This is a genomic window from Pseudomonas sp. WS 5532 (genome assembly GCF_012985445.1).
Lineage (GTDB): Bacteria > Pseudomonadota > Gammaproteobacteria > Pseudomonadales > Pseudomonadaceae > Aquipseudomonas > Aquipseudomonas edaphica.
Genome location: NZ_JAAQWK010000002.1, coordinates 1 through 115,343 on the forward strand (window position 1 = coordinate 1; position 115,343 = coordinate 115,343).

Here is a 115,343-nt window from a genome sequence, read left to right on the forward strand (position 1 = left end):
CCGAAAAAAAGCCGAGGAACAAGCCGCATCGTGACCGATGCGATTACAATCCAGAACCCGCGCAACCGGGGTGGAAGCACCGGTCACGTATTAGCGAAACGCTCGGTCACGTTCACCGAAATCCGCATTGATCGGCATATCGAAAAAGGCTTTGGGCAAGGAAGTCACGAGCTCTATTTGCCGTGGTTGCGTGTGCAAGACGTTCCATCACATGGTCGGTCGCGCAAGGTTCATGGAGTAAAGGTTGATCGGCTTCATCACCTACTGTCTGATCTTGAATACGGGTATTTGCTCGTAGCCGAGTTTTCCTCTGAGGTGGTGGATATTCGGGAGCAATTTCCCATCCTTCCGCAATCGGCGGTTCAGTCGATTGCCCATGCTTTGAATATTCTCTATCCCGTTTATCCAGGCACCAAAGTGCCTTTCGTGATGACGACGGATTTTCTGCTGACCATCAAGCAGCCAGATGGAAGCACGCGCTTAGCGGCTCGTACGCTCAAATACACCGAGTCGCTTAAGGCAGACAAAGGACTTGAACGCACCCTGGAAAAGTTTGAGATCGAACGAGCCTATTGGTCCGGTCAAGGGGTGGACTGGAACATCGTTACCGAGAAAGACCTCCCTGCCACTCTGATCCAGAACCTTGACTGGTTACGTAAATCAGCGACCCTCCAACGACATCTTCAACAACGTCCACTGATCGAGTCGTTTCTAGAGGAGATCACTCGTGTGCGTGAGTATCCATGGCCACTTGACCGTGTGTTGCGCCATATAGCGGGCGCATTGTTCATCCCCTACACCGACACCAAGGCCATGTTCATGCATCTGGTTTGGCACAAAAACATCCTCTTGGAGCTGGCAGCGGAACGGCTTTCAATGAAGAGCTCGTTGCCTCAAATCGAAGTCGTATGGCCCTCCAGCGATAATGGCCACGAACTGAAGGTCGGTTGATATGGCATATCTCAGTAAGAATGATGTCCTTGAGGCAGTAACCGAACCCAAGCTATTGAAGGGTTTAGTGAGGGTTCTATGGGTTGATAAGCGCAGCGATCAGACTGTGCTGATGACGATTGAACGCTCACCCAAGCGGCCATGGATCATGCAGCTATCTGAGCTGAAAAGCTGGTTAAGCTCAGGCGATATCAAGTTTTTATCGGTTACTCCTCCAACCTACATGTTGAAGGCGGAGGGAGACCTTTCTGATAAAGAGAAGGCATTCCGGGATAACAACTGGGCCCGTATTCAATCGCTTGTCGACACTGACCCTCCAGACGCTATTTTCCAGCCAGATGCTCTTGGTCAAATGGTCGCTGATCAGGCGCGCAAACTTGGGCTGCCGAACAAATCGTTGTATCGCTTGCTGTACCGATATTGGATGGGGGGGCAAGTACGTAACTCACTGCTTCCAGATAGGGTTAACGCGGGAGGGCCAGGCAAACCTAAAAACTACCCAAACGGCCTTAAACCGGGACGTTCGACGATGTTTCAGGGGGTCAAATCCTCTACTCAATCGAAGGTACTGAGTGATACGGATAAAAACTGTATCAAGACTGGGTTTGCATTATTTGCCAAGGGATCTGTAGGGACCATCGCAGATGCTTACGTCAAAATGCTTCGGCGTTTTTATACGATTAAACCGATGCTGGGTGACGCAGGGGACGATGCGCCTTTGCTTCCTGCCAGCGAGCTACCCACGGCCAGACAGTTTGCCTACTGGGGTAACAAAGCTTTCGATGACATTGCAGTTCTGAGAGGTCGCAGTGGTGAGCGCAATTGGCAAAAAGACCATCGCCCGCTGAGCGGTACTGTTCGGGAGAACCTGCGTGGGCCAGGCCATTTATTTGAAATCGACGCCACCATTGCAGATGTCTATCTCGTCAGTCGTTACAACAGAAATTGGATTATTGGCCGTCCAGTTGTTTACGTCGTTATCGATACTTTTTCGGGAATGATCGTAGGAGTATTTGTTGGCTTGGAGGGACCAAGCTGGAATGGTGCCCGACAAGCGCTTTACAACGCGTTTACCTCAAAAGTAGAGTTCTGTGCTGCCAACGGCGTTGAAATTGAAGATGCCGATTGGCCTTGTCATCACCTACCGCACGAAGTTTTCGCGGATCGTGGTGAGATGCTTGGACAAGCTGCTGAGGGGCTTGCCTCCGGCTTGCGTATTAATTTGGGTATCGCGCCTCCCTATCGTCCAGATTGGAAAGCGATCGTGGAAAGCTCATTCAAAGTGCTGAATACCACGACGCAAATTCACTGGATTCCAGGAGCTGTGCGCAAGCGAATTCTAGAGAGGGGTGAGCGTGACTACCGACTCGATGCCACGCTGAATCTAGCCGAATTTACGAAGATCGTCATTGAGGGAATCCTTCACTACAACAGCCAGAATCGACAGCCAGCTCGACTCGATAAAGAGATGATTGCTGATCAGGTCGAGCCAACCCCTATGGGAATATGGGACTGGGCGCTCAAGAATGATCGAATCGAGGCCAATACTCAGACGGAAGAGCTGATTTATCTGCACTTACTACCTCGAGATAATGGCTCAATTCAGAAAGGTGGGATTAAGTTCAAGGGGATGTTTTACGTCTGCGACTGGGCTATTGAACAGAACTGGTTTGCACGTGCTCGGCATCGTGGTGTCAGCAGGATTGTCTGTTGGTATGACCCAAATAGTACTCAACATATCTGGATTCAAGGCCCAGACAGGCACTTCATTCGTTGTGATCTCCGAAACTCTGAGGTGCGTTATCACGGCGTCCGGTTCGAGGAAGTAATCGACATGTTGGAGGTTCTCAAACAAGAGTCTCCTGAGAGCAAATACAGCAAACTGGCGAGTCGTGTCGCGCTGGACGCAACAATTTCGGACGTTGTGTCGAATGCTGTGAAGGAGAAAAAATTGACGATGGAGCCGGGCTCTAAATCGCAGAAGCTCGGTGATATTCGAACCAACAGGTCCCACGAACGCATGCAGGAGCGCTCGGAGTCAGTAACGCCTGAAGACTTGAGAGCCGCAAGTTCAAATCAGAATACCCAAGCCTCGAACACTGGGGTTGGCGTCGCTGAAAATTACGCAGGCACCCGTGGTGCTGAGGTAATTGATCTGCTCAGTCGGTTCCGCCCGGGAGGTAGCAAATGAATCGGAGTGTCCAGAATTTCGCGAAGTACCATGAGTCTCCTGTTCTGGAGTTTCAAGGTAATCCGTTGATTGAGGCGTTACCTCCAATCCTTTCCGAGAGTGACGCTGCATCGCTGATCTCGCATTTTCCTCCGGTGGTCGACGAAGAGCGACAGCACGACAAGTCGGTCAGGCTCCATTGCATTGATCGCCTGCGTACCGTTGTTCAGCCACTTCCGATCCATCTTGAGCTCGAATCAGCATTTTCTTCGCTGCTGCGAAGTGGATATGTAGGGCGCAACCCAATGTCTACAGCCACTGTTAGACACTTGCACTCGCTGTCAGCACCAGGCGGTTCAGACGGGTTTCGTTCAACGGCAACCACCTTCAGTCTTGTAGGGTTGAGCGGAATCGGGAAATCCACCGCTCTTGAGTCAATTCTTCGGCTGTATCCGCAAACGATCGTTCATCAGCGCTATGAAGGGCGTTCTTTTGTGCAGACGCAGATCACTTGGTTGAAGCTGGACTGCCCGTTTGATGGATCGCTTAGCGGTTTATGCCGTGCTTTTTTCCGCGCTGTTGACCAGGCGATAGGCCAAGATCGGTATGCGAACAGCTATCGTGCGCGGAATGGATTGCCTGACCTCATCCAGCGCATGGAGCAGGTTGCGAGTACCTACTTTGTCGGTGCCCTATTGATCGATGAAATTCAGCACCTACGTTCCGCGCGTACTGGCGGTAAAGACAACATGCTCAATTTCTTCGTAAACCTGATCAACTCCATTGGCATACCGGTCGTCTTCATCGGCACCAATTCGATGATTAGCCTCTTCTCTGATGTTCTGCGAAACGCGAGACGAGGATGTGGTCTCGGTGTAACCGAGTTTCAGCGATTCGAAAAAGATGATCCGGTTTGGAGAATGTTGATTGAGTCGCTATGGGAGTATCAGTGGTGTCGTGAGATCAGCCCACTGACCGATGAGTTGTTTGATGTGCTTTATGACTTGACTCAGGGGGTCACCGACTTTTTAGTGAAACTGCTGATTCTTGGGCAGCGCTTTGCGATCCAGAGCGGGGAGGAGCGCCTGACCTCCAGCACGTTCAGGCGCGTTTCTGACACCAAAATGCAAATACTCAAGCCGGCACTTTCGGCTTTGCGCAGCCGAGATCCCCGTCAGCTAGGCCGCTTTGAAGACTTGTTACCGATTGATGATCAGCTTCAAGGAATGATGACTCTGAGCGCGAACGAGGTACTTGATCGGCTGGCATTATTGCGAAGTATTACGCCTGTTCCTCGCATGGATGCTCCCTCAGCAAAAGTTTCAAGCACACCGAAAACCAAACCAGCTGGGGTGGACTCTTCAAGGTCATCAACGAAATCAGCTGTGATCGCGCAGGCTGAAGACCCGTTGCAAAAGTTAAGAGAGGAAGGCTGGTTGAACTCTGACGTGTTCGAATTCTCTGCTCTGCATCGAAAGGTGTAGTTTGTGAGGTTGAAATGGACCATGTATTTCATTTCTTTCCTGCTGCCTGCCCCGATGAAACTCTACATAGCCTTCTTTCGAGGTACGTTCGCCTATCTGGATTAGGATCTTGGGGGGCTGTGTTCGACGCAGCCCAGGGCGACGGAAGCTTTGCACGTGACCTCCCATTTCCGTGCCATTTGGTTGATCTGGTGCAGGCGTTGCCATCGGGCGCGAACCTTGACCTAGATTCAATAATCGGGCGTCACACGCTACTGCCGTACTACCAACCTTTTCTAACCGAGCATCAGCTCGCCAACGCCCAGATTCAAATGGCCTATCAGGGAGGGATTGGTCTCAAGCTCAAGCTAGGGCTCATCGCCAGCCGCTTGGAGATAACTTCAAGAACGCGCTTTTGCCCAACCTGTTTGACTAGAGATGTTAGTGACTACGGCACGGCATATTGGCATCGGGTGCACCAATTGCCAGGCGTTTGGATCTGTCCTCATGACCATAGCCCCCTAATGGTAGTAGATCATCACTGGCTAGCCAGAGGACCAAGGAAGCTCTATTTACCTCAGGATGAGGATATTCAAGCACACGCACTTCCATTGCAGGTCACCGACCGTCAACGTCGCAGTCTGCTTTCCATTTCCCAGAATTCTCTGCGTGTACTTCAAGCAAATGCTCCTACTCAATCGGCAAGCCTGGTTCGCGATAGTTTTGTGAGCGGTGCCATTGAGCTCGGATTAGCTTCAACTTCGGGTCGGCTACGACTGGACCAATTAGGACACTACCTAAGTAGCTATTTCGAATCCTTCCCCGCGAGTGGAGAGTTCCTTATATTGAGAGATGCGTTGGATAGCCTTCCAGCGTGCTGGGTAACCAAGATCCTACGCAAGCCGAGGGGAACGCATCATCCCCTCAAATATTTGATGCTTGCGAGTGCTTTCGGTCTCGACCTCTTCAGCGTTCTACGTGCCAATGGAGTGCAGTCATGCATCCCTCCGGGGTGTTTAAAAAAGGCGCCTTGCACTGAGGGGCTGCATACGAGCGTCACCAAAGAGTCGGCACGGCAATCGATACAAAGCCCGCATGTCTCAACACGAACTGAACAGGCTGTCTGGGAGAGAGCCATTACAGGATCTGGAGCTGAGGAAATAGCGGGCGAAACAAAGTTGTCAGCAGCAACAGTCTACCGCTCGATTCGAGCTGTTTCAGGAGGGTCAGAGAGGTGGAAACAGCTGAAATTCGTGAGAGTTCGCGAGACGAGACGTGAGCGGTTTGCGAGCCACTATCTGACATCCCTTGCACATGAATGCCAAGATTACAGTTGGTTGTACCGCAACGACCTGCATTGGCTTAAGGCTCATTTAGACGAGATTGACGCTCATAGGGGATGCCGGCAACCAAGTAGTCTGTTCTCTGAGCTGGATACGCTTCTCGCAGAAAAAATCATTGGGTGCGCCCGTTCAATTCGAGCACTACCGGGTAAACCAGTACGTGTCTGCAAAACTCGGATCGGCCGCGAACTCGATGCCTTATCTCGCTTTGAGAAGCAGCTGGATCGACTTCCGCTTTGTGCCTATGCATTGGCCTCAGTGTGTGAAAGTACCGAAGATTTTCATCGCCGCCGCTTGGTATGGGCAACGGAAAAGCTTGTACGACTTGGAAGGCCAATCACGCGCTCTGCAATATACAGATCAGCCTCGATCAGACCTCCAGTTGGTTGACCGTTGCGTAATTGCATGGACTTGGCCACCCATTTGTATTTCCACTGACCAGTTAATCGCATCCGTGCTGACTAACCGTTTGCATTCGATTTGACCAGCACACGCCGTAGTGACGACCGGCAGAGAACGACTCACTTTTCCTGTCTAGCGTTCGCGGGTCAATCCTCCAGCACTTCCGGCGACACGACCCAAACGCTGCAGGGCATTTTGTACAACAAATGTTCCACGGTGCTGCCCACCAATCGCCCGACGCCGCGATGGCCGATGCGGCCCATGACGATCACATCGATGCTGTAGGCATCGGCATAACTGGCCAGGACCTTGGCCGGGTTGCCCATGACCATATGGCGTTGTTCCGGCGGGATGCCGTTGCGTTCGGCTAGGTCGATGAAGGCCTGGCCCTGGGCGTCGAACAGGGTTTTGGCATTGCTGGAGGAGAAGTAGGCCGAGGCATTGTCGAAGCCGAATTCATCGGCGCCGATTGAGGACAGGTCATGGGCATAAATCACGTCAACCTGGGCGTTGCACGCGGTGGCCAGTTTCACCGCCTCGCGCAAGATCCGGTCGTTGAAGCCCTTGTACTGGCCATCGTGATGGAAGGGGTCGACCGCCGCGACGATCCTTCGCGGCAAGGCGTGTTGCACATTGCTCACAAAGTGCAGCGGCACCGGGCATTCGCGCAGCAGGTGGATGTCCAGCGGGGTGAATATCAGCCGCGAGAGCAGCGATTCGTGTTCCAGCGCTTTGATCAGCACGGCCATGGGCTGTTCTTTGAGGTGAATCAGGATTTCCTGCAACGGCTTTTCGACCCAGACCACTTCGGTGGTGACGGTCACGCCGATTTTGCGCAACGGCCGGGCTTGCTCCTCCAGCCACTGGCGATGGCGCTCGACGTAGCCCAGGCGCATCTGCTCCAGCGCTTGTTCGTTGACCATCCCGGCGGTGGCCAGGCCTTCCAGGTAATCGAAGGCGACGATGTGCAACGCCGCGCCTTCAGCCTTGGCCAGGGCGGCGGCCCTATCGAACGCGGGGCTGTTTTGCATCAGGGGTGAGGCGACCATCATGAAACGTGCTTGCTCAGACATGGAAATCTCCCTTGGGTCATCACACAAACGCTTGCTCGACATGGCTGCGTGAGGCTGTTGGCGCTGACATCTGAGGCCGATGCTGACGCTGAATGGCATGGGCGGCTTGATCTGCATCAAACAGGCGCATGACGGTATTTGCCGCGCCGACGTGTGGTCGCCGTGGCCACGAATGTTCATTGGGTTGATCATGATCAAACGATCCTTGAGCCGGTCGGTGCAGGCTGGTGTGCATCAGCCCTGCGACCCAAAGCACGGCTCACCCGGACGAAAATCCTATGAATGACACGCTCGGCATGGCGGGTGCAGCGGCTGCGCTGGGGATCGGTTTGCTCATCGGGCTTGAGCGCGAGCGGCACAAGGGCAGCGGGGACAGTCGTGCCTGCGCCGGTTTGCGCACGTTCGCGATTACGGCGTTGCTGGGTTATGTGGCGATGCAGGTCGGTGGCGCGGTGCTGTTGGGGGTCATGGCGTTCTGTGTGGCGTTGCTGGTCACCGTGGCGTACTGGCGCAGCCTGCGCGACGACCCGGGCGTGACCAGTGAAGTGGCGTTGTTCACGGTGCTGGTGTTGGGGGCCTTGTGTGGCAGCGCGCCGGAGCTGGCCATTGCGATTGGCGTGGTGATCGCCGGATTGCTGACCTACCGCGAGAAACTGCATCACTTCGCCAACAGCCAGTTGACCGAGGCCGAAATGCGCGACGGGCTGGTGTTGTTGATCGTCGCACTGGTGGTGTTGCCCCTGGCACCCGACCGTTTTATCGGCCCCTATGCCGCGATCAACCTGCGGACCATTTGCACCCTTTCCGTGTTGCTGATGGCGGTGGGGGCCTCGGGGCATGTCGCGGTTCGTACCTTGGGCACGCGATACGGCTACGCGATCAGTGCAATCGCCTCCGGGTTTGCTTCCAGCACCGTGACCATCGCTGCCATGGGGCACCTTGTCAGCGAGGAGCCCGACAACATAAAAACCCTGGCCGCCGCCGCGATCCTGTCCAATTTGGCGACGGTTATTCAGGTCGGTCTGATCCTCGGGGCGGTCGATACCGCGCTGTTGAACCAGATGTGGGGGCCGCTGGTGTGCGGTGTGGCCGCTACGGCGTTGTATGGCCTGTGCCTGATGTTTCTCAAACCGGCGACCGCTGCGCGTCAGCCGATCAAGGTCGGTGGCGCGTTCAACCTCAAACTAGCATTGGTCGTCACGTTGGCCATGACCGGCATCACCCTGGCGTCGGCGGTCATGCTGCACTTCTTCGGTGAAGTGGGGCTGATGTTGACGGCTAGCCTCACCGGTTTCGCCGACGCTCATTCTTCGACGGCGTCGATTGCCGCCCTGGCCAAATCCGGACAGTTGCCGCTCAGCGCCCTGGCCGGCCCGGCGCTGATCGCGGTTAGCAGCAACTCCGTGAGTAAATGCCTAGTGGCTTGGGTCAGCGGCGGGCGGCGGTTCGCCGCGTATGTGATTCCCGGTCAGGTCGGGCTGACGCTGGCGATGTGGGCCGGTACGTTGCTGCACTGAAACGCGTCTTGCCCTGTCACTGACAAAGATCAAGTCGACCGGCTCTGGAGCGCTCAATCTGGAGCTCTACTCATGTCCCGATGGCCGCGTGCCGAGGTGCCCCATGTCGCAAACTCAGCGTTTACTGTTAATCGCTCCCCCCGCCATGACCCGCACCCCTGCGTTCGACCGTGCGGCGGCGCTGGCACTGGTGATGAAATTGCCATTGCACATCGTGGCGTTCGATTATTCGAAGGCCCTAGCGGTGGCTGGCCTGTTTGCGCCGGAACAAATCAATCTGGCCCGGGAAGGCTATTTGCAGACCCATCGGCAATGGCTCGCGGCGCAAGCCGGGTTGATGAGTCAGCAGGGGGTCGAAGCCACCAGTGAAGTGGTGTGGGTGCAGCATCCTTATGAAGAGATCGTGCATTTCGTCAGCGAGATGTCGCTAGCGCTGATCATCAAGGATGCCCAGGAAGAATCGGCGTTGAAACGGGTGTTTTTCACGCCGCTGGACTGGCAGTTGCTGCGCGATTGTCCGGTGCCGGTGCATTTGGTGACGAACGCGCTTAACCCGCGGCCGCGCCATATGTTGGCGATTGTCGATGTGCTGCGCAGCGAAGATCAGGACCTGGTGTTCAACGACCAGATCATCGATGCCGCGGTGAAGCTGGCCGAGCAATGTGAGGCCACGCTTGAATTGGTGCATGTGTATGACTGGACGGCCGTCTACACCCAAGACATGGGCATGGGCGCGCTGCCGCTGGCCACCGGGCTTTATGAGGCGTTAGGTTCTGCGCAACACGAGGTGTTTGCCGCGCTGGCCGAACGGCATGGCGTACCGCCGGATCGTCGGCACTTTATCGAGGGGGTACCGCTGGCGGGTATCTGTGATTTTGCGGCTGAGCACCGGACTGACGTGATTGTCATGGGCACCGTGCAGAACAGCGGGCTGGATAAACGCTTGGGCACCACCGCCGAACAGCTTTTGCACCGGGCGCCGTGCAGTGTGTTGGCGCTCAAACCACGGCAGACGTTGCAATTCTGAATGACGGGTTGCAGCAGCCCGCGACGAACCGTTGGCCGGTGCGTCGCGATGCCGCGCTTCACAGGTACAGCCGATGGATGACTTGAGTGCTGTCATCGGGGTCTATGTGCGTCTCGAAACCTGAGGCTTTGGCCAGGTCGCGCATCGGCGTATTGCTCGAAGCGTCCACCGAATACATCTGGCGAAAGCCGTTCTGGCGAGCTGATTTGATCAAATGCGCTATCAACGCCGCGCCCAGCCCCAGATGCGTCCATTCATCGGCGACGGTCACGGCGATTTCACATTGATGTTCAGCGGTGGCGGCGTAGCGGCTGACGCCGATTTCGACCAGTTGCCCGTTTTCGTGCTCCAGCGCGATGTAAGCGGTGCGCTGTTTGTTATCGGTGTCCATCAACTGGTCGAGCAGGGCGGTGCCGGGTTCACTGATCTGTGACAGAAAACGCATGTGTCGGGACTCGGGAGACAGGCGCTTGATAAACGCGTATTCACGCTCGCGGTCTTTTTCCGACAGGGGCCGGATCAACACGTGCCGGCCATCCTTGAGCGCTTCGATCCAGTGCTTACCCGTGACGGCGGCATAGGCTTCAGCAGCCCGATCATTGTGGTCTTTGACGGTGAGCATGGGGTGATCCTCCATCCGGTTCGAAAGGTTGTCGCGCGTGGGGAGCCACACGGTTCATTCCTTTCTACGCCGTTGCTGGCGCATGAATCTGATGTGGATCAGACACCCGGGTGAACAGCATCAACACAGTGGGCGATGACAGCCCGCAACGAGTTGTTTGAGGCCTTCCATGTCCTGGATGTTGACGTTACGTCCCGCGATCGCCACCAGCCCCCGGTCCCGCAGGTGCGCAATGCCTCGACAGATGGTTTCCAAGCGCAGACCCAAGTAGGAGCCGATTTCCTCGCGGCGCATTTTCAGCACGAAGTCCTTGGGCGAATAACCTCGTATGTACAAACGCTGCGACAGGTTCAAGAGAAAAGCACCCAGGCGCTCATCGGAGTTCATGTTGCCGAGCATCAGCAGCATGTCGTGATCGCGGACGATTTCCCGGCTCAGTATCTTGTTCAGGTTGTGTTGCAGTGATGGCAGCTCTTGAGCGAGTTTTTCCAGGTGCGCGAAGTGGATCGGGCAGACTTCGCTGTCCTCCAGGGCAAAGGCATTGCAGGCGTGCAGATCTGTGCTGATGGCGTCCAGGCCGAGGATTTCGCCGGGCATCTGGAAACCGGTGACTTGTTCGCGGCCATCGACCGACAGCACGCTGGTTTTGAACGAGCCGATTCGCACCGCGTATAGCGAGCGCAATGGATCACCCGCGCGGTAGAGGGTGGCGCCTTTTTTGACCTTCATGCGTTGCACGATCAGCGTGTCCAGACGTTGGACCTCCGAACCGGTCAGCCCGATGGGCAGGCACAACTCCAAAACGCTGCAACTGGAACAGGCAGCCTTGAGGTGTTGAATGTGCAGTGGTCGTGTTTCCGGCATGAGAAATGACGCCAATAGGGAATGTATCCAGCATAGGTGCCAAGCATTGGGGCGCACTGTTCATTCCGGGGTTTGGCGGGTTAATCGACCAGCGGGGAAAGGTCTCTGCCCGGACTGGGTTATTCATTGACAAAGATCAGAGCCTTCAGCGCCTCACGCCAGATACTTGAGCCACCAGGACGAGGCCCATGATGCTGAAACTCAAACGGATTCTATTGATCGCCTCTCACGACATGATCCACACCCCGGCGTTTGATCGGGCACAGGCATTGGCCAGTGCAAACGGTGCTTTGTTGCACATCGTCGCCTTCGATTTCGTCCCTGCGCTGGCGATGGCCGGTCTGTTTGACCCTGACGCTATGGCCCAGGTACGCGAGGGCTACTTGCAGGTGCATCGTCACTGGCTGGAGCAGCAGGCCCGATTTCAACGGTGTGCGGGGTTGCGGGTCACCACTGAAGTGGTGTGGGCCACGCCGAGCCTGGCGCATGTGCTTGAGTATGTGAATGACTTTCATGCGGACCTGGTGATCAAGGACACCCACCATGTACCAGCGCTCGACCGTGCGTTCCATCGCCCGCTGGACTGGCTGTTGCTGCGCGACTGCCCCGCAGCCTTGCACCTGGTGACGGAGGCCAGACACCCGAGGCCGCTGAAGGTACTCGCCGCCATCGACCTCTCGCATCTGGAGGAACTGACCCAAGGGCTCAATGACCGGATCCTTAACCTGGCGTCGACGCTGGCGGCCTCGTGTGGCGCGGTGTTGCAGGTGCTCAATGTCAGTCACTGGTTGGTCGTGGGCGACGCGCCGAGAAGTCTGCCGACCCCGGCGCTGGACGCGAGTTTGAGAGACGCGGTCAACGATGCCCAGGAAGAGGCGTTTGATGTGCTCGCCGACCGTTACGGGGTCGAGAAAAGACATCGACACCTGCTGACCGGCATTCCCCACGCCGTGATCGGCCAGTTCGCCCAAGAGCATGACATCGACATCGTGGTGCTAGGCACGGCCTGTCACCACGGGTTTGACCGGTTCACCGGCAGTACCGCCGAGAGCGTATTAAACCGGGCACCGTGCAGTTTGTTGATCGTAAAGCCAACTTGAGCAACGAAGTACCGTGCGTGGCATGCTAGTCTTCAATGCATCGCCGCCCCGAAGGCTTGGCGATAAACCCTCGATTCAGTGCTCCGTTAAATACCGCTCGATTTCCTCAACGGTGCTGCGTGCCGTGCGGGTGACGCCGATCAGCGTTGCGGAGGCGGCGCCCGTCCAGTCGCCATAGCCCACCAGCCACAAACGCGGCTCCTGCTTTGAGCGCGTGCCTTCGACAGCCACGCGTCCGTCGGTGGTGCACACGCCCAGTGATTCCAGATAGCCGAGGGCCGGGCGGAAACCGGTGCACCAGATCACCGCATCGACCGGCGTTTGCGAGCCATCGGCCCACGCCACGCCGGTTTCGGTGAAACGCTCGAACGGCCGAACCGCCTGTAACACACCGCGCTCCCGGGCTTCGATGACAGGCGGCACCATCACGATATCGCCCAAACCACCGACCGGTTGTTCAATGACGATGCCCGCGAGCTGGGCTTTCCAGCGTTCGGTGGCGCGTTCGAAAAGTACCCGGCCGTCAACGTCATCGGCGAGAAACTGCGGCGGATCCGGGGTGACCCATACGGTATCGGCCACTTTGGAGACTTCCGCCAGGACCTGGGCGCCGGAGTTGCCACCGCCCACCACCAGGACTTTTTTCCCGGCAAACGGGGTGGCGTCGACATAGTGCGCCGAATGCAATTGCTGGCCAGTGAAGGTTGCACTGCCGGGATAGTGCGGCAGGAAGGGATGGCGCCAGGTGCCGGTCGCGCTGACCACCGCCCGGGCCAGCCAACTGCGACCCCGAGCCTTGACGTGGAGGCGCTCGTCCCAGCGTTCAATCGCGCTCACCCAATAGGGCCGCTCGGTCGGGAATTGGTAGCGTTGTTCGTACTGGGTCAGGTAATTGAGCACGTGGTCGCGGCTTGGGTATCCGTCCGTAACCGGCGGCATCATCCAGCCGGCGATGGAGCTCCAGGTCGAGGGTGAAAACAGTCGCAGTGACTTCCAGCCGTGCCGCCAGGCGCCCCCCGGCGCGTCCTCGGCGTCGATGATCAGAAAGGAGCGCCCGGTGCGGCGCAGGAAGTAAGCCACGGCCAGTGCAGACTGGCCGCCGCCGATAATGGCGACATCCACTTCGGTGCGGGTAGACGGCATGGCCAAGCCTCAGGGTTTTGAGAGTTGCGCCAAGGTAACCCATTCGGAGCAGATATTTATTGATGTTCCTCAAGCGTTCGACACCTGCAGGGGGGGCGTGCAAGTCCTCTACGGCCTGATCACGGGTGGCGACGCTTTGCCAGGCGCGGGCGCTGACGTCGGCGGGGTCGATCACACCTACGTGGAGGGCAATGTCAACAACGGCAACGCGGCTGATATCCAGATTGATCTGGTCGGGCATATCGCCTTCACAGCGAGCGATTTCGTCGGCGTGGTCTAGTCGTTAACGCACAAAAGGCGCCCCTTCGAGGATCGGGCGCCTTTTGTTTTATCGGCAGCGGTTGCGAACTAAACCACGGTCCCGAACAACGATCCCACGAGCGCCGTGATGCCCATGGCCAACACGCCCCAGAACGTCACGCGCCAGGCGCCGGTCAATACGCTGGCACCCCCGGCTCTGGCCGCCACAGCCCCCAGGCTGCCGAGAAAAACCAGCGACATGCCGCATATCCACGGCACAACGCTGTGCGCTGGGGCGATGAAAATCACCGCCAATGGCAACGCTGCGCCGACCACGAAACTGGCGGCCGATGCGAGGGCGGCCTGGAGCGGTTTGGCCGTGAGCGCTTCGCTGATGCCCAGTTCGTCCCGGGCGTGGGAGCCGAGGGCGTCATGGGCCATCAATTGGTCGGCCACTTGATGCGCCAGGTCCGGCGATACACCGCGATGCATGTAAATGTTCGCCAGCTCAATGTGTTCTGCCTTGGGGTCGCTGGCCAGTTCGGCCCGCTCCCGGGACAGGTCGGCCCGTTCGGTGTCCGCCTGAGAGTGCACGGAAACGTATTCCCCCGCGGCCATGGACATGGCGCCTGCCACCAGCCCGGCCATCCCGGTGACCAGCAGCGTGGCGTGACTGGCGTTGGCGGCGGCGACGCCGATCAACAGGCTGGCGGTGGACACGATCCCGTCGTTGGCCCCCAGGACGGCGGCGCGCAGCCAGCCGATACGCTCACTGCGGTGTAGCTCGGTGTGCCGGTGCATGAATTTCATGGTTTAGCGGGACTCACTGTCAGGGGTGGATCAATCGGACGGGTTTCAATGTACGCCAGCAACTGGCCGCCGACTATGGAAATTTCCTTGAACTGTTCACCGTCGTGCAGCACGAACAACGCGTCCATCCCGCGTTCCTGTGCCAGCCGCGGGCCTTCGATTTCGCCCAGCACCAGCAGGGCAGTGGCCCAGGCATCGGCGAACATGCACGAGGCCGCCACCACGGTGACTGCTGCCAAAGGGTTGCGCAGTGGCGCACCAGTGACCGGGTCCATCGTATGGGCGTAGGTTTGCCCATTCACATCGATCCACTGTCGATAGTCCCCCGACGTCGCGATGGCGGCATCACTGAGTTCCATCACACCCATGACTTCACGCACGCCCCGACGTGGTTTTTCAATGGCCACGACCCAGGGTTGTGCATCAGGCTTGACCCCACGGGCGCGCATCTCGCCGTCGATGCCGACCAGGTAGCGGGTGATGCCAAAACCTTCCAGGCAGCGGGCCAGTTCATCGACGCCGAAACCCTTGGCGATGCCATTCAAATCAAGGTGCAGCGGCGCACATTTGCGCACCTGATTGCGTTGCGGGTCAACCACCAGCGCGGCGCTGGCGGACAGTCGTGGGCGCAGTGACGTTGCCGCCAGTGTCTGTTCGTTGACCGATTGTTCGCCGGGACCGAAGCCCCAGGCGTCCACCAGATCACCGACGGCAATGTCGAAAGCGCCGCTCGATTGCTGACTGACCCGCAGTGCGGCGGCCAGCACCGTGGTCAGTTCCTTGGGGACTGGCAGCCACTGCTGTTCGGGGGCGGCGTTGAGGCGGTTGAGGTCGGAGTCGGCTTTCCAGGTGGACATTTGTTGGTCCACCCGGCCCACGGCATCGGCCAGACGGCGGCCGATTACGTCGGTGTCGAGGCCTGGATCGGCGTAGAACATCGCGGTGTAGCGGCTGCCCATGGTCTCGCCGTTGAGGCTGTAGCGTTGCCCGTCAGTAGACATCTTCACGGTAGCGTCCTTGTGTCTTGAGGGTCAGCACACTCAGGTTGAGCGGTGCCAACACTTCATCCAGGGCCTGCATCACGCCTTTGGCCATTTCGCGGCTGCCACACACCAACACCTGAGCGCCTTTTTCAATCAAACGGCGCAAGGCCAGGGCGTCGCTGATCAACCGGTCTTGCACGTAGCTGCGGTCCTGAACCTGGGAGAACGCGGCGCGCAATGCGGTCAGGCGTCGGTCCGCCAGGTATCGGTTGAGCTCCGGTTCGTAGAGGAAATCCGACGCCGGGTTACGTCCGCCCCAATACAAATGCATCGGGTGTCGGGCCTTGTTGTTGCGGATAAAACCGGCCAACGGACCAATGCCGGTACCGGCGCCGATCAGAATCACCGGGTGTGCGCCCGATGTGGGCCGAAATTGCGGGTTGGGCTGGATAAAGGCTTCGATCGATGCGCCGAGGGTCAGGCCATGCAGGAACTCAGAGCACAGCCCGCCTGCGTGTTTACGCACGCAGATTTCCAGCACGCCGTCGTCGGAGCCGCTGGCCAGTGAGTAGAACCGCGGAACCGGGCTACCCGGCGGCAAAATCCCGACCAGGTCGCCTGCTTGAAAGTCGGGTAACTCGTCCGGTGCCTTGAAGCGCAGGACGTGGGTCGGCGCGTTCACTTGCTCACCGTAGACAATGCATTCCTGCAACTCCAGTTGATGAGTGTGCGGTTGCTCCGGGCTGTGGACCAGCGTCACGTCATGCCCCAGTGCTTCGCCCAAGGCGTGACCCCAGCGCGCGAACTCTTGGGAGGATTGGCGATTGACGGTTTCCAGCCCCAGTAATGCCGAGCCACCGGCCTGCGCCAGGGCCTCCTGCACCTGATGGGCGTACTGACAGAATTGCGCAAACTGTCGATCCCCCAACCCCAGCACCGCAAACGGCAGGCCGGGTTTAAGGCCGGCCTTTGTCAGCCGGGCGAGGAATTGTGAGGCCGAGGCCGGTGCGTCGCCGTCACCGTGGGTTGCGGTGAGGATGAACAGCCGTTGGGCGCTGCGGTAATCGCCGGTCCATTCATTCATTGCCGCGCTGTGCACTTGGTGCCCGGCCTGGCGCAAGGCTTCATGTAAGGTGTTGGCAAAGCCCCAGGTGCTGTTGTTTTCACTGCCCACCAGAATCACGCTGTCGGCGGAGTGGGCGGGGCTGTTGTGGCGGATGTTCGGGCCGGCCTTGCGGCGGCGCCACCAGAGCAGGATGCCGGTCACGCTCATCAACGGCACGCAGAGGGCGCAGAGCCCGAGCGGCAGGCCCAGCCACCAGAGGCCTTCACCGGTGTGCAACTGGTAGATCAGTTCGTAAACGTTGTGCATCGAATCGTGGGCTTGCCACGACAACAAGGTGCCGCTGACCGGGTCCACGTAGCCGTCGCCCTGGGCGGTGCGCAGGGAGAACACGTCTTGCGGGTTGCCGGGGCTCGGGTAGACCAGTTCGCGCAGGTCATTCAGGTCGGTGGCCTGCAAGGCTTGCAGGTTCGTCACCGGCAACGCCGGGCCTGCGCTGATGTGAGTGGGGAAGGCTGGCTCGTTCTGACTGCCGTCGGCGATCAAACCGAAGGTGGTGCCGGACATGTAAAGCCCGCTCAGGGCCGACACCAGCAGCCCGAGCAAGGCCAGGCGTCCGACTTCGGCGTGCCAGCGCTGGCTGAACGTGCCGCGCAATGGCCGCAACAGGTTGCGCCAGCCGCCTAGGCGCCGGGCCAGCAGCAATGCGCCGGACACCGAAAGCATCAACATAAACAGCGCGCCGACGCCCGACACCCCATGGCCTGGAGTGCCCATGAACAGCGAGCGGTGCAGGTCTTTCATCCAGCGCGAGAACGCGGACGGCTCGTAAGGCGCGAGGCCCTGGCCGGTCAGTGGGTCGACCTTTTCGGCTCCGGTCTGACCGTCCTGGTTGTAGTAGACGATGACCGTCCCGGACGCGGTGCGCTGGATTTGCTCCACGCCCGGAAAGTGGCTGGCGACGCGGCCGGCCAGTTGACCGACATTAAGTTGGCCGGTAGCCGTGGACGTGTTGTGCAGGCGTTCCAGCGCTGGATCGACGGACAATACCGCGCCGCTGATGGCCAATAACATGACCAACAGGGCGGCGATCAGACCGGGCAGGGAATGGAACTGGCGAAGCATATTCAGCCTCCAGGAGTCGCTGTTGCTAAAGGTCGTAGGTAAAGGAATCGACGTAAGTGCTGCCGGTCGCCGATGTACCCGAACCTTTGGACGTCAGGGGGACGCTGATGTCGGCCCGGGCTTCGCGCTTGTTCTCCACGGCGCTGTCGATGCGGATCTGATACCCGGCGTCAATCAAAGTGTCTGCCAGTTCAACGCTGACTTTTAGGGTCTGCCCGCTGCCGACACTGGCGCCGCTGACCCCGTCAAATTCGCTCGGGTTCATGCCGCTGCCACGGGCCCAGTCGGTCAAGTGCCGGTAGTACTTGGCCTTCTTGCCGGCCACCCAAAGGGTCTTCTGGTATTGGCCGTTGGAGTCGGTGACATAGATCGCCAGGTACGCATCGTTGCCGCTGTAGTTCTTGAGTTGGGTGGTCAGGGTCACTTCGCGGGCCTGGGCCAGCCCCGGCAGGGCAATGGCGCCGATGAGGCAGCTTGCGGCAATGATCTTTTTCATGGCGATGTCCTGTTTGAGCGTTGTGGCGAGAGCCTGGACCTGCTGGCTGACAGCAACCTGAACAGGCTGGAAAAATCCGCAGCGATCATTCGCGGGCAGGGTTGGCGAGGTAGTCCCGAGCGTCGCCGTCATCGCCGAAATTGATCTGCAACGTGCGCAATCGCAGGGAGGCGGGGGCGTAGCGGGCCTCGATCGCGTTGCCCTTGCGGTCAGCGCCCTTGAGCTTGTAGCAACCGTCATCGACCTTGATGCGCTGCACGCTCCAGCCCCATTGCTGCTCCACGTGCTGGCGCAAGGTTTCGCGCGGTTGCCAGTCGCTGACCGGCTCATTGCACTCGTCGTCGGCCAAGGCGTAACCGCTGAGCAGCACGCTCAACAGGGCGGTACTGGCAATAAAAGCTGATTTCATGATCTGTCTCCTGCCGGGTCGGCGTCTGTGGCATACCCTAAGGTCCATTCCTGACAACCAGCTGAATCTTCAGATTCACGTCAGGTAAGGCGGTTAGGCTGTTGCACGACAACCATCACAGGAAGTGCCATATGCGGGTTTTATTGGTCGAGGACGCCCCCGGGCTGGGAGAAGCGGTGCGCGAGCAGATCGCCGATGACGGCCACGCCGTGGATTGGGTGCAGCGCCTGGACCATGCGCGCAGCAGCGTGCGCACCACGCCTTACGACCTGATCCTGCTGGACTTGATGCTGCCGGACGGTCGCGGGCTGGACTTCTTGCGTCAGCGGCGCTCAGCGGGGGACGTGACCCCGGTGATTATCCTGACTGCCCAGGATCAGATCTCCGATCGCATCGCCGGCCTCAATGCCGGGGCCGACGACTACCTGGTCAAACCGTTCGATCTGTTCGAACTCTCTGCCCGGGTGGCGGCGGTGGCCAGACGTTACAGCGGCAACCCCAACCCGCAGATCAAACTCGGCGAACTACAGATCGACATGAACGCCCGCACGGTGCAGCGCGCCGGCGCCACCGTGGACCTGACGGCGCGGGAATGGGCGTTGTTCGAGGCGTTTGTCCAGCGCCCCAGCGCATTGCTGTCGAAGTCGCAACTGGAGGAACGCTTGTACGCCTTTGGCGCGGAAATCGAGAGCAACACCATCGAGGTGTATATCAGTCGCTTGCGTAAAAAACTCGGGCGCGATCTGATCGAAACCGTGCGCGGCATGGGTTACCGGTTGATGTCCGTATGAAGTCGTCGTCGAGCCTGCAAAAACGCCTCGGCCTGGGGCTGACCCTGGGCATGACCTTGCTCTGGCTCGGGGCTACCGTCGGTGCCTGGCTGGTGGTGCAACATGAGTTGAACGAGGCGTTCGACAGCGCTCTGGAGGAGACCGCGCAACGCATCCTGCCCCTGGCCGTGCTGGAGATCAGCAACCGCGAAGAGCCCCGCGAAGCACAACACATCGCCACCCTGAAAACGCACAAGGAATACTTGACGTACCTAGTGCGCAATGCCAATGGTGAGATTCTGATGAAGTCCCACGACTCCAACCCGAAGATCTTCAACAAGCAGCCGAGTGAAGGCTTTTCCACAACTGAAAAATACCGTCTGTATGGCGCGAGCGCGCTGCGCGAGACGCTGTTTATTGAGATTGCCGAACCACTTGGGCATCGCCGCGAAGCCGCGCGGGAAGCCTTGTTTGCCTTGTTGATGCCGTTATTGGCGCTGATTCCCATCAGCCTGTTGGGCACTTGGTTGTTTGTGCGCATCAGCTTGCGCAGCGTGTTGGCCTATCGTCGTGCCGTGGAGGCTCGTGGTGTGGGCGATCTGTCACCGATCAAAGTGGCCCGACTGCCGGCAGAAATCGACCCGTTGGCCGACGCGGTCAACCATTTGCTGGAGCGCTTGCGCAAGGCATTGGAGGCCGAGCGCAGCTTTACCGCCAACAGCGCTCACGAGCTTCGCACGCCACTGGCCGCGACCCTGGCGCAGATCCAGCGGCTGCGCCACGAAGCGCCCGAAGGGCCGCTGCGCGTGCGGGCGGCGAAGATCGAAAACTCATTGCGCGAGTTGGCGCGGCTCTCGGAAAAACTCATGCAACTGGCCAAGGCCGAGGGCGGCGGGCTGCTTTCCGCAGTCCCTCAGGACCTGATCCCGTTGCTGGCCCATGGGGTCGATGAGTGGAACCTCGGCAGTGGGCATCGAATCAAGTTGAAGTTACCCACCAAGGCTTGCGTCTACTCCGCTATTGATCCGGACGCGTTCGGCATCCTGTTGCGCAACCTGATCGAGAATGCGCTGAAGTACGGCGCAACCGATCAACCGGTCGAGGTCAGCCTGACTGCTCAGGCGTTACTGCAAGTTGTCAATGGCGGACCAACAGTGCCAGCGCCAGTGTTGCAGCGCCTGACCGAGCGCTTTGTGCGAGGCAGCAGTGAAGCAAGCGGTTCAGGCCTGGGCCTGGCAATTGCAAAAACCATTGTTCAAGGCGTCGGCGCCAGCATGACCCTGGCCTCACCGGCGAGGGGACAGGGTCAGGGGTTTGAGGTGCGCGTCCAGTTTGTACTCATCCCGACAGTTAAAGAATGAGCACATCCTAACGCCCGCTTTTTCGGTTTTTCCTAAAGGATGGCGATTACTTTCTGGAAAACGATGACCTCTTTCTCCTCAATCCATTGGAGCCACGTTATTTGGCACGACAAAATCCTGAACCTCTAGCGAATGACTATATCTGGCCAATATCTGTTGATCGGAAATGTCCCGACCCACCTTTGCAATGAATCGCAACGGCTTGGCTTGCCTTCAGAAGCTCCGACAATGCTGGGAGAGCCTTCTGCCACTTGGCCTCAAATTCAGCGTCGGGAGCCTCATCGTCCTCAATCGGTAACTGAAACCAAGTGAGTCCAGCTGCCTGGACTTACTGACCTTACTCACCGACGCCGTTGTGAGTAAGTTCGGTGTCGGCCATCAGACTGACAATGGCTCTGGCGCCTGCGTTTTTCAGAGTGTCGTGCGCTTGCTGAAGCGGCTCATCCTGAGTACCCGGACACGGGGTAAAGATGAGAGTGCCCGTACCATCTGGCATTGCTAGGATCGAGAAAGGGTGAGACATGATGAGATCCTTAGATAGAGCGCTGATTCACTCGTTTCGACAGCTCTTCGGCCGACTCTTTGCGTTCCGAGTAACGGTCTACCAGGTAGTCCTGGCGGTCACGCAATAGCAGGGTGAACTTCATCAGTTCTTCCATCACGTCGACCAGGCGGTCGTAGTAAGACGAAGGCTTCATACGTCCATCCTCGTCAAACTCGGTGAACGCCTTGGGCACTGATGACTGATTGGGGATTGTCACCATGCGCATCCAACGTCCCAAAACCCGTAGTTGGTTCACTACATTGAAAGACTGAGAGCCGCCACAAACCTGCATGACTGCCAAGGTTTTACCTTGGGTTGGACGTACTGCGCCCATCGCCAAAGGCACCCAGTCGATCTGAGCTTTAAAGACGGCGCTCATCGATCCATGACGCTCCGGAGAACACCACACCTGTCCTTCCGACCACTGCATTAGCTCGCGGAGCTCTGCGACTTTCGGATGGGTATCCGGAGCATCATCAGGCAGCGGTAATCCTGATGGGTTGAAGATTCGTGTTTCCGCACCAAAGTGCTCCAGCAACCGCGCGGCTTCCTGGGTAACCAACCGGCTGAACGAACGCTCGCGGGTTGAACCGTAGATGAGAAGAATTCGGGGTTTATGAGTGGACGGCTCACAAGGAGTGAGCCGTTCCATGCTTGGGACGTCGATGAGATCCGCTTCGATGTTTGGGAAATAGTCTTTCATAGTTACTCCTGGTCCCGGCGACGCTTGGCTCACAATGTGCCGATGCGAGTTAGCTCAGCTTTGAGATCTGCTTCGCTCAACGTAGCGATAGGCAACGAAATGAAGGCGTTTACCCGCTCCTGGATTTTGATCAGGGTTTGCTGGAATGCCGCATCGATCTGCGCTTCCGATCCCGTAGCTTCGGATGGATCAGCCAACCCCCAGTGAGCCTTGAGCGCCGGGCCGAAGAAAATCGGGCAGGCTTCGCCGGCAGCCCGATCGCAGACGGTGATCACGATCTCTGGTGGCGCCCCTTCAAAGGCATCGGATGCTTTACTGCTAAGGCCTTCAGTAGGGATACCAGCAGCTTTGAGCGTTTGAATCGCTCGCTTGTTTACCCGGCCACTTGGGAAGCTCCCGGAACTGACGGCTTCCATTCCTTCAGGAGCAAGGTGATTGAACACCGCCTCGGACAAGATGCTCCTGCAGCTGTTGTGGGTGCACATGAATAGGACTTTCATTGTGATCTCCTGGAATTAAAAGCTAAGGCGCAAAGCCAAGGCGCTCAGGGTGTCAATGAGGATTGGATCAGCCGCATACGGTCTGATTGACTCGACGATCATCCATTTCACAGAGCTGCTTAGTTTCTGTGTCCAGCCACTGTCGGTTGGCATCGACGACACCTTTAAGCACTTCGGTGACCCAGCTAGGTAGGTCAGGGTGGAGTCGGTAGTAAACCCATTGGCCTTGGCGCCGATCCGCCAGTAACCCAGAGGATCTCAGCAACGCGAGGTGTCGAGATATTTTGGGTTGGCTCTGCCCAAGAGCCACGGTCAGTTCGCATACACAGAGTTCGCCCTCGCGGGCGATGAGTAGCGTTATTTTGGTTCGAGTGGCATCTGCCAAGCTTTTAAACAGGACGGTGGGGGTGATGAGCTCGCTCATGTTCACTTCTCCCGCATATGGAAAATCGAATATATGATAATTCGAATATGCGGTAAAGCGAATGTGCTGGGTGGTTAGATGCGTCACCCTCCAGTGAAGAAGGGCGAGCCGAGGATCGTTTGTCGGAATCGATAGATCGCCCCATCTAAGCGAAGGGAATGCAGGCCAAGGGTGGCTACTTAACTTTTTTGCTTGGTGTAGGCTCGTCCTCCGAGGGACATTTGGTAACCAGGAGGGCCCTCCCATTGGCGGGTGACGTTTGCTTTGGCCAATTCTTTTTCAACATCTATTCCTTCGCTCACCATTTTTTCCACATTCCATTCGAAGTAGCTAATGAGTGCGCTCCAAGCTTGATTAGGCAAAGACGACAGTTGAACCAAGCTCGTAATAGTGGGAGTTAATTTCAGACGGTGCATTTCTGATAGCACTGAAATAATTCTGCGCAAACGGAAGTGCCACACTGATTCAAAATTAGTTTCGAGCTGTTCGGATACCAGTGGAAATAGGCTATTTCGTTGAGGGACGCCTGCTATTCTCTTTGGTAGCAATGCAAGCATATTTCCAAGATTGACGCGGATCTGTGTTTTGCTAATTTTATAAAGATCATTAACGCCAATTTTAATTATGTCTGCGTATTCGTTATCGAGTTTATTGGTTTTAGATTCTTCTGTTGACGCAGTATTTACTTTTTTTGAGAGTACGCCTAAAAGCCATTTTTTATCATTTGCTGTGAGCCAAAGGGTAGCTTGATACGCATGTTTCCATAAGTAATCCAAGGTTGCTCCCGTACGGGCTTCAATGATGTTGTTAACTTTCAGGCGATGAAGTGCCTTGGTGGTGTTAGGGGTTGTTTTGTTGTATGGTTTTCTGGACTTTGTTCCAGTAAATAGTATTAGCTCTTCCGTAATTCTCTTTTTAAATGTCTTCACGTCTCCAAATAAATGAAGAGAAATGATGAGGTGTCGGGTGATGGGCATATCTAGCTGATCATTAACAGTGGTGGTTCTTATCCACTGATGGTACTTGCCTGACGCGTACGCGTTATCAATTCGCGACAAAAAATCATGACCAAATTTTGATTGGATACTTTCGAACATTTTCGTCGTCGCCATAAGGTTTCCACGAGCAAACCCATTTTTCTTAGCTTGTCGACGATAGCATGCGGCTAATACCCCAGATGGAACTGCCGGCAAGTCACTGTGCAGAAGGTCCTTTGCAAACTGCGCAAATTTTTGCTCGATTTCCGGCACTCTCGAAGGAGAGTGTGAGCCTAATGGTCTCCAGCCGCATACGCAGGAGCTGGTTAACATAGGTAATAGCTTGTTTTTTCGGTAAAACGGATGAGTGCAAGTTGGACAGGCCTGTAATAAAGTCTCACCGTGTCTCCAGCAAGCTGTTACGCCCGGAATGTGATGAGATCGGTGCCAGTACGAATGTCCCATCTCAATAAGATCCGATTGGGCACAGGAAAGGCAAATCTTAGCCATGCTATGAAAACTTACCTCTCTACGAGGAAGTCTGGATACGAGCGAAGTGCTATTGTCATCATGGTTGATTTTGGAGATGCCTAAGAATGGCTTGTAAGCAGGAAGAATAGTATTGCACGCAAGCAACTCATTTAGATTATCGCTCTTGTCGCCAGGAAGCTTCTCCGCAAGGTCTTCGATTCGTTTCGGGATAATTTTGATAACAAATGGTTCGGCACCAAAAAGATCTTTAAAAGTCTCACGCTCAGTTCTATTTCCCGAAAGTAAATGATATCGGGTAACTCGTGATTGAAGGGTCTCGTCTGGCATGGACATTGGGAAGAACAGAATTTTTTGAGACATTCGTAAGACTTTAGGTGAGGGGCACTTTTTCTCAGACTTTACAGGTCTAGAGACGGTGCGATTTTTCGGGAGAAGGACAGATTTTGCTATTTCAGCAACATTTGCTTGGCAGATATTCGTCACGGCTAAGGTCTTTCAGGCCGCAGCGTTGTTCGGTGGCTTTGGCGAAGCGGCGTAGCATTTCGATCGCGCCATCACGTGCTTCTTTCGATAAGTCGCAGGCTAGATTACGAGCTTCTCCCACCAAGTCCGATCGAATGCTTTCGTAGATGGCCATGCCTTCGGGCGTCACGGTGATTGCCAGCGCACGGCCGTCACTTGCGTCCGGTACACGTTGAACCAGGCCCTGTTTGGCAAGCGAATCGACCAGCCGGCTGGCATTACTCTTATCGAGAAAAAGCTCGCTGGCCAGCGATTGAACGCGAACAGGCCCAGCCTTTATCACATGCTCAAGCGCGTAGCATTGAGTGACGGATAGACCTTCGCAGCAGTTGCGATCTCTGTCTCGAAACTGGTACACGCGAACCAAATGACTCAGCGCTTCATAGAGCTGTTCGGCATCCTGGTCGATCTGATCGTTCTTTGGCATAGCACTCGGCTCGCAATTCCGGGAAAACGCTAATACCACCTTAGCAGTCGTAGCGACACATATTTTTGGGCATAACGGCCCGAAAAATTGTTCCAAAATATTGGTTGCGAGGCGCAACGTATTTTGCGATTGTGAATTAGAGACAAGGTTCACGGACCTTTCAGAGGCGGTTTCGGTATTGCTTGGAGGTACATGGATGTTGGTAGAAGCGCTTAGGACGAAAACTGGCTCCCGGTTACGGAACCTATGGAGCAGCGTTTCCATTCCTCTCCCTGTCGCGATGCTACTGGGTGCAATACTGATCCCCCTTCTTGCCGGCACAAGCAGCGGTGACGTATTCCAATCGCTGAGCAAAGGATTCGGAAACAATCTCGGCTATTTCGCTATCGTGATCCTGAGCGCGTTTTTCATTGCTGGCTGGATCTCGACGCAGGGAAGCGCTTCCTTCGGAAAGTTCGGTATCTCTCTGTCACCCCTGCTGGGTGCTGGGATGGTATGCCCCGATACAGCTTATGCCTCTCTTGCTCCCATTGCGGGGCAACACAGGAAGTACATTGCGATCGGCTGCTACTCGGGGTTCAAGCTTCTGATGCCCGCTGGCCCGCTGATAATTGGGATTGGGTTAGGGGCTAACACTCATGATCCGCAGTTTCTGTATCTAGGGCTGTTGCTCACAGTCGTCACATGGGCTGCCGGGACGATCTGGACCTACTGGACGACCCGCACGGACTTTCTATCCTCCCGTGGATCGACTGACCCAATAGCGCCTCAGGACTCGGTTCTTAAGGTAATGCTGCCTTTGGCTGTGTTTTTCGTGCTCCTGATTACCGGGTATGCCATTCCCAAGAACCAGCACTCCGTAATTGAGTTCTTCACTACTCCCGCAGGGGCGCTGATCGCCACATCGCTGTTGATCGCATTTAGCTGCAAACCTGGTGAGGTTCAAGATCTGCTGTCCAAAGCGATGCGTAGAACCAGCTCGCTATTGTTTACGATCGGCTGTGCGTCTGCGTTGGGCCAAGCCCTCGGTCTGGTGCTTCCCAAGGACCTGATTCAGCAGGCATTCAGCGCATCGGGTAGCACCACACACATTTTGGTTGGGGTATTCCTACTGGCAGCGGTATTCAAAACTCTGAATGGTTCTTCGCTTGCGACCTTTGCTGCCATCCCTCCTGTTCTTTCTCCGATCCTGGCGTCCAGCGGAGTGGATTTGATGAGCGTCACGTTCGCCGTGTGCCTGGGATCCTTCGTCGCCATTCTCCCTAACGACAGCTATTACTGGCTGGTCAAATCGGACGCTTTCCCCGAATACAGCACCGGCAGGTATATGCGCTTGGTGACTGCCGGTTCAGTTCTACAAGCATTGATAGGTCTGGCAGTTCTTCTGCTGATCTCGCTTTAACTTCGAATTCCTACAAAACCATCAGTGACTCCAGTCACCGAATCGTCGTGCCTGAGCTCAAGGAGAAAGAGAATGAAGTACCTGGTCGCAAGTACATTCGAAGGGGGGTATCAACCGCTCAACGCGATATCTGCTACAACAGCTCTACTCGATGCAGATATCGACGCGCAGCTGATCGATATCTACGTTGAGGGGCTTTCCCTAGAGAGATTCAGCGATGCAGATTTGGTCTTCATCTGCGTACCGCTTTTTGACTCTCTGACTGCGGGAACGCAGCTGGCCAAGCAGCTTAAAGAGGCGAAGCCCTCCCAGAAAATTTGCTTCTTCGGTCAATACGCGACCATCAATGCAAAAAGCCTGGCCTCCAAATACGGTGACTATGCGATCGCCGGCGAGTGGGAAAAACCCATTGTCAGCTTGGCTAAACACCTGAGTGGCGAACAGGAACAAGATCTGCGCGGAGTGATCGATCGGACTCGCGGCCTTTCCAGTGAGATTGTGGTGCCTCAGTTGATCCGTGACGGGTTCCGCCTGCCGCGCAGGGACTTGGCACCGCCTCTACACAAATACCCGCAACCTCAGTTGGAGAAGCTGCTCGGCGAAAAGAAAGTTGTGGGTGGAGTCGAAGGGTCACGCGGATGTCACCACAAGTGTTCCTACTGTTCCGTGTATGCAGCCTACGACGGCAAGGTGCTTTTGGTCTCCGACGATCTTGTAGAGCGCGACGTGGCGAACCTCGTCGCACAGGGAATGACTCACCTCACCTTCACGGATGCCGATTTTTTTAATGCCAAGAAGCACGGTTTGAAAATCATCCGGACTCTGCATTCGCAATTCCCCGACCTCACGTACGACTTCACCACTCGCGTGGATCATATTCTGGAGAACAAAGACGCCATCAAGGAAATGGGGCAGCTCGGGCTTGCTTTCATCACAACCGCGTTGGAGTTCCCCAAGCAGGAAGTTCTCGATCAGGTCTTCAAGGAAATGAACGTGCCCATGATCGAGGAGGCGTTGGCGTTCCTGAAGGAGGCCGGCGTCAAGGTTAATCCGACCTTCATCACGTTCAACCCTTGGGTGAGCCTTGAGGACATGGCCGAGCTGCACGATTTCATTGCTCGCAACGAGCTGGAGAACATCGTCGACCCTATCCAGTTTGAGACTCGGCTGCATCTCTATAAAGGCTCACCGTTGCTTAACAACGACACGGTGAAGGAGTTGCAGTTGGAGGAGCACGAATTTCACTTCGACTGGCAGCATTCGGACTCTCGCCTGGACAAGCTCTTCATGGACTCGGTCACACCGCCGGAAGAGGGTGTGTTCAAACGCTGCTGCCTGAAATGCTAAGGAGATAAAAGATGTCGTCACTTACTTTGTTGCAGGCAGCTCTCAGGCTGGCCAACCAAACTGATGGTCTCCAGGTGCCGGGCCATATTGCCTGGCGCGCGCATAACGAGGCATTGAACAGGTCGCTGAAGGATAGCAAAGACACTCTTTTCATCTGCTCCGAGAGCCGCAATGACGAACTCACAGCCCAGTTTGGGGAGGCTCAAGGCTTAGCGTTCAGTTCGAGTGCGAACGGAGCCGATCCCGCCGCGGCCGTGTTCGCGAACATTTACTGGGAAGGGTTCAATGCTGAGCCCGAATTTGGCCGAATCGCGCAATCGCTCTACGAGCGACTGCAACGTCATGGTCGACTGGTATTCCCGGCTATTCTGTCTGATGAGGAAGCCGTATCGCTCAGGGCCTTCACTGTTGAGGGGGTGGAGTGCAATAACGCGCTCACGGAGCCCGCTGTTGCCGAGCAACTCTGCGAGGCGGGTTTCCATGGCATCACCTATGAGCTCGCATCCGAGGTGCCCGTCTCCATTCAGGACGGCATTGAGTTCCGACTGTTCACCGTGAGCGCATACAAGGGTAAAGCCGGCGTGTGCCTCGACCAGGGGCATGCCGTTATCTACAAAGGTCCCTGGAAGCATACCGTCGACGACGACGGCCATACCTACCAGCGCGGCATCCGTACAGCGGTGTGCGAGAAGACCTTCAATCTGCTGATGTCCGCGCCTTACCAAGGCCAATTCATACCAGTGCGCTGCTATGTCGAGCCAGCCTTAGACAAGAGTGGCTTCTTCGACTGCAACACGCCTTCAATCCGGGATCCCAAGGTCACCAAAGGGCTTGTACCCATCGCAGGCTCTGCCGAGGAATCGTGCTGCGCTGATGGTACTTCGTGCTGCTAAACGGGAGATGTGACTAATGACTTCTGCAATTGAAAACACAATCATCGCCGACTACACCGAGGCGTTGAGCAACGGCAACGTTGTCCTTGAATCGCAGCTGACTGAGAGCTGCTGCAGCGACGCTTATGGCGCCCCATACCTGAAGAACATTCCAAAGCGAATCATCGAGGCCAACTTCGGGTGCGGTAACCCGACCAAGTATGTGCGCGAAGGTGATGTCGTTCTGGACTTGGGCTCAGGGGCCGGTCTGAATTGCTACGTCGCTGCCCAAATCGTCGGCAGTAACGGTGCTGTCTTTGGTATCGACATCAACCCAAGCATGTTGCAGATCGCTCGTGAAGAAGCGAAGGCGTTTCAGAAGGCAACGGATAGCGCACCTTTGCGTTTCTACAAGGCCTCCGCGAGCAACTTGAAAATCGATCAGGAGCTGGCCGAGGAACGCCTGCGTACAGAGCCTTGTGCTGATTGGGCATCGTGGAAAAACTTCGAGCAGTTCATCAGCGATAGCTCTCAGTCCAAGCCTCTTATCGACAGAGAGTCTGTCGATCTGGTGATCTCGAACTGTGTGATCAATCTGGTTGGTGAGACCGAAAAGCAGAATGTTTTTGCCGAAATTTTTCGGGTACTGAAACCAGGCGGACGCTTTGCAATTTCTGACAACGTTTCAGATATCGCCATTCCTGATGAGTTGAAGCGAGACACTAAGCTGTGGTCGGCCTGCTACTCAGGCGTGCTTCAAGAACAGGAGTTCTACCAGCAGCTTCAAGAAGTCGGTCTGACGGGAATAAAGATTGAGGCGAGGAACGACGCCTCAACCAAGCGAATAGGCTCAGTCCGGTTCTACTCCGTCACTGTTACTGGTACCAAGCCTGAAGTTCAGAGCGGGAAGTCTGTGACGGTGATCTACCGAGGGCCTGGGCTTGAACTCACCGGCGATAGCGGCAGGGTTTACAAGCGCGGGGTGCCTACGGAGCTGGCCGCAGGAGATGCCTACCTTTCCGCAGACGATGCGCTGTATGTCGTGGAAGGGAGTCAGCCCGTCAAGCCCAAGTCCTGCTGCTCGTAACAGCGTCTGCGGCTACGAGCCAGCTCAGTAGCCGCTACCCCTCAAATCTCTCCTCATAGGCCTATCCAATGAGTACTTCACGGAAGATCTTGGCTGAGTTTCTCGGTACAGCAGTTCTGCTGTGCACCGTAGTTGGTTCTGGAATCATGGGTCAGCGCCTGGCGAACGGTAACGATGCGCTAGCGCTTCTTGCCAATGCGCTGGCAACTGGCGCGAGCTTGTATGTACTGATCGTGTGCTTCTCCACTTTTTCCGGTGCGCACTTCAACCCGGTGGTCTCTGTAGTCGACTATTTGCGCGGAGGACTGAGCAGTAAGCAACTGGGCCCATACGTGGCGGCTCAAACAACGGGTGCAATCTTCGGGGTATTCGCTGCGCATTTCATGTTCGAGCTGCCTGTGGTCGAGTTCTCCCATCATGTTCGCACAGGGCCATCGCAATGGTTCAGTGAGTACGTGGCAACGTCGGGATTGGTGCTGACAATTCTGCTGTGCGATAAATATCACAAAGCAAAAGTGCCTCAGGTGGTTGCCGCGTATGTTATTGCAGCCTACTGGTTCACGTCCTCCACGAGCTTTGCTAATCCGGCGGTAACGATTGCTCGTGGGTTCACCGATACGTTCTCGGGGATACGGATATCAGACGCCGCGCCGTTCATAATCGCGCAGTTTTTCGGTGGGCTAACGGCGTTGTTCTTGGCGAAGGTTTTCGGTGGTAAAGAGGTCGTCGTGGATATCCCGCAGCCTGGTCTCCACGAGCAGAAGCTACCAATTCAGTGAACGGTGCTCTCTACGGTTCGTGGATGCGGTGAGCCCGTTTGAGGCAAAGTTCACGGTTCTATCGCGACATTCTCAAGGGCTGGGCCTAGGTGGTTCAGCCCTTCAAACGTGGTTCTTTAAGGGGCAGCAAGGAAAGACATGAATTATAAAGTGAGGGTAGCTACACCCGCTGATGCCTCTGACATCCAGGCTATCTATGCGCCGATGGTTTTGGACACGGTCATCTCGTTTGAGCTGACGCCACCGACTGTCGATGAGATGGCAGCACGAATAGCCGCAACACTGCCAACGTATCCCTATCTGGTAGCTGAGATGGACGGCAAGGTCGTTGGATACGCTTATGCCAGCCAGCATCGAGCCAGGGAAGCCTATCGTTGGTCGGTGGATGTCACCGTGTATGTCGACCCGTCAGTGCACCGAAAAGGGGTTGGTCGTGCCCTTTATCAGCAGCTTCTACCAGTCCTAGAGAAACAGGGGTTTCATGCAGCCTATGCCGGCATCGCCTTACCCAACGCGGGAAGCATAGGTATCCATGAAGCGCTCGGGTTTACCCACATCGGCACCTACCCCGAGGTTGGGTTCAAGCATGGCCAATGGCATAGCGTGGGTTATTGGCGCAAACCACTTTGTACGGTGGCGCCGCCAATAGAAATCATCCCGTTCAGTGAGATAAAGGAAGAGTAGAGGAACGAGGTGTGAGATGACCTAGCTGCTATTCGTCGCCATCTGTACCAGGCGATTCGCTGGGAACTATGCTGAAGGATGATTCTCATTCGAATCGGTTTTTTGATCGGCCGGAGGAACGAATGAATTTGGCAGGGTTTACCTCACTGCTTTCTGCAGGGGAGAAAACAAGCGGGTGCCAACTCGCCAACCCAGATGCAGTGGCCCTCGCCAATCTGCACTTTCCTTCCCGTGCCTACTGTCTTGTTGCTGATTGGGCAATATTGGACATCGAAGTTACAACGCGTCAGAGAAAAGCCATCACCGATAGAGGGTTAATCCCTGCTCTCGTTTACGCTTTGACCGTTATCGAAGATAGCAAAGGCCGCTTCCCACCTGGCGATTGGGTTCGAACAACGTTGGCGGTTTCTTTCACTCATGGGTGTTTGTTTGAGACGAAGAATACGATTTATGTATTGATGGGGTTCGGTCGAAGGCTTCGAACAGATCTCGATATAGCACTTAGCCTGTGTTGAACCGTTGCAACAGTGAGTGCTCATAAGTCAGCTGGTTTCACTGCAAACGTGCTCATTCGATAGGATGTGCTGGAGCGCATGGAAATTTAAAATTGAGTTCAAATTGATCAAAAAACAGGCAAAAACCCGCGTCTCAAGCCGACCTCAAATTAACTAATCAGTTTGCCTATATTTTCATATTTAACAGATAGTTATGTAAGATTTGATAGGCGCCTATATCTAGATAGCAACTGCGCTTGGCGTTAGCGTTTCTCCTGTAGCCATTTTTTTGAGGTTCCAGGCAATGAATTCCGTCCTGTTTGTGATTGATAAAGCGCTCTCGGCTGATCCGTTGAAGCTAGCGTTGTGCTGTATCTTGCTTCTGAGTGCTGGTTTGCTGATGCATGCGTGGAGGTCGAAATGAGCGAAGTCGAAATGGGTCGTCCTGTGTCTGAATGGGCCAAAATGCCTGTCGATTGGATACGTGCAGGCGAACTCGTCAACTTTGCGGATGAGTCCTATTCGGTAAAGTCGATGTGGTTGAAGGAGGATAAGTCCGCAAGAAACGCATGCATTTCCTCGCTCAAGCTTTACCTAGCGCTGTGCTGTCGAGCAGATTTCATAACTGGAAATGCGAGCGTGACTTATGAGGAGCTGATTCGGCTCACTGGCTTGTCTCGGCCAACTGTTGCGAAGGCGTTGACGCGACTAGAAGTAGAGGGGCTTATCCAGCGAAAAGCACAGGCCCTCAGGAAGGGGTCGAGCATCCTGATTTGCGGCTGGCTTGAAAGTAAAAGTTGGGCGAAAATCCCGAAACGCTGGCTCTACGATGGCTCGTTTGGCGCCAAGATTCTCATGCTCACTGAGTTCAACTTCAGCAGAGCGTCATTGTCGGCATTAAAGGTGTACATCGCCTTGCTTGCGTACAGGGACTCAAATCGAGGTGGCATCGCTATGCTGTCCTATGACCGGTTAGCGCTGATTACCGGTGTTAAGAGACACCACATCGCGGATGCCATTACGCGATTGTACGATCTGAGAATGATTTCATTCAGACAGGGTGACTTTTCAGAGGCATCTGATTTTTCTAGAACGAACCGCTATCTGGTTCGCGGACTCGGAGTTCGGTGGACTAAGGCAGACGAATTTGAGATACCTCAAAGCTCGATTCATAAAAATCGTCCTGGTGCTGCTGACATTGCGGCAGCTAATCTTTTTGTCTCAACCTCACCTAAAGTTACGTAGTGCTAGGAGCTAGTTCTCGTTTAAAGCTAACTCCTCTCGAACGGAGAAAGGAGGAAGTATCATTGCTCTCGGGAGTTGTACTAGTACCAGACACTGGTGCTTTGCTCTGGTAACGGCATTATAAAGTAGCCGTCTCTGCTGCTCGTCATTTCCACGAATTGCCGCAGGCCAAAGCACAATAACTAGATCAAATTCTCTGTTTTTTGCTCCATGAACGGTTAGCGCTCGAATACCTGGCCCATCTCGTGAGCTTAGACGTCGTTGGTTTGAAAATGAGTGCCGTATGGTGTCCTCCATTTCTTCGCGAAGGACATGCGTCCTTCCCTTAGTCCGACGCTGTTTCTCTAGCCAACGCACGAAGTCTTGAGCAATCGGTGCAGGTTTTTCCGCCATCAATGCGAAAGCTTCCGCCAATGTGGCTTGGTCCGGCAGAGCCAGATCGTCAACGAATGTGTCTGCAAGCTTGGTCTCTGACTCTTCCAGAATTATGTTGTAGGGGCCGTTTCCTCTGCCTGTTGTTCGGGTGGCGACCCATGTGAGGATGCCGTGGGCAAATTGCCCCATTGTTGGGGTGATAATCGCGACCCGATTCCCCCCTCTATTCCAACCAATGCCATTAGAAACGTATGAAGCGGCGAGAGCCGGTGTGGGTGTGTGGAAAATCTTAAAGAGCCCATTTGATGCTGGAGCCTGTGCTGATCGGATAGCACCGGCGGCGGCAAGGAGATTACGATCTGAGGTGCGCCTAGGCTGCTGAAGAAGTGCGTCGTGGCCAACAGCAGTTAACCAATCGCAGGCTGGATTAGGACGTAGCTCCTCGATGAGACATTGAAACTCATCTGCAGCAATTAGAAGGTCCACATGGGGAGCCATTGCCTGCACTATCCGCAGTCGGTTTGGCGTGAGATCTTGTGCTTCATCCACGACCACAATGGGATACGTCGCGGCGATCCAGCGGACAACGATATCGTGAGAAAGGAGATCAGCGGCGATCTGACACACCGCTTCATAATCATTGACTCTTGGATGCCCCATCTCTAATTGGGTTATTAGTGCTTGCCATCTACTGACGATTCTCCAAGCGAATCCATCGATTGTTGTGCACTCGTACTGCCGACGTAGAAGGTCGACATCGCCCAATCGGTCGTCCAAACGCCTCCGCGACCCATGCATAAAGGTCAACGCCAAAACTTTTTGAAACGCCTGTAGAGGCTGTCTTTCCAATCTCGCGGCTAGGTTTGCCATTAACTGATGAGTCTTTCCACAACCCGCCGCGCCGGAAAAAGATTGAATTGTCATGGTTGGAATACCCAGACACCCTCTGGGTCGGCGGCGAAATGGGCGCTAGCAGTTCCCGCGCACGCCATAGCCAAACAGCTGAACAACTCTGCTGCTCTGGCACGGCAGAGAGGTGAGTTAACTATCGCGTCTGCCACCGACTCGTAGCAGATCACGTCCACTTTTTTATTTTTTAAGTGGGTGACGATGTCGGACACAGTCGAGGGGGCAACCTCCGTCAACTCCGTAAGCCTCCCAACTACGTCGTCTTCATCCGCAGCCAAAATCCAGCCTATGGCGTCTTCGATCATTTCGTCGTCAGCCCACCGTATTACTGATGAGGGAGCAGTGGGCTCTGCCAGAAGGCTTGAGATATAGCGTTTACCGTCTCTGTCGCCGTCCACCAGGCAGCAGACCTTGTTATGAGTGGCTGACAGTAACTGGAACGTCTCGACCACTTTGGCATCCTCAGTGGGTACGACGCCGACCTCCAATCCAAACATAGATGGCATGCTCGTGGACCAACCCTCGGACAACATCAAAGGTCGTAGCACCGTTTTCAGTAACAGGAAATCAGCACGACCCTCAGGCACCAATACACACGGGTGCATTAAAGCCGACAGGACATCCACGCGACTTTGCTGAAAAAACTTCCTCTTCCAATTCTGAGCATTTGGTAGCAACGGCTCTGATAAAAAAGGGAGGGCCGAAAGATGACCGTCGACATTTCGCAGAATCAATACAGAGGTTGGATCTGATACCGCAGCGATCAATGGGGAATGCGTAGTAATGAAGGTTTGGGTCGAAAGTGCTTGCACTCGTTGTACCAGCTGCTGCTGACCTGCCGGGGGCAGATGAAGCTCGGGCTCCTCCAAGGCCATTAGAAATCCTTCACCTTCTGCTGCACGACCTCGACCTAGTTCCAGAAGTAGTAATAAACCTTGCAGAGACACCAAACCGCTGCCTTGTCTTGCGGCGGGTACGCCTAGTCCTCCGACGACAGCGAAATGTGCTGCGACAGAGTCTAGGAGTGATCGGCTATCAGTACTCGTCACCCGCAGTTGAACATGGGGTGCATTCGGTATGCATCTCGCTAACTCAGCGTTGACGTTCTGGATCAGTGGTGAAATTCGATCATCGTTCTCGATTGGGGCCTCCGGACGCCTAAGCCGATCACGCTCGGCTAAAATGGCTTCGGACGGTTGCGCTGCGGCTACTTGCAGCGTACGCCGGAAAAGCTCACTCCCCCATGTAAAAACCTTGTCCCAGGTACGGCTCGCTCGTACGAGATAAAACCCAATCTCTTTTATCAAGCGTGGAGGAACGCCAACGGGCGAGTCGTCGGCGAAGGGATCCATCGGGCTATCGTGATCGTGGAAGTAACGAACCATCTCGACCGAGAGTGAGTCGCGGTCGAAATAAGCTTGAGCGCCGATTTGGCAGCAAAGCTTCGATGCCTCCTCGGTGCGAACCGCGCTGATCGTACCGTTGGCTTCGTCCAGCCATTTAGGCACGCCTCTGCCGTCTCTAAACCAATCGGTATTCTGATAAGGGTCTTCGGAAGGAAAATCTGTGATTGTGGCTATAAGCTTTATTCGGTCGGCAGGCTGGGGATCTGAACCGTAAAAGTCATGTTCGGTGAGTTCCCTGATCATCCGCTCCCTTCCTAGAAGAAGCGTCAATGCCTCTATCACCGTAGTTTTTCCGGTGTTGTTAGCCCCGATCAGCACAGGATGGTCTTTAAAGTGAACGCTTCCTGCACGGATACCGCGGAAATTTTGGATATCCAAGATCGCTACTCTCATCACATTTCCTTTGGACTGAACGAGCGAATAGAGAAGATTTCCTTTCCGGCGGCAGAGCCATGTCGACCTCCGAAGTAGTCAATATAGGAGAGATTCGGAGTAGTCCTAATTTCAGTTGATGACCATTTTGGGGGGATCGTGCCTGAGTTGATTTCTCGGACGTAATGTTTGCCGGCACCACTTCAGCTCTGGAATGAGCTTGGGGGTTACCTCCTTATTCAGACAGGACGAACGGCATGGATAATTTTGCTGTATGTATGTACAGTTGTGTCGCAATCTCGGCTACGCTCAAGGGGTAGGCATGGATTCCCTTCCTCGCTTAAGTGTGTCGAGATAAGCCCTGAAGTTTGTTGGGTAAGGTGTTATTTTCAGTGATTCCATATTGATGCTATCGGAACGGAATTCGACCCATGATTACACTGAAAACCGCCATCATTCACAGTTTCAAAAAGCTGGCGAAAACGAGCTTTATCTCCGATGTGGTGAAAAAGGATGTGGTACTCAATACCGAAAACCCAGCATTACAATTTCTGGTGAATGGGATTCACGGTCTCATCGGCAAAGAAGGCAACAGTGTGGTCTACGGCCAGTTCGCCAATGATGAACGGCAAGGTCCATTTCCTGGACGTTTCACCGAGTTTGTAGCCGTACAGGATGATGAGGCCCAGTTCATCGATCTGACTCACTTGGCCATGGATCAACTGGTAGAGCAGGCGGGTACTCAGGTGCTGTCGACCGGCGGACATATTCTATGCGCCCAGTACTCCTCCGGAGCTTCCAATTTTTTCCTCGTCGCTAGCATGAAGGAGCGTGGTGGCATTCAGTTGGACGAAAACTATGTCCCAAAAGAGATTCAGGAAGTAGATCTGAACAAAGTTCAGCAAGCTGCTCGGATCAACTTGGGGAGCTTTGTCGCCATTCAGGCTATGGCTGCTGCCCCAACACCCGAAAGTGAGATGGCAGAGGAAGCCGACTCCACCTATCTATGTTTCATTAGTCGTGGCCGCGACAGTCAGGCGTCTGACTACTTCATCTCTGCATTGGGCTGTGCAAAAGGCGTGGCTTCGGGGCGTGCTACGAAAAATGCTATCGATAACGTAGCCAAGTTCTTTCGCGACAACAAATCTTTAAAAAGCTTCGGCTACAGGGCTAAAGAAGCGGTAATCAAATATCTAGAAGTGCAATTGGCAGCAGGCAAGTCAGCACGATTGGATTCCATTGTTCACGCCGCCGTCGCTCATGTTCCTGCTGACCTAGTTGATGAAATCGCAGGCCTGAAAGATTATTTGAACAGTGAAAAAAACAAGGTTCCTGACGACTTTACGGTCAACGCTAAAACGCTGAAGGAGAAGACTCGGATCAAAGGAGATGCTTCCAATTGGTCGTTGCAGTTCGAACGCGGAGCGCTTGGAAAGGATCCCGCCGCAGACGTCTATTACGATGAAGTTCGGAAGAAGTTGACCCTGTCCAACATGACGACCGAGCTGATTGATGTGGTCGAGAAAGAACTGCTGGCAAGGAACGGCTGAAAATGTTCTCTCATGTGGTAGCCCTCTACCGTGCCCTTGGAGCACCCACCATTGAAGACGGGGTCGTCAGTTACGAGGGAGCGCCAACGGCCGAAATCATTAGCGCATTACGAATGTGTGATGAGTTGCCGGCTGCCTATGGAAAGTTTGAGCATCTTTCTGACGAGGCAGACTTTCTTGAAATTGAATTTCGCTTGCCATCGAATGAGTCGGGCCATTTTTACAGCAGCCTGACCGAGTTTGTCGCGCGAAATGGTTCGTTGGGCAAGGGGCAATTTCCGAGCAATGTTTACATCACTGAGCTTCGCTGGGCAGACAGCGATGATATTGAACCCCCGGAGATTAAGTCTCTCAGGTGCGTCTGTCGGTTAATTGAGTTGCTTGCGCTACTAGCGATCGGCGTTGACAAAGACAGTAGCCCGGACGGCTATAACCTATTTTTTGCCTTACCACCTGATGGGGCGAAGCCTCCGAGAACATTTCTGCTGCCTACTCAGGTCGACGTCAAAGTGCTCGATTATGAACTTAACCACTTGAGCTTATTGGAAGAAATTCTCAATCGGAAAAATGAAAACAAGGCGCACCTCTCTGAACGAAAATTGATGATTCGGATGGCCGTCGCGAGCGTCATCGAGAAGTTCGAAAGCGAGCCGAATTTGCTTCTGGTGATCGTGCGGGAGTGGCGAGAGGTCTTGGCCACTTACCGCGCCAATCTCCAAACGTATGTCTATAGCTTCTCGTTTGAGCGGGTTCGTCGTGAAGTGGCCCAGGCTGAAATCGACTATGGCACCAAGCTGAGTGGAGTGCTGGGAGACATTGCCGGCAAGATGCTCGCCCTCCCGATATCGTTAGCCGGTTTGGTAGCACTGGAGAAAACCACCTCAAAGTTCGAAGGTTTTATCCTTGTCCTCGGCCTGGCTGTGGTCTCGGTGGTTCTGCTTGCGATCTTGCACAATCAAATGCTGCAGACGGAGCGCCTGCTTCATAGCTTCAATGTCATCTTCGATGATTTCAAAGACAAGATAAAAACCTACCCACCAAAGCTCCAACGCCTGCTTAGGATCACCATCGATCAGGTGGACAAACAGGGCCAAACACTGACCAGAACCTTTCGGCTGCTGAAGGGGCTGTCCTTGATACCAATTCTTGGAGCTTTAGTGTTGGCAACGATCAAGTACTGGGACGGCATTGTTTGGCTTTTGATGACTATTCGCGGTGTCTGAACCGATACGGTCTCGCATACCGGAATGCCTCTTTAGAGATCCATAATCTCCGCAAATCAGCATGAGCAGATGTTGCGTCATCATAGCCGAACTGCGTACCGCAGGACGGGCACATGCCAAACGAAGAGCAGCCAACCTCATCGTATGGAGGCTCTTCAAGCCCGGGGTATCCACAAACCGGACAAAGATATGAAACGTTGCTTGCAATCATCCAACCCCCAGATTTCTAGCCTCTAGCCCACGTTGTCGGCGTACCTGCTGATTTCCGGAATCTTATACGTAATCTGAGCAACTAATGTCTGACCTGGGCTGAGTTGGAAAAAACACTAGAGTGGAAGCCGCTAACAAGGGTTTTGACACACTCTGGGCCGCTTGCTGCCCCTCACGACAGGCAGAAATCGGCCAAAAGCCGTCATTGCGTGGACGCTGAGTGGCATACGGAAGCTTCTTGACTTGTTGAGGTTTCGAATCTCTCCTTCACCGCCAAATTACTAAAACGCAAACCCCTGATTTTCCTAGAGAAAGTCGGGGGTTTGTGGTTTTTGGCGCCCTAAAAAAGCCTTCATGGGACCACCATGGGACTGGCGCACTATGTTGGTGCAAATATGAAGCTTGGAGAATGCCCTTGATGGGCCATTTCGTTCGATCGGCAACTTAGTCCTTGAATTCGTCGTTCTACACCGAAACCTGCCTTCCAGGCCTGGTGCTCCCGCTTTCGCTCAGCATCTCTTTCCATCCCAGCATTTTAAGTTGATCTATTTTTCTCTGATTACCTTGTATAGGGGTAGGGGGTATGCCTATCCTGTGCAAAATATAGAGGCGGGGGAGTATGTGATGGGCCACTTGGCAGCAACCAAAGAAGAGCTTCTCAAGCGGGTAAAGCGTATCGCTGGGCAACTTCAAGCTGTTGAGCGTGCATTAGAGTCGGATCTCGATTGCGCCAAAACACTGCACCTCGTAGCTGCTACTCGTGGAGCAATGAATGGCTTGATGGAGGAAATCATTGAGGACCACGCTCGAGAGCATGTTGCTAACCCTTCGCTCAGTGAAGAAGAGCGCAAAAAAGGCGTCGAAGAGCTTCTTGAAGCCATTCGCCGTTACTCCAAGTAAAAGTATGCGGGTGAATATTCATGATTAGCGCCAATACCAGTCACGTACACGAACATGTGTTTCTAGGCTCATCGCATGACGAAAATACCAAGCGCACACTTTGGGTTGTGGCACTGACTGTGGTGATGATGGTGGGTGAGATTACTGCCGGCTATATAACTGGATCGATGGCCTTGTTGGCCGATGGTTTTCATATGGCGACTCACGCTGGCGCGTTGGGTATCGCGGCGGCGGCGTACGGATATGCAAAACGCCATGCATCGAGCCAGCGCTACAGTTTCGGAACCGGAAAGGTCGGAGATTTGGGCGGGTTCGCCTCGGCGCTGATTCTCGGTATGGTTTCCCTAATAATCGCCGTTGAGTCGGTCATGCGCCTTTTACAGCCAACTGAAGTTCAGTTCGGCACTGCTACGCTCATCGCGATCGCCGGTTTGATCGTCAACATTGTTAGTGCTCTGCTGCTGGGACACGGGCACAGTCATGGTCACGACCATGATGGTCATGACCATGTCCATCCTGGACACGACAACAACCTGAAGTCTGCCTACGTTCACGTAATCGCGGACGCGCTGACCTCTGTCCTAGCAATTGCTGCACTACTCGCTGGCCGATACCTAGGCTGGGTATGGCTGGATCCTGTTATGGGCATCGTCGGCGCAATTGTGATCGCACGATGGGCTTGGACGCTGATGGGGGTGACTTCTGCTGTACTGCTGGATAAAACGGACGAGCATGTAGCGGAAGAGATCCGGGAGCTGGTTGAGAGGCCAGGGGATGCAACCATCACAGACTTGCATGTCTGGCGCCTTGGACCAGAAGCGCATGCAGCTATCGTGAGTGTGATTGGTGAATCCACCGCGAGCGCTGAGAGTATTCGTGATCGGCTCAGACCAGTTCATGAAGTCAGTCATCTGACCGTTGAGTTCCGGCCCGCTTGATTCAGAACACTCCCACTATCGAACAGCGTTACCAATAACGCGCCCTATGTTCGAATCTCTCCTTCACCGCCAAATTTCTAAAACACAAACCCCTGATGTTCCTAGAGAAAGTCGGGGGTTTGTGGTTTTTGGCGTCCGAAAAATAGCCCCATGGGACCACCATGGGACATGGCGCCCTATGTTGGTGCAAAAAGAACATGTCGTTTTGGCCAACGTAGCGAGCACGGTTTTTCTCGATATGCAGAACATCACGGAAGCCATAGCTTGCCGCTATTACTGAGCGTGATAGGTCATATTTGGCTGATAACGCGGAGTTTGCTGCACAACCTTCTGTCGCCTTGGACACGCAGAATCCTCACCGGGCTAGTGAGTGGCATTGCTGACGCGCAACTGAAGTCTGTTTAGAGGCGCATTCACGTCTATCGATCGTAGTCTTGGATGGTTAGGCGTGCTGGGAGAGAGCGAAATGGCGCTTTACTGCCGTAAGTGAATTCCCCTCCTGGCGGACGGCAGCCCTGATCTTATCTTTAGTTACCCCGAACTTCACGGCCCAAAAACTGAGCTCGAACCCGTCGTTTATGTTGATTATGAGCGCATCGGTGTCAGCCACAGATTTTTGCTTTTTCATCGGACTTTCCTTGTCAGAGTTCATAGGTGACCTCTCAGGGTAGTTTGTGCAGACGAAGAAAGCTGAGGTTTTCTGAGATTTTTTTAGAAGCCCTTGATCGTAAGTCTTTGATTCTGGCAATCGGGGAATTCGGTCGCATCGATAGATGATAGCTCGGCAATCAGCGACATGATGGTGAAAACTGAAATCGCCATCGCTTTGAGCCGATATTGATAATTTACTCCATTTCGGAGTGACCGCCTCTTGTTCAGGCGGATCACATCCGGCGTATGAATGTAGACGAAACTGATTATCCTAGGCCCCATGGTCAATTTCCTACAGACACCCGATTAGGCAACTAGCTATTCTCCACTGAATAGATGCGCATAAGCGGAACCGAAGTCATGGGCGCGCAATGGATTGCTATTACTAGTATGTTGGCGGCGTCGTGGATAGTATTCATCGCGCTGATTATCGAGAGGTATCTCCTTTAATTTCTAAGAGCGTCCTCAAAATCTGGAATTTTTGAAATATGCTTGCGAGCCAAAGTTGGATAAACGCACCGATGCGCCCTTAACGTCGTAAACGCTTACGGTAACCTTTTCCAATAACGCCGCTTATGTTCAAAAGGCTCCTACACGTTAGCCCGGTGTGGGGGCCTTTTTTAATGGCTGCGGTAACCAGCGCTCCCTACACTGGCCTACCAGTGCCCCTTGTACTGGTAAGCGCATAACCTGCGCTATTTGGGACCTTGCCTCCTCGTACGATGTTTACCGGCTGTGCGAAACGAAATAATCATTTGATGCTTTGCCGTTATTCTTAGGCTGGAATTGATAACGTAGCCCTCAACCCCCCCTCGGCCCGGTTTACCAATTCAATACGACCGTTCAAGCGCATGGCGATTGTGTTGACGATGGTTAGCCCCAAACCGGCTCCTTGCGCCGTTCCACGGCTATAGAAACGCTCAAATAATCGCTCTCTACATGACTCATCAATTCCCGGCCCCTGGTCGTCGACGGTCAAATGACAGAAGCCATCGGCCTGGTTGAGTTGCACAGCGATTAACCCGTGTTCGGGAGAGAAATTGGCTGCGTTGGTGATTAGGTTGCTCAGCGCGATGTCGATGGCGGAGGGGTTGGCGAATACATAAAATGGCTGGTCGCTGACATCGAATATCAGTTCAAGGTTTTTGCTCAACAACCACGGTGTCAGTTGCACGAGACTATTACGCACGGTTTCGCAGAGGTCGATGCGCTGTAGCGGTGGCGGATTAGGTTGGGGTTCCAGTCGCGCCATGGTCAGTAACTGGTTGACCAGTCGGCTGGTTCGATCAACGCCTGAGATGAGGAATTCCAGCGATTCTCGACGTTCCTGCTCTGTGCCTGCCTCCAGTAGGTTTTGCGCGTGCACCCGCAGCACGGCGAGTGGCGTACGCATTTCGTGGGCAGCGTCGGCAATGAAGCGTCGTTCGCGGCCAAGCACTTCTTGAATCTGCGCGAGCATGCGGTTGAGCGCCGCCTGCATGGGCTCAAGTTCGCTGGGCAACGGTGTCAGTTGCAACGGCTCAAGTGAACCGCTGTGGCGGGCCCGCAGGGTCTCGGCCATGTTTGCCAAGGGCTTTAAGCCCCAGCCTATAGCGAGCCAGACCATCGCCGCGAGCAGTAAACTGCCGACGATGTTCGGCCATAGCGTATGGCGAACGATGCGATCGACCAGATCCGCGCGCACATCATCGCGCTCGCCAACCCAGATGCGCATGCCGTTTTGTGAGTCTTCAAGGAGGAAGGCGCGCCAATGACGATGGTTCAAATCCACCACATCACTGAAACCCGGTTGCGTCGGCGGTGAACTGAAGGACGGTGCACTGGCGGTGTGCACCAACACCTCCCCGCCAGGGCTCCATACCTGAAAAGCAATTTTCCGTTCGTATGGATGACCATCGCCGCGCGGCACCGCTTCGCCCAGTGCGGTATTGAAAGCCCGGTACAGTTCGGCGTGCTGCTTGCTCGCCAGCGGCATGCGCATCACGCCTTGCAATAAGCGCGCGTTCTGCGCCAGTTGAGCATCGTAAACCTCGGCAATTTCATGATTGCTATCGTGCAGATTGAAGAGGCTGAGCACCGCCAGACCGGCCAGCAGCAGGCCAATGATCAGCGTCAATGTACGGCGGCGGATCGAAGTCATCAGCGATCCTCCACTAGATAGCCCACACCCCGAATGGTGCGGATCAGCTCAGTGGAGAACTTTTTACGTAGGTGATGGATGTGCACTTCAAGCGTGTTACTTTCCGCTTCTTCACTCCAGCCATAGAGCAGTCGAATCAGCTGATCTCGAGTCATCACCCGACCCGGAGGTGAGAGCAGTTCATGCAGCAACTGATACTCCTTGGGCGTCAGTGCTACGGGAAGGCCCTTGTAGCTGACCTGCTGGGTACCGGGGTTGAGGATGATGCCGGCATGTTCGATCAGAGCTTGCGCGCGCCCGGCACTGCGCCGCAACAACGCTCGCAATCGCGCCTTGAGTTCGGCCAGGTCGAACGGTTTGATCAGGTAGTCGTCGGCACCGGCATCCAGCCCTGCGATGCGATCTTCGGTTGCATCGCGGGCGGTGAGAATCAACACCGGCAGGTTCGAGCCGCTGTCGCGCAGGCGCCGCAGTACTTCTAGACCGTCCATGCGTGGCAAGCCGAGATCCAGCACAGCGACATCGAACGTTTCGCTGAGCAGGGCATGCAGCGCGCTGCTGCCGTCCTTGAGCCAATCGACGGTGTATCCTTCGCGCCCCAGCGCTTGATGGATGCCTTCACCTAGCGCCACATCATCCTCAATCAGTAATACACGCACGAGGACTCCTGGTCAGTCGGTTTTCTTGTTGACGTCTACCAGCAGAGTGGCGATCTCTTTGCGGCGTCCGGCATCTGCCGTTTCACGGCCGGGACGCGGCGCCGCTTGCTGGGCTTTTTGCAGCGCTGCTTTTGCTTCAGCGTAGCGTTTCTGACGGTAGAGGTGATCGCCCCAGAAGTACAGGCTGTCGATGCCGTCGGGGTTGAGTTGCAGCGCCTGCTTGAGCAACTGTTCAGCTTTGTCGCTATCGCCGAAACTGATGGGCCAGCCGGGCACACGATCATACAGCGCCGCCAGGCTGGTATAGGCCGAGCCTTGCAGAGCCTTGGGGTTGAGGGTTAGGGACTTCTCCAGGTCGGCCTTGGCTTCCTTGGCTTTTCCCAGCGCTCCGAGTCCGCCTTCGGCACCGGCCCAGCTGCTGGTGACAATGCCTTTCCAGATCCAGGCTTCGGCCACCGCCGGGCGCTGCGCAGTGAACGCCTGAGTTTCGCTGGACAACTGCTCGAACGCGGCGGCGCGCTGTTTTTCAGCCACTTCATATTGGATGTGCGCCCAGGTTTGTTGAATGCTGCTCAGGCGTTGCTGGTCGGCGGCCTCCAGCGCCCAGACGCTTTGGCTGAGGGTTGCGATCAACAGGCACGCGAAGATTTTTTTCATGGTTTGAGGGTCTCGTTCTCGGGTTTTTCGCTGAAGCGACGGATCAGGGGCAACTGCTTGCGCAGACCTCGATCGACCAGTTGCGGCAGTAGATTGTTTAGGCGCACGAAGAAGCGCTCGGGCCATCCCAGATACAGGTCGCGGCGGTCCCCGGCAATCGCGTGGATCACCGCCGAGGCCACGGTTTGCGGATCATCGACGTTGGCCTTAAGCGCATCGTTCAGGGCTTGCGCCGTCACGCTGTTCATCGACGTGCGGGTGGCCCGCGGTGCGACGTAGAGCACGCTGACCCGGGTGTCGGCCAGCTCTCGGCGCAACGCTTCGGAGAATCCGCGCAGGGCAAACTTCGTCGCGCAATAGCTGGCGTAACCGGCATAGCCGATCGAACCATAGGTCGAGCCGACGTTGACTACCATGGCGCTATCGGCCTGCTTGAGTAGCGGCAGCAATAGCTTGGTCAGGCAAATCGGCGCGTTGATATTCAACGCGAGCATCGCATTGATATCACTGTCGTCGAGCTGTTCGAGCATGGCGAAGTGATTCACCCCAGCAGCGTTGATCAACAGATTGACTCCGCCAATTTCTTCGGCGGCGGCGAGTACTTTGCGTTGGTCGCTTGGCAGTGTCAGGTCAGCTGCGACCCAGCACAGGGCCTCAGGGTAGCGTTTGAGCAGCGGGGCCAAGGCTTCCTGATGCCGCGCCACGGCCAATACTCGCGCACCGGCGGCGCACAAGGCTTCGGCGATAGCCATGCCGATTCCGCCACTGGCACCGGTCAAGACCACGCGCGCGTTACGCAGCTGCATGTTCAATCTCCGCGTCACGAGGCAGGCTGCGAAACATGTCGGTGTACAGTCGGTAAACGACTTTTGAAGCATGAATCACTGCCGCTTGATCCTCAGGATCTTCCAGCTGGTTCATCAGGCGGCGATAGGTTTGCATGTGTTCGATGTCGAGCGAACCGTGAGAACTCAGGTAACTGAAGGCGGTTTCCGGCAACGCCAGGCGCTCCCGAATGCTCCCTGCCGCGTGTGTGGCCAGGGCGATGCTGGTGCCTTCGAGGACATTGACCATGCCGAACAGACCCACCGGGTTGCCTCTGGCGATCAGGTCATAAAGGAAGCTCACCATCAGCTCAATCGGCAGCGAAGGCTGACCATCATGCACGGCCTTGCGATCACCTCCGCAGGCTGCGATGTCGTTGAGCACCCACTGTTCGTGGCCGTATTCGTCTTCGATGTACTCGCACACCGCTTTGCGTAGCCATTCCAGACGTGTGGGCAAACGTGCGCCGCACGCCATCATCAACGGCACCGTGTGGCGCACGTGATAGTAGGCCTGTGCGAGAAAAGCCCGATAGCTATCGAGGCTGACCTTACCGTGCAACGCATCGAGGATGATCGGCAGATTGAACAGCTCGTGGCGTTCATGCTGTGTGGCTTCTTGCAGGGTGTCGAAAAAACTCATGATGCGGCTTCCTCTCGGACAACGGATTCGGTCAATTGGGCGTGGTATTGCGCGACAATGGCATCGCGGCGTGGGCGGCCATTGGCGGTTAGAAAGCCATTGGCGGCGGTGAAGGGGTGCTGCAGGCGCGTCCACTGATGCACTTGGGCGTAATCGGGCAGCGCCTCGTTGGCTTCGGCGACGGCAGCGGCTAGTTCGGCATCGGTGCAGTCCGGGCGATGCGGCCAGAGCAGGGCGTGATTGCGCGGCAAGGACTCGCCGTAAACAAACGCCTGGGCGATGTGGCGGCGCTGGGTCAGCTCGGACTCGACCCATTCCGGGTTGACGTTGCGCCCGTAACTGGTGACGAACTGATGCTTCTTGCGGCCCTTGAGATAAAGAAAACCTTCCGGGTCGAACTCGCCCAGGTCGCCGCTCGGCCACCACTCATCGGCGTACGGTGCGTCTCCTAGATAGCCGAGCAACGTCGAGCCCTTGATTAGCACTTCACCGTCTTCGGCCAACCGCACTTCGACATGGGGCAGCGGTCGACCGACACTGCCGGGTCGGAGTGCGCCGGGGCGGTTGAGGCACACCACTGACGCGCATTCGGACAAACCGTAACCTTCAAAAACTGGTAAGCCGACCCGTTGCGCACGGTCCAGCAAATCTTTGGAAACTCGTGCACCACCGACCGCAGCAAAGCGCAGAGTTTGCGGGGCGAAGGCTTTCTGTTCGGCGGCGCTGACTAGCATCAGTAACAGCTGTGGCACCAGAATAAGGCTATGCGGCGCACGCCCGGCGAGATAACCGAGCAGGTGCGGGACATCGACGCCACTGGCGCCCTGAATGCCGAGGGTTTTCTGGCTCGGCAAACTGAGCATCGCACCGGCATACAGCGCGGCATAACAGCCTAGGTTCTCCAGCAGTATCGCCAACGGTAGTAGCGCCAAGTGATGCTGCGGCCGGGTGGTTTCGCTCGCCTGATCCAGCTCTCGTGCGACCCGCAGCAAGCTGTCGGCACTCAGGCAAACACCTTTCGGCGTGCCGGTGGTGCCAGATGTGAAGGTCAGTTTGGCGGTGCCCATCGGCATGCGTCTTTGACTGCTGAAGGTGCGACACCAGAACTCGCCACGTTGCTCATAGCCGGCAGCGCGCAGTTCGGGTTCCAGCTCCGGTTCGGCAATCACGCGTTCGGCCTGACTCTGCTCCAGACAATGGGCGCGTTGTGCTGAGCTGAAAAACGGCGGTAGCGTTACGCAGGTCAACCCTTCGAACAATACCGCCAGATCCCAGAGCATTGCGTCGACGCCGTTGTCCAGCGCCAGGGCGACGACTTGCACCTGCTCATCGCGCAGGCGCTCCTGGCGATACAGCACTTCTGCATACAGGGTGGCGTAATCGAGTTTCAGCGTATCGCCCCACAGCGCGGTCGCGCTGTCATTGCGCCGGGCATGCTCGCGCAAGGTTTCCTGAAAGCGTTGCAGTTCAAGCGACATGGCAGGCTCCTTCAATCGGGGTCGGCAAGCCCAGGCGGCTGAACAGGCCGATATTGCGTAGGTGGACGAACCCGGCGCGGATGTCGCCGACGTGCACCCAGGGTTTGCTCTCGTAATAACTGCCCCAATGTTGACGCTCGTCACCCAGTCGATCCGGATCTGCGGCGCACAATGTCACGGGTTTCAGGCCGAGACGACGGAAGCTGTTGACCAGTCCGATATTGCCGGTGAACGTCACCCATTCCAGGCCACCCATGGCCAGCAGATAGGTGATGGCGATGATGCTCAGGCGCGCGCTGCCGGTGTCGCTAGCCGCCAGATTGCCAACCTCGACAATGGCATTTCGGTCTACCGAGTGATCAGCGGCCGCGCTAATCAATGGCTCGATCGGCTCGTCCAGATACCGCTCCAGAAATAGCGGTTCAAGGTGCGCGCGACGCACACCGGCCACTGCGCACAACTGGCCCTCACCGTTGTGCATGCCGAACAGCTCGGGCATGAAGTGGCGGATATCGGCGCCGTGGGCCTTTCGGAAACGTTGCTGGATAAAGGCTTCGAGCTTCTCTCGCAAAGCGTCATCCGGCAACGCAGCTGTCAGGGTCAACGGCCGCGTTTCAGCTTGGCCGAAATACAACGGCAGGGGTATGTTCCAGTCAAAATCGGGCATGGGCCGAACGCCTCCCTCAATGGGTTTGAGCGAAGTATCCAAGCCATTTCTTAACGAAGTCTGAAGGTGAAAGAAGGTTAACCTGAGAGTCAATCTTCAGACTCTCTTAAGACAGGACGAGCAGTGTTACGCAGCCGGTTCAAGGCAACCGGTTCAACGTTCCTCTCAACAATCAAGAGACGCTTCTTATGACCAGCGACACCGCCGTAACCCGATTTGGAAAACTTTCAATAACCCTGCACTGGCTGATGCTGGCCCTGTTCGTCGGGGTATATGCCTGTGTTGAAATCAAGGGTTATCTGCCCAAAGGCAGCGAAGCACGGGGTTTGCTCATGGGCTTTCACGGCTTGTTTGGTACAAGCATCTTCGCCCTGGTGTGGGTTCGCCTGGTCGGGCGCTTGAGCCCACGACCACCGATAACCCCAAAACCACCGGTATGGCAGACAGCTATCGCGCATCTGACACACCTTTCGCTGTACGGGCTGATGATCGCAACGCCCATCCTTGCTTGGCTGATGCTCGCAGCTGGCGATAAGCCGTTCCCGTACTTTGGCTTTCACGTGCCGGCACCGGTAGCCATTGCCCCAGACTTCGCAAAACAGCTCAAGTACTGGCATGAGCTGGTTGGCACTACAGGGTATTGGTTGATTGGTTTGCACGCGGTGGCGGGGCTGTTTCATCACTATTGGATGAAGGACAATACGCTGGAAAGGATGTTGTTTGAGCGAAATTCATGAAGGACAGCTATTGGCCGATTCTGTTGAAAAAGTCGGCTTCGAATTCCACGGCAGAAAAGTACGCGCCTGAGATTGAAATCTGAGTTTTGCGCAGAAGGTTCAGGAGTCGGATTTCACGTAGCAGCGTGCAAAAGAGATGTTTTCATCCATCAATATTCGAGCGTTTTGGGTAAGCCGACTTTTTCAACAGAATCGGCCGTTTTTTGCCGGTCAAGGCCACTCAGTATTCTGGTCAACTCCGATGCAAACGACTGGTCAAGTCGAATGCAAATGGGTGGTCAAGTCCACGCAACTACGCAGCGGTTGCAGCTAACCAAGCACCATCACAGTGTGGCTACTCGTTAGGTGTGCCCACGGTGTCAAAATATATTGTTGAAAATCAGGGTTGGTTTAGTCAGATTGACTGGTAGGTGTCAAAATATTCGATCAGCCGGCGCACTCTGTTGAGCCGTCTACCCCAGTGTTTACTGAGCTGTTGGTGTCAAAATATTTTGTTGAGCACCAGGGGCTATTTCAATAGCCCCTTTTTACATGCTGGAGCCGCCAACTCAAGGACGCCCGTTTATGCAAAGCCTCTCTACAATCGTACACGCACGCTTGCACAATCGCCGATTTGCGGTGGCGAACAACGCCCAAGGACTGTCCGGTGTCGGTACGGTATTTCATTACCTGGTCGAAGATGGCGTTATTTCGAGTACTTACGAAGGCGGTCGGATTCGTTTGGGAGCGCAGGTCGGACAGGTGACAGGTCACAACACCTTTGAGCTGCTTTTTCACTGTGTGACAGTGGACGAGCAACTACTTGCCGGGTGGTCGAGAGGTACAGTGGGTGTCGACGCGTCAGGGCGCACAACCTTGAGCTTTGTTTGGGGCTGGTTGTCGGGCGCGACAGGTGGCGGCGAGTCGAATTACACCGAGTTGACTGCATGAGGTAGCCCGCCGAGAACCCCCATGCTCCCTGCCTCATTGATGTGCATTAGCGGCCACCTTATCCCTAGAATGCAGCCTTATGGATAGCCAGACAGGGGTGTCATCACTATGAACAGAGGTTTCTACCGTGCGGACAAACGCTTGCCGCTCAGCCTTTCGTACTCGCTGAGACCTGGTCTGGTAAAAGTCTGTGGCACTGTGATGCTCAAAGAGTCGCGCTTATCCCCAGTGGATGGCTTGCCCTGTGCCGGGTATTCACTGCAGATCCAGGAGAGCTACCGCGACAGCGGCGAAAGGGATGCATGGCGGACAGTATTTACTGACGCACAATGCAATGACTTTGCGCTCAAGGATGCCCACGGCACTGTGGATATCATCGCCGAAGGCATTGAGTTGTTTTCAGGCCAAGTGCCACAGCTAGGGGACTATCGTTACACCGCAGGACCGGGCCGCCAACAAGGAGAAATCTTGCTCAGCGAAAGCCTGGAGGTCATGGTTATCGGTACTGCAATACAGCGTAACGGTAAAACGGTGATCGTCCGGGGTGAGGAGGCCGATACGGTATTTGGTGTGGAGCGGGTGCGCACTGTGAACAACTATCGTCTCACTGTGCCAGCGTGGCGCGCCTTGGGGTTATGCAGTGCGTTGGTGGTGTTGTTCAGTATGGCGCTACTGCTTATAGATCCGGCGCAATGGATGCAGTGGCAGTTGCCCAGCCGCGATACGTTCCAGCAAATGGCTGGATTGGGGCCATTCCATGAATGGGTGGCTTTGTTGTATCAGCGCCAAGGTTTATCGCTGCCGTTGTTGGCTGCCTTCGGTTGGATGGGCATAGTATTCGTGCTGATGTGCGTTGCACGGGTGTTTCTTTATCGAGATATCCACAAGCGGGTTCAGCCCATACTTATCGCCTGGGGAGTGGTTGGCGTGATCGGTGGCGGCCTGGTGACGTGGGCATTGGTGGCGCTCGAGTTCGATCCATTCAAGATCCTTTTGATCTGGCTGAGCGTGATTATTGTCGCTTTGATCTTTTCCACTACCCAAATACGCGCGTTGCAGGCGTTGGTGGCGAGCGTTTTCAAAACCGAGTTGACCTAAGGTACAAACTCTACTCGTAACCCGCGGCTCGCACTGCGGCCCTGATCATCACTGACCCGCAACCGATACTCGCCCGACTTGCCCGGCCGCCAGTTCAAGGTGGTTTGCGGCGGGCCTTGGCCGATCAGGGTCTGGTCGGCAAACCAGTACAGCGTGGTCGCATCACTGGCCGCGTTGGCATTGAGCGGAATGCTTTCCTGCGGCTGGGACAGGCGCAACTGGTAGCTCACCTGTGTCAGCGGCGAGCGAATCTGCGGCGCTTCGCTTTGGTCGCTGATGCGGTTGGGTTGGCAATTTTTCATCACGTTCGGTGGCGTGCGCCGGGGCAGGCCGGCGGCGCGGTATAGGCGCTGCACGTCGCTGGGCCAGAATTCGAAGACTTCTTCGCGGGTGTATTGCGGGTCGAACGGCGGGCATGCGGCCTTGCCGGTGCGGGTGTCGATCAGTACCGGGCGGTGCAGGTTGGACACGCGAATCGGCGACACGCCAGGGATGTACCAGGTCTTGCGGGTTTGCGGGCACCAGCGGTTGGGCAATTCGCCGGAGGCCGCGCACACGTCGATGCGCACCAGCCCGGCGGGCGGCTTGTCGGGCTTGATCACCACGTTGGGCAAGGCCAGCGGCAGGGCGTCGGCGATACGGAAGAACAGCGGCGCGGCGGTTTTGGCGCCGATAAACGTCGGGTTCGGCCGCCCATCAAAATTACCCACCCACACCACCAGCACATACGGCCCGACCAGGCCTGCGCTCCAGGCATCATGAAAGCCCCACGACGTGCCGGTTTTCCAGGCCGTGCGCCAGTGGCGGCCGGGCAGACCATCCGGGCGCGGGTTGCGGCGCAGCATGTCGCGCACCATAAACGCCGCTTGGGGCGTGAGCAGTTGCGCTCCAGTGGTTTGCGGCTGTTCCTGCAAATAGCGCAAAGGCCGCAAATGCCCGTCACCCGCCAGCATCACATACAGGCGCGCCAGTTCCTCCGGCGTCATCTCGCCGCCGCCCAAGGCCAGGGCCAAACCGTAGTGGCTTTCCCCACGCAAGCCTTTGATACCGGCGCGTTGCAGCAAGCCATACAGCGAGGGCGACTGCACTTGGCTGGCGAGCCACACCGCCGGAATATTGCGACTACGGATCAACGCATCCCGCGCTGTCAGTGGCCCGACAAAACTGCCGTCGAAATTTTCCGGCTGGAAGTAGCCGAAGTTACTGGGTAAATCCTTGAGGATGCTCATGGGGTGGATAACCCCCTGATCCAGCGCCAACCCATACAGAAACGGCTTGAGCGTCGACCCCGGCGAGCGCCGCGACAACACGCCGTTGACCTGCCCGTGGATGCCTGTGGATAAGTAATCCGCCGAACCTACCAGCGCCTTGACGCTCTGGTCGCGGCTGTCCACAAGGATGGCCGTGGCGTTTTCCACACCGGTACTGCGCCGCTCGGCAATAAAGCCTGTGATCAAGCGTTCGAGCAGTTGCTGCAAAGGCAGGTTGAGGGTTGAGTTGAGTTCGTTGCCGGGTTGCGACGCCAGCAGCTGTTCGCTCAAGTGCGGTGCCAGAAACGGTATCTGCTGGCGGTTGCGCGCCTCCAGAGGCAAGTCGAGCAAACTGTCGTTACGCGGGTCCTGTGGATAAGTTTCGCGCCAGTCGGCCATCAAGCGCAGCCGCGCATTTTGCAGCGACGGCCCGAAGCGCGCGCGTCGCCCCGGTTGCTGTGGGATCACCGCCAGCGCCAAGGCTTCGGACAACGACAACTGCGCCGCCGACTTGCCAAAGTAAATCCGGCTGGCCGCTTCGGCGCCCTCGATATTGCCACCCATGGGCGCCAGGTTCAGGTAAGCCTCAAGGATATCGTGCTTGCTGTAGCGCGCTTCCAGCCACAGCGCCAGGGCCATCTGCTGCAATTTGCCCGGCACTTGGCGGGTGTTGAGGTCCCACAGCCGCCGCGCCAGCTGCATGCTCAAGGTCGAGCCGCCCTGACGCTGGCCGCCGCTGTAGGTGGCCATGGCCGCGCGCAGCAACGCCGGGGGGTTGATGCCCGGGTGCCAATAGAAATTGCGGTCTTCCTTTAGCAGCAAGGCCTCGACCAGTGACGGCGACATGCGCGCAAGCGGCAGCCACAGGCGATATTGCCCGTCCTGCGCCAAGGTCATGCGCAGCAACGCGCCGTCATCGGCCAACACCACGCGGGACGAGGTGACGGCCTGTTCCAGCGGGGCATGGGGCCACCATCGCAGCCCCGCCAGCGTGCCTGTAAAGAGTACCGCCGCTGCAAGCAGCGGCGTCAGGCGTTTAAGGCTTGGTAATTTCAAGCTGGCCTACTTTGCCGCGCCCTTGCAGGGTGGTTTCGTACATGCCTTCGGCGTAGGCCGGTGGCGTATTGAACGTCCCTGCGTTGGTGGCGCGCACGCGGTACACGAAAGTGCCTACATCACGCAGCGCGGTGCCGTACAACACCACTCGATCATCGCGCACGTCCACGTAGTCCGGCTGCCAGTTGCTCAGCTCGGTTTCGCCGATCGGCGCCTGCCAGGTATCGGCTTCGTCACCGTCTGCGGTTTCCACGTACTCGGAATCGTCGCCTTCACTTTCACTTTCTTCGTTGCTGGCGGCCGCTTCCGGCTCCGGCGGCAAGTTATACACAGGCTCGACGCCACCGGGCAGCAGATCGACCACGGCCACTTGCTGCACTTGGTCGCGGTCGGTGGCGCGCAGGCGCAGGCGCACCAGGAACTCGTCGCCCACCGCGACTTTGCTCACTGGCTCGCCTTTGAGGTCGAGGTATTCGTGGATGATCTCCAGGCCATTGTTAATGGGCTTGAGCTTGGCGCCCTTGTCGAAACCGGCTTCGCTGAGCATGTAGAAGGCGGCCGGTCCGTCGGTTTTTTCCATCACCAGCTTCTGCGTTTTACCCGGCACGGCGGCGCGCGGTGGCTGGCCGGCCATCTCCAGCAATTGCTGTTGCTTGTCGCCCAGCCAGGCGGTCGCCTTGAGGGTCATGTCGCTCTGGGCGCGCTGGCCATAATTGTCCAGGGCGCGCAGCAGCAGGGCGGCCGACAGCGAGTTGTAACGCTGTTCGTTCAGGCGCTTGCCGAGTTTATCCAGCAGCGCCGTCGGTACATCGTCAAGCAACTCGGGGAAGTGGCGCGCCAGCAGGTGCAAGTGCTCGGCGTCGTGTACCAGCGGGTCGTAATACAGGCCGTCGCTGTCCCACTTATCCACCAGCGAACGCCACGGGATTTTGCGGAACAGGGTATCGGCCTGACGATCCTGCTTGAGCAGCTTGTAACTGGCCGCCAGGTAAGCGGCGCCCAAGTCGTTCTGCCAGGTGTCTTTGAAGTAGCTCTCGTAACGCTCGCGAATGTCGCTCAAGGCGCCGCTCACCAGAATCCCCTGACGGCTCAAGAGGTAACTGGCGTAGGCACGGTTGCGCAATTCCGACAGACCTTCGCTTGGGCCATTGGCCAAGTCGGTCAGGTAGGCGTTGGAGCGCGCCAGCAGGTCTTCCGGCACCGGCAGCCCGCGTTCCTTGGCTTCGATCAGGAAGTCGGTGGCGTACAGGCTGGCATACGGCGCCACGTCCGGGTTGGCGGCCCACAAACCAAAGCCACCGGCCGAGTTCTGGCGCTGGCGCAGCATGCGCACCGCGCCGCTGAAGGCTTGTTCGGCTTCTGGTGCGGTACCGCCCCAGATCAACGCCGGCATGGCCTTGGACACCAATTGCTCGGTGCAGGCGTAGCCATAGTCATCCAGGTAATGCTTGAGGCCGTTGGCCCATACCAGCGGCGAGTCAGCCACACCCAGTTGCACATCGCGCAATTGGCTGAACAGCTCACGCGTCGGTTTCAGCTCTTTGCTGGCGCTGTCGAACCGGCCCAGGCTCAAGGCCACGCGATGCTCGCTCAGTGGGCGGATCGACGTGGTTTCTGCGACCTGGATACGTTTGCCGTTCGGCAGTACCGCGACAAAACGCAGGTCCGCGGAGCCGAGGGTTTCACCGACCTTGATCTTGAACTCGGCAGTGCCTTCCTTGCGCGGTTGCAGCGACAGGGTACTGCCTTTGTCGCCCTGCACGTTTAGCCCGTCGCTGGTCTGCACTTCAAACTTCACGTCCGCTGCCGCGTCGAGGTTACTGAACACCCCGGCGCTCACATTGAACACGTCCCCCGGCGCCACAAAGGCCGGCACGTTCGGTGTGATCACAATCGGCCCGCGCACTTCGGTATTGGCCTCGCTGACGCCCACGCTGTCACTGTCCACTGCCACCGCAAACAGGTGCAGCTTGCCGTTGAAGCTGTCCGGCACCTGGTAATGCAGCACGGTTTCACCGGCCGGCAGGTCAACCAACCCGGACCACCAGGCCACGGGCGGCTGGTGTTTACGCTTGAACGGGTTGAGGTGGTTGGCCAGCGCGCCTTCGGTGTCACCACCGGGCGCTGCGCCACTGAGCAGGCGGCTGAATTCCGGCAGGATCAGGTCAAGGATCTGACTGGTGCCAACCTCCAATGCGCGTTTCTGGAAGAAGAAGCCCAACGGGTCGGGCGTCTGGTAACGCGCCACTTGCAGGATGCCTTCGTCCACCGCGTAAACCACCGCGCGGCCTGGGCGGTCGGCAGTTACCTTGATATCCAGGGTCTGCCCCGGCTCGATCTTCTCCGGGCCTTCAACCTTGAGCGCCATGCGCCGTGCATCCAGGTTGATGCTGAACGGCACCACGCCGTAGGACAGCGGGCTCATATAGACCTCAGGCGAACCCATGTCGCGCACAAACTGCACGTTGACGTAGGCATTGCCCTCAAGCCCGGCAGGCACGCGGATATGTTGCACGCTGTTGGTGCTGTCGGCCTTGAACCACTGCTGGGTGTAAACCTTGTCACGCTCGATGGTGATCAAGCCGGCACCGGTGTAAGGCGCGCGGATGCTGATCGCTATCTCATCACCGGTGGCATAGCTGCGTTTATCCAGGCGCAGTTGCAGCTCGGCGTTGCGCTCCAGCGAGCGCGAGGTGTTGCCGCGCCCGGCCACGCTGTAGTCGATCTGGTTGAGCAGGCGGCCATTGGCGTCTTTGACCTGCAGGGTGAAATCACCCGGCGTGCCGGTGTTCAGGGTCTGCTTGGCGCCGTCCTTGGTCATCGTCAGCGGTGAGGCCGGCTGGCTGATGTTCTTGATGCGCGACTCGTATTTGTAGGTGCCGTTGGACTGTTTCACCAGTACCGATACGTAACGGTGTTCGACCACTTCACTGGTCAGGCCATCCACGGCCATCGGCGTGAGGTCCGGCGCGACGGCCAGCCATTGCACCTGACGCGGGGCGTCCTTGGCGACGTACGACAGCGAATCCTGACTTTTCACACCGACCAGATAAGGCGCGGACGACACCAGCAGCGCACTTTGCGCCGCCACGTTGCGGCCGCCTTCGGCCTCGAACACCTGGGTCATCACCTGCAGGCGATAGGTGCTGCTGGCAAAGCGTTGCAGGTTGAGGTCGAGTACGGCCTGGCCGTTATCGTCGACGGTGGTTTCAGCCAGGTCTTCGGTGCTGGCTTCTTCCAGGGCGTCGTTGAGGCGGAAGCGGTAATCGGGGTAACGGTCAAAGGCCGCGAGCGTCGGGCTCAGGGACATCTTCGCCGTGACACGCCGGCCGGCTGCCGGAGCGCCGAACAGATGCATCGCGGTGACTTTGGCCACCACTTGGTCCGGCGGGATCCAACCCAGCACCGGTGTGTCGTGCAGGCTCAGGCTGACCTTCATGCGGTCCGGTTCGAAGTCGCGGACCTTGAAGCTGACACTGCCCAAGTCGGTGCGGGTGTTTTTCTGGCCAATCAGCTGCAAGGTCGCGGTGTAATCCCCGGCGGGGGCGACTTCACTGCTGGGGAAATCAAAGGTTTCAAAGCCGCTGGTGGACAGTTTGAGCGGTTGGCGAATCACTTCCAGACCGCGTGGGTCGGTGATTTGCAGCTCAACCGGCAGGCCTTGCAAGGCGCCTTTCCAGTCGCCGCTGCGCACGATCATGCCCAGGTGCGCGGTCTCGCCCGGGCGGTACAGGCCACGGTCGGTGAACATATACGCGCTGAGGCGATTAATCGCGCCGTCTTCTTCCAAACCGCCTACATCGAAGCGTGAAAAGTCCAACTGCTGGGACTGACGGGCAATCGGCAGGAACGACTGGTCATTGCCGCGCGTGACTACATACATCAGCGGCGTTTTCTCACGGCGCAGTTCATCCAGCTTGGCGAAATGCGCGTGGCCTTCGGCATCGGTGCGGCCGCTGGCGACCGGCAGACCGTTGCGACCCATGATATCGACTTGTGCATCGGCGACCGGCGAGCCGTTGCCGATGGACTGCACAAACACATCGTGGCTGCCGTCGCTGGAGCGCTTGGCGATGATGCCAAGGTCGGTAACCACGATAAAACGCAGGTCGCTGGTGCTGTTGCGTTCGTACTCGAACGTGCGCTCGGCCGGGTCATCCTGCGGGCTCAGCTTGAGCACGAAAATACCGCGACGGCCGCCATTGGCGGTGAGGTAGTGGCTCAGATCCACGTTGTCGTAGACGGTTTTCGCCGGGTCATTGGACGACAACGCAATATCCAGCGACTGACGCTCAACCATGCGGTCGAAGTATTCATTGCCGAAATTCGGCCGGGCGAAGCTGCCGCTGCTTTGGTCGACCAAATGCTGCAACTGGTTGGGCAGCAGGCGGGCGATTTCCACATGGGCACCGGGCACGCCACGGGCCATGAAACCCAGGCGTTTTTCGCCGTTGAGGCTCAGCAGCGCGCCGTCCGACAGGAACTGCAAGGTGCGTGGGTACGCCGGCATGCTGATCAGCGAAGCGGTAGGGTTTTTCGCCAGATAACCGCCAATGGCTTCCAGGTTGGCGGGCACGCGTACATACAGCGCGCGGCCGGCCGGAGCCTTGAACTTGAACGCATGCAGGGTGTTCAGCGGTTCGACGCTGGGCACGTGGGTCAGGTTGACCTTGGTGCTGCGCGCCAGCATCGCGTCGTCGATGTCGTTGCTGGTGTAAGGGCGCGTGTCGTCTTCAGCCTTGGCCGGCAGCAGCCAGGCCTGGACCTTACCGGCGATGGTGTCATCGGCCACGGCGCTGGAGCTGCTGAACATCAACACCGGTTCCGGTTCGCCGCGCTCGTTGTCGACAAAGCTGACTTCGGCACCGGTAAACGTCAGGCGATATCGGCCGGGCACGGTGACTTCCGCCACCAGTGGCGCGTTGCTGGCATTGCCGCCGTCACGGGCTTTGATGCCTTCATCGAGCTTGGCGCTGACCGGCGTGCTTTCCAGTGGCGTGGCCAGGGCGGCGGAGCGCACGTAAGCATTGAGCTTGAGGTCGTCGAAGGTGATTTCCGGGCGGTTGGGCAGCTGGGCGTCGCGGTAGGCCAGGCCTTTGCCGAGGGTTACCGAGACGCGCTTGCGCAGGTTGTCTTCATCCACCGGGTGGGAAAAGTGGAAGGTCGCCACCAGCTGTTTCAGTGTGGGGTTGGACGGGTCTTGGTATAGCTCGTTTTGCGCCAGGGTGGCGCGGAACGGTTGGGTGGAGAACTGGCTGCTGTATTGGCTGAGCAGCACGCCGTCAGCCAGCAGCTGTTTCTTGGCCAGGTCGAGCGTGTAATGGGCGTCGACGGGCCAGTCTTTTTCCGGCACGAACAATAACGTGCGGTCGTCGGACCAACGCCAAGCACCGGCTACAGCGGGTTTAAGGGTAATGCCTTCAGTGACCGGCTTGCCAATGGCTGCCAACGGAGCCACGGACTCGGCAAAGCGCACCTGCAAGTTATCCACAACCGGAGGCTGCTGGGAGTAATCGGTCAGGTTCGGCTTATGCAGCGAATAACCCACGGTGTGGGGCTGCGGCAAATTCGAATACCAGTGCCAGCCGTAGAAACCAGCAGCGGCCAGCAGCACCAGGCCCAAGACCCCGGCACCCGCCTGGCGCGGATAGGCGCGGGCCTTATTGCCCAGGTTCCCCACGCCACGGCCCGTGGCTCGCAGCCAAGACGGCGGCTGCCATTGGCCAAAGATGGCACTCACCACAGTCAGTAAAGCACCGAGAATTCGGCGGCTGATCGCTTTCAACGAATCGAACATGGTGAGCATCCCTGGCAAAGTGCGGCCTATCTTACACGCGTCTTTGATACAAAAGATGACGTGAAGTGGTCAGCGTGCTCAGGCGTGTTGCACAAAGGTGAGGCGTACCGCAAAACCGATCAAAAGGTTGGCCGTGAAGCAAGGTTTCGGATTGAGCGGGGCCTCCCAATACACCACAAAACCCTGTGGGAGCTGGCTTGCCTGCGATGGCGGTGGCACACCAAAAAGTGATGCTGGCTGACACTCCGCTATCGCAGGCAAGCCAGCTCCCACAATTGATGTGTGTTGGGCTTGAGAGAGTGTGTGTGTCTCAAGTCCACCAGTAGCGCACAAGGTGGAAGAAAATCGGCGCGGCAAAGCACACCGAATCCAGGCGGTCCAGCATCCCGCCGTGGCCTTCGATCATGTGCCCCCAATCCTTCACGCCCCGGTCGCGCTTGATCGCCGACATTACGATGCCGCCGGCGAAGCCCAGCAGGTTGATCAGCAGCGCGATCAGGAATGACTGCCACGGGTTGAACGGCGTGGTCCACCACAGCGCCGCGCCGATCAGGGACGACAGCAGAATCCCGCCGACAAAGCCTTCCACGGTTTTGGACGGCGACAGGTTGGGCGCGATCTTGTGTTTGCCGAACAGCTTGCCGCACACGTACTGCAGCACGTCCGACAGCTGCACCACGATCACCAGGTAAGCGATCAGCAACAGGTTGCGGCCTTCGTAGCCGGGAATGTCGAGCGTCAGCAGGGCGGGCACGAACGACACGCAGAACACCGCGATCATCAGGCCCCATTGCACCTTCGACGCACGCTCCAGAAAGTGCGTGCTGTCGCCGCCCAGTGAGGCGAGGATCGGCAGCAGCAGGAACACGTACACGGGGATAAAGATCGAGAACAGCCCGTACCAGTCGGCGTAGATCAGCAGGTATTGCAGCGGCAGCGCCAGATAGAACGCCGCCACCAGCGCTGGGTAATCGCTGCGGCGGGTGGGCGTGAGGGTGAGAAATTCGCGCAGGGCGTAGAACGACACCGCGTAGAACAGCAGGATCACCGCGCCGGTGCCGAGCCAGAAGGCGATACCGATCACCACCACCATCACCCACCAGGCATTGATGCGGGCGTTAAGGTTGTCGACCACCGCATTCGGTGTGCCACGGGTGCGCAGTTTGAGGATCAGGCCGATCAGCGAGGCGAGCACCAGGATCGCGCCGATTCCGCCGAACAGCATCAGGGTTTGGCTATCCATGTCAGACATGCTCCGGGGCGAGGGCAAGCAGGGCGTCGCGGGTGCGGGCGAGGAAGGCGGTTTTGTCTTCACCGTCTTCCAATTGCAGCGGCGCGCCAAAACTGGTGGTGCACAGCAACGGTAGCGGCAGTACGCGGCCCTTGGGCATGACCCGGTTGAGGTTGGCGATCCACACCGGAATCAATTCGGCCTGTGGGTAACTTTTTGCCAGGTGATACAGGCCACTTTTGAACGGCAGCAAACCGTCCTCCAGGTTGCGCGTGCCTTCGGGAAAGATGATCAAGGAATCGCCGCCTTCCAGCGCGGCGAGCATCGGCTGCAAGGGGTTATCCACAGGGTCTTTACGCTCACGGTCGATCAACACGCCGTTGAACACGCGGTTGATGATGTAGCGGCGCAGTGCGCTTTGGTTCCAGTAATCACTGCCGGCCACCGGGCGCGTGAATTTGCGCAGGTTCTGCGGCAACGACGCCCATAACAAGACGAAATCACCGTGGCTGCTGTGGTTGGCGAAGTAGATGCGCTGCACCGGCACCGGTGCGCAGCCCAGCCACAGGCTGCGGGCGCCGGTGACGGTGCGGGCCATCGAAGTAATCAGGGTGGCGACCACGGGTTCGAACATGGGGATTCCTTATCCGGCGAAAGGTAGCCAAGGGCTGGCGAGGATGACGGCCAGGGTCAGCAGCGCTTGCGCGCCCAGCAACCAGGCTTGTTTGCGCAGCAGTTTGAGCGCGCCGCGACGGCGTTCGATCCAGGGTCGGCCGGCGCGTTTGGGCGATTGCAGGCCGAGGCTCTGCAAGGCTTGGTCGAGGTCGGCCGTGCGCTCGGTGTCGCGGGCCAGCAGGGCGAACAGGTCGGCGTCGAAGGCCACGCGCAAGGCCCAGTACTTTTGCAGCAAGCCGAGAATAATCATCCACAGGCTGAGCAGCAGGCACAGGGTCGAAACGCTCGCCAACAGCAACTGAGCGAGGCCAAACAACACGCCAGCCACGGTCAGGCCTGTGGATAACTGATCCAGCGAACGGCCACGGCGCAGCAGGCTGGCAACAACCTGAAGTTCCATATCAGCGGGCATGGGGCAAACCCTCCAACGCTTTACGGTGAGCAGGATGCAGGACCACTTCGGCCCGTGCTGTAAGAATAATAGCCAGTGCCTCGTCGACCGTGGCAGCACGCCCGCTGTGCAGCAGCCACGCGGCGACGGCGGTGGCGCTGCGTGAGTAGCCGAGGGCGCAGCACACCAGCAACGCGCCGTTTGAACGCAGGCGCTCAATGGCTTCGGCGGCTTGCTGGCACTCGGCGGGGGACGGGGCAATCAGGTCCAGCACGGGCACGCATTCATAGGCGCGGCCCTGTGGATTAATCGGTAATTCGGCGCACAGATCGACGATAGCCTTGAAGGAACCTTGCTCGTCGTTGGCAGGAATTCGACCAAGCCAGACGTTATCCACAATCTGGTCAGGCTGTGGATGTTTACGTGTCCACAGCCTGGAATTTATCCACGCAGCCGCCAAATAGGGTGCATACAGCCAGCGCGCGGCAGGAGTGAGCCGGCCGTCTTTGCGCTTCTGGAAGCCCGACGCGCCGAGTACAAAGTAGTTCGCCTTGATCAAACCCAAGGAAACCGCTGGCCAAAGCAGCCACAACCACCCGCCGCGCAGCACCAAGGCCAGGATTACCAGCACTAAAGCGCCGAGGCCGTAGCGCATGCCCAGTCGCCATCGTTTTGTATCCCGCGTCAGCCGTACATTCAACAGCGGGCTTGGATGTTCCACCGGCCACAGCCACACACACAACCAACCGGCCAGGGCGCCTGTGGGTAAGTCGATAAAGTGATGTTGATAAGTGGTCAGCACCGAAATACCGATCAACGCAAACCAGCCATGCACCAGCCAACGCCAAAACCCTCGGGTGTGGCGCTGATACATGACCCACAAAATCACCAGCAGCGCGATATGCAGCGACGGCGCCTGGTTAAAGGGTTTGTCGAACCCGGCCAGCACTGCAAACAGCCAGCCGAATACGCCATCCAGCTCCGGCCGTTCAAAGGTGAAACGCAGCGGCCAGATCAAAAAGCAGCTCACGGCAATGACTTGCGCACTGAGCAGGCGCAACGCGTGTTGTTTCAGCTCATGGCGAGTATTGGGCAGTAGCAGTGAAAACCCGTACAGCAGGTCAATGGACCAGTAGGGCACGATGGTCCACGCCCAGAACGGCATATGGGTTTCCCAGCCGAAGACCAGCGTGCCCACATCGCTGCGCTGGCTGGTGACCCAGGTGGCAAAGCCGTAGGTGCTGAAAAACAGCGGCGCCAACAGCAATAGCCACAGGACTGCGGGTTTCAATAAACCGGGTTCGCGCATGCTCAGATCTTCTGTGCCAGGGACACGGTGAAAATGCCCCACTCATCCACACGCTGGGTGATTTTGCGAAAGCCCGCCGCCTCGACCAATTGATCCATCTCTGCCTGGCTGCGACGGCGCATTACCCAGGCCTGGCCCTGGCGATGGCTGGTCAACGCGCGGGCGATCAATTCCAGTTGCGGGTGCCACGGCTGGCCGGTGTAGACCAGGTACCCGCCGGGCTCCACCGCTTCGGCAAGACCGGCCAGCGAACCGCCGACCATGCCGTTATCGGCAAACAGCTCATACAGGCCGGACACCACTGCCAGGGTCGGCTTGGGCGCCAGTGACGCCAAGTCAGCTCTATCAAATGCATCGCCTTTGACGAACTGCGCGATATCCCCCAGACCTTTTTCACGAATCAGCGCGCCGCCGTCACGCACGTTGATGTCGCTGTAGTCGCGCAGCAGGATTGATTCCGGCAGCGGCGAAACGCCTTGCAAGGCTTCAAGAATGTAGCGCCCGTGGCCGGCGGCGATATCGACGATGCGCACCTCGCGATGTTCATCGCGCAACCTGGCCATGGCCAGCCGTAGCAGTTCCTCGACGTTCAGCTTGCGCTGGCGAATGCCGCGCCAGCCGATGGAGTTGAGGTAGTTGGTGTCGATCATCCGCCCCAAGCCGCCCTTGCCGGTGGGCGTGTTGCGGTACACGTAGTCCAGGGTGCTGCCGGAGTCGAAGCCGGTGTCGAAACCCAGTTTCACCCCGTCCGACAGGTTCTTGCCCAGGCCCATGCTGGCGCGGGTGATGCGCCAGTACAGGTCGCGCAGGGAATTACGCGGCAGCGGCGCGGCGAGGGCTTCGGATTCGGCGCACGTGGCGCCGAGTTTGTCGGCGTCGAGCAGGGCCGCGCGGTCCAGCGGATGGGCGAAGTTCTGCAGGATAAAACGCCGAGCGCTGCTTACGGCCGTGGCGCGGTCGCGCTCGCCGAGGGTGTCGTGGAAAAAACCGGGCAGGATGTGCAGCTCTTTTTTCAGGCTGCCAAGCCGGTCGAAAAATTGCTGCTGGGGTTTGCGGTGCACCACGAAGTCGGAGCCGGAGATGAGCAATTGCGTCGGCACCTGGATCGCCTGGGCATCGGCGACTACCCGGTCGGCGGCTTCGTACAAACCGAGCAGCACATTCACCGAAATCGCTTTGGTGATCAGCGGGTCGCTGTCGTAGGACGCGACGCGCTCAGGGTCATGGCTGAGGAACTTGGCCTTGACGTAGCTGTTGACGAAAAAGTTGCCGCGAAACTTGCGCATCAACGCCAGCCCGGGCCGGGCGAAGGGCACGTACAGCTTGACCTTGAACGCCGGGGAGGCGAGCACCAGCGCGCGGATTTTTGGCGCGTAGTCGTGTACCCAAGTGGCCGCGATTACCGCGCCGACGCTTTGGGCGATAACGGCGAAGTTTTGTTCTTCTATGCCGTAAGTGGCGCCGATGTGTTCGCAGAAGGTCTGCACGTCGCGGGCGCTGGTGGCGAAGCTTGGGCTGTCACCGCGGGCGCCCGGCGATTGGCCGTGGCCACGGGCGTCCCAGGCAAAGAAATCGAATTGCGGCAGGTCGAGTTCATCGACCAGGTGGGCAATACGGCCCGAATGCTCATGGCCGCGATGGAACAGCAGGATCGCCTTGCGCGGCTCATCGCCCGCAGGCGCAGTGGCCGGCCAGTGTCGATAAAAAAGCTCGACGCCATCATGGGTACTGAAAGTGTGCTCTTGCTGTTCGCGCATCGCAAAAATCCTTATGCAATCGGAGAGGTTTCTTGTTGTTCTTTGAGGCCCTGACGCACGCGGTTGACCAAGGTGTAGGCGAGCAGGGCAGCGACCAGCCACATCACCGCATCCACCCAGCCCGCGCCGAGCCAGCCCAACGCCACGCCAGTGGCGAGTACACCGAGCACGAACGCACGATCACTTTTGCCCATCGGCCCGTCATAGCGCCGTGAGGCACCCACCATCGGCCCCAGTACACCGGCGTATTCGCTGAACACGGCGAGCAACGCCACCAGCAGCACCGGCGCCAGGCTCACGCCCGGAATCAGCGCAAAGGGCAGGATCAAGGCGCTGTCGGCGATCACGTCACACAGTTCATTGAGGTAGGCGCCCAGGCGCGATTGCTGGCCGAATTCGCGTGCGAGCATGCCGTCGATGGCATTGAGGGCCATGCGCAGGATCATCCACAGCGGGATCAGCGCAAACAGCCAGAGGTGTTGGGCAAAGCTGGCGATCAGCAGGCCGACCAGCAAGGAAACGACGCCGGCCAGCACGGTTATCTGGTTAGCGGTGGTGCCATTGTCGTAGAGACGCTGCACAAGAGGGCGCAGCAGGTTCTGAAAACGCGGTTTTAGCTGGTAGATCGAAATCATGACGCTTCCTTGTCCATGGGCCCGCGAAAAACTGTTTTGGAGTGTGCCGATTAATCTGTGCCTGCACCAGTGATGGCTTGTGTTTCTGGGGGTTTAATCACTTTCCAGAGAGCACCACAGAATAAATGTGGGAGCTGGCTTGCCTGCGATGGGCATAGGTATCTACACAGCCGGTTGACACGAAATCTGTGGCAGGTGAGCCGTTGTGGCGAGCAGGCTTGCCCTGCGTTGGGCTGCGAAGCGGCCCCAAACCCAGACACTGAGTACTTTCAGGAAAATTGCAGTGCCTTCACTGGGGCTGCTTCGCAGCCCAACGCAGGGCAAGCCTGCTCGCCACAGGAGAAAGTGGCGGCCTTCAAAGTTGTGTAGATACCTATGCTGCGATGGCGGTACATCATTCCAACCATTAAAAACTGGCAGACCTTTATCGAGAGCAAGCCCGCTCCCACAGGGGATTTGCGCTGTTTTCGGACAAAAATTTCACGCTCCGTGTTATATCGTAACCAATTGTGTGTAGCGGACGTTAAGTGGATGCAAGTGGATCTGGAAGCTGACGGCGCTTCGGTTGAAGGCCTTCCGCGTTTTCAACAAGGGTTGTTCCATGCCCGCCGATTGCGCCAGGCGGGCATCAGCCTGACGGCCCTGGCCTTGGCCGGTTGGGTGCTGGCGCTGTTCGTGGCACTGTTTGCGCCGCTGTCGATCTGGCCGGTGGTGTTGATCAATTGCGCGTCGGCCTTGCTGGTGCTGGTGGCCGGGTTGCAGTCGGCGTGGTGGGTGGCGGATTGGCGCGCCCAGGCGCTGGAAACGCCCACGGCTGAACTGATCGAAGCTCCCGACGAAGAGGTTGGCGCGCTTGCACGGGCGATCAATCGGTTTGGCAGCGGTGTGCTGGCACAGATTGGCGCGCCAGTGGTGTGGCTGTGCGGCTGGTCGTTGCTGGCGCTGATCAGCATCATTGAGTTCTGGAACCTGGCCTTGCCCGCTGCCGCGGTGGGGCAATCGGCGAGCATCGGCGCGGCGGTGGCCCTGGCGTTGGCCTTTGGCTTGCTGGTGTTCGAGCGCCGCTTGGCCCAGGAAACCGCCGCGCAATGGCCGGAAGCGTCACAGCTGGCGCAGTTGAGCCGCGTGGCGATTATCAGCCTGGTGGTCAGTGCGATCTGCCTGCTGTTTGCCGGTGCCGAATCCGTGTGGCCGCTGCGTCTGGCTGTGTTGACGGGGCTGTTGCCCGCGCTGGTGGCGCTGGAGTTTCTGCTAAGGGGCGTGCTGTCACTGTTCAGCCCGCGCCAGCCGCGCCTCGAACCGCGCTTGATGGCGCAAAGCTTTATCGCGGGCCTGCTGCGTTGGCCACCCCAACCCTTGCTGGCGTTGCAGCACGAATTGCACAACCGCTTTGGCATCGATCTGCGTCAGATCTGGGCGTTTACCTACATGCGTCGGGCGTTTTTGCCGGTGCTGCTGGTGGTGCTGGCGGTAGGCTGGGCGCTGACCGGCGTGCACGAAGTGCCCCTGCAAGGCCGTGGGATTTATGAGCGCTTCGGCAAACCCGTGCAGGTTTTCGGGCCTGGCTTGCATGCCGGGTTGCCTTGGCCATTGGGGCGCGTGCTGAGCGTGGAAAACGGCGTGGTGCATGAACTGGCGACCAGCGTCAGCGAGGCCGCCGCACCGGAGTTGGCCTCGGCGGAAGGCCCGGCGCCGCTCATCGCCAATCGTTTGTGGGACGCCAGCCATGTGAATGACAAGTCCCAAGTGATCGCCAGCAGCAGCGGCGACAAGCAGAGCTTCCAGATCGTCAATATGGATGTGCGTTTCGTCTACCGCATCGGCCTGACGGACAAGGCCGCGCTGGCCGCCACCTATAACAGCGCGGATATACCGACGCTGATTCGCAGCACCGCCAGCCGCATCCTTGTGCATGACTTTGCTTCGCGTACCCTCGACGAATTGCTCGGTGAGCAACGCACCAGCCTCGCCGATGAAGTGGGTCGCGCCGTGCAGGCAGACCTGCAAAAGCTCGACAGCGGCGTGGAGATTTTGGCCACGGTCGTAGAAGCGATTCACCCACCAGCCGGTGCTGCCAACGCTTATCACGGTGTGCAGGCGGCACAAATTGGCGCCCAGGCGCTGATCTCCCGCGAACGCGGGGCTGCCAGCGAGCAAACCAACCAGGCGTTGTTGCAAGCCAGCACTGCTCGCGATCAGGCGGTGGCCACTGCCCGTGAAGTAAACGCGGGCGCCCAGGCGGCCGACCTGCGTTTTACCGCCGAACAAAAAGCCTACGCCACTGCGGGTCGTGCCTTTGTGCTGGAACAGTACCTGGGCCAACTCAGCCAAGGCCTGGCCCACGCCAAGCTGCTTATTCTGGATCACCGCCTGGGCGCCGATGGCGCGCCGACGATCGATCTGCGTTCTTTTACTTTGCCGGCCGACCCGATGGCGCCGCGTAAAGCCGTTCAATAAGGAGTCTGTCTGTTGAGCGCTCATTCTCACGATCACGGTCATCACCATCATCATGGCCACCACCATCACCATCATGGCGACGAACAGGCTGCTGGCCCATTCCCATGGCGGCGCATGGCCTGGGCGGTATTGCTGGTGTTGTTTGCCGTTGCTGCGGCGAGCCTGGTGCAGGTGCGCTCCGGTGAAGCCACGGTGATTACCCGCTTCGGCAACCCGGCGCGGGTACTGCTGGAGCCGGGCCTGGGCTGGCGCTGGCCGGCGCCGTTCGAAGCGGCGATCCCGGTGGACTTGCGCCTGCGCACCACCTCCAGCGGTTTGCAGGATGTGGGCACCCGCGATGGCCTGCGCATCATCGTGCAGGCCTACGTGGCGTGGCAGGTGCAAGGCGATGCCGACAATGTGCAGCGCTTTATGCGTGCGGTGCAGAACCAGCCTGATGAAGCGGCGCGGCAGATTCGCACCTTCGTCGGCTCGGCGCTGGAAACCACCGCTGCCAGCTTCGACCTGTCCAGCCTGATCAACACCGACGCCAGCCAGGTGCGCATTGCTGATTTTGAAGCACAGCTGCGCCAACAGATTGATCAACAATTGCTCACTACCTATGGCGTGCGCGTGGCGCAAGTGGGTGTCGAGCGCCTGACGTTGCCTTCCGTCACCCTGACCGCCACCGTCGACCGCATGCGTGCCGAGCGCGAAACCATCGCCACTGAACGCACCGCCGTGGGCAAGCGTGAAGCGGCGCAGATTCGCTCCGCTGCCGAGCGTGATGCGCGCATCGTGCAGGCCGATGCCACGGTGAAGGCCGCTGATATCGAAGCCCAGTCGCGGGTTGAGGCAGCGCAGATTTACGGGCGTGCCTATGCAGGCAACCCGCAGCTGTACAACCTGCTGCGTTCGCTCGATACCTTGGGCACGGTGGTCACGCCGGGCACCAAGATCATCCTGCGCACCGATGCTGCGCCGTTCCGTGCACTGGTAGACGGGCCTAAGGACGTTCAGCCATGACCGAGCGTGACGGCCCGGACAGCCCGTGGATCCAGGCCGGGCGTCTGACCTTCCTGGCGTTGTACGCGGTGACGGTATTGGCGGCGTTGGCCTGGGCGTTTTCGAATGTGCGCCAGATCGACCCGCAGAACCGCGCCGTGGTGTTGCACTTCGGCGCGCTTGACCGCATCCAGAACGCCGGGCTTTTGCTTGCGTGGCCGCAGCCCTTCGAGCAAGTGGTGCTGTTGCCGGCGGCGGACCGTGTGATCGAGCGGCGAGTGGAGAACTTGTTGCGCTCCGAGGCGGCGATCCAGGCCGACCGCGTGGCCAGTTTTGCCACGCCCTTGAGTGACGCGCTGGCCGGTTCCGGTTATTTGCTGACGGGCGATGCCGGCGTGGTGCAGTTGGATGTGCGGGTGTTTTATAAGGTCACCGAGCCTTACGCGTTTGTGTTGCAGGGCGAGCACGTGCTGCCGGCCCTGGATCGGCTGGTGACGCGCAGCGCGGTGGCCCTGACCGCCGCGCGCGACCTGGACACGATTCTGGTGGCGCGCCCTGAACTGATCGGCACCGACAACGGTGCCGCCGAGCGCCGTGAGCGGCTGCGCGGTGATCTGGTGCAAGGCATCAATAAACGCCTGGCGCAGCTGGCTTCGACGGGGTTGGGCTTGGGCATCGAAGTCACTCGCGTCGACGTGCAATCAAGTCTGCCAGGCCCGGCCGTCAATGCTTTTAACGCCGTGCTGACGGCCAGCCAGCAGGCCGACAAAGCCGTGGCCAATGCGCGCACCGAAGCGGAAAAGCTCACCCAGACCGCCAACCAGGAAGCCGATCGGCTGGTGCAGGTTGCCCACGCCCAGGCCAGTGAACGCTTGGCCAACGCCCAGGCGCAAACCGCGACCGTCGCCAGCCTGGCTCAAGTCAAAGACCCTGGCTTGTTGCTGCGTCTTTATCGCGAGCGCTTGCCGAAGATTCTGGGCCAGGCAGGTTCTGTGACCACCGTCGACCCTAAAGACGACTCCCGCTTGATCATTCAGGGAGCCGAGCAATGAGCGCACCCATGTTGACCTCCGCCGAGCAGCGCAGCGCTGCCCGGCAATTGACCCTGGCCATGCTGGCTCTGGGTTTACTTGTGCTCGGCCTGGTCTGGCGCTGGCTCGCGCCGGACCAGACGGGCGTCAGCCAATTACTGCTCGGCGTCGCGTCCTTGCTGGTGGCCGTGCCGGTGATGCGCTCGGCCTGGTACAGCCTGCGTTACCCAAGCCTGCATGGCATCACTGACCAATTGATCGCCCTGGCGATGCTCGGTGCCTGGGCCACCGGTGATCTGCTGACCGCCGCGTTGTTGCCGATCATCATGATCTTCGGCCATGTGCTGGAAGAGCGCAGCGTGATCGGCTCTCAGGAAGCGATTCACGCCCTGGGCAAACTGACCCGCAGCCATGCGCGGTTGGTGCAGGCCGATGGCAGCATTATTGAAGTGGATAACGGCACGCTGAACACCGGCGACATTGTCGAAGTGCGCGCCGGTGATCGCGTGCCCGCCGACGGCGTGGTGCTGTCGGGCCAGGCGAGCCTGGACACGGCGCCTATCACCGGTGAGTCGGTGCCGCTGGAAGCGAGCGTCGGTGTGCAGGTGTTTGGCGGTGCGATCAACCTGGATGGGTTGCTGCGCTTGCAGGTGACCCGCACCGGCGATGAATCGACCTTGGGCAAGGTCATCGCCCTGATGCAAAACGCTGAACGCTCCAAGCCACCGATCACGCGGCTGCTGGAGCGTTACGCCGGCAGCTATATGGTGCTGGTATTGCTGCTGGCGGCGGTGACCTGGTTTGTCACCAATGACGCTCAGGCAATGTTGGCGGTGTTGGTGGCGGCGTGCCCGTGTGCCCTGGTGTTGTCGGCGCCGGCCACAGCGATTGCCGGGATTGCGGTGGCGGCGCGCCATGGGATTTTGATTCGCAGCTCGGCGTTTCTGGAGGAGTTGGCGGACCTGACCTCGTTGGTGGTCGACAAGACCGGCACGCTCACCTTCGGCACGCTGCGTTTGCAGTCCATTGAAACCACAGCGCCGGATCGGCAAGTGTTGTTGAATCTTGCCGCCAGCCTGGGTTCGGCCAGCAGTCACCCGGTCAGCCGTGCGCTGGCCGGTTTGGCCACGCAAGAGCAAATGCTGGTGCTGACGGATATTCACGAACGCCAGGGGCTTGGCGTCGTGGCGCAAACCGGGCAGGGCGAGGCGGCGCTGGGGCGACCGGAGTTGTTCGAGCAGTTGGGTATTGTCACGACGACAGTCCCGAACCATGACGGCCCGATTGCCGGGCTGGCCTTGAACGGGCAGTTCCTGGCCTGGCTGTTGCTGGCGGACAGCGTCAAGCCAGAAGCACGCCAGGCGCTGCAAGAGCTGCGCGACCTCGGTTTGGGCCGTCAACTATTGCTGACCGGCGACCGTCAAAGTGTCGCCGACAGCCTGGCGCTCGACGTAGGCATCAGCGACGTCGAAGCGCAGGCTTTGCCGGAGGACAAGCTCAACCGCGTGCTGGGGGAAATTGGCAGCGGTTTCCGGCCGATGGTCGTCGGTGATGGCATTAACGATTCCCTGGCGCTCAAGGCGGGTGTGGTCGGTGTCGCCATGGGCGCCGGCGGGGCGGACATCGCCCTGGCATCGGCGGACGTGGTGTTGATCGGCAGCGATCTGCGTCGCCTTGGCACCTGTGTGCGCTTGAGCCGCCAGTGCCGACATACGTTGCAGGTCAACGTGATCATCGGCCTGGGCTGGACGCTGGCCATCGTGGTGTTTGCTGCTTTTGGCTGGCTGGGCGCAGCAGGCGCAATGATCGCGGCGGTGTTGCATAACCTCAGCACCCTGCTGGTATTGGGTAATGCCGGGCGTTTGCTACGCTTCCAGGAGCCGCTTTTGAAGCTGGATGAATAATTTTCAGAAATATTTGCACACAGCTGTAACGCCAGTGATGGACCTCACTCTAGTGGTATGTCGAGACTGAACAATCCGTTCAGACCGATTCCACTACCGATCATGAGGAATACAAAAATGAACTTTAAATCCGCTGCTGCTGGTGCCGCCCTCGCAATGGCCGCCGCTACCATGTTTGCTGGTGTTGTCACTCAGGCTCAAGCCGCTGACACCGCTGTGCACTGCTACGGCATCAACGCTTGCAAAGGCCAGAACGATTGCAAAACCAAGGACCACGCTTGCAAAGGTCAAGGTTCGTGCAAAGGTCAGGGCTTCAAGGCTATGGCCAGTGCAGACGCTTGCACCAAGGCTGGTGGCAAAGTCGGCGAATAACCGGCAACGGGTGCAACCGCAGCGGACGCCCCCCGCCGCTGCGGGCACTTTGCCCAGGAGTGTGTGATGTCCGCTTCCCTTACAAGTCTGGGTTACGGCCTGGGTTTACGCAGTGAGTACTACCAGCAGATCCTTGAACAGTCGCCGGCCGTGGATTGGTTCGAAGTGATCTCCGAGAATTATCTGGTCCAGGGTGGTAAAGCCTTGTACTACCTGGACGCGATAGCCGAGCGTTATCCCCTGGTGATGCACGGTGTGTCCCTGTCCATCGGTGGGCCGCATGCCCTCGATAGCGATTACCTGAAACAAATCAAACAACTTGCCGAGCGCATTCAGCCCGCGTGGATCTCCGATCACCTGTGCTGGAGCCGCGGCAGTGCCCATCAGTTGCACGATTTGCTGCCGCTGCCTTACACCGAAGAAAGCCTTTACCACGTGGCTGCCCGCGTGCGCCAAGTGCAGGATGTGTTGCAGCGCCCATTGGTACTGGAAAACGTCTCCAGCTATGTGCGCTCCAAGGCCGATGAATTTACCGAGTGGGAATTCCTCAATGCCCTGGCCCATCTGACCGGGTGCCAGCTGCTGCTGGACGTGAACAACGTGTATGTCAGCTCGCGCAACCACGGGTTTGATGCCTGGACCTTTATCCGTAGTTTGCCGCCCGAGAGTATCCGCCAGCTGCATTTGGCCGGGCATATGGACTACGGCGACTATGTGGTCGATACCCATGACCATCCAGTGTGCGACCCGGTTTGGGCGCTTTATCAGCAGACGCTTGAGCATCTGGGGCCGGTGTCGACCTTGCTGGAACGCGATGACCATTTCCCACCGTTCGAAGAACTGCTCACCGAGTTGAGCAAGGCCCGTGAACTGGGCGCGACCGCCTTGGCCCGGAGGTCGTTATGCGCTTGACCGATTGGCAGTTGGCTTTTGAGCAGCACTTGTTATCTGAAGACTCAGCCGCCAACAGTGGCTTCGCCGCGACCTTGCTGGGTGGGCCGACCCTGGATGTGGACACGGGCCTGGCGATTTATCACAACGCCTACCTGTCGCGCTTGCAGGAAGTACTGCGCCATGACTTCGGTGCCATTTGGTATTGGCTCGGCGATGATGAGTTCGCATTACTGACAGAAGCCTATTTGCGCCGTTATCCGTCCGCCCATTACAGCCTGCGTTGGCTGGGTGAACGGTTCCCGGCGTTTATCGTCGAGCACTTGGTGGCTGAGCAGAGCGCGCCACTGGCTGAACTGGGGCGGTTGGAGTGGGCGTTTACCCTGGCGTTTGATGCGCCGCAGGGTGAGCCGCTAAGTCTGGACGCCATGGCGCAACTGGCGCCCGAAGAATGGCCGGCGTTGCAGGTCACTCTGGCACCGTCGGTGCAGCAGATGCTTTGTCACTTCAATACTGTGGCCATTTGGCGGGCGAGCAAGGATGAGTCGCAGTTTCCCGATAGCCACGCGCTGGAGCTGGCGCAGATTTGCCTGGTATGGCGCCATCAGAACGTATGCCATTACCGCAGCCTGGAGCCAGCGGAAGCCAGTGCCTTGGCGGGAATGGTGACCACCGGCTGGAATTTTTCAGAACTGTGCGAAGCGCTGGTAGTCACTTATGCAGAGGGTGCGCCACTGCAGGCGGTGACATGGCTGAAACAGTGGATTCAGGACGGTTTGCTCGAGCGCCGAGCCCCATAGAAGAAGGCTATTAAATCGATAGCCTCCTACTTTGTCTTCTGATGGTCTACCCTCATTCCAGACGTCTGAAACAAGGGGGGACTACTCATGCTCGCGCAACTTCCACCGGCCTTACAGAATCTTCAGCTACCGCTGCGTCTTCGACTCTGGGACGGCCATGAATTCAACTTGGGCCCCGAGCCCAGTGTGACCATCGTGGTGAAGGACCCCACGGTCGTGTCCAAGCTGACCCATCCAACGCTCGATGCTTTGGGCGAAGCCTTTGTCGAGGGCAAGTTGGAACTGGAAGGCTCCATCTCCGAGGTTATCCGGGTATGTGACGAGTTGAGTCACGCCCTGATCGACGACGACGAGGGGAGTCATCCGGTGCGCTCGATCCACGACAAGGCTACAGACGCAGCGGCTATTTCCTACCATTACGACCTGTCCAACGAGTTCTACCAGCTATGGCTGGACCAGGACATGGCGTATTCCTGCGGGTATTTCGAAACCGGCAGCGAATCCATCGACCAGGCCCAACAAGATAAATTTCGCCATCTGTGCCGCAAGTTGCGGCTGCAGCCGGGTGAGTATTTGCTCGATGTAGGCTGTGGCTGGGGCGGCCTGGCGCGGTTTGCGGCGCGCGAGTTCGGAGTCAAAGTGTTTGGCATTACCTTGAGCAAGGAGCAGCTGGCGCTGGCTCGGGAACGGGTTAAGGCTGAAGGGCTGGAAGATCAGGTCGACCTGCAACTGCTCGACTATCGCGACCTGCCGCAAGACGGTCGCTTCGACAAAGTAGTGAGCGTGGGCATGTTCGAGCACGTCGGCCACGCCAACCTGGCGGAGTATTGCAAGACGCTGTTTGGCGCGGTACGCGAAGGCGGCCTGGTGATGAACCACGGCATCACCGCCAAGCACACCGACGGTCGACCTGTGGGGCGTGGCGCCGGGGAGTTTATCGAGCGTTACGTATTCCCTAACGGCGAGCTGCCGCACCTGGCGATGATGACTGCCGAAATCAGCGAAGTCGGGCTGGAGGTGGTCGACGTCGAAAGCCTGCGCCTGCACTACGCGCGCACCCTGGACCACTGGAGCGAGCGCCTGGAAGACAACCTCGAAGCGGCGGCGAAGATGGTGCCGGAGCAGGCATTGCGGATCTGGCGGCTGTACCTGGCCGGTTGCGCGTATGCGTTTGCGCGGGGCTGGATCAATTTGCATCAGATATTGGCGGTGAAGCCTCACGCCGATGGCAGCCATGAACTGCCGTGGACGCGGGAAGATATTTACCGCTGATTCAGACGCACTGAAGATCTAAAACTGTGGGAGCTGGCTTGCCTGCGATGGCGGTGTATCAGGACTGGTTAGTTGCCTGACACACCGCCATCGCAGGCAAGCCAGCTCCAACAGTTGTATGGTGTTGTTGCTTAGAGGATGGGTGAAATAAGCCGCGCCACGCGCATGCCCAGCTGTTGCAGGCGCCGAGTCTCGCGGCTTTCTTCCTGGCTGACTTCATGGGCAAGGGCGAAGTCGTCCAGCAGCATCTGCTCCACTTCGCTGGCAAACGCCTCGTCCACCGTCAGCAACATCACTTCAAAATTCAGCCGGAACGAACGGTTGTCCATGTTCGCACTGCCGATGGCGCTGATTTCGCTGTCCACCAACACGACCTTCTGATGCAAAAAGCCTGGCTTGTAGCGGAACACCCGCACGCCAGCGCGTACCGCTTCGATCGCATAAAGGCTGGACGCGGCGTAGACGATGCGATGGTCGGGGCGCGATGGCAGTAACAGGCGCACGTCGACTCCGCGCAGCACGGCCAGGCGCAAGGCCGAGAACACGGCTTCATCGGGGATGAAATACGGGCTGGTGATCCACACGCGCTCGGTGGCCGCATGAATGGCTTCGACAAAAAACAGCGAACACGTTTCATACGGATCAGCCGGGCCGCTGGCGAGTAATTGGCAGAGCACGCCGTCTTCGGGGTAAGTGTCCGGCAAAATCAGCGGTGGCAATTCGCGCGCCGCCCAGAACCAGTCTTCGGCAAACGACTCCTGCAGGCACGCCACCACTGGGCCGGTGACCTGCACATGGGTGTCGCGCCACGGTGCCAGCGGCGGCTTTTTGCCCAGGTATTCATCGCCGACGTTGTGCCCGCCGACAAAGCCGGTAATGCCGTCCACCACCACGATTTTGCGATGGTTGCGAAAGTTGACCTGGAAACGGTTGAGCCAGCCGCTGCGGGTGGCGAACGCTTTGACTTTGACCCCAGCGTCGCGCAGCGATTGCACATAACGGTGGGGCAGGGCGTGGCTGCCGATGCGGTCGTAGAGCACGTGAATGTCTACACCTTCGGCAGCTTTTTCCTTCAGCAGTGCATGCAGCTGTCTGCCAAGCTCGTCGTCATGAATGATGAAAAACTGGAACAGCACCGCAGTTTTGGCATTGCGAATGGCGTCGAAAATCGCGCTGAAAGTGGCCTCACCATTGATCAGCAAACGCACTTCATTATTGGCCAGGCACGGCATGCGTCCCAGTTTGGGCATGGCGCGCAAGGAACCGTAGGCGCTGGAGTTGCGCGCGGCCAGGGCTTCATCGACCCAGGGGCGCCAGTTCAGCTCGGTGATGGCGGTGTGCATTTCCTGGTTGGCCTGCCGACGTGCCTGGATGTACGCGTCGAAGGTGCTGCGGCCGAAGATCAGGTATGGGATCAGCGTCAGGTAAGGCATGAACATCAGCGACAAGGCCCAGGCGATCGAGCCTTGGGCGGTCCTGACCGTCAGTACCGCGTGGATCGCGGCCAGCGTCCCGAGAAAGTGCAGCGTGGCAATGAAGTAGGCGAGCAGGTGCGGGCCAAAAAAATCCATGAACGACATCACTCCAGGCAATCGAGTGCCTAACAGACCATGTTCCACGGCGAATGTCGCTATTTTATTTGCCGTGCAACACTGGCGGCTTTGCGGCGTCTAACGCCCACAATTACCCAGGAGTTACCCGATGAATGCTCGTCTGCTTGGTTTGGCCATGGTTGTTGGATTGACGCTGCCCGTGGCGGCTCAGGCGCAGATGCTGGCGCCGGGCTTGTGGGAATTGACCACCAGCAATATGAAAGTCGATAACCAGGATTTGCCGGACCTGTCGCTGATCCTCGGTCAGCTCAAGCAACAGATGACCCCGGAGCAGCGTGCGATGCTGGAAAAACAGGGCATCACCATGGCCGGTAAAGGCGTGCAGGTATGCCTGACGCCTGCCCAGGTCGCCTCGGATTCGATCCCGCTGACCGACCCGCAATCGGGCTGCAAACAGGAAGTGACCGACAAGACCGGCAACCAATGGAAATTCCGTTTCAGTTGCCCGAAAGCCCAAGGCACTGGCGTTGCAACCTTCCAGAGCCAGCAGGAATTCACTACCAAGGTAAACGGTACTTTCAATGCCACCGGCGTCCAGCAGAAGGGCAGTCTGGACACCCACGCCCAGTGGCTGGGCAACGATTGCGGTACGGTAAAACCCCGCGCTTAAGCTGTGGGAGTTGGCTTGATCGCAGCACAGGTGCACAACTATTGAAGGTTGCCACCTTCTCTGTGGCGAGGGAGCTTGCTCCCGCTGGGCCGCGAAGAGGCCCCTGCTCTTTGCTTTAAAAGCATGGGACTGCTGCGCAGTCCAACGGGAGCAAGCTCCCTCGCCACAGGTTACTTTTTACCCTTCAGCCTTCTTGACTGAATGGTATTAGGGCAAGCCCGCTGGCGTCGGTCAGCGCAGAAAATGCAAGGGCAAGCCCTGGCAGCTGTCGACCACCTGGCCGTTGTGCCACGCCAGGTGGCCGGACACCAGTGTGGTGCTCACGCTGTGGCGAAAGCTGCGTTCGGCGAAGGGTGTCCAGCCACAGCGGGCGAGGATCGGCTGGCTGCTCACCGGTTTGCCTTCGGGCTCGGGTTTGATCAGCACCAGGTCGGCCCAATAGCCTTCACGCAAGTAACCACGGTCCGGGATGGCGAATAAATCGGCCACCCGGTGACTGGTTTTTGCCACCAGCGTGGCCAGGGGTAAATGCCCGTCGATGACCAATTCCAATAACGCCGGCAACGCGTGCTGCACCAGCGGCAACCCGGACGGCGCTTCACGATAGCCCAACTGTTTTTGCGCCCAGGTATGCGGCGCATGGTCAGTGCCAATCACATCCAGACGATCACTCAACAAGGCCAGGCGCAACGCGTCGCGGTCGGCGCGGGTCTTGATCGCCGGGTTGCATTTAATCTGGTGGCCGAGGCGATGGTAGTCGCGGTCATCGAACAGCAGGTGGTGCAGGCAGACTTCGGCAGTGATGCGCTTTTCGGCCAAGGGTTTGTCTTCGAACAATGCCAGTTCGCGGGCACTGGTCAGGTGCAGCACATGCAGGCGCGTGCCATGGCGCTTGGCCAATTCCACGGCAAAAGACGACGAGCGATAACAGGCTTCGGCATCGCGGATCAGCGGGTGGGCGACCGCAGGGATGTGCTCGCCGAAACGCTCGCGCAGGCGTTGCTCATTGGCCAGGATGCTCGGCGTGTGTTCGCAGTGGGCGAGCAGGATGGTCGGCACTTGCGCAAACAGCCGCTCCAGAATCCGTGGGTCGTCCACCAGCATATTGCCGGTGGAGGCGCCCATGAACACTTTGACCCCGGCCACTTCACGCGGGTCGAGGGCGGCAACCACGTCGAGGTTGTCGTTGCTCACGCCGAAGTGAAAGCCGTAGTTGGCCACCGAGTGCAACGCGGCGCGGCGCTTTTTATCGGCCAGTGCTTCCAGGTTCAGCGTGGCCGGGCTGGTGTTGGGCATGTCCATGAAACTGGTGATGCCACCGGCCACTGCTGCGCGGGATTCGCTGTAGAAGCTGCCTTTGTCCGGCGCGCCAGGTTCGCGAAAGTGTACCTGGTCGTCGATCATGCCCGGCAGCAGCCATTGGCCTTGGGCGTCGATTTCCACTGGCTCGTTGTAGCCTTCAAGGCTGCCGGCGATCTTTTCGATGCGGCCGTTGGCGACCAGCACATCGGCGTCGAATTCCTGGCCTTCATTGACCAGGCGGGCGTTGCGGATCAGCAGGCGGCTCATGGCTCAGAACTCGTTTTGCAGGGCTTTGTAACCACGCACAAGGTCGACGTTGGTACGCGCGACGTCTTCGGAAAACTCCGAGGCGCTGACACTCACCGGCGGGAATTGCGACAGGTCGGTATTGGGGCCGATGCGGGTGGTGGAGGGCACGTAGAAGGCGGCGGGCAAGTCGCGGCCGTCGACCACCGAGTTGTGGCGCACCACGCAGCCGTCGCCGACGGCGCAGTTGAACAGCACGCTGTTAAAACCGATGAAAACGCGGTCGCCGACGGTGCAGGGGCCGTGGACGATGGAGCGATGCGCAATAGACGTAAACTCGCCAATCGTCACCGCCGCGCCGGACTTGGAGTGGATCACCACACCGTCCTGAATGTTGGAGTTGGCGCCGATGGTGATCGGGTCCATTTTGCCGGTGGCGTCGACTTCGTCGGCGCGGATCACGGCGTAGGGGCCGACGAACACGTTCTCGCCAATGATGACCTTGCCGCAGATGATCGCGGTCTTGTCGACGTAGGCCGACTCGGCAATCACCGGCAGATCGCCGGAAGGGTTCTTGCGGATCATGCAACAGGCTCCGTGATGATGTGGACGTGGTTGCCATCGATGGCGTTGTAGAAGCAAGTCGGCCGCCCGGTGTGGCAGGCCGGGCCTTGTTGGTCGACGATCAACAGCACGGCATCGCCATCACAATCCAGGCGTGCCTCAATCAACTGTTGCCAATGGCCAGAGCTTTCGCCTTTGCGCCACAGTTGCTGGCGCGAGCGTGACCAGTAGCAGACGTGCCCGCTGGCCAGGGTTTCGCTGAGGGCCTGGCGATTCATCCAGGCCAGCATCAGCACCTCGCCGCTGCCGTGTTGCTGGGCGATGGCTGCAATCAGGCCATCGCTGTTCCACGGCAGGGCGTCGAGCACGGGTTCGAGTGGAAAGCGGCTGCCAAGGGCAGCCTCTTCCAGGTCGAGCATGCTCAGTGTCATGGCTTGCTCAGGGCGGCGCACAAGGTGTTGAGGTTGTACTCAAACAGACCGGTAAAGGTGCTGGCCGGGCCTTCGGCGGCGAGGGCGTCGGAGTACAGCGTGCCGCCGATCTGCGCGCCGCTTTCGTCAGCGATCTGCTTGAGCAGGCGCGAGTCCTTGATGTTTTCCATGAACACGGCTTTGACCTTGTCCTTGCGGATCTGGGTGATCAGCGCAGCGACTTCGGCAGCCGAAGGTTCGCGTTCGGTTGACAGCCCTTGCGGTGCAAGGAACTGGATGCCGTAGGCCTGGCCCAGGTAACCAAAGGCATCATGGGAGGTGACGATGCGACGGTTACCGGCTGGCAGCGCGCCGAACTTGGTCTTGGCTTCGGCCAGCAAACGGTAGATTTCTTTCAGGTAGGTCTGGCTGTTACGCAGATAGTCAGCCTTGTTGGCCGGGTCGGCCGCCACCAGTGCCTTGGTGATGTTGTTCACATAGATTTCGGCGTTGGCCAGGTTGTGCCAGGCGTGCGGGTCCGGGATGGTTTCGCCGTCTTCTTCCATGGTGTGGGAGATCACGCCCTTGCTGGCGGTGACCACCGTGGCTTTGGTTTCGGTGCTGGTGACCAGGCGGTCCAACCAGGGCTCGAAGCCCAGGCCGTTTTTGATGATGACCTTGGCCTTGAGCAGCGCCTTGGCATCGTCCGGCGTCGGCTCATAGGTGTGGGCGTCGGAGTCCGGGCCGACCATGTTGCTGATCTGGATGTGGTCGCCACCGATCTGGTGGGTGATGTCATCGAGAATACTGAAGCTGGTGACCACTTCGAGTTTGTCGGCGGCCTGGGCCATCGACAAGGGCAGCAGAAGACTGAACAGCACGAGTAAAGCGCGCATCGGGAAACACCTCATTGGGATGTAAGAGAGGGCGGGCGGCGCAGCAAGCCGTGCACCGGGCCGAAAACCACGGACAGCAGATACCCGCCGCCAGCCACCAGCACGATGGCCGGGCCGCTGGGCAGTGAGTAGTAGAACGACAGCAGCAAACCAAACCACACCGACAGGCATCCCAGCACCGCCGATACCGCAATCAACACCGGCAGGCGCCGGCTCCAGAAGCGTGAAGCAATCGCCGGCAACATCATCAACCCCACCACCATCAACGCGCCGATGGCCTGGAAGCCGATCACCAGGTTCAGCACCACCAGGGTCAGGAATAACCCGTGGGCGAGTGGGCCGAGGCGGCTGACGGTTTGCAGGAACAGCGGGTCAAGGGTGTCCAGCAGCAGCGGTTTGTAGATCAGGCCCATGGCGATCAGGCTGAAACCCGAGACCCAGAGCATGCCGGTGAGGGTGGTTTCATCCACCGCCAGGGCGGAGCCAAATAGCAGGTGCAAGAGGTCCAGGCGCTTGCCGGCGATGCCCAGGATCAGCACACCCGCGGCGAGCGAAATGGGGTAGATGGCCGCGAGGCTGGCGTCTTCGCGCAGGCCGGTGCGGCGGGTGATCCACGCCGACAATCCGGCCATGCTCAGCCCAGCGCCGAGGCCGCCGATGGTCAGTGCAGGCAGGCTGATGCCGGCGAACCAGAAGCCGAGTGCGGCGCCGGGCAGGATGCCGTGGGCAACGGCGTCACCGATCAGGCTCATGCGCCGCAGAATCAAAAACACGCCCAACGGCGCGGTGCTGCACGCAAGCACCAGCCCGCCGATGAGGGCGCGGCGCATGAAAACGAAATCTTGAAACGGCATCCACAATTGGGCGGCGAAGTGCATCAGGCCACCTGCATTTGAGGTTGCGGGCGGATCAGTTCTTTACTGGGGCCAAATACGCAGCCAGAGCTTTTGATTTGCACTACTTGCTGAGTGTGGTGGCGCACGGAGGCGAGGTCGTGGCACACGATCACCACCGTGCGGCCTTCATCGTGCCAGGCGTGTACATGTTTCCAACACAGCGCCTGGCCTTCTTCGTCGAGGGCGGCGTGAGGTTCATCGAGTAGCAGCACCGGCGCTTCAGCCAGGCTCATGCGTGCCAGCAGCGCGCGTTGCAGTTCGCCGCCAGACAAAGCCATCAACGGTCGATGCTCCAGGCCGCTGAGGCACCAGTCTTCCAACACGGCTTGCAGGCGCTGGCTGCGTTGTTCCGGGGTGAGTTTGGTGCCCCAGAATCCGGCAGCCACCAACTCTTGCAGGCTGATCGGAAACTGCCGGTCCAGGTGTTGCTGCTGCGGCAGGAACGACAAGCCGCCACGGCGTGGAACATCCACGCAGACGTTGCCCGCCAACGGCTTTTGCAACCCAGCGATGACTTTGAGCAGGCTGCTCTTGCCCGTGCCGTTGGCGCCAATGATGCCGGTGAGGCTGCCTTTTTCCAGGCACAAATCCAGCGCAGGGGTGAGCGGTTGCCCGGGTGCGCCCCAGCGCAAAGCGTTGCAGGTGATCATGCAGAGTCTCTCGTCCAGCGGCTTTCAGCCACGGCATCGTGCGCGTGCAGGCTTTCGGCGTGGATCACTTTCAGGTGGAAGGCTTTGACGGCATCCGAGCGTTTCAAGGCGAGGTTCAGGCGGCGGGCGGCGTCTTCGCAGAACATCAGGTTCTGCCCATTGGCCAAGGCGAAGGCTTGTTCGTCCGCACGTTTTACTGCGGTTTGCACGGCGGTACCGAGGGCGGCTTCGACTGTGTCGATCAGGTCTGTTAGCGGCAGCGTGTTCTGGCTGGCGTCCAGTTGGATCGACAGTTGGGCGCTGCTGCGCTGGCTGTGAGGTGTGGCGACGATGCCGTTGGCGCTGCCGAGCCAGGTCAATACGTCTTCGTGCTGCAACGGCGTGTTGCCGAAGTCTTGGAGAAATTGCTGCTGAATCAACTGCCTGGCGAGCGCAGCTGAGCAAGGGCAGGTTGAGGAATAAGTAACGTCAATTTTTAGTTCCACGTGGAACATCTGGTTTTCCAGACGCGCTTCGATGCACACCGGGTAGCCTTTCCAACCGGCCAGCGGGCTGACCAAGGCCGGGCGTTTGAGTAACAAATCCGTGTGAATACGCAAGTAGGCGTTCTTAGATAATCCTTCATGACTCTCGAGAAAACGCTGCAGTACATTACGCAGAAGTGCAGGTGTAAGAAGCTGCTGGTCGAGCATTTCCAAAGCCAGGTACAGGCGCGACATATGAATGCCACGGGCCTCGCCATCGTCCAGGCTTACGCCAGCATCGGCGGTGGCAGCCAGGCGTTGGCCGTCGATGAGGATTGGCAGGGCGATGCCGCACATGCCCACCCAGTCGAGTGGCAAGGCTTGCCGTGATGCCTGCGCGGCGATATCCGGCAGAGTCAGCGCGTTCATGAGCAGGTCCATCGTTGGAAATAAAAAGACATGTTATATTATAACTATTAAGTCGACGATGATTTTTCTGTTCCAGTCTTTCTTCAGTCATGTCGAGCAGGGACGCTCCTTTATTTGCGGTGTTTTTCATGCACAGACGTCAGCTTCTCAATCTGCTGCTGGTCAGCCCTCTGTTCACCTTTCCATTGGGGGCGTTCGCCACACAGATTCGTAATGCGCGCTTGTGGCGCTCCGACGACAAACTGCGGCTGGTGTTCGACCTCAGCGGCCCGGTGCAATACAAGACCTTCTCCCTGACGTCGCCGGAGCGCGTGATCATCGACCTGAGCGGCGCCGGGCTCAGTGGTGATTTTTCGCAGTTGGCGCTGAAGGACAGTGGGATTACTTCGATTCGTTCGGGGCATTTCGGCAAGAGCGATACGCGCATCGTGCTGGACCTGGCCTCGCCGATGCAGCTCAACAGCTTTTTATTGCCGCCACAGGATGGTCAAGGCCATCGCCTGGTACTCGACCTGACCAACGCCACCCACGCGCCGCGCCAGATTGCTGCGCAGCCGGCGCCGCTGGTGGCTCCAGTAGATAAAGCGCACCCCAAGCGCGACATCATCGTGGTGGTCGACCCTGGCCACGGCGGCAAAGACCCTGGCGCCATCGGCTCCAAGGGTCAGCGCGAAAAGGATGTGGTGCTGTCCATCGCCCAACTGCTGGCCAAACGCTTGAAGCGCGAGAAGGGCTTTGACGTGAAGCTGGTGCGCAACGACGACTTCTTCGTGCCGCTGCGCAAGCGCGTGGACATCGCCCGTCAGCACAAGGCCGATATGTTTATCTCGGTGCATGCCGACGCCGCGCCACGCCTCACTGCCTCCGGGGCTTCGGTGTATGCGTTGTCCGAAGGCGGTGCCACCTCCGCCACCGCGCGCTTCATGGCGCAGCGCGAAAACGGCGCCGACCTGTTGGGCGCCACGACATTGCTCAACCTCAAGGACAAGGATCCGATGCTCGCCGGGGTAATTCTCGATATGTCGATGAACGCCACCATCGCCTCCAGCCTGCAACTGGGCAGCTCGGTGTTGGGCAGCCTGCAAAGCATCACCACGTTGCACCAGAAGCGCGTGGAGCAAGCCGGGTTTGCGGTGCTCAAATCACCTGACGTGCCGTCGATCCTGGTGGAAACCGGGTTTATCTCCAACACTCGGGACGCCCAGCGGCTGGTGACGGCGCGTCATCAACAAGCCGTGGCGGATGGCCTGTTCGACGGCCTGAAAAAATACTTCGAGAAGAACCCGCCGATGAACAGCTACATGGCCTGGGTTCAGGAACAGAAGAGCGGCCAGGTCTAACAGCCGGCTATACGGCTGCACGTGAACTTGGCGCTGGCGCCACCCGAACTGGAAAACCGGTTGATGGTGGTCCAGCCCACGCGGCGCGTGTAGCCGACCCACGCCTCACCATCGGACGCCAACCCGGTAAAGAATGTCAGCTGCCCATAGCGGCTACTGGTTTGTGCCCAATAGCGTTTGCCGATCACTTCAAAACCGCGCAAATACGTGGTGCTGCCAACCGTCGCCACGCTGTAGGCATTGCCCAGCGGGTCTACGCAGGCCAGCAAATTAGCGCTGCGCGTGCAGCTCGCCAGCAGGCTCGGCGTTTGCGCGCAGGCAGATCCTGCCACGCCCAATAACAGGGCATACACCAGGTATTTCATAGTGCCTCTCGGGCAAGAAAGTGTTCCAGCATTGCGCCCTTCGTCGTGGTGAGCAAGCGGGGATTGGCTTATTTGTGTTGTTATACTATAACATTAAAAAACAGCCTGACCCGTGAACCGCTTCCCATGACTGAACAAGAGCTCCTGGCCCAACTGCCCGCCGATTACATGAATGACGCTCAGCAAGGCTTCTTCCGAGCGCTGCTGCTGACGCAGCGCTACGAACTGCAGGCGCGTATCGAGGCTGAATTCCTGGTGCTGCGCGAGCAGGAAACCAACAGCGACCTGGCCGATATCGGCAGCGCCGAAGAGCAGCGCCAGTGGCAGCTGCGCCTGCTGGAGCGTGAAAAAAAGCTCTTGGACAAGATCGACGATGCCCTCGAACTGCTGGCCCGCGGCGAATACGGCTGGTGTCGCGAAACCGGCGAGCCCATCGGCCTGCAACGCCTGCTGCTGCGCCCCACTGCCACCCTGTCTATCGAAGCCAAAGAACGTGAAGAGCTGCGCGAACGCCATAAACGGGCGATTTGACCGGCCAACCCTGATGAGGATTACCTGATGACTAATCGCCTTCCCGTTACCGTGCTGTCCGGCTTTCTCGGCGCTGGTAAAAGCACGCTGCTCAACTACGTTCTGCGCAACCGCGAAAACCTGCGGGTGGCGGTGATCGTCAACGACATGAGTGAAATCAATATCGACGGCAGTGAGGTTCAGCGCGACGTCACGCTGAATCGCTCCGAAGAAAAACTGGTGGAGATGAGCAACGGCTGCATCTGCTGCACCTTGCGTGAAGACTTGCTGGAAGAAGTCACAAAGCTCGCCAAGGAAGGGCGCTTCGATTACCTGTTGATCGAGTCCACCGGCATTTCCGAGCCGCTGCCCGTGGCCGAAACCTTCACGTTCCGTGATGAAAACGAGCAAAGCCTGGCCGATATCGCACGCCTGGACACCATGGTCACCGTGGTCGACGGCATGAATTTCCTGCTCGATTACCAAGCTGCCGAAAGCCTCGCTTCCCGGGGTGAAACCCTGGGCGAAGACGACGAGCGCTCCATCACCGATTTGCTCATCGAGCAGATCGAATTCGCCGACGTGATCCTGATCAGCAAGATCGACCTGATCAGTAGCCGCGAACGCGAGGAGTTGATGGCCATCCTTGAGCGCCTCAATGCCCAGGCGGAAATCATCCCGATGGTGATGGGCGAAGTGCCGCTGAACAAGATCCTCAACACCGGCCGGTTCGACTTCGAACGCGCAGCGCAAGCGCCGGGCTGGTTGCAGGAGTTGCGCGGTGAGCACGTGCCGGAAACCGAAGAATATGGCATCGCCTCCATCGCTTACCGCGCGCGTCGCCCGTTTCATCCGCAGCGTTTCTTCGACTTTATCGATCGCCCGTGGGTGAACGGCAAACTGCTGCGCTCCAAGGGCTTTTTCTGGCTGGCGAGCAAGCATCAGGATGCCGGCAGTTGGTCCCAGGCCGGTGGCTTGATGCGCCATGGTTTTGCCGGGCGCTGGTGGCGTTTTGTGCCGAAAAGCCAGTGGCCGCAAGACGAAGAAAGCGTAGCGGCGATCATGGGCAACTGGCAATTGAGTACCGGCGACTGCCGCCAGGAACTGGTGTTTATCGGGCAAAACATCGACTTCGCGCAGATGCGCGCCGAGCTGGACGCGTGCTTGCTTAACGATGAAGAAATGGCCCAGGGCGTCGAAGGCTGGCGCCAGTTGGCCGACCCTTTTGGCCCTTGGTATGAGCAGGTAGCCTGATGCTGGCCCCGGTAATCCCCTTACGCCCGGTGATCCGGCAAACCCGTGGTGAAACCCCGCTGGCGCTGTCGGACATCCTCGAAAACGACGTCAACCTGGCGCTGTGGCAGCGCCAGTTGCCCCTGCATATCGCCGAATTTGGCGCCTTGCTGGTGGCGCTCAATGAGCCGTTGGCGGATTCCTTGGTGATTGAGCTCGACAATGAGGAGGCTGTGCCCAATTTGCAGGGTTTGGCCTCCAGTTGCCGTGATCTTGAAGGTTACGAAGGCTTTATCGCCGATGTGTCCTGGCTGGTCAGCGCGTTTGCTTGCCTGCTCGGTGCCAAGAGGATTGGCGTGCGTTTGCGGCTGTTGGACAAGGCCATGTGCCCGCGTTTTCACGTCGACCATGTGCCGGTTCGACTGATCACCACCTACGCCGGGATCGGCAGCCAGTGGCTGCGCGAAGGCGTGATGGACCGGCGTAAACTCAGCCAGCCCGACGCGGAACCCACCGAGCGCATCGAGCAGGTCCACTGCGGCGAAGTGGCTCTGCTCAAGGGCACAAAATGGCACGGTAACGAGAACCATGGCTTGATCCATCGCTCACCCGCACTCAAGGCCGACGAGCGCCGGTTGATCCTGACACTGGATTGGCTCGCATAACCGCGTAGGATCAAGCGCTCTACCCGGCCTGAATGAAGCCCAATGCTGCAGAACATTCCCACCCACGTGATTGCCGGGCCTTTGGGCGCCGGCAAGACCAGCCTGATCAAACAGCTGCTGGCTCAACGCCCGGCCAACGAGCGCTGGGCCGTGTTGATCAATGAGTTCGGGCAAATCGGCCTGGACGCTGCCTTGCTAACACAGGACGACGACGGCATTGCGCTGGGCGAAGTCGCCGGTGGCTGTTTGTGCTGTGTGAATGGTGCACCGTTCCAGGTAGGGCTTGGCCGCCTGTTGCGTAGGGCCAAGCCGGATCGGCTGTTTATCGAGCCCTCGGGCCTGGGGCATCCGGCGCAGTTGCTCAAGCAGTTGCGCGAGGCGCCATGGCAGGGCGTGCTCGCGGTTCAGCCGTGTGTGTTGGTATTGGATGCCCAAGCATTGGCAGCGGGCAAAGCTTTGCCGCAAGCGCAGCAGGAAGCGCTGGCCAGCGCCGGTTTGTTGGTATTGAACAAAGATGAATCGTTGGATGCCGCACAGCGCCAGGCCATAGAACAGCAACTGCCTGCTTGCCCGATTTACTGGACACGCCAGGCGCAGTTGCCGCTCAAGCAATTGCCCGGCCTGGATGCACAGGCTGGCGCAGCTGTGGATAACTTCGAGGTGCCCAAAGGTGTGGTACAGATGCCGGCCGTCTGGGTTGATCCTGCGTTGCCCATTTGCCTGAGCCAGGCCCAGGAAGGTGGCTGGAGTATCGGTTGGCGCTGGTATCCGAGCCAGTCGTTCGACATTGCGCGCCTGCACAGCTGGCTTTCTGGCCTTGAATGGCGCCGTGCCAAGCTGGTTATCCACAGCGGCGATACCTGGGTGTCCGCTAACGCTGTGGATAATGGTCCACTCGCCTGGCAACCCAGCGAGTGGCGCCGCGATTCACGTATTGAATTGATCTTCAGCCAGCCACAGGACGTGGCTGGGCTACAGAGTACGCTGGCCGCGTGCCGTCAGTGACGGGTCTTGCTGGCGTGGTCCTGGCGCCATTGGCTCAGCTCGATGACTTCGGCGCTGGGCTGCGGTGTCTTGATCTCGAACGGGTAGGGCGCCAATTCGATCTGCGCGCTGTGGGCGCCAAACTGAGTGATAGTCCCGGGGTGGCGGGCTTCGCCGGTCACGGTGAACTCAAAGTTGTAAATGCGTGCCAGACGCCGTCGACCATTGGCATCTTTCACAAAACCGATGCGTTTTAACGCCACTGCGCCGTCGAGCAGTTCGATATCCAGTTTGGCGCAATGCTGCTTGACCCGCTCCAGCGCCCGTTCGCGCAGGCCGTGGTTGTGCCACACCCAGGCGGCACCGGTCGCCAACAGCATCAACACGAAGATATTTCCCAGGGTCAGCATGCGATGAACTCCAACAAAGTGAGAGCAGCTTAACTGTGTCTCTGGTCTGTCGTACAGGCTGGTTTTAGTCGCATACTGCGCGGCCAGAATTCAAACGGCTTTACGGAAATCTCCCGCATGAAACGCACACCTCATCTGCTTGCGATCCAGTCTCATGTGGTCTTTGGCCACGCCGGAAACAGCGCCGCCGTGTTCCCCATGCAGCGGGTCGGGGTGAACGTCTGGCCGCTGAACACGGTGCAGTTCTCCAATCACACTCAGTATGGCCAGTGGGCGGGCGAAGTGCTGGCGCCGCAGCAAATTCCGGCGTTGGTAGAAGGCATTGCCGCGATTGGCGAGTTGGGCAACTGCGATGCGGTGCTGTCCGGCTACTTGGGCAGTGCCGACCAGGGCCGAGCGATTCTTACCGGCGTGGCCCGTATCAAGGCCATCAACCCCAAGGCCCTGTACCTGTGCGACCCAGTCATGGGCCATCCGGAAAAAGGCTGCATCGTGCCCCAGGAAGTCAGCGATTTCCTGCTGGACGAGGCGGCGGCCATGGCGGATTTCCTGTGCCCCAACCAGCTGGAGCTGGACAGCTTTGCCGGGCGCAAGCCGCAATCGCTGTTCGATTGCCTGGCCATGGCCAAGGCACTGCTGGCCCGTGGGCCGAAGGCGGTATTGGTCAAACACTTGGATTATCCGGGCAAGCTGCCGGAGGGTTTCGAGATGCTGCTGGTTACCGCTGAAGGCAGCTGGCACTTGCGCCGGCCGTTGCTGGCGTTCCCGCGTCAGCCGGTGGGGGTAGGCGACCTGACGTCGGGGTTGTTCCTGGCGCGTGTGCTGTTGGGTGACAGCCTGTTGGCGGCCTTCGAATTCACCGCCGCAGCGGTGCATGAAGTGCTGCTGGAAACCCAGGCCTGCGCCAGTTACGAGCTGGAGCTGGTACGGGCTCAGGATCGTATCGCGCATCCTCGCGTACGCTTCGAAGCAACACCCATCGGCCTGTAAGCACACAAAACCCAATGTGGGAGCTGGCTTGCCTGCGATAGCGGTGTGTCAGGCGACAAAGATGTCGACTGTCAGGCCCTCATCGCAGGCAAGCCAGCTCCCACATTCGATTGGGTTTACAGCTCGGGATTTATGGCCCGTCGGCCTTGATTTCCTGGTAACGCTTCTCCAGCTCCTGACGGATCTGCCGGCGTTGCTGCGCCTGCACAAAGCGGCGCTTGTCTTCGCTGTTCTGTGGCTGCAGCGGCGGTACGGCGGCGGGTTTGCGCTGGTCGTCCACGGCCACCATGGTGAAGAAGCAGCTGTTGGTGTGACGCACCGAGCGCTCGCGGATGTTCTCGGTCACCACCTTGATGCCCACTTCCATCGATGTGTTGCCGGTGTAGTTGACCGAGGCCAGGAAGGTCACCAGCTCGCCGACATGGATCGGCTCGCGAAAAATCACCTGGTCGACCGACAGCGTGACCACATAACGGCCCGCGTAACGGCTCGCGCAGGCGTAGGCCACTTCGTCGAGGTATTTGAGCAGGGTGCCGCCGTGCACATTGCCTGAGAAGTTGGCCATGTCAGGGGTCATCAATACCGTCATCGACAGCTGGGCGTTTCCGGGTTCCATAGCACACTCACGGGTTGTAGGCATTGGTTGGGGGACACCTCTACGGGTGCTGGAATCTTTACAGCGCTCTCCCTAACGGGACGCCAGTGGGCGGCTTGCCGTCACGCGAACGCCGATCTGTTTCCATATATTGCACCGGCTTTCTGCCGGAATTCGTGGTGTTAACCTTCAAAAGCCCATCCCAGGGCATTTCTTACGATCAAGGCAGACTTTTCCTTCCGCGCTTAGCGACTGTTCAAGGGCGCGTGTGGAAGTGGGAAAAGCGCCAGTACCCCTCAAGGAGCCCCTCGCCATGCACGCCATCAGCTTTATCCAGGACTTGGCCGTGATCATGCTGGTGGCAGGGGTTGTCACCATCCTGTTCCACCGCCTCAAGCAGCCGGTGGTGCTGGGGTATATCGTCGCGGGGTTCATCATTGGCCCTCACACGCCACCGTTCGGCCTGATCCACGACGAAGACACCATCAAGACCCTGGCTGAGCTGGGGGTGATCTTCCTGATGTTCTGCCTGGGCCTGGAGTTCAGCCTGCGCAAGTTGTTCAAGGTCGGCGCCACGGCGTTTATCGCGGCCTTCCTGGAAATCATCCTGATGATCTGGATCGGCTACGAGATCGGCCGCTGGTTCGACTGGAACACCATGGACTCGCTGTTCCTCGGCGCGATCCTGGCGATTTCCTCGACCACCATCATCGTCAAGGCGCTCAATGACCTGAAGATGAAGAACCAGCGTTTTGCCCAACTGATTTTTGGCGTGCTGATCGTCGAGGACATCCTGGGCATCGGCATCATCGCCTTGCTGTCGAGCATCGCCGTCAGCGGCACGGTGAGTTCCGGTGAGGTGTTCTCTACGGTTGGCAAGCTGTCGCTGTTCATGATCGTAGCGTTGGTCGTCGGCATTTTGCTGGTGCCGCGCCTGCTGGCCTATGTGGCCAAGTTTGAAAGTAACGAGATGCTGCTGATCACCGTGTTGGGCCTGTGTTTCGGCTTTTGCCTGCTGGTGGTCAAACTCGAATACAGCATGGTGCTGGGCGCGTTCCTGATCGGCGCGATCATGGCCGAATCTCGCCAGTTGATTAAAATTGAACGCCTGATCGAACCGGTTCGCGACATGTTCAGCGCGATCTTCTTTGTAGCCATCGGCTTGATGATCGACCCGCAGATCCTGCTGCAGTACGCCTGGCCCATCGCGGTGATTACCGTGGCGGTGGTGCTGGGCAAGATGCTGTCATGCGGCCTGGGGGCGTTTATTGCCGGCAATGATGGCCGTACCTCACTGCGTGTAGGTATGGGGCTGTCACAGATTGGCGAGTTTTCCTTCATCATCGCCGCGCTGGGGATGACCTTGCAGGTGACCAGTGACTTCCTCTATCCAGTGGCGGTGGCGGTTTCGGCGATCACCACGCTGCTCACGCCGTACTTGATTCGCGGCGCTGACCCATTGTCGTTGAAGATTGCCGCGGTAATGCCCAAGCGCATGAGCCGGGTGTTCGGCCTGTATGGCGAATGGTTGCGCAGTATTCAGCCTCAAGGTGAGGGCGCGATGCTGGCGTCGATGATTCGCAAGATCATCCTGCAAGTGGGCGTGAACCTGGCATTGGTGATCGCGATCTTCTTTGCCGGCAGCTTCTTCGCGGCGCGCATTGGCGGGTACCTGGAAGGCTGGATCAGTGATCCGAGCTGGCAGAAGGCATTGATCTGGGGTGGGGCGTTGCTGCTGTCGCTGCCGTTTCTGATTGCGGCGTACCGCAAGCTCAAGGCGCTGTCGATGTTGCTGGCGGAGATGAGTGTGAAACCGGAGATGGCCGGGCGGCATACCCAGCGTGTGCGACGGGTGATCGCGGAGGTGATCCCGATCCTGTCGCTGTTGGTGATCTTCCTGCTATTGGCAGCCTTGTCGGCGAGTATTTTGCCGACCAACAAGTTGCTGGTGCTGATTGCCGTGGTCACGGCGGCGGTGGCGGCGGTGCTCTGGCGGTGGTTCATCCGCGTGCATACGCGGATGCAGGTCGCCTTGCTGGAGACGCTGGATAACCACAAAGATACATCAGAGCACTGATGTCATTGTGGCGAGGGAGCTTGCTCCCGCTGGGGTGCGCAGCAGCCCTAAAACAGTCACCTCGCCACACCTGGAAAAACGCGTTGCCCTGGTTGGGGCTGCTTCGCAGCCCAGCGGGAGCAAGCTCCCTCGCCACAAAAAGCGTCAGCTTTCCAGCCAGACGTCCCGCGCCCAGTGCCACACCGATTCCCAGGTTTCTTCGGTGACCAGTTCTTCTTCGCCGGACCACAGCACCACGGTGCCGTCCTCTTCGACGCAGTAGTAGTCATCGCCGTCCTGGCAGATCGGGATCATGCTGCGGTCAACACCGGCGTCCCAGGCGTTGGCGGCAACGTCCGGCAGGTAGGTGTGGGACTGCGGGTCGGTGACGGTCACCGGTTCCAGGCTGCCGTACACCACGTCGCTGACGGTCAGCAGGAATTCACGGAATACAAACGGGATGTCGATGAACAGTTGTTCTTCGATTTCCACAATCTGGTCTTCGTCAGGCAGCTCCAGAGGAACCGGGACCGGTTCGTTGGCTTCACGCAATTGTTCGATGATTTCTTCCACGGCCGGGATCCTCTTGCTAGTTGGCGCGGTTAATAGGGCGTTTTATACAGTAGCTCGCTATAAGTGCAACCGCGAAATAGAAAACCCCGGAACATGTCCGGGGTTTTTATTACCAAGTGCTCAAGCGTAGGGTTATCAGCCGTTCTGGCGGATACCTGCGACCAGCCAAGGCTGGTTCTCGCCTTGCGGGCGTTCCATGTTCCAGCTTTCGCTGAACACTTCACCCTGGTCGAAACGCGAGGTCTTCGACACACCGCTGAAGGTCAGGGTGGCGATGGTCTTGTCGGCGCGATCATCCACACCGTCCAGCTGCACGCGCAGGTCGTCGATGTAAGTCGACTGGAACGCATCACCGATTTCGGCGCGTTCGCGCTTGAGGAACTCCAGCAGTTGCGGGGTCACGAACTCGGCGATCTTGTCCATTTCGTTGGCGTCCCAGTGCTGCTGCAGGGACTGGAAGTGGCTGCGGGCCGCTTCGACGAAACGTTCTTCGTTGAACCAGGCCGGTGCATTGATCACCGGGCGGGCGGCGGCAGGCGCAGCCGAACCACCGAAGATCGAACCCATGGCTGGTTTTTGCTCGAACACTTCACGCTGCATCGGCGCGCCGGCTGGCGCCAGGTGCTCCTGCTGCTTGCGTCGACGGGCGGCGATAAAGCGGAAGATCACAAACGCGATGACCGCCAGGATCAGGATGTCGAAGATCTGCATGCCCTGGAAGCCGCCGCCCATGAACATGGAAGCGAGCAGGCCACCGGCGGCGATACCGGCCAGAGGGCCTAACCAGCGCGAAGCACCGCCGGCCTTGGCAGCAGCGCCAGCGGCACCGGCTGCACCAGCGGTCGCAGCTGCGCCGCCCATGCCACCGGCGGAAGGAGCCATTTGGCTGGTCTGGTGAGTCGGAGCCGAGCCCATGCTTTTGCCGCCACCGAAGCGCTTGGCGTTGGCGTCGAGGCTCATCGTCAGGCCGATGCACAACGCCATGGCGATGCTAAGAAAACGTTTCATAAAGGGAATTCCCATTTGTGGATTGCACGCGCGCCATGTTGCACAGGTGTCGTGACAGTGGCTAGCGACATAATGTTTCGGGCTTTTGCGTAAGACCGATTCAGAATGGCCCGTAGGACTTATCTCAGATATTGGCCCGCGCTTGGTAAAAACAAGGGCGGGCCATCAACCTTCATGTAACGCGAAGTTTCATCATATTGGCTTATGTGGCGAGGGAGCTTGCTCCCGCTGGGCTGCGAAGCAGCCCCTGACTGGCAAACGCAGCCTGATAGATTGGCACGGCGCAAAATGGGAGCGCTTCGCGCTCCAGCGGGAGCAAGCTCCCTCGCCACAAGCGATTGTCAGACGGCTTCGAGCTTTGCATAGCCCATCATCAGCCACTTGCTGCCTTCGGCGAAGTTCACCTGTACCCGCGCCTGGGCGCCGGCACCTTCGAAGTTAAGGATCACACCCTCACCGAAGATCGCATGCTTGACCTGCTGGCCAAGGCTGAAGGGTGTTTCCGGAATCTCGGAACCGGCGAACATGCTGCTGGAGTTCTGCTGCTGGCCGCCGCCGAACGGTCGGCTGACGCTGTTGGACAAGCGCACTTCCTGGATCAGCCCCTTCGGCACTTCACGTACGAAGCGCGACACCTTGTTATAGGTCTCGCTGCCGTACAGGCGTCGGGTCTCGGCGTAGGTCATCACAAGGTTCTGCATGGCGCGGGTGATGCCCACGTAGGCCAGGCGGCGTTCTTCCTCAAGGCGGCCGGGCTCTTCCAGGCTCATCTTGTGTGGGAACAGGCCTTCTTCCATGCCTACCAGGAACACATACGGAAATTCCAGGCCCTTGGCGCTGTGCAAGGTCATCAGCTGGATGCTGTCTTCATGCTCATCGGCCTGGGTATCACCGGCTTCCAGCGACGCATGGCCGAGGAAGGCGGCGAGCGGCGTCAGCTCTTCGTCTTCCTCGGTGTTTTCGAATGCGCGGGCCGCGCTGACCAGCTCCTCAAGGTTTTCTACCCGGGCCTGGCCTTTTTCGCCTTTTTCCGCTTCGTGATAGGCGATCAACCCGGACTGCTCGATCACGGTCTGGGTCATCAAGTGCAACGGCATTTCCGCGCATTTGGCCGCCAGGTTCTCGATCAGCTCGACAAACACGCCCAATGCCCCGGCGGCGCGGCCGGTCAGGCCCTTGTTGGCGATCAGCAAGCGCATGGATTCCCACATCGACACATCGGCGTGGCGGGCGTGGTCGCGAATCGCTTCAACGGTTTTCTCACCGATGCCACGCGCCGGGATGTTGATCACCCGCTCCAGCGCCGCATCGTTGCCACGGCCTTCCAGCAAGCGCAGGTAGGCCATGGCGTTTTTGATTTCGGCCCGTTCAAAGAAACGCTGGCCACCATAGATGCGGTACGGAATGCGCTCGCGCAGCAAGGCTTCTTCCAGCACCCGCGATTGGGCGTTGGAACGGTACAAAATCGCGATATCGCTGCGCGCCAGGCCGGTTTTCAGCGCGCTTTCGATGGTTTCCACCACGTAGCGCGCTTCGTCGTGTTCATTGAACGCGGCGTACAGGTTGATCGCTTCGCCTTCGCCGCCGTCGGTCCACAACTCTTTGCCCATGCGCCCGGTGTTGTTGGCGATCAAGGCGTTGGCGGCCTTGAGGATGCCGGCGGTGGAGCGGTAATTCTGTTCCAGGCGGATGGTGATCGCGTCCGGGAAGTCGTCGGAATACTGGTAGATGTTCTCGATTTTTGCGCCGCGCCAGCCGTAGATCGACTGGTCGTCGTCGCCCACCACCATCAGGCTGTCGCCGCCCTTGGCCAGCAGGCGCAACCAGGCGTACTGCACGGCGTTGGTGTCCTGGAACTCGTCCACCAGAATGTGTCGGAAGCGTTTCTGGTAATGGGCCAGCAAGCCTGGGTTGTCGCGCCACAGGTCGAGGGCGCGCAGCAGCAGCTCGGAGAAGTCGATCACACCGGCGCGCACGCAGGCGGCCTCGTAGGCTTCATAAATGCTGCGCATGGTGGCCAGGAACAAATCGCCGCTGGCCTGGATATGTTGCGGGCGCAGGCCTTCGTCTTTCTGACCGTTGATAAACCATTGCGCCTGGCGCGCCGGCCAGCGTTGCTCGTCCAGGCCCAGCTCGCGGATCACCCGCTTGACCAGGCGTTGCTGGTCGTCGCTGTCGAGAATCTGGAAGGTCTGGCTCAACCCGGCTTCCTGCCAGTGCGCCCGCAACAGGCGGTGCGCCAAGCCGTGGAACGTGCCCACCCACATGCCGGCCGGGCTGATGCCCATCAACTGCTCGATGCGGTGGCGCATCTCGGCAGCGGCCTTGTTGGTGAAGGTCACCGACAGGATGGAATGCGGGGACGCGTTTTCGACCTGGATCAACCAGGCGATACGGTGCACCAGCACTCGGGTTTTACCGGAGCCAGCACCGGCCAGGACCAACTGACGGCCAACGGGGGCTGCAACAGCCTGGCGTTGGGCATCGTTGAGGGAGTTCAGCAAAAGGGAGAGATCATCGCGCATCGGCGCATTCTAGGGTGCTGCGGGGAGTCGGGCAAATCCCAATGCCGGGTGGTCGATACAAAACATTCCGGGTGATCCTGGCCGCGCAAACATTCTGCTGGCGGTGATGACCGGTAAGTCATGGCTCACAGCCCGCGCAGGGTCTAGCTCAAGCGCTTTGGCCACGAAGGTTGTGTGTAAAAACCGTGTGGTTTTTATGACTTGGAGCAGTTTGGCCCAAGCGCTTGCTTGTGTATGCTCCGTCCACGTTTCGGGCTCACCATTATAAGAACACTGCCTATGACCCTCAGTCCCGACCTGTTTGGCCCCTCGGTGGCGCCTGCGCAGGTCATCCGTAAACATTACGCAACCGAGATGGCGGTCGAACGCACTCGCCTGTTGTATCAAGGCTCCTTGCTGCCGACGTTACTGATGCTGGTCAACGGCCTGGTCTGCGCCTGGTTGCTGTGGAACCCCAAGCAATATCTGTTGGACAGTATCTGGCTGGTCTGGCTGCTCGCCCTGGTGGCCCTGCGCGTCATCCAGGTGGCGGCCTTTGATTCGGCGATGCCCAGTCGCCAGGCCCAGCCGATCTGGCGGCGCATGTTCATGCTCGGCTCGGCGGTCAGTGGGCTGACCCTGGCCACCGCCGCCATTGCCCTGGTGCCGGCCAATAGCTTTATGCAGCAGGCCTGGGTATTCGGCCTGATTGGCGCCGCGACGTTGTCAGCCAGCGTGGCCTATGCCGTGAGCTTGCCGGCGTTCCTGTCCTTTGCGGTGCCGTGCCTGGTGCCGCCCATCGTCTATCTGTTTTGGAACGGCGCCTCGCAGCAGCAAGGCTGGGGCGTGCTCGGCCTGATCTTGCTGGCGTCCCTGAGCCTGGTGGCGTGGCAGGTCAACCGCCTGATCCAGCGCGGTTTGTTGCGGCGCTTCCAGAACCAGGCGCTGATCGAGCATCTTCAGCAAGCGCAGCAACGCAGCGAGCAGTTGAATCAGGAACTGGTGCGCGAAGTCGGCCAACGTCGCCAGGCCGAACAGGAATTACGCGACGCGCAGATCGGCCTGCAAGACCGCGTGACGCAACGCAGCCAGGAACTGGACGCCGCCAGCCTGGCCCTGAATAAAAGTGAAGCGCGCCTGGCCATGGCCCTGCAAGCCAGTGAGTTGGGCCTGTGGGACTGGAACCTGCAAACCGACGAGGTGCATCACACCCAGCTCAAAGAGTTGTTTGGCCTGGAGCCGGAGTACGTCACGGCGATGCTCAGCCACCTCAAGCCGCGCCTGCACCCCGAAGACCTGCCGCTGCTCAAGCGTGCGTTGGTGGAGCACCTCAAAGGGCGCAGCGACGATTACCAGGTGGAATACCGCGTGCGCCATGGCGACGGCCATTGGGTGTGGATCGAAGACCGTGGCCGCGCCGTGGAGCGCACGCCCGGGGGCCGCGTCACGCGCATGCTCGGCACGCGCCGCGACATCAGCGCCGACAAGGCACTGGAGGAACAGCAACGCCTGGCCTCGACGGTGTTCGAAGCGGCCAGCGAAGGCATCGTGATTCTTGACCCTGAGTACGTGCTGATCGCCGTCAACCAGGCCTTCAGTCGCGTCACCGGCTTTGAAATCGACGACATGATCGGCCGCAATGTCGTCGAACTGCCCAGCAGCCGTGACGCCCGCCGTCACTTCCCGGTGATCCGCCAGGCACTGCTCAGCCATGGCACCTGGCAGGGCGAGTTGGTGGAAACGCGCAAGAACGGCGAGCTGTACCCGCAGTGGCTGCAATTGAATGTGGTGCGCGATGCTCGGGGAAAAGTCAGCCATATTGTGGGCTTCTTCGCCGATTTGTCCGCGCGGCGTGAATCCGAGGAACGCATGCGCTACCTCACTCACTACGACGAGCTGACGGGCCTGGCCAACCGTTCGCTGTTTCGCGAACGCCTGCGTGAGGCCCATGCGCGGGTGCGTCAGAGCGGGCGCAGCCTGGCGCTGCTGCATATCAACCTGGACCGCTTCAAGCTGCTCAACGACAGCCTCGGCCATGAAGTCGCCGACCAACTGTTGCAGAAAATGGCCCGCCGTCTGATCAATGCCTTGCCTGAAGCTGACACCATCGCACGCCTGTCCGGTGATGAGTTTGCCGTGCTGTTCGATGCCTACGGCAGCCTGTCGAGCCTGGCACGGGTGGCCACGCGGCTGCTCGCCAAATTGCGGGTGCCGGTGACGGTGGAGGGGCATGAGCTGGTGGTCAGTGCCTCCATGGGCGTCAGCTTGCTGCCGGATAATGCGCGGGAAATTTCTGCGCTGGTCAGCCAATCCAACATGGCCATGCAGCACGCCAAGCATTTGGGCGGCAACAATTTCCAGTTCTACACCGACAGCCTGCAAGCCAGCACGCTGGAGCGTTTGCAGCTGGAAAACCACCTGCGCAAGGCCATCGACGAGCGCCAGCTCACGGTGTTCTACCAACCGAAACTGTGCCTGGCCACGGGCAAGCTGAACGCCGCCGAGGCGCTGGTGCGCTGGGAGCACCCGCAGTGGGGCATGGTGCCGCCGGGGGACTTTATCGGTCTGGCCGAAGAAACCGGGTTGATTGTGCCGCTGGGCGAATTCGTGCTGCGTCAGGCGTGCTGGCAGGCGTGCGAATGGCAGCGTCAGGGGCTGGCGCCGATTCGCGTGTCGGTGAACCTTTCCGTGCATCAGTTGCGCCAGGGCAAGTTGGTCAGCCTGGTGCGCCAGGTGCTGGAAGAAACCGGCCTGGACCCGCAATACCTGGAGCTGGAGCTGACCGAAAGCCAGCTACTCGACAGCGTTGAGCACATCATCGCCACCTTCCAGCAATTGCGCGACTTGGGCGTGAAGCTGGCCATCGATGACTTCGGCACCGGGTATTCATCCCTCAGCTACCTCAAGCGCATCCCGGTGGATTACGTGAAGATCGACCAGACGTTTATCCGTGGGCTTGGCCAGGGCCGGGAAGATGCGGCCATCACTCGCGCGATCATCGCCATGGCCCACGGGCTGGCGCTCAAGGTGGTGGCCGAAGGTGTGGAAGACCAGCAGCAGTTGGATTTCCTGCGCGGCGAACGCTGCGATGAAGTACAGGGTTACTTGATCAGTCGGCCGATGGCCGCTGAAGGGCTGGCAGATTTATTACGAAAAAATGCAGACTTTCCTTAAAGACCGCCACGCCGCCCCTGTGGCTACAAGGCGGTTGCCCGCTGATTCAAAGGGCATCAGGGCGATTTAGTGATGCATCGGGCGGGCAAAACGGTAATTCTTGTAGTATAACTACAAGCTTGCTACATCCCTGGCGTCTGCCAATAACAAGAGTCCTGCCCTTTGAACCTGTTGCAACATATCGCCCAGTCGCGCCACCTGTTACGCAAATCGGAACTCAAGGTTGCCGATCATGTGCTGCTTGACCCTGCGGCCGTGATGCACAGTTCCATGGCCGACCTGGCCCACAGCGTGGGCATCAGTGAGCCGACCATCGTGCGCTTTTGCCGTGCCATCGGTTGTTCCGGGTTCCAGGATTTGAAACTCAAGCTGGCGCAAAGCCTGGCGGCCGGTGCGAGCTTCGGGCAGTTTGCGATTCATGAAGACGACTCCGTCGCCGACTACAGCCTGAAAATCTTCGACACCACCTTGCACACGCTGATGGAAGTGCGTGAGAAGCTCGATCCGGTTGAGCTGCAAAAGGCCGTGACCGCCATGTCCCAGGCCCAGCGCGTGGAGTTCTATGGTTTCGGTGCGTCCGGCGCGGTAGCGGCCGATGCCCAGCACAAATTCTTCCGCCTGCTGCTCACTGCCGCGGCCTACAGCGACCCGCACATGCAGGCAATGTCGGCGGTGACCTTGAAGCCGACCGACGTGGCCATCTGCATTTCCCAGTCCGGGCGCTCCAAAGACCTGCTGATCACCGCCAACCTGGTGCGTGAAAGCGGCGCTTCGTTGATCACCCTGTGCCCGAGCCAGACGCCGTTGGCAGAGCTGTCCACGGTCAACCTGGCGATCGACGTGCACGAAGACACTGAAATCTACACGCCGCTGACCTCGCGTATTGCGCATCTGGTGGTGATCGACGTGTTGGCGATGGGCGTGGCCATGGCGCGCGGGCCGAGCCTGGTCAACCACCTCAAGAGCGTGAAGCGCAGCTTGCGCAGCCTGCGGTTGTCGCCCAAGTCTGTCAAAGCCCTCGACGACTGATTCGAGGTCGTCCTCGGTCAAATGTGGGAGCTGGCTTGCCTGCGATGGCTGTGTATCAGTCGCCGGATATGTCAGCTGACCCACCGCTATCGCAGGCAAGCCAGCTCCCACCTTGGTTTTGCGCTTATTTCAGAAGATTCATCGTCCTGTAACCCTCGCGCCGCCAAACCGTCATCGCCCAAGGCCATCCTGTACTCCCCGTACTCGCATTGGGAGACTCGAAATGGCCCGGCACTACGAAGACAGCAGCACCGTTAAAACCCGTCGTCAGCAAGAAGACCAGCGCCGCATGGCGTTCCGTCGCGCAATCGAAGACCGCTGCGAGGAGCGCCAGTTGCTCCAGAGCATCAGTGACTACCCGGAACTCCACTGGCAGGCACCCGCGGCTGCCCAGCGAAACGCTCAGCCAGCGCGCTGATCTGTACGCGTTCGCTGCGGATAAAGCCCAGGAACGCGTGGGCCACCGGTGACAGGCGCTTGGCCTTGGCTTGCACCAGGCACCAACTGCGGTACAGCGGCAGTTCTTCTACCGGCAGCTCCTTGAGCCCGCCGGTGGCCAGCTCCAGGTTGACTGCGTGGCGCGTCAGCAACGCCACGCCCAACCCTGCATTCACGCACTCGCGCTGCGCCTCGGCCGAGGCCACTTCCACTGTTTGGGTGAAGTGCACGCGTTTTTCCTTGAAGTACTCCTCGCAGGCCAGTCGCGTGCCGGAACCTGGTTCGCGGATGAGCAGCGTGTAGGGTTCCAGGTCTTGAAGGCGCAGCGGTCCTTGCAGGCTTAACGGGTGATCGAGCGGCGCCACGGCGACAATCGGGTTGTTCAGGAACGGCAGGAATTCCAGGCCCATGTCCTGGGGCACCATGGACATGATCACCAGGTCGTCGCGGTTGTCCGACAGCCTGCGAATCACCTGGGCGCGGTTGACCACCGTGAGGTGCAACTGCACCTCCGGGTGCTGGCGTTTAAAGGCCGCGAACAGGTGCGGCACGAAGTACTTGGCGCTGGATTCCACCGCCAGTTTCAGTTGGCCTTGCAGCGAGCCCTGCATGTCCGACAGCTGCATATCGAGGTTTTCCAGGCGCCCGAAAATATCCCGGCTGGCGCGCTGCAAGGCTTCGGCGGCTTCAGTCATGTAGAGCTTTTTGCCGACGTAATCGAACAGCGGCTGGCCGATCAGCTCTTCAAGCTGGCGAATTTGCAGGCTGACGGCGGGTTGCGTGAGAGACATTTCCTCGGCCGCGCGGCTGTAGGAGCGCAAATCACACACTTCATTGAAGATCTGTAATTGACGCAATGTCATACGCATCAATGACTTACGCATTATTTAAATCCTCTCGCCCAAGGCCGTCCGGCCAACTATAAGTCTTTACTTATACACAACCCAATAATTATTGATTTTTGTTAATCCTCCGTTGCGCCTAGTGTGTGTCTCGCGACTGTCATGAAACATTTGGTCACGCGCCGACCCGGATCCAACGGGTCGTAGAACGCAGCAATCGGCTCAAGGGAATTTCCAAGTGATAAAAAAGATCCTGATCGCCAACCGTGGTGAAATTGCCGTACGAATCGTGCGTGCCTGCGCCGAGATGGGCATTCGCTCGGTCGCGGTTTACTCGGACGCCGACCGCCACGCGTTGCACGTTAAACGTGCCGACGAAGCCCACAGCATTGGTGCCGAGCCGCTGGCCGGTTACCTGAACCCGCGTAAGCTGGTGAACCTGGCCGTGGAAACCGGTTGTGACGCCTTGCACCCAGGCTACGGGTTCCTGTCGGAAAACGCCGAGCTGGCAGACATTTGCGCCGAACGCGGGATCAAGTTCATCGGCCCGTCGGCCGAAGTGATCCGCCGCATGGGCGACAAGACCGAAGCGCGCCGCAGCATGATCAAGGCCGGTGTGCCGGTCACGCCAGGTACCGAAGGCAACGTGGCTGATATCGCCGAAGCCCTCACCGAAGGCGACCGCATTGGTTACCCGGTGATGCTCAAGGCCACCTCCGGTGGTGGCGGTCGCGGCATCCGTCGCTGCAACAGTCGTGAAGAACTTGAACAAGCCTTCCCCCGTGTTATTTCCGAGGCCACCAAGGCCTTCGGTTCGGCGGAAGTGTTCCTGGAAAAATGCATCGTCAATCCCAAGCATATCGAGGCGCAGATTCTCGGCGACAGCTTTGGCAACGTGGTGCACCTGTTCGAGCGCGATTGCTCGATCCAGCGTCGCAACCAGAAGCTCATTGAAATCGCCCCAAGCCCGCAACTGACGCCTGAACAGCGCGCTTATATCGGCGACCTGTCAGTACGCGCGGCCAAGGCCGTGGGTTACGAGAACGCCGGCACCGTGGAGTTCCTGCTCGCCGAGGGCGAGGTGTACTTCATGGAAATGAACACCCGCGTGCAGGTGGAACACACCATCACCGAAGAAATCACCGGCATCGATATTGTGCGTGAACAGATCCGCATCGCCTCGGGCCTGCCGCTGTCGGTGAAACAGGAAGACATTCAGCACCGTGGTTTCGCGTTGCAGTTCCGCATCAACGCCGAAGACCCCAAGAACAACTTCCTGCCAAGTTTCGGCAAGATCACCCGTTACTACGCGCCCGGCGGTCCCGGCGTGCGCACCGACACGGCGATCTACACCGGCTACACCATCCCGCCGTTCTACGACTCCATGTGCCTGAAACTGGTGGTGTGGGCGTTGACTTGGGAAGAAGCCATGGACCGCGGCCTGCGTGCCCTGGACGACATGCGCCTGCAAGGCGTGAAGACCACCGCCGCCTACTACCAGGAAATCCTGCGCAACCCGGAATTCCGCAGCGGCCAGTTCAACACCAGTTTCGTGGAAAGCCACCCTGAGCTGACCAACTACTCGATCAAGCGCAAACCCGAAGAGCTGGCCCTGGCCATCGCCGCCGCCATCGCCGCCCACGCAGGCCTGTGAGGAATACAACAATGTCCAAGAAAATATTCGTAACCGATACCATCCTGCGCGACGCACACCAATCGTTGCTGGCGACCCGCATGCGCACCGACGATATGCTGCCGATCTGCGACAAGCTCGATAAAGTCGGCTACTGGTCCCTGGAAGTCTGGGGTGGCGCGACCTTCGACGCTTGCGTGCGCTTTTTGAAAGAAGACCCGTGGGAGCGCCTGCGCAAACTGCGCGCCGCGTTGCCTAACACACGCCTGCAAATGCTGCTGCGTGGCCAGAACCTGCTGGGCTACCGCCACTACAGCGACGACGTGGTCAAAGCCTTCGTCGCCAAGGCTGCTGTGAATGGCATCGACGTGTTCCGCATTTTCGATGCCATGAACGACGTGCGTAACCTGCGTGTGGCTATCGAAGCGGTCAAAGCTGCCGGCAAACATGCCCAGGGCACCATCGCCTACACCACCAGCCCGGTGCATACCATTGACGCTTTTGTGGCCCAAGCCAAGCAAATGGAAGCCATGGGTTGTGACTCGGTAGCGATCAAGGACATGGCCGGGCTGCTGACTCCGTACGCCACCGGCGAGCTGGTCAAGGCATTGAAAGCCGAGCAAAGCCTGCCGATCTTTATCCACTCGCATGACACCGCCGGCCTGGCTGCGATGTGCCAACTGAAGGCGATCGAAAACGGTGCCGACCATATCGACACCGCCATTTCCAGTTTCGCTTGGGGCACCAGCCACCCGGGCACCGAGTCGATGGTCGCCGCCCTTAAAGGCAGCGAATTCGACACTGGCCTCAGCCTGGAACTGCTGCAGGAAATTGGCCTGTACTTCTACGCCGTGCGTAAGAAGTACCACCAGTTCGAAAGCGAATTCACTGCCGTCGACACCCGCGTGCAAGTCAACCAGGTGCCGGGCGGGATGATTTCCAACCTGGCCAACCAGTTGAAAGAGCAGGGCGCACTCAACCGCATGAGCGAAGTGCTGGCCGAAATCCCGCGTGTGCGTGAAGACCTAGGCTTTCCGCCGCTGGTCACGCCGACCTCGCAGATCGTCGGCACCCAGGCGTTCTTCAACGTGCTGGCCGGCGAGCGCTACAAAACCATCACCAACGAAGTGAAGCTCTACCTGCAAGGCGGCTACGGCAAGGCGCCGGGCACCGTGAACGAGAAGCTGCGTCGCCAGGCCATTGGCAGCGAAGAGGTGATCGATCATCGCCCAGCCGACCTGCTCAAGCCGGAGATGACCAAGTTGCGCGGCGAAATCGGCGCATTGGCCAAGTCCGAAGAAGACGTGCTGACCTACGCCATGTTCCCGGATATCGGGCGCAAGTTCCTCGAAGAGCGCGACGCCGGCACCCTGGCGCCTGAAGTGCTGTTGCCGATCCCTGAAGCCGGCGGCGTGGCGCGTGCCGGTGGTGAAGGCGTGCCGACCGAGTTCGTCATCGACGTGCACGGCGAAAGCTACCGCGTGGATATCACCGGTGTTGGCGTGAAAGCCGAGGGCAAACGGCACTTCTACCTGTCCATCGACGGCATGCCCGAAGAAGTGGTGTTCGAACCGCTCAATGAGTTTGTCAGCAGTGGCGGCAGCAAGCGCAAGCACGCGACCGAGCCGGGCCATGTCAGCACGGCGATGCCGGGCAACATCGTCGACGTATTGGTCAAGGAAGGCGACGTGGTCAAAGCGGGCCAGGCCGTGCTGATTACCGAAGCCATGAAGATGGAAACCGAAGTGCAGGCAGCGATTGCCGGCAAGGTAACTGCCGTTCACGTGGCCAAGGGCGACCGGGTCAACCCTGGCGAAATCCTGATTGAAATCGAAGGCTGACCCAGCCTTCGACACTACCGCTTAATCCTCGGGGGGGCAGGTGCTCCCCTTTTTTTTGCCTGAAATTTACCGATCGGCGCGGTTAAAAACTCATCTTCCACTCCCCCGTCAGGCCCTGGCTGCGGCTGTGGGTACCGGCATGGGCACTGTAGGTCAGGCCCACGCTGTGTTCGGTGGATAAGGCGAGGTCCAGGCCTGCTTGCATATCGAGGCTATTGCGGTCCAACGAGGTACCGGTGATGGTGAAACTGTCGATGATTCCCGGTGCGGCGCGAGTGGATTGGCGCACTTGGCTGTCGACTTCGCCGTAAAGATGCTTCCAACTGGTACTCACGTGGGGTGTGAGGCTCATCCGATTGTCGAACCGGTACACCGTGGCCAGCCGCAGGCCAAAGGTGCTGTTCAGGTTTTGCTGGGTTTGTGAGCCGACGTTCAGCGCGGTCACGCCGCCCTTTTCTTTAAAGCTGTCACGGTGGTAGCGCTGATAGCCCAGGCCTGCGAAGGGCTCTACCTGTACGTCGGCACTGCCCAATTGGTAGCCCAGCTCGGAAAACACTGTTTGGCTTTGAGCGTTGTAGTTGCCCTGGAGTTGCTCCTTGAAACCGAGCAAGTTGACGTCACGTTTGTTCTTGCCCGCGTGATCACTGTAGAACGCCCCCATGCGCAGGGCCAATGGGCCGTCCTGGCGCACGGCATAACCGCCAAGGTGCAAGCTGTCGAGTTCGCCTTTGAAACGTTGAGCTTGAAGCTCGCTGGTGGACTTGGCGCCCATAACACCGACTCGCCACGCGTCACCCACGGCCCAGTCGGCGCCCAGCATCAGGCCTTTGGTGCCCTGTTTGAGCCCGTCGCTGCCGCCTTGTTTGTCGAGCTTGCCGCCGTTGCCCAGGCCTTGCACCCACAAATGGCCATCGCCATGACTGGGCAGCGTGCGCAGGGTTGCGAGCAATGAGTCGCTGATGTGCGCGGTGGCGTTTTGGGTCGCGCCAGCCAAGTTGGCATTTTGGCTGCCTGCCAGTTGCTCGAATGCGGCACCCAGGCCGCCTGGTTGTTGGGACAGTGCGTCAGCGGCTTTTTGCAGGCCTTTGATTTCTTCCGAGGTCAGGTCGCCGGCTTGCAGTGCACGTTGCAAAGCCGGTTTAAGCACTGCAGCCAGTTGCTGGCCGTTGTGAGTCGTCGCCTGGTCGAAGTAGCTGTCGATGGGCACGATTGGAGCCGGTGGCTGGTATTGCCAACGGTCATTGGAAAGATCCAGCTCGAATTGAAAAGGTGCAGCTGCGAAGGCAAACGGAGTACTGGCTACGCCAACAGCCAGGCTGATAGCGCGTGCAAGGTTTAGGACGGAGAAGGGCATGAAGTCATAGCCTCTGGTGAATGAGGCCGGGAATTTAGCGAGATGGCGGGGCGATAACTGTCAGGCTATCGACCCCTGATTTGCGGGAGTTGTCTCTACTGCGGTGCGATTAAAGCCGCATTTGCCTTAGGCTCGTCAGCGCGTGGTTGAGGCTGTTGCCCTAGGCATCACCCCCGCTGCACATAGCCTTTGCCGTAGTGACGCTCCAGGCGCGCCTGGATCAGTTCCAGCCCGAGGGACATCACCCAGTAAATGATCGCGGCGGTCGTGAGCATTTCGATGTATCGATAACTTGATCGCCCGTACGACTGCGCCAGGAACATCACTTCCCACACGCCCATTACCGAGATCAGGGACGAGTCTTTGAGCATGGAGATGAACTGGTTGGTGGCGGGCGGCACGATGGTGCGCATGGCCTGGGGCAGGGTGACGTGCCAGAAGATCGCGCTGTCACGCATGCCCAGGGCCAGGGCGGCTTCTCGTTGGCCGTGGGGAACACCGAGGATGCCGGCGCGGAAGATTTCGCTCAGGTAGGCGCCGTAATTCAGTGAGAGCGCGATGATCCCGGCGACGATGGCGCCTGGTACCAGGCCCAGTTGGGGCAGGCCCAGATAAATCAGCAGGATCTGGATCAACAACGGCGTGCCGCGAAAGAACGAGGCGTAAAAACTCGCGATGCCAAAGGCCACGGCGCTTTTCGACAGGCGCCCCAGCGCGGTGATAAAACCCAGCACCGACGACGCGACTATCGAGCAAAGGCACAGAAACAGCGTCAGCGCTGCGCCTTGCAAAAACCCGTTCGGCGCCAAGTGCACGCCGACCAGGTTGGGCAGTTTGTCGAGGATGATCGAGAACTTCAGGTCAAAGCTCAGGAAGAAGCTGGCGAACAGGCAAAACAGCGCCGCCCACGTCAGGTACAACCGCGTACGAAAGCCAAAGAGTCGCTGTAGCCGCGATGCGTTCACCGGCGGCTGGGGAGGTGTCGGGAAGGCGGTCATTTGCTGATATCGGCGCCGATCCATTTTTGCGACAGCTTGCTCAAGGTGCCGTCCTGTTTCAACTGCGCGAACACTTCACGCACCTTGGCATTCCACTGCGGGTCACCTTTCTCGATGGCCACCGAATTGGGCTCGGCATACAGCGACTCACCGGCGAGCTTGAAGCGCTTGTCCTGGTTCAGGCGCGGTTGGGCAGTGACCAGGTTGGTGAGGATCGCATCCAGGCGCACACCGGCGCCCAGGCCCAGGTCCTGGAAGGCGACGTTATCGGTGTCGTACGGGGCGATCTGCACATCCTCGAACGGGTACTGAAGTTGCGTATCTTCGGCGCCTTCGATCACCAGGTTCTTGTTCAGGTAGCTTTCATAGCTGGACGCGCTGGTGAGGCCGACTTTCTTGCCGCTGAGGTCTTTGGCGCCATGGATGCGCTCATCCTTGGCATTCACAACGATCACCGCAGGCGAGGCGTAGTACTCCACCGGGAAATCAAACACCTCGGCGCGGGCTTTGCTCGGGGTCATGGAGCAGATGCAAATATCGTAGCGGCCGCTCCAGCGACCTGCGGCAATCACATCCCAGGACGGCGTTTCCAGACGCAGCTTCACGCCTAACTTCTGCGCGACTGCCTTGGCCACGTCGACGTCAAACCCATCGAGTTGGTTCTGCTCGTTGAGAAACGAGAACGGCGGGTAGCTTTCCATCAGCACGCCCACCAGTTCTTTCTTTTGCTCAACCCGGTCCAGGGTTGCACCGCCAAAGGCTTGGGTAGAGGCAGCCAGCATCGTCAGGCCCAGGGCCAGCAGCGGTTTAAGTTTCACAATCGACACCTGAATAAAAAAGGGTTGTTATTAACCAGACGGTACGCATTAAATAGTTATAAGAACGACTCTCATAGTGAGTTATTTTCATAAGCTTATGAGTAAAAAGCATATGGGCACAGTAAGCGCAGTAATTCTCGATGGTGGCATGGGCCGTGAACTGCAACGCCGGGGCGCGCCGTTTCGGCAGCCGGAGTGGTCGGCATTGGCGTTGAGCGAAGCGCCGCAGGCGGTAGAGGCGGTGCACACGGCTTATATCCAGAGCGGTGCCAACGTCATCACCACCAACAGCTACGCGGTTGTGCCGTTTCATATTGGTGAAGCGCGGTTTGCTGCCGAAGGCCAGGCGCTTGCGGCGTTGGCCGGTGAATTGGCGCGACGTGCGGTACAGGCTTCAAGCCAGACGGTGCGTGTGGCAGGCTCATTGCCGCCGCTGTTCGGCTCCTACCGGCCCGACTTGTTCGAGGGCGGCCGAGTCAGCGAACTGCTGACGCCACTGGTGAATGGCCTGGCGCCCCATGTCGACCTATGGTTGGCGGAAACCCAGAGTTCAATCGTTGAGGCACGGGCAATCCACGCCGGCCTGCCGCAGGACGGAAAACCGTTCTGGCTGTCGTTTACCTTGAAGGATGAAGACACCGATGAGGTGCCACGCCTGCGTTCTGGCGAACCGGTGGCAGACGCGGCTGAAGCGGCTGCGCAACTTGGTGTGGCGGTGCTGCTGTTCAATTGCAGCCAGCCGGAGGTGATTGGCGCAGCCATTGATACCGCGCGCCAAACGTTTGAGCGCCTGGGGGTGAGCATTCAGATCGGCGCCTACGCTAACGCCTTCCCGCCGCAGCCCAAGGAGGCCACCGCGAACGATGGCCTCGACCCCCTGCGTGACGATCTCGACCCACCCGGCTACTTGCACTGGGCCGCCGATTGGCAGGCACGCGGTGCCAGCCATTTAGGCGGTTGCTGCGGGATTGGGCCGGAGCACATTGCGGTGCTCGCCCAGAAGCTGGCCTGAGGCTTAAATCGCCTGGCGGCGACACTCCGCCAGGCCTTTCAGCTGACCAGAACCGGCCTGGTTCGCTTCGGACAACCACTCTTCAAAGCCTGCGCCCACGGTGGGCCATTCCGAATCCAGAATCGAATACCACGCGGTATCGCGATTCTGCCCCTTCACCACCATATGCTGGCGGAACACCCCTTCAAAGCTGAAGCCCAGTCGTTCGGCCGCGTATTTTGAACGGGCGTTGCCGTTGTTGCACTTCCACTCCAGTCGACGGTAGCCCTGCTCGAACGCGTATTTGGCCAACAAGTACACCGCCTCGGTGCTTTTGGGCGAGCGTTGCATCGGCGCGCCGAAGGTGACGTGGCCGATTTCGATACGGCCGTGGGCCGGGACGATGGACATCAGGCTGAGGATGCCTTGCACATCGCCGCTGACGCGGTCGATCACGCTGAAAAAGTATGGGTCGCTGTTGGTTGCATGGTTGTTGAGCCAGGCATCGAACGTGGCGCGCTCCGGGAAGGGGCCGTAAGGCAAATAGTCCCAGAGTTTCGGGTCGGCACCGGGGCCTTCAAGGGCGCGGAACAGGCCGTCGGCATGCCGCGCCGGGTCGAGTTTTTCCAGACGGATAAAACGCCCTTCAAGCAGTTGAACCGTGGGCGCCGGGACGCCTTTCCAGTCGGCGGGTGAGATAGGCATGCTGCGCTCCTTAAAGACCTTTGCGAAATTGAATGAAACCCGGGCGTTCGGCGATGCGTTCGTACAGCGCAATCGCGGTGGCGTTGGTCTCGTGGGTCAACCAGTGCACCTTGGCACAGTTATCGGCCTTGGCGGTGGCGTAGACAAACTCGATCAACTTACGGCCCACGCCAGTGCCGCGCTGGGCTGGGTCCACCAGCAGATCCTGCAGGTAGCAGGAATTCTCGATGCTCCAGTTGGAGCGATGGTAGATAAAGTTGACCATGCCCACCGCCTTGCCGTCCTGCCAGGCGAGCGCCGAATGGGTCGGCTCGTTGGCATCGATCAGGCGTTGCCAGGTGCTTTGGCTGACGGCGTCCGGCAGTTCGGTTTCGTAGAACTTCAAGTACGCCTGCCACAGCGGCAGCCACGCGGCGTGATCGGCGGCAGTCACTTGGCGGATGTCGATCTGACTCATTCTGAAACTCCTTGGGGAATAAAGCGCGCGAGGGTCTGGTCGCGCACATCAAGGCTGGCAGCCAGGCCTTCGCGCACGCCGGCAATATCGGCTGTGCTGCGGTTCTGGCTGAGTTTGCGCTTGCCGATCAGGCGCTCGACGGGCAGGGCGAAGCCGACGATGGCCTTGAGCATGCCGTCAATGTAGTCGGCCGGGGCGTCGCTGACTTTCCATGGCTGGGCGCGGCTGCCTTCGTGGCGATCGGTGAGGGCGGTGACCACCGCGAGCAGACGCTCGGCGTCGGCAAATACCTCAGCCTTGCCGTAGGCATGCACGGCGATGTAATTCCAGGTGGGCACCACTTTGCCGTGCTCGGCCTTGGCCGGGTAAAACGACGGGCTGACATAAGCGTCGGCACCGGCAAAAATCACCAAGGCTTCGCTGCCATTTTGCAGGTCACGCCATTGCGGGTTGGCCTTGGCCAAGTGCCCGTAGAGCGTGCCATTCGGGCCTTCGTCGGGGTTGAGCAGCAGCGGCAAATGGCTGGCCTGCAGGCCTTGCTCACCAAAGGTCACCAACTGCGCCAGGCGGGTGTGCTGGATCAGTTGCTGCAGTTCGGGCAAATCATTGAGGGCAAAGGCGCGCGGTGTGTACATGGAAATTTTCCTTGGCGAATGCCTGCATCCTAGGCAGGCTAATGGTTCGTTGTAAGAGCCATCTGGCACCAATTTCATAGGTCCAATATGTCGCCCATCGCGCCGCCGCTGTCGTTCAACCCCGCAGGTATCGAGTTGGATCGCCGTCAGGGGCTGACGCGCCAACTCTATGAGGCCCTGCGCCAGCGCGTGCTGGACGGGCGACTGGTCAGCGGCACGCGATTACCCGCCACGCGTGATCTGGCGGCGGCGCTGTCGATCTCGCGCAACAGCGTGGTGCGTGCCTACGATCAGCTGTACGCAGAAGGGTTTATCGAAAGCCGGGTGGGTGACGGCACCTATGTGGCCCAACTGCCCACGGCAAAAAAACTATCCACAAAAGTATCCACAGGGTTTTCAACAGGGTTATCCCCAGCCTTATCCACAAAATGGGCGGATTTTCCGGAAGATCTGGACAATGAAGTTATCCACAGGGCGGGCCTGGCACGGGTAAAAAACAACCACCTGGCTCACCCTCCGGCTGGACCGCCTCGGGCATTTCGAGTGGGTGTGCCGGCCTTCGACCTGTTCCCGTTTGATATATGGGCCAAGCTGAATGGGGCGTTCTGGCGCAAGCCGAACCTGGAACTGCTGTGCTATGGCGACCCGGCCGGTGACGATCGTTTGCGCGGTCTGATCGCTGCCTATTTGCGCAGTTCACGTGGCATGCAATGCACGGCTGAGCAAATTGTGATCACCAGTGGCGCACAGCAAGCGATTAGCCTTTGTGCACAGTTGCTGGTGGAGCCTGGGGACGGCGTGGCAGTGGAAAACCCCGGTTATCGCGCCGCCGGCCATGCGTTCGCCTTGGCGGGCGCTCGATTGCATGGCGTACCAGTAGACAGCGAGGGCCTGGATTGCCAGGTGCTCAACGCTCTGCATGATTGCCGTGTGGCCTATGTCACACCTTCCCATCAGTATCCGTTGGGCGTGGTGATGAGCCTGGCCCGGCGTCTGGAGTTGCTGGCCTGGGCCGAGCGTACGGGCGGCTGGATCGTCGAGGATGATTATGACGGAGAGTACCGCTACAGCGGTGCGCCGCTGTCGCCCTTGGCGGCGCTGGATCGCAGTGGCCGCGTGTTATACGTCGGCACCTTCGGCAAGGTGGCGTTCCCGGCATTGCGCCTGGGCTACCTGGTTTTACCACCGGCCCTTGTGCAAGCGTTTACCCGGCGCCGCGCTGTGGACATGCGCCACTCCGAAGTCAGTACTCAGGCGGTGATGGCTGAGTTTATGGCGGCAGGGCATTTCCAGCGCCACATTCGCCGGATGCGCCGCGCTGCGTTGAGCCGGCGCAATGCTTTGTTGGCCGGTTGGCCGGACGGGTTGCCTGGCGTCGGGGCCTTGCCCAGCGTTGCGGCCGGGCTGCATCTGACAGTGCGAGTGGACAGCCTTGCCCGCGAGCAGACGTTGCTCGCTCAGGCCCATGCGGCCAATGTTGAGATCAATGGTTTGAGTAGCTATTGGCTGGCGTGCACAAGCCCACCACCGGACCAGCGCGCAGGCCTGGTGATGGGGTTCGCCGCTGTGCCCGAGGCGGCCATCGCGCAGGCGCTGGCACGTTTGCGCCAGGCGTGGCAGGCATAAAGACCATCAGCTGTTGAAGAACAGCGACTTGGCCAATTGATCACCGATGCTGCTGCGGTGGATTTCTATCATTTCCCAGTCACTGGGGCCGGTGCGTTGGCGAGAGCCACCAAGGCGCTGTTGTTCACGGGTTTTCAGGTGGCCCTTCTCGAATTTCTCAAGGGCGGCGCCTTTCGTTGCATAGTGAAAGTGCGCGTACCACAGCACAGTGTTGGTCTCTTTATCGCGTACTTCGTACTCGTCCAGATAGCCCTTAGGCGGCCCTTTGACGGCGCGGCGGCTGAAGGTTTTGCCGATCTTTATCAGCCCTTGGCTATGCAGCCACTCCACCCGCGCCGCAGTTGGCGGTTGCTGTTTGAGCATGTCTATGTAGGTTTTTCTACCCAGGCGATAAAGCCGCTGTGCTGCCTCGTTGAGGTTGCGCTTGGTCGAAGCGGCGGAAGTATGACCGCTTTCGGTGAGATTGCGCCGAGTCAGCGCTTGCTCGATATCGTTTGACGCGTCCTCCAGTTGTTTGCCGTAGGCGTCGAACATATCTTGGATGTCCTGGGGCGAATGCCAGGGTTTACGCGAAAAATCCCGGTACTTGCGGGTTTCAGCTCGCTCGCTGTCCAATAGCGATTGCCCGGTGTTGATGCTGGTATCCAGGTCTACAGCGGCAGGCGCTGGCGGTGGCGGGCTGACCTTTTGCTGCTTGACCCAGACGCCTGGGGTTTTTTCATGAAACGTAGCGAGTACCTTGCCCGTCACGGACGCCCTGACATCGACCAGCGTGCTGTCGGCCTCTTGGGGCTGGGCTATTAAAGTGCCGTCGTAGCGTGTCTTGATGACTTTGCGCCGTGGCGCGGGCGGGGCTTTTGAGCTGCCGGGCTTGGGCTCCAGGGCTTTTTTCTCGCGCAGCAGTTGCGCCAGGTCGTGAATAGCCCGCTGGCTGAATTCGCCAATCTGCTGTCGAAAGCTTTCCAGGCGGGGTTTCAGCAGAAACTGCGGGTGCTCGGCATGCATGTCCAGCAGGCGTTGGTCTGCGCTGGAAAATTGCTCAACCAGGCTGTTGAGCACATCAATGCGTTCATCCAGCGTGCCGCTGTCCCGTTTCATGATTTCATTGAAACTCTCGACGTTCAGTTCGGCTGTATCGACGCTCTGGTCCACCTGCTCTCGCAGCGTGGCAGGGATCTGGCTTTGCTCTTCATCGATACACAAGTAGCGACCCAAGCTGATTTCCAGAGATTTGAGCTCAGCGAGGGTGAGCAGTGGCAACTCGCTCAGGGTTTTTTGAATGACCGTTGCGCCGTCATCTCCCAGCACTTTGAGATCGCTGAAACGGTTGTTGATGAACTCCAGGCGCTTGATGATTGCCAGGTTCAAGGTGGACAGGGTTTGTGCGCTTCGCGCCTGGTTTTTATAGTCAATGTCTACTTCGGGGTCGAGGATCAGGGACGAAGCCTTCAAGGCCTCTTTATAGCCCACCAATTGTTGTTCCACGACTACCTGAGTCAGTTGTATTTGCTGTTTCAGGTATTCACTCATGTTGCTCTGATAGGTGGGCACGGCCTCGATGATGCTCAAGGACTTCAACTGACTGATCGCTTCATCGTAAGCCGCCAGCCGGTTGTCGACGTTGCCTATGAACGCTGTACGCAGCAGGTCCGTGGAAGGGCCGGGGGCGGCGTCCAGTGCAGGCTTTGCCTTAAGCACGTCCAATTGTTTGCTGGTGGCGACCGCGTCGAAGGCGTTGAGCTGGGTCATGAGTGTTGCAACGCGCTCAGGCTGATCGACCTTGACCGCTCGCCGACGGTGTCGAAGACCTCCACCGCGCAGTCGCAAACGGACATCAACAAACCACTGGCCCGCCAGGTTGCCGATCAACGGCGGGCCC

101 protein-coding genes (1 of these 101 running past the window's edge) are annotated in these 115,343 nt (G+C 58.6%); 47 read left to right on the top strand and 54 right to left on the bottom strand.

Translation table 11 applies throughout. The features are described 5' to 3' along the window. From HBO23_RS03610 to HBO23_RS03620, 3 genes are all read left to right on the top strand, one after another. A partial coding sequence (locus HBO23_RS03610; protein WP_262378157.1) for a TnsA endonuclease N-terminal domain-containing protein occupies positions 1-951 on the top strand: 951 nt, incomplete at its 5' end. A gap of 1 nt (position 952) precedes the next feature. Next, positions 953-3,142 (top strand): Mu transposase C-terminal domain-containing protein, encoded by a 2,190-nt coding sequence (locus tag HBO23_RS03615; RefSeq protein WP_170036536.1) that lies wholly within the window; start codon positions 953-955, stop codon positions 3,140-3,142. Continuing rightward, the gene (locus tag HBO23_RS03620; protein ID WP_170036538.1) at positions 3,139-4,605 is read left to right on the top strand and encodes an ATP-binding protein; all 1,467 of its coding nucleotides are present in this window, start codon (positions 3,139-3,141) and stop codon (positions 4,603-4,605) included. Before HBO23_RS03615 ends, HBO23_RS03620 begins: the two co-directional genes overlap by 4 nt. Before the next feature lie 1,870 nt (positions 4,606-6,475). Here HBO23_RS03620 and HBO23_RS03630 read toward each other — a convergent pair. After that, on the bottom strand, positions 6,476-7,402 hold the full coding sequence (locus HBO23_RS03630; protein WP_170037012.1) for a universal stress protein: 927 nt from the start codon (positions 7,400-7,402) through the stop codon (positions 6,476-6,478). A gap of 278 nt (positions 7,403-7,680) precedes the next feature. On the opposite strand from HBO23_RS03630, the gene HBO23_RS03635 reads away from it, so the two are divergent. Together HBO23_RS03635 and HBO23_RS03640 are read left to right on the top strand one after the other, a co-directional pair. Further along, positions 7,681-8,919, top strand: a complete 1,239-nt coding sequence (locus HBO23_RS03635; RefSeq protein WP_170036542.1) for a DUF4010 domain-containing protein — start codon at positions 7,681-7,683, stop codon at positions 8,917-8,919. A gap of 103 nt (positions 8,920-9,022) precedes the next feature. Continuing rightward, on the top strand, positions 9,023-9,946 hold the full coding sequence (locus tag HBO23_RS03640; RefSeq protein WP_170036544.1) for a universal stress protein: 924 nt from the start codon (positions 9,023-9,025) through the stop codon (positions 9,944-9,946). Positions 9,947-10,004: 58 nt separating this feature from the next. Here the strand turns inward: HBO23_RS03640 and HBO23_RS03645 are convergent, their stop codons facing one another. Both HBO23_RS03645 and fnr read right to left on the bottom strand, forming a co-directional pair. Continuing rightward, positions 10,005-10,568 carry a GNAT family N-acetyltransferase gene (locus tag HBO23_RS03645; protein WP_170036546.1) on the bottom strand — a complete coding sequence of 188 codons (564 nt, stop codon included), beginning with the start codon at positions 10,566-10,568 and terminating at the stop codon, positions 10,005-10,007. A 120-nt stretch (positions 10,569-10,688) separates the two neighbouring features. Next, on the bottom strand, positions 10,689-11,432 hold the full coding sequence (gene fnr / locus HBO23_RS03650; protein ID WP_170036548.1) for a fumarate/nitrate reduction transcriptional regulator Fnr: 744 nt from the start codon (positions 11,430-11,432) through the stop codon (positions 10,689-10,691). 191 nt (positions 11,433-11,623) lie between these two features. Here fnr and HBO23_RS03655 point away from each other — a divergent pair, with 191 nt between their 5' ends. Further along, positions 11,624-12,532, top strand: coding sequence for a universal stress protein (locus HBO23_RS03655; RefSeq protein WP_170037015.1), 909 nt, complete (start codon positions 11,624-11,626; stop codon positions 12,530-12,532). A gap of 75 nt (positions 12,533-12,607) precedes the next feature. Here HBO23_RS03655 and HBO23_RS03660 read toward each other — a convergent pair whose 3' ends face one another. Then, a complete protein-coding gene (locus tag HBO23_RS03660) occupies positions 12,608-13,675 on the bottom strand; it encodes an ArsO family NAD(P)H-dependent flavin-containing monooxygenase (RefSeq protein ID WP_170036550.1) in 1,068 nt (355 codons plus the stop codon). Here HBO23_RS03660 and HBO23_RS03665 point away from each other — a divergent pair. Further along, entirely contained in the window at positions 13,674-13,955 is a 282-nt protein-coding gene (locus tag HBO23_RS03665) for a hypothetical protein (protein WP_170036552.1), read from the top strand. The genes HBO23_RS03660 and HBO23_RS03665 overlap by 2 nt on opposite strands. 68 nt (positions 13,956-14,023) lie before the next feature. Here the strand turns inward: HBO23_RS03665 and HBO23_RS03670 are convergent, their stop codons facing one another. The 5 genes from HBO23_RS03670 to HBO23_RS03690 all read right to left on the bottom strand — a co-directional run bounded on the left by HBO23_RS03670 (position 14,024) and on the right by HBO23_RS03690 (position 18,801). Further along, the gene (locus tag HBO23_RS03670; RefSeq protein WP_170036554.1) at positions 14,024-14,725 is read right to left on the bottom strand and encodes a VIT family protein; all 702 of its coding nucleotides are present in this window, start codon (positions 14,723-14,725) and stop codon (positions 14,024-14,026) included. Then, the gene (locus HBO23_RS03675; RefSeq protein WP_170037018.1) at positions 14,722-15,726 is read right to left on the bottom strand and encodes an FAD:protein FMN transferase; all 1,005 of its coding nucleotides are present in this window, start codon (positions 15,724-15,726) and stop codon (positions 14,722-14,724) included. The genes HBO23_RS03670 and HBO23_RS03675 overlap by 4 nt, the downstream gene beginning before the upstream one ends. Next, positions 15,716-17,896: a PepSY domain-containing protein gene (locus HBO23_RS03680; protein WP_170036556.1), complete on the bottom strand. Its 2,181-nt coding sequence runs from the start codon at positions 17,894-17,896 to the stop codon at positions 15,716-15,718. Before HBO23_RS03680 ends, HBO23_RS03675 begins: the two co-directional genes overlap by 11 nt. A gap of 25 nt (positions 17,897-17,921) precedes the next feature. Beyond that, positions 17,922-18,392, bottom strand: coding sequence for a DUF2271 domain-containing protein (locus tag HBO23_RS03685; protein WP_170036558.1), 471 nt, complete (start codon positions 18,390-18,392; stop codon positions 17,922-17,924). Between the two features lie 85 nt (positions 18,393-18,477). Continuing rightward, complete coding sequence (locus HBO23_RS03690; protein ID WP_170036560.1) at positions 18,478-18,801, bottom strand: PepSY domain-containing protein; 324 nt, start codon at positions 18,799-18,801, stop codon at positions 18,478-18,480. A gap of 131 nt (positions 18,802-18,932) precedes the next feature. Here HBO23_RS03690 and HBO23_RS03695 point away from each other — a divergent pair, with 131 nt between their 5' ends. Together HBO23_RS03695 and HBO23_RS03700 are read left to right on the top strand one after the other, a co-directional pair. Then, positions 18,933-19,592 carry a response regulator transcription factor gene (locus HBO23_RS03695; protein ID WP_170036562.1) on the top strand — a complete coding sequence of 220 codons (660 nt, stop codon included), beginning with the start codon at positions 18,933-18,935 and terminating at the stop codon, positions 19,590-19,592. Beyond that, complete coding sequence (locus HBO23_RS03700; protein WP_170036564.1) at positions 19,589-20,932, top strand: ATP-binding protein; 1,344 nt, start codon at positions 19,589-19,591, stop codon at positions 20,930-20,932. The genes HBO23_RS03695 and HBO23_RS03700 overlap by 4 nt, the downstream gene beginning before the upstream one ends. 533 nt (positions 20,933-21,465) lie before the next feature. Here HBO23_RS03700 and arsH read toward each other — a convergent pair. From arsH to HBO23_RS03725, 5 genes are all read right to left on the bottom strand, one after another. After that, on the bottom strand, positions 21,466-22,179 hold the full coding sequence (arsH, locus tag HBO23_RS03705) for an arsenical resistance protein ArsH (protein WP_170036566.1): 714 nt from the start codon (positions 22,177-22,179) through the stop codon (positions 21,466-21,468). Between the two features lie 29 nt (positions 22,180-22,208). Continuing rightward, positions 22,209-22,679 (bottom strand): arsenate reductase ArsC, encoded by a 471-nt coding sequence (locus HBO23_RS03710; protein WP_170036568.1) that lies wholly within the window; start codon positions 22,677-22,679, stop codon positions 22,209-22,211. Between the two features lie 67 nt (positions 22,680-22,746). Then, the gene (locus HBO23_RS03715) at positions 22,747-23,103 is read right to left on the bottom strand and encodes a metalloregulator ArsR/SmtB family transcription factor (protein WP_170036570.1); all 357 of its coding nucleotides are present in this window, start codon (positions 23,101-23,103) and stop codon (positions 22,747-22,749) included. 179 nt (positions 23,104-23,282) lie between these two features. Further along, positions 23,283-25,055 (bottom strand): TniQ family protein, encoded by a 1,773-nt coding sequence (locus tag HBO23_RS03720; protein ID WP_170036572.1) that lies wholly within the window; start codon positions 25,053-25,055, stop codon positions 23,283-23,285. Beyond that, complete coding sequence (locus HBO23_RS03725) at positions 25,024-25,521, bottom strand: MarR family transcriptional regulator (protein ID WP_170036574.1); 498 nt, start codon at positions 25,519-25,521, stop codon at positions 25,024-25,026. The genes HBO23_RS03720 and HBO23_RS03725 overlap by 32 nt, the downstream gene beginning before the upstream one ends. Before the next feature lie 196 nt (positions 25,522-25,717). On the opposite strand from HBO23_RS03725, the gene arsQ reads away from it, so the two are divergent. The 8 genes from arsQ (at position 25,718) to HBO23_RS03765 (ending at position 33,431) form a co-directional block, all read left to right on the top strand. Further along, positions 25,718-26,923, top strand: coding sequence for an arsinothricin export permease ArsQ (gene arsQ, locus HBO23_RS03730; protein WP_170036576.1), 1,206 nt, complete (start codon positions 25,718-25,720; stop codon positions 26,921-26,923). Positions 26,924-26,995: 72 nt separating this feature from the next. Then, the gene (gene arsL / locus HBO23_RS03735; RefSeq protein WP_017129314.1) at positions 26,996-28,270 is read left to right on the top strand and encodes an arsinothricin biosynthesis radical SAM protein ArsL; all 1,275 of its coding nucleotides are present in this window, start codon (positions 26,996-26,998) and stop codon (positions 28,268-28,270) included. 11 nt (positions 28,271-28,281) lie between these two features. Then, a complete protein-coding gene (locus HBO23_RS03740; RefSeq protein WP_170036578.1) occupies positions 28,282-29,163 on the top strand; it encodes a methyltransferase type 11 in 882 nt (293 codons plus the stop codon). Between the two features lie 16 nt (positions 29,164-29,179). Further along, positions 29,180-30,229 carry an arsinothricin biosynthesis methyltransferase ArsM gene (gene arsM, locus HBO23_RS03745; protein ID WP_170036580.1) on the top strand — a complete coding sequence of 350 codons (1,050 nt, stop codon included), beginning with the start codon at positions 29,180-29,182 and terminating at the stop codon, positions 30,227-30,229. A 68-nt stretch (positions 30,230-30,297) separates the two neighbouring features. Continuing rightward, entirely contained in the window at positions 30,298-31,008 is a 711-nt protein-coding gene (locus tag HBO23_RS03750; RefSeq protein ID WP_170036582.1) for an MIP/aquaporin family protein, read from the top strand. A 138-nt stretch (positions 31,009-31,146) separates the two neighbouring features. Then, a complete protein-coding gene (locus tag HBO23_RS03755; RefSeq protein WP_170036584.1) occupies positions 31,147-31,692 on the top strand; it encodes an arsinothricin resistance N-acetyltransferase ArsN1 family B in 546 nt (181 codons plus the stop codon). 68 nt (positions 31,693-31,760) lie between these two features. After that, positions 31,761-32,207 (top strand): hypothetical protein, encoded by a 447-nt coding sequence (locus HBO23_RS03760; RefSeq protein ID WP_170036586.1) that lies wholly within the window; start codon positions 31,761-31,763, stop codon positions 32,205-32,207. 399 nt (positions 32,208-32,606) lie between these two features. Next, complete coding sequence (locus HBO23_RS03765; protein ID WP_170036588.1) at positions 32,607-33,431, top strand: helix-turn-helix domain-containing protein; 825 nt, start codon at positions 32,607-32,609, stop codon at positions 33,429-33,431. A 9-nt stretch (positions 33,432-33,440) separates the two neighbouring features. On the opposite strand, the gene HBO23_RS03770 is transcribed toward HBO23_RS03765, so the two are convergent. Together HBO23_RS03770 and HBO23_RS03775 are read right to left on the bottom strand one after the other, a co-directional pair. After that, positions 33,441-34,730: an ATP-binding domain-containing protein gene (locus tag HBO23_RS03770; protein WP_170036590.1), complete on the bottom strand. Its 1,290-nt coding sequence runs from the start codon at positions 34,728-34,730 to the stop codon at positions 33,441-33,443. Continuing rightward, a complete protein-coding gene (locus tag HBO23_RS03775) occupies positions 34,727-36,514 on the bottom strand; it encodes an AAA family ATPase (protein WP_170036592.1) in 1,788 nt (595 codons plus the stop codon). The genes HBO23_RS03770 and HBO23_RS03775 overlap by 4 nt, the downstream gene beginning before the upstream one ends. A 410-nt stretch (positions 36,515-36,924) precedes the next feature. On the opposite strand from HBO23_RS03775, the gene HBO23_RS03780 reads away from it, so the two are divergent. From HBO23_RS03780 to dmeF, 4 genes are all read left to right on the top strand, one after another. Further along, entirely contained in the window at positions 36,925-38,043 is a 1,119-nt protein-coding gene (locus HBO23_RS03780) for a nucleoid-associated protein (protein ID WP_170036594.1), read from the top strand. 2 nt (positions 38,044-38,045) lie between these two features. Next, positions 38,046-39,266 carry a hypothetical protein gene (locus HBO23_RS03785; protein ID WP_170036596.1) on the top strand — a complete coding sequence of 407 codons (1,221 nt, stop codon included), beginning with the start codon at positions 38,046-38,048 and terminating at the stop codon, positions 39,264-39,266. 834 nt (positions 39,267-40,100) lie between these two features. Then, positions 40,101-40,376, top strand: a complete 276-nt coding sequence (locus HBO23_RS03790) for a metal/formaldehyde-sensitive transcriptional repressor (protein WP_170036598.1) — start codon at positions 40,101-40,103, stop codon at positions 40,374-40,376. Between the two features lie 20 nt (positions 40,377-40,396). Continuing rightward, on the top strand, positions 40,397-41,314 hold the full coding sequence (gene dmeF / locus HBO23_RS03795; protein ID WP_170036600.1) for a CDF family Co(II)/Ni(II) efflux transporter DmeF: 918 nt from the start codon (positions 40,397-40,399) through the stop codon (positions 41,312-41,314). A gap of 442 nt (positions 41,315-41,756) precedes the next feature. Here the strand turns inward: dmeF and HBO23_RS03800 are convergent, their stop codons facing one another. The 8 genes from HBO23_RS03800 to HBO23_RS03835 form a co-directional block, all read right to left on the bottom strand. Beyond that, positions 41,757-41,942 carry a DUF3606 domain-containing protein gene (locus tag HBO23_RS03800; RefSeq protein ID WP_170036602.1) on the bottom strand — a complete coding sequence of 62 codons (186 nt, stop codon included), beginning with the start codon at positions 41,940-41,942 and terminating at the stop codon, positions 41,757-41,759. A gap of 798 nt (positions 41,943-42,740) precedes the next feature. After that, the gene (locus tag HBO23_RS03805; protein WP_170036604.1) at positions 42,741-44,105 is read right to left on the bottom strand and encodes an ATP-binding protein; all 1,365 of its coding nucleotides are present in this window, start codon (positions 44,103-44,105) and stop codon (positions 42,741-42,743) included. Further along, on the bottom strand, positions 44,105-44,764 hold the full coding sequence (locus HBO23_RS03810) for a response regulator (protein ID WP_170036606.1): 660 nt from the start codon (positions 44,762-44,764) through the stop codon (positions 44,105-44,107). The genes HBO23_RS03805 and HBO23_RS03810 overlap by 1 nt, the downstream gene beginning before the upstream one ends. A gap of 12 nt (positions 44,765-44,776) precedes the next feature. Next, on the bottom strand, positions 44,777-45,421 hold the full coding sequence (locus HBO23_RS03815; protein WP_170036608.1) for a tetratricopeptide repeat protein: 645 nt from the start codon (positions 45,419-45,421) through the stop codon (positions 44,777-44,779). Beyond that, a complete protein-coding gene (locus tag HBO23_RS03820; RefSeq protein ID WP_170036610.1) occupies positions 45,418-46,227 on the bottom strand; it encodes an SDR family oxidoreductase in 810 nt (269 codons plus the stop codon). The genes HBO23_RS03815 and HBO23_RS03820 overlap by 4 nt, the downstream gene beginning before the upstream one ends. After that, positions 46,214-46,888 carry an iron-containing redox enzyme family protein gene (locus HBO23_RS03825; protein ID WP_170036612.1) on the bottom strand — a complete coding sequence of 225 codons (675 nt, stop codon included), beginning with the start codon at positions 46,886-46,888 and terminating at the stop codon, positions 46,214-46,216. Before HBO23_RS03825 ends, HBO23_RS03820 begins: the two co-directional genes overlap by 14 nt. Continuing rightward, complete coding sequence (locus tag HBO23_RS03830; protein ID WP_170036614.1) at positions 46,885-48,366, bottom strand: AMP-binding protein; 1,482 nt, start codon at positions 48,364-48,366, stop codon at positions 46,885-46,887. Before HBO23_RS03830 ends, HBO23_RS03825 begins: the two co-directional genes overlap by 4 nt. Continuing rightward, positions 48,356-49,033 carry a thermostable hemolysin gene (locus HBO23_RS03835; protein WP_170036616.1) on the bottom strand — a complete coding sequence of 226 codons (678 nt, stop codon included), beginning with the start codon at positions 49,031-49,033 and terminating at the stop codon, positions 48,356-48,358. Before HBO23_RS03835 ends, HBO23_RS03830 begins: the two co-directional genes overlap by 11 nt. A 188-nt stretch (positions 49,034-49,221) precedes the next feature. Between HBO23_RS03835 and HBO23_RS03840 the strand changes: the two genes are divergently transcribed. From HBO23_RS03840 to HBO23_RS03850, 3 genes are all read left to right on the top strand, one after another. Beyond that, the gene (locus HBO23_RS03840; protein WP_170036618.1) at positions 49,222-49,770 is read left to right on the top strand and encodes a cytochrome b; all 549 of its coding nucleotides are present in this window, start codon (positions 49,222-49,224) and stop codon (positions 49,768-49,770) included. Positions 49,771-50,334: 564 nt separating this feature from the next. Further along, positions 50,335-50,700, top strand: coding sequence for a hypothetical protein (locus HBO23_RS03845; protein WP_170036620.1), 366 nt, complete (start codon positions 50,335-50,337; stop codon positions 50,698-50,700). 108 nt (positions 50,701-50,808) lie between these two features. Next, positions 50,809-51,798, top strand: coding sequence for a hypothetical protein (locus HBO23_RS03850; RefSeq protein ID WP_170036622.1), 990 nt, complete (start codon positions 50,809-50,811; stop codon positions 51,796-51,798). Here HBO23_RS03850 and pbpC read toward each other — a convergent pair. From pbpC to HBO23_RS03890, 8 genes are all read right to left on the bottom strand, one after another. Beyond that, the gene (gene pbpC, locus HBO23_RS03855; RefSeq protein ID WP_170036624.1) at positions 51,795-54,104 is read right to left on the bottom strand and encodes a penicillin-binding protein 1C; all 2,310 of its coding nucleotides are present in this window, start codon (positions 54,102-54,104) and stop codon (positions 51,795-51,797) included. The two genes, HBO23_RS03850 and pbpC, sit on opposite strands and share 4 nt — an antisense overlap. Then, positions 54,085-59,901, bottom strand: coding sequence for an MG2 domain-containing protein (locus tag HBO23_RS03860; protein WP_170036626.1), 5,817 nt, complete (start codon positions 59,899-59,901; stop codon positions 54,085-54,087). Before HBO23_RS03860 ends, pbpC begins: the two co-directional genes overlap by 20 nt. 310 nt (positions 59,902-60,211) lie before the next feature. Beyond that, on the bottom strand, positions 60,212-61,144 hold the full coding sequence (locus HBO23_RS03865; protein WP_017135107.1) for a phosphatidate cytidylyltransferase: 933 nt from the start codon (positions 61,142-61,144) through the stop codon (positions 60,212-60,214). A 1-nt stretch (position 61,145) separates the two neighbouring features. Next, entirely contained in the window at positions 61,146-61,766 is a 621-nt protein-coding gene (locus HBO23_RS03870; protein WP_017135106.1) for a lysophospholipid acyltransferase family protein, read from the bottom strand. A 9-nt stretch (positions 61,767-61,775) separates the two neighbouring features. Further along, positions 61,776-62,219, bottom strand: a complete 444-nt coding sequence (locus HBO23_RS03875; protein WP_099550211.1) for a hypothetical protein — start codon at positions 62,217-62,219, stop codon at positions 61,776-61,778. Next, positions 62,209-63,507, bottom strand: a complete 1,299-nt coding sequence (locus HBO23_RS03880; protein WP_099550212.1) for a phosphatase PAP2/dual specificity phosphatase family protein — start codon at positions 63,505-63,507, stop codon at positions 62,209-62,211. The genes HBO23_RS03875 and HBO23_RS03880 overlap by 11 nt, the downstream gene beginning before the upstream one ends. A 2-nt stretch (positions 63,508-63,509) precedes the next feature. Next, positions 63,510-65,264, bottom strand: coding sequence for a bifunctional alpha/beta hydrolase/class I SAM-dependent methyltransferase (locus tag HBO23_RS03885; protein ID WP_170036628.1), 1,755 nt, complete (start codon positions 65,262-65,264; stop codon positions 63,510-63,512). 11 nt (positions 65,265-65,275) lie between these two features. After that, positions 65,276-65,899 (bottom strand): CDP-alcohol phosphatidyltransferase family protein, encoded by a 624-nt coding sequence (locus tag HBO23_RS03890; RefSeq protein ID WP_133078442.1) that lies wholly within the window; start codon positions 65,897-65,899, stop codon positions 65,276-65,278. A 531-nt stretch (positions 65,900-66,430) separates the two neighbouring features. Between HBO23_RS03890 and HBO23_RS03895 the strand changes: the two genes are divergently transcribed. The 8 genes from HBO23_RS03895 to cfaB all read left to right on the top strand — a co-directional run bounded on the left by HBO23_RS03895 (position 66,431) and on the right by cfaB (position 75,610). Beyond that, complete coding sequence (locus HBO23_RS03895; protein ID WP_138450388.1) at positions 66,431-68,356, top strand: protease modulator HflK; 1,926 nt, start codon at positions 66,431-66,433, stop codon at positions 68,354-68,356. 9 nt (positions 68,357-68,365) lie between these two features. Continuing rightward, positions 68,366-69,361 (top strand): protease modulator HflC, encoded by a 996-nt coding sequence (locus HBO23_RS03900; RefSeq protein WP_170037021.1) that lies wholly within the window; start codon positions 68,366-68,368, stop codon positions 69,359-69,361. After that, positions 69,358-70,392, top strand: a complete 1,035-nt coding sequence (locus HBO23_RS03905; RefSeq protein WP_138450390.1) for a protease modulator HflK — start codon at positions 69,358-69,360, stop codon at positions 70,390-70,392. Before HBO23_RS03900 ends, HBO23_RS03905 begins: the two co-directional genes overlap by 4 nt. Next, positions 70,389-72,275, top strand: a complete 1,887-nt coding sequence (locus HBO23_RS03910; RefSeq protein WP_058421072.1) for a cation-translocating P-type ATPase — start codon at positions 70,389-70,391, stop codon at positions 72,273-72,275. Before HBO23_RS03905 ends, HBO23_RS03910 begins: the two co-directional genes overlap by 4 nt. Positions 72,276-72,392: 117 nt before the next feature. Continuing rightward, positions 72,393-72,647, top strand: a complete 255-nt coding sequence (locus tag HBO23_RS03915) for a membrane protein (protein WP_017135097.1) — start codon at positions 72,393-72,395, stop codon at positions 72,645-72,647. Between the two features lie 66 nt (positions 72,648-72,713). Further along, a complete protein-coding gene (locus HBO23_RS03920; RefSeq protein WP_017135096.1) occupies positions 72,714-73,559 on the top strand; it encodes a DUF692 domain-containing protein in 846 nt (281 codons plus the stop codon). Continuing rightward, entirely contained in the window at positions 73,550-74,338 is a 789-nt protein-coding gene (locus HBO23_RS03925) for a DNA-binding domain-containing protein (protein WP_170036630.1), read from the top strand. Before HBO23_RS03920 ends, HBO23_RS03925 begins: the two co-directional genes overlap by 10 nt. Positions 74,339-74,425: 87 nt before the next feature. Continuing rightward, a complete protein-coding gene (gene cfaB / locus HBO23_RS03930; protein WP_017135094.1) occupies positions 74,426-75,610 on the top strand; it encodes a C17 cyclopropane fatty acid synthase CfaB in 1,185 nt (394 codons plus the stop codon). A gap of 131 nt (positions 75,611-75,741) precedes the next feature. Here the strand turns inward: cfaB and cls are convergent, their stop codons facing one another. After that, on the bottom strand, positions 75,742-77,181 hold the full coding sequence (gene cls / locus HBO23_RS03935; RefSeq protein ID WP_017135753.1) for a cardiolipin synthase: 1,440 nt from the start codon (positions 77,179-77,181) through the stop codon (positions 75,742-75,744). A gap of 130 nt (positions 77,182-77,311) precedes the next feature. Here cls and HBO23_RS03940 point away from each other — a divergent pair, with 130 nt between their 5' ends. Then, positions 77,312-77,833: a DUF3617 domain-containing protein gene (locus HBO23_RS03940; protein ID WP_017135754.1), complete on the top strand. Its 522-nt coding sequence runs from the start codon at positions 77,312-77,314 to the stop codon at positions 77,831-77,833. A gap of 231 nt (positions 77,834-78,064) precedes the next feature. Here HBO23_RS03940 and HBO23_RS03945 read toward each other — a convergent pair whose 3' ends face one another. Genes HBO23_RS03945 through folE2 form a run of 7 tightly spaced genes read right to left on the bottom strand, consistent with a single transcriptional unit; the run spans position 78,065 to position 83,690 of the window. Next, positions 78,065-79,402 (bottom strand): dihydroorotase, encoded by a 1,338-nt coding sequence (locus tag HBO23_RS03945; RefSeq protein ID WP_170036632.1) that lies wholly within the window; start codon positions 79,400-79,402, stop codon positions 78,065-78,067. Between the two features lie 3 nt (positions 79,403-79,405). Beyond that, positions 79,406-79,966 (bottom strand): DapH/DapD/GlmU-related protein, encoded by a 561-nt coding sequence (locus HBO23_RS03950; RefSeq protein WP_170036634.1) that lies wholly within the window; start codon positions 79,964-79,966, stop codon positions 79,406-79,408. After that, on the bottom strand, positions 79,963-80,376 hold the full coding sequence (gene hisI / locus HBO23_RS03955) for a phosphoribosyl-AMP cyclohydrolase (RefSeq protein WP_170036636.1): 414 nt from the start codon (positions 80,374-80,376) through the stop codon (positions 79,963-79,965). Before hisI ends, HBO23_RS03950 begins: the two co-directional genes overlap by 4 nt. Then, positions 80,373-81,251 carry a metal ABC transporter substrate-binding protein gene (locus HBO23_RS03960; RefSeq protein ID WP_170036638.1) on the bottom strand — a complete coding sequence of 293 codons (879 nt, stop codon included), beginning with the start codon at positions 81,249-81,251 and terminating at the stop codon, positions 80,373-80,375. Before HBO23_RS03960 ends, hisI begins: the two co-directional genes overlap by 4 nt. 11 nt (positions 81,252-81,262) lie before the next feature. Further along, positions 81,263-82,129 (bottom strand): metal ABC transporter permease, encoded by an 867-nt coding sequence (locus HBO23_RS03965; RefSeq protein WP_170036640.1) that lies wholly within the window; start codon positions 82,127-82,129, stop codon positions 81,263-81,265. Beyond that, a complete protein-coding gene (locus HBO23_RS03970; protein WP_170036642.1) occupies positions 82,129-82,797 on the bottom strand; it encodes an ATP-binding cassette domain-containing protein in 669 nt (222 codons plus the stop codon). The genes HBO23_RS03965 and HBO23_RS03970 overlap by 1 nt, the downstream gene beginning before the upstream one ends. Next, entirely contained in the window at positions 82,794-83,690 is an 897-nt protein-coding gene (folE2, locus tag HBO23_RS03975) for a GTP cyclohydrolase FolE2 (protein WP_170036644.1), read from the bottom strand. Before folE2 ends, HBO23_RS03970 begins: the two co-directional genes overlap by 4 nt. A gap of 128 nt (positions 83,691-83,818) precedes the next feature. Between folE2 and HBO23_RS03980 the strand changes: the two genes are divergently transcribed. Further along, positions 83,819-85,030 (top strand): N-acetylmuramoyl-L-alanine amidase, encoded by a 1,212-nt coding sequence (locus HBO23_RS03980; RefSeq protein WP_099550222.1) that lies wholly within the window; start codon positions 83,819-83,821, stop codon positions 85,028-85,030. On the opposite strand, the gene HBO23_RS03985 is transcribed toward HBO23_RS03980, so the two are convergent. Then, positions 85,027-85,395, bottom strand: a complete 369-nt coding sequence (locus HBO23_RS03985) for a glutamine synthetase (protein WP_170036646.1) — start codon at positions 85,393-85,395, stop codon at positions 85,027-85,029. The two genes, HBO23_RS03980 and HBO23_RS03985, sit on opposite strands and share 4 nt — an antisense overlap. Before the next feature lie 126 nt (positions 85,396-85,521). On the opposite strand from HBO23_RS03985, the gene dksA reads away from it, so the two are divergent. The 4 genes from dksA to HBO23_RS04005 are packed head-to-tail and all read left to right on the top strand — an operon-like array spanning position 85,522 to position 88,808. Beyond that, the gene (dksA, locus tag HBO23_RS03990; RefSeq protein WP_169987863.1) at positions 85,522-85,926 is read left to right on the top strand and encodes an RNA polymerase-binding protein DksA; all 405 of its coding nucleotides are present in this window, start codon (positions 85,522-85,524) and stop codon (positions 85,924-85,926) included. 27 nt (positions 85,927-85,953) lie between these two features. Further along, positions 85,954-87,159, top strand: coding sequence for a zinc metallochaperone GTPase ZigA (gene zigA / locus HBO23_RS03995; protein ID WP_170036648.1), 1,206 nt, complete (start codon positions 85,954-85,956; stop codon positions 87,157-87,159). Beyond that, positions 87,159-87,803: a DUF1826 domain-containing protein gene (locus tag HBO23_RS04000; protein WP_017135765.1), complete on the top strand. Its 645-nt coding sequence runs from the start codon at positions 87,159-87,161 to the stop codon at positions 87,801-87,803. Before zigA ends, HBO23_RS04000 begins: the two co-directional genes overlap by 1 nt. 42 nt (positions 87,804-87,845) lie before the next feature. Further along, positions 87,846-88,808 carry a CobW family GTP-binding protein gene (locus HBO23_RS04005; RefSeq protein ID WP_170036650.1) on the top strand — a complete coding sequence of 321 codons (963 nt, stop codon included), beginning with the start codon at positions 87,846-87,848 and terminating at the stop codon, positions 88,806-88,808. Here the strand turns inward: HBO23_RS04005 and HBO23_RS04010 are convergent. Then, positions 88,802-89,197, bottom strand: a complete 396-nt coding sequence (locus tag HBO23_RS04010; RefSeq protein ID WP_017135767.1) for a DUF3301 domain-containing protein — start codon at positions 89,195-89,197, stop codon at positions 88,802-88,804. The two genes, HBO23_RS04005 and HBO23_RS04010, sit on opposite strands and share 7 nt — an antisense overlap. Before the next feature lie 117 nt (positions 89,198-89,314). Here HBO23_RS04010 and pdxY point away from each other — a divergent pair, with 117 nt between their 5' ends. Beyond that, positions 89,315-90,187 carry a pyridoxal kinase PdxY gene (pdxY, locus tag HBO23_RS04015; protein WP_058421087.1) on the top strand — a complete coding sequence of 291 codons (873 nt, stop codon included), beginning with the start codon at positions 89,315-89,317 and terminating at the stop codon, positions 90,185-90,187. A 130-nt stretch (positions 90,188-90,317) separates the two neighbouring features. On the opposite strand, the gene HBO23_RS04020 is transcribed toward pdxY, so the two are convergent. Then, positions 90,318-90,803: an acyl-CoA thioesterase gene (locus tag HBO23_RS04020; RefSeq protein ID WP_003213461.1), complete on the bottom strand. Its 486-nt coding sequence runs from the start codon at positions 90,801-90,803 to the stop codon at positions 90,318-90,320. A gap of 292 nt (positions 90,804-91,095) precedes the next feature. Here HBO23_RS04020 and HBO23_RS04025 point away from each other — a divergent pair, with 292 nt between their 5' ends. Beyond that, positions 91,096-92,859: a cation:proton antiporter gene (locus HBO23_RS04025; protein ID WP_170036652.1), complete on the top strand. Its 1,764-nt coding sequence runs from the start codon at positions 91,096-91,098 to the stop codon at positions 92,857-92,859. Between the two features lie 144 nt (positions 92,860-93,003). Here the strand turns inward: HBO23_RS04025 and HBO23_RS04030 are convergent, their stop codons facing one another. From HBO23_RS04030 to uvrD, 3 genes are all read right to left on the bottom strand, one after another. Continuing rightward, positions 93,004-93,411: an SMI1/KNR4 family protein gene (locus HBO23_RS04030; RefSeq protein WP_017135771.1), complete on the bottom strand. Its 408-nt coding sequence runs from the start codon at positions 93,409-93,411 to the stop codon at positions 93,004-93,006. A 135-nt stretch (positions 93,412-93,546) separates the two neighbouring features. Then, the gene (locus HBO23_RS04035; RefSeq protein WP_056860905.1) at positions 93,547-94,419 is read right to left on the bottom strand and encodes a Tim44 domain-containing protein; all 873 of its coding nucleotides are present in this window, start codon (positions 94,417-94,419) and stop codon (positions 93,547-93,549) included. A gap of 341 nt (positions 94,420-94,760) precedes the next feature. Further along, entirely contained in the window at positions 94,761-96,944 is a 2,184-nt protein-coding gene (uvrD, locus tag HBO23_RS04040; RefSeq protein ID WP_017135773.1) for a DNA helicase II, read from the bottom strand. 279 nt (positions 96,945-97,223) lie between these two features. Here uvrD and HBO23_RS04045 point away from each other — a divergent pair, with 279 nt between their 5' ends. From HBO23_RS04045 to HBO23_RS33760, 3 genes are all read left to right on the top strand, one after another. Further along, the gene (locus HBO23_RS04045; protein WP_170036654.1) at positions 97,224-100,097 is read left to right on the top strand and encodes a GGDEF domain-containing phosphodiesterase; all 2,874 of its coding nucleotides are present in this window, start codon (positions 97,224-97,226) and stop codon (positions 100,095-100,097) included. 162 nt (positions 100,098-100,259) lie between these two features. Continuing rightward, the gene (hexR, locus tag HBO23_RS04050; protein WP_003177007.1) at positions 100,260-101,126 is read left to right on the top strand and encodes a transcriptional regulator HexR; all 867 of its coding nucleotides are present in this window, start codon (positions 100,260-100,262) and stop codon (positions 101,124-101,126) included. A gap of 223 nt (positions 101,127-101,349) precedes the next feature. Beyond that, on the top strand, positions 101,350-101,544 hold the full coding sequence (locus HBO23_RS33760; protein WP_017135775.1) for a hypothetical protein: 195 nt from the start codon (positions 101,350-101,352) through the stop codon (positions 101,542-101,544). Here HBO23_RS33760 and HBO23_RS04055 read toward each other — a convergent pair. Continuing rightward, the gene (locus tag HBO23_RS04055) at positions 101,474-102,448 is read right to left on the bottom strand and encodes a LysR family transcriptional regulator (protein WP_017135776.1); all 975 of its coding nucleotides are present in this window, start codon (positions 102,446-102,448) and stop codon (positions 101,474-101,476) included. The two genes, HBO23_RS33760 and HBO23_RS04055, sit on opposite strands and share 71 nt — an antisense overlap. 196 nt (positions 102,449-102,644) lie before the next feature. Between HBO23_RS04055 and HBO23_RS04060 the strand changes: the two genes are divergently transcribed. Both HBO23_RS04060 and oadA read left to right on the top strand, forming a co-directional pair. After that, positions 102,645-104,060: an acetyl-CoA carboxylase biotin carboxylase subunit gene (locus HBO23_RS04060; RefSeq protein ID WP_003213442.1), complete on the top strand. Its 1,416-nt coding sequence runs from the start codon at positions 102,645-102,647 to the stop codon at positions 104,058-104,060. An 11-nt stretch (positions 104,061-104,071) separates the two neighbouring features. Continuing rightward, positions 104,072-105,880 (top strand): sodium-extruding oxaloacetate decarboxylase subunit alpha, encoded by a 1,809-nt coding sequence (gene oadA / locus HBO23_RS04065; protein WP_017135777.1) that lies wholly within the window; start codon positions 104,072-104,074, stop codon positions 105,878-105,880. An 82-nt stretch (positions 105,881-105,962) separates the two neighbouring features. Here the strand turns inward: oadA and HBO23_RS04070 are convergent, their stop codons facing one another. From HBO23_RS04070 to HBO23_RS04080, 3 genes are all read right to left on the bottom strand, one after another. Next, positions 105,963-107,234, bottom strand: a complete 1,272-nt coding sequence (locus tag HBO23_RS04070; protein WP_017135778.1) for an autotransporter outer membrane beta-barrel domain-containing protein — start codon at positions 107,232-107,234, stop codon at positions 105,963-105,965. 167 nt (positions 107,235-107,401) lie between these two features. Beyond that, positions 107,402-108,232 carry an amino acid ABC transporter permease gene (locus HBO23_RS04075; protein ID WP_170036656.1) on the bottom strand — a complete coding sequence of 277 codons (831 nt, stop codon included), beginning with the start codon at positions 108,230-108,232 and terminating at the stop codon, positions 107,402-107,404. Next, positions 108,229-109,050, bottom strand: coding sequence for an ABC transporter substrate-binding protein (locus HBO23_RS04080; RefSeq protein ID WP_017135780.1), 822 nt, complete (start codon positions 109,048-109,050; stop codon positions 108,229-108,231). Before HBO23_RS04080 ends, HBO23_RS04075 begins: the two co-directional genes overlap by 4 nt. A gap of 112 nt (positions 109,051-109,162) precedes the next feature. On the opposite strand from HBO23_RS04080, the gene HBO23_RS04085 reads away from it, so the two are divergent. Then, positions 109,163-110,062, top strand: a complete 900-nt coding sequence (locus HBO23_RS04085) for a homocysteine S-methyltransferase family protein (protein ID WP_170036658.1) — start codon at positions 109,163-109,165, stop codon at positions 110,060-110,062. 3 nt (positions 110,063-110,065) lie between these two features. On the opposite strand, the gene HBO23_RS04090 is transcribed toward HBO23_RS04085, so the two are convergent. From HBO23_RS04090 to HBO23_RS04100, 3 genes are read right to left on the bottom strand one after another with little or no spacing between them, the layout of a single operon-like run. After that, on the bottom strand, positions 110,066-110,746 hold the full coding sequence (locus HBO23_RS04090) for a GNAT family protein (RefSeq protein WP_170036660.1): 681 nt from the start codon (positions 110,744-110,746) through the stop codon (positions 110,066-110,068). Positions 110,747-110,756: 10 nt separating this feature from the next. Next, positions 110,757-111,203 carry a GNAT family N-acetyltransferase gene (locus HBO23_RS04095; protein WP_058421099.1) on the bottom strand — a complete coding sequence of 149 codons (447 nt, stop codon included), beginning with the start codon at positions 111,201-111,203 and terminating at the stop codon, positions 110,757-110,759. Continuing rightward, positions 111,200-111,838, bottom strand: coding sequence for an FMN-binding negative transcriptional regulator (locus HBO23_RS04100; RefSeq protein WP_170036662.1), 639 nt, complete (start codon positions 111,836-111,838; stop codon positions 111,200-111,202). Before HBO23_RS04100 ends, HBO23_RS04095 begins: the two co-directional genes overlap by 4 nt. 87 nt (positions 111,839-111,925) lie before the next feature. Here HBO23_RS04100 and HBO23_RS04105 point away from each other — a divergent pair, with 87 nt between their 5' ends. Beyond that, positions 111,926-113,464 carry a PLP-dependent aminotransferase family protein gene (locus HBO23_RS04105; protein ID WP_170036664.1) on the top strand — a complete coding sequence of 513 codons (1,539 nt, stop codon included), beginning with the start codon at positions 111,926-111,928 and terminating at the stop codon, positions 113,462-113,464. A 6-nt stretch (positions 113,465-113,470) separates the two neighbouring features. Here HBO23_RS04105 and HBO23_RS04110 read toward each other — a convergent pair whose 3' ends face one another. Further along, positions 113,471-115,343 carry the end of a DUF6543 domain-containing protein gene (locus tag HBO23_RS04110; protein ID WP_170036666.1) on the bottom strand. Its footprint extends 2,750 nt past the window's final position, so 1,873 of the gene's 4,623 nt are visible here — the last part of the coding sequence; its start codon lies off the right edge, out of view; the stop codon is at positions 113,471-113,473.

Coding starts and splice junctions, on each gene's coding strand:
- HBO23_RS03615 (WP_170036536.1), top strand. CDS start 953: ATGGCATATCTCAGTAAGAATGATGTCCTTGAGGCAGTAACCGAACCC.
- HBO23_RS03620 (WP_170036538.1), top strand. CDS start 3,139: ATGAATCGGAGTGTCCAGAATTTCGCGAAGTACCATGAGTCTCCTGTT.
- HBO23_RS03630 (WP_170037012.1), bottom strand. CDS start 7,402: ATGTCTGAGCAAGCACGTTTCATGATGGTCGCCTCACCCCTGATGCAA.
- HBO23_RS03635 (WP_170036542.1), top strand. CDS start 7,681: ATGAATGACACGCTCGGCATGGCGGGTGCAGCGGCTGCGCTGGGGATC.
- HBO23_RS03640 (WP_170036544.1), top strand. CDS start 9,023: ATGTCGCAAACTCAGCGTTTACTGTTAATCGCTCCCCCCGCCATGACC.
- HBO23_RS03645 (WP_170036546.1), bottom strand. CDS start 10,568: ATGCTCACCGTCAAAGACCACAATGATCGGGCTGCTGAAGCCTATGCC.
- fnr (WP_170036548.1), bottom strand. CDS start 11,432: ATGCCGGAAACACGACCACTGCACATTCAACACCTCAAGGCTGCCTGT.
- HBO23_RS03655 (WP_170037015.1), top strand. CDS start 11,624: ATGCTGAAACTCAAACGGATTCTATTGATCGCCTCTCACGACATGATC.
- HBO23_RS03665 (WP_170036552.1), top strand. CDS start 13,674: ATGGCCAAGCCTCAGGGTTTTGAGAGTTGCGCCAAGGTAACCCATTCG.
- HBO23_RS03660 (WP_170036550.1), bottom strand. CDS start 13,675: ATGCCGTCTACCCGCACCGAAGTGGATGTCGCCATTATCGGCGGCGGC.
- HBO23_RS03670 (WP_170036554.1), bottom strand. CDS start 14,725: ATGAAATTCATGCACCGGCACACCGAGCTACACCGCAGTGAGCGTATC.
- HBO23_RS03675 (WP_170037018.1), bottom strand. CDS start 15,726: ATGTCTACTGACGGGCAACGCTACAGCCTCAACGGCGAGACCATGGGC.
- HBO23_RS03680 (WP_170036556.1), bottom strand. CDS start 17,896: ATGCTTCGCCAGTTCCATTCCCTGCCCGGTCTGATCGCCGCCCTGTTG.
- HBO23_RS03685 (WP_170036558.1), bottom strand. CDS start 18,392: ATGAAAAAGATCATTGCCGCAAGCTGCCTCATCGGCGCCATTGCCCTG.
- HBO23_RS03690 (WP_170036560.1), bottom strand. CDS start 18,801: ATGAAATCAGCTTTTATTGCCAGTACCGCCCTGTTGAGCGTGCTGCTC.
- HBO23_RS03695 (WP_170036562.1), top strand. CDS start 18,933: ATGCGGGTTTTATTGGTCGAGGACGCCCCCGGGCTGGGAGAAGCGGTG.
- HBO23_RS03700 (WP_170036564.1), top strand. CDS start 19,589: ATGAAGTCGTCGTCGAGCCTGCAAAAACGCCTCGGCCTGGGGCTGACC.
- arsH (WP_170036566.1), bottom strand. CDS start 22,179: ATGAAAGACTATTTCCCAAACATCGAAGCGGATCTCATCGACGTCCCA.
- HBO23_RS03710 (WP_170036568.1), bottom strand. CDS start 22,679: ATGAAAGTCCTATTCATGTGCACCCACAACAGCTGCAGGAGCATCTTG.
- HBO23_RS03715 (WP_170036570.1), bottom strand. CDS start 23,103: ATGAGCGAGCTCATCACCCCCACCGTCCTGTTTAAAAGCTTGGCAGAT.
- HBO23_RS03725 (WP_170036574.1), bottom strand. CDS start 25,521: ATGCCAAAGAACGATCAGATCGACCAGGATGCCGAACAGCTCTATGAA.
- arsQ (WP_170036576.1), top strand. CDS start 25,718: ATGTTGGTAGAAGCGCTTAGGACGAAAACTGGCTCCCGGTTACGGAAC.
- arsL (WP_017129314.1), top strand. CDS start 26,996: ATGAAGTACCTGGTCGCAAGTACATTCGAAGGGGGGTATCAACCGCTC.
- HBO23_RS03740 (WP_170036578.1), top strand. CDS start 28,282: ATGTCGTCACTTACTTTGTTGCAGGCAGCTCTCAGGCTGGCCAACCAA.
- arsM (WP_170036580.1), top strand. CDS start 29,180: ATGACTTCTGCAATTGAAAACACAATCATCGCCGACTACACCGAGGCG.
- HBO23_RS03750 (WP_170036582.1), top strand. CDS start 30,298: ATGAGTACTTCACGGAAGATCTTGGCTGAGTTTCTCGGTACAGCAGTT.
- HBO23_RS03755 (WP_170036584.1), top strand. CDS start 31,147: ATGAATTATAAAGTGAGGGTAGCTACACCCGCTGATGCCTCTGACATC.
- HBO23_RS03760 (WP_170036586.1), top strand. CDS start 31,761: ATGCTGAAGGATGATTCTCATTCGAATCGGTTTTTTGATCGGCCGGAG.
- HBO23_RS03765 (WP_170036588.1), top strand. CDS start 32,607: ATGAGCGAAGTCGAAATGGGTCGTCCTGTGTCTGAATGGGCCAAAATG.
- HBO23_RS03770 (WP_170036590.1), bottom strand. CDS start 34,730: ATGACAATTCAATCTTTTTCCGGCGCGGCGGGTTGTGGAAAGACTCAT.
- HBO23_RS03775 (WP_170036592.1), bottom strand. CDS start 36,514: ATGAGAGTAGCGATCTTGGATATCCAAAATTTCCGCGGTATCCGTGCA.
- HBO23_RS03780 (WP_170036594.1), top strand. CDS start 36,925: ATGATTACACTGAAAACCGCCATCATTCACAGTTTCAAAAAGCTGGCG.
- HBO23_RS03785 (WP_170036596.1), top strand. CDS start 38,046: ATGTTCTCTCATGTGGTAGCCCTCTACCGTGCCCTTGGAGCACCCACC.
- HBO23_RS03790 (WP_170036598.1), top strand. CDS start 40,101: ATGGGCCACTTGGCAGCAACCAAAGAAGAGCTTCTCAAGCGGGTAAAG.
- dmeF (WP_170036600.1), top strand. CDS start 40,397: ATGATTAGCGCCAATACCAGTCACGTACACGAACATGTGTTTCTAGGC.
- HBO23_RS03800 (WP_170036602.1), bottom strand. CDS start 41,942: ATGAAAAAGCAAAAATCTGTGGCTGACACCGATGCGCTCATAATCAAC.
- HBO23_RS03805 (WP_170036604.1), bottom strand. CDS start 44,105: ATGACTTCGATCCGCCGCCGTACATTGACGCTGATCATTGGCCTGCTG.
- HBO23_RS03815 (WP_170036608.1), bottom strand. CDS start 45,421: ATGAAAAAAATCTTCGCGTGCCTGTTGATCGCAACCCTCAGCCAAAGC.
- HBO23_RS03820 (WP_170036610.1), bottom strand. CDS start 46,227: ATGCAGCTGCGTAACGCGCGCGTGGTCTTGACCGGTGCCAGTGGCGGA.
- HBO23_RS03825 (WP_170036612.1), bottom strand. CDS start 46,888: ATGAGTTTTTTCGACACCCTGCAAGAAGCCACACAGCATGAACGCCAC.
- HBO23_RS03830 (WP_170036614.1), bottom strand. CDS start 48,366: ATGTCGCTTGAACTGCAACGCTTTCAGGAAACCTTGCGCGAGCATGCC.
- HBO23_RS03835 (WP_170036616.1), bottom strand. CDS start 49,033: ATGCCCGATTTTGACTGGAACATACCCCTGCCGTTGTATTTCGGCCAA.
- HBO23_RS03840 (WP_170036618.1), top strand. CDS start 49,222: ATGACCAGCGACACCGCCGTAACCCGATTTGGAAAACTTTCAATAACC.
- HBO23_RS03845 (WP_170036620.1), top strand. CDS start 50,335: ATGCAAAGCCTCTCTACAATCGTACACGCACGCTTGCACAATCGCCGA.
- HBO23_RS03850 (WP_170036622.1), top strand. CDS start 50,809: ATGAACAGAGGTTTCTACCGTGCGGACAAACGCTTGCCGCTCAGCCTT.
- HBO23_RS03860 (WP_170036626.1), bottom strand. CDS start 59,901: ATGTTCGATTCGTTGAAAGCGATCAGCCGCCGAATTCTCGGTGCTTTA.
- HBO23_RS03865 (WP_017135107.1), bottom strand. CDS start 61,144: ATGGATAGCCAAACCCTGATGCTGTTCGGCGGAATCGGCGCGATCCTG.
- HBO23_RS03870 (WP_017135106.1), bottom strand. CDS start 61,766: ATGTTCGAACCCGTGGTCGCCACCCTGATTACTTCGATGGCCCGCACC.
- HBO23_RS03875 (WP_099550211.1), bottom strand. CDS start 62,219: ATGCCCGCTGATATGGAACTTCAGGTTGTTGCCAGCCTGCTGCGCCGT.
- HBO23_RS03880 (WP_099550212.1), bottom strand. CDS start 63,507: ATGCGCGAACCCGGTTTATTGAAACCCGCAGTCCTGTGGCTATTGCTG.
- HBO23_RS03885 (WP_170036628.1), bottom strand. CDS start 65,264: ATGCGCGAACAGCAAGAGCACACTTTCAGTACCCATGATGGCGTCGAG.
- HBO23_RS03890 (WP_133078442.1), bottom strand. CDS start 65,899: ATGATTTCGATCTACCAGCTAAAACCGCGTTTTCAGAACCTGCTGCGC.
- HBO23_RS03895 (WP_138450388.1), top strand. CDS start 66,431: ATGCAAGTGGATCTGGAAGCTGACGGCGCTTCGGTTGAAGGCCTTCCG.
- HBO23_RS03905 (WP_138450390.1), top strand. CDS start 69,358: ATGACCGAGCGTGACGGCCCGGACAGCCCGTGGATCCAGGCCGGGCGT.
- HBO23_RS03910 (WP_058421072.1), top strand. CDS start 70,389: ATGAGCGCACCCATGTTGACCTCCGCCGAGCAGCGCAGCGCTGCCCGG.
- HBO23_RS03915 (WP_017135097.1), top strand. CDS start 72,393: ATGAACTTTAAATCCGCTGCTGCTGGTGCCGCCCTCGCAATGGCCGCC.
- HBO23_RS03920 (WP_017135096.1), top strand. CDS start 72,714: ATGTCCGCTTCCCTTACAAGTCTGGGTTACGGCCTGGGTTTACGCAGT.
- HBO23_RS03925 (WP_170036630.1), top strand. CDS start 73,550: ATGCGCTTGACCGATTGGCAGTTGGCTTTTGAGCAGCACTTGTTATCT.
- cfaB (WP_017135094.1), top strand. CDS start 74,426: ATGCTCGCGCAACTTCCACCGGCCTTACAGAATCTTCAGCTACCGCTG.
- cls (WP_017135753.1), bottom strand. CDS start 77,181: ATGGATTTTTTTGGCCCGCACCTGCTCGCCTACTTCATTGCCACGCTG.
- HBO23_RS03940 (WP_017135754.1), top strand. CDS start 77,312: ATGAATGCTCGTCTGCTTGGTTTGGCCATGGTTGTTGGATTGACGCTG.
- HBO23_RS03945 (WP_170036632.1), bottom strand. CDS start 79,402: ATGAGCCGCCTGCTGATCCGCAACGCCCGCCTGGTCAATGAAGGCCAG.
- HBO23_RS03950 (WP_170036634.1), bottom strand. CDS start 79,966: ATGATCCGCAAGAACCCTTCCGGCGATCTGCCGGTGATTGCCGAGTCG.
- hisI (WP_170036636.1), bottom strand. CDS start 80,376: ATGACACTGAGCATGCTCGACCTGGAAGAGGCTGCCCTTGGCAGCCGC.
- HBO23_RS03960 (WP_170036638.1), bottom strand. CDS start 81,251: ATGCGCGCTTTACTCGTGCTGTTCAGTCTTCTGCTGCCCTTGTCGATG.
- HBO23_RS03965 (WP_170036640.1), bottom strand. CDS start 82,129: ATGCACTTCGCCGCCCAATTGTGGATGCCGTTTCAAGATTTCGTTTTC.
- HBO23_RS03970 (WP_170036642.1), bottom strand. CDS start 82,797: ATGATCACCTGCAACGCTTTGCGCTGGGGCGCACCCGGGCAACCGCTC.
- folE2 (WP_170036644.1), bottom strand. CDS start 83,690: ATGAACGCGCTGACTCTGCCGGATATCGCCGCGCAGGCATCACGGCAA.
- HBO23_RS03980 (WP_099550222.1), top strand. CDS start 83,819: ATGCACAGACGTCAGCTTCTCAATCTGCTGCTGGTCAGCCCTCTGTTC.
- HBO23_RS03985 (WP_170036646.1), bottom strand. CDS start 85,395: ATGAAATACCTGGTGTATGCCCTGTTATTGGGCGTGGCAGGATCTGCC.
- dksA (WP_169987863.1), top strand. CDS start 85,522: ATGACTGAACAAGAGCTCCTGGCCCAACTGCCCGCCGATTACATGAAT.
- zigA (WP_170036648.1), top strand. CDS start 85,954: ATGACTAATCGCCTTCCCGTTACCGTGCTGTCCGGCTTTCTCGGCGCT.
- HBO23_RS04000 (WP_017135765.1), top strand. CDS start 87,159: ATGCTGGCCCCGGTAATCCCCTTACGCCCGGTGATCCGGCAAACCCGT.
- HBO23_RS04005 (WP_170036650.1), top strand. CDS start 87,846: ATGCTGCAGAACATTCCCACCCACGTGATTGCCGGGCCTTTGGGCGCC.
- HBO23_RS04010 (WP_017135767.1), bottom strand. CDS start 89,197: ATGCTGACCCTGGGAAATATCTTCGTGTTGATGCTGTTGGCGACCGGT.
- pdxY (WP_058421087.1), top strand. CDS start 89,315: ATGAAACGCACACCTCATCTGCTTGCGATCCAGTCTCATGTGGTCTTT.
- HBO23_RS04020 (WP_003213461.1), bottom strand. CDS start 90,803: ATGGAACCCGGAAACGCCCAGCTGTCGATGACGGTATTGATGACCCCT.
- HBO23_RS04025 (WP_170036652.1), top strand. CDS start 91,096: ATGCACGCCATCAGCTTTATCCAGGACTTGGCCGTGATCATGCTGGTG.
- HBO23_RS04035 (WP_056860905.1), bottom strand. CDS start 94,419: ATGAAACGTTTTCTTAGCATCGCCATGGCGTTGTGCATCGGCCTGACG.
- uvrD (WP_017135773.1), bottom strand. CDS start 96,944: ATGCGCGATGATCTCTCCCTTTTGCTGAACTCCCTCAACGATGCCCAA.
- HBO23_RS04045 (WP_170036654.1), top strand. CDS start 97,224: ATGACCCTCAGTCCCGACCTGTTTGGCCCCTCGGTGGCGCCTGCGCAG.
- HBO23_RS33760 (WP_017135775.1), top strand. CDS start 101,350: ATGGCCCGGCACTACGAAGACAGCAGCACCGTTAAAACCCGTCGTCAG.
- HBO23_RS04055 (WP_017135776.1), bottom strand. CDS start 102,448: ATGCGTAAGTCATTGATGCGTATGACATTGCGTCAATTACAGATCTTC.
- oadA (WP_017135777.1), top strand. CDS start 104,072: ATGTCCAAGAAAATATTCGTAACCGATACCATCCTGCGCGACGCACAC.
- HBO23_RS04070 (WP_017135778.1), bottom strand. CDS start 107,234: ATGCCCTTCTCCGTCCTAAACCTTGCACGCGCTATCAGCCTGGCTGTT.
- HBO23_RS04075 (WP_170036656.1), bottom strand. CDS start 108,232: ATGACCGCCTTCCCGACACCTCCCCAGCCGCCGGTGAACGCATCGCGG.
- HBO23_RS04085 (WP_170036658.1), top strand. CDS start 109,163: ATGGGCACAGTAAGCGCAGTAATTCTCGATGGTGGCATGGGCCGTGAA.
- HBO23_RS04090 (WP_170036660.1), bottom strand. CDS start 110,746: ATGCCTATCTCACCCGCCGACTGGAAAGGCGTCCCGGCGCCCACGGTT.
- HBO23_RS04095 (WP_058421099.1), bottom strand. CDS start 111,203: ATGAGTCAGATCGACATCCGCCAAGTGACTGCCGCCGATCACGCCGCG.
- HBO23_RS04100 (WP_170036662.1), bottom strand. CDS start 111,838: ATGTACACACCGCGCGCCTTTGCCCTCAATGATTTGCCCGAACTGCAG.
- HBO23_RS04105 (WP_170036664.1), top strand. CDS start 111,926: ATGTCGCCCATCGCGCCGCCGCTGTCGTTCAACCCCGCAGGTATCGAG.